This is a genomic window from Okibacterium sp. AC114, from assembly GCF_979253355.1.
This window is the reverse complement of sequence record NZ_CEEDBR010000002.1, coordinates 1-88,453: the sequence shown is the minus strand read 5'-3', so window position 1 is coordinate 88,453 and position 88,453 is coordinate 1. Positions and strand designations below refer to the sequence as shown.

Genomic DNA, 88,453 nt, shown 5'->3' with positions numbered 1-88,453 from the left:
AGCAACCCATACAGGGCGAACGGGCCGATTTTCGGGAGGAACCGGTTCTCGTACCAGGCGCGGCCCTTGGTCGCTTCACCGATTCGGCGGGAGAGGTAGCCGGCGAGAAGGGGGATGCCGAGGAACACCAGCACGCTGAGGGTGATCGCCCAGATGCTGAACGACGCACTGGTGACGGGGAGGCCAAGCCATGTCGGGAGGATCTGGAGGTAGAACCAACCCAAAGCGGCGAACGCGACGACCTGGAAAATGGAGTTGATGGCCACGAGGAAGGCGGCCGCTTCGCGGTCACCGCACGCGAGATCGTTCCAGATCAGAACCATCGCAATGCAGCGGGCAAGCCCCACTATGATCAGACCCGTCCGGTACTCCGGCAGGTCCGGCAGGAACGTCCACGCCAGAGCAAACATGAGCGCAGGCCCGACAATCCAGTTCAGAAGCAGCGACGCCACCAGCAGACGTTTATCGCTGGCAACGCTACGGGTATCCGAATAACGCACCTTGGCCAGCACGGGATACATCATCACGAGAAGTCCCACCGCAATCGGAACGCTCACCGATCCGATCTGCATCGAATGCAGGAACTCGCCGAACGCGGGCACGAACACCGCTAAAGCGATACCCACGCCCATCGCGGCAAGAATCCAGACCGGCAGAAGTCGGTCAGCGGTGCCGAGGCGAGTCGATTGAACAGGGGCAGCTGTTGACACAAAAATCCAAACATTGATGACTGTCGATGTGTTGAGTGTGCCGGATCACATAGACGACTGTCAATGTCTGTGGCAGGGTGTTCATATGCCCGTTGCCGAACTCCTGCCTCTCACGGATGTCACCGCCTGTTGCGCGCCGCTATCCCGGGAAGCGATGGACGCCGAAAACGCGGAGAACCTCGCCCGCAGTCTGAAAGCGATCGCCGACCCGGCGCGCCTCCGTCTCATCTCGATGGTCGCGGCGCATGAAGGCGCCGAAGCCTGCGTGTGTGACCTCACCGAGCCGCTCGGCCTCAGCCAGCCCACCGTTTCGCATCACCTGAAGGTGTTGGTCGACGCAGGCATCCTCACTCGCGATAAGCGGGGCATTTGGGCTTACTATGCGCTCGTTCCAGGGGCTCTCGACTCCCTTGCGAAGCTACTGGTCACTGGGTAGGTCTGCGAGGAGCTGGTGCTTTCATAACGGCACTTGATGGCCTAGCTTGCGCGTGATCTGCCGCTTAGTGTGCATTCGGCCTTGCAATGTCTCGACCGATCGGGACCCCGGGTCAAGCGTAATTAGGCATCGGAGATGCGGTCCCGCAGAAGCGTTCGGTGTCTGGGGTGCTTGATGTCCGGGATCGAACTTGGAGCCGTGACCATCAGCGCTTTGTGATCCAGATGGCCTTCTCTATGCGGCCTTGTTTCCCCATCCCGGCTGAGTGGGAAGAGCGTCCTTGGTGGGGGTAGTGAAGCATGTGGGCCCAGTAACACCACCTTTTCCAACCGGTTTCTCTAATCACTGGGCTCGTAGTCGGCGACACATTCCCGTAAACTTCAAGGAAATGTACCCAGACGAGTTGCAATCACGTTCGGAAGGCGACCGTCGTGCCTTCCGCGTTTTTGCTCTCATTTTGCTCCTAGCAGTGGTCGCTTTTTTCGTGGCTCATGTGGCTGGTTCAAGTCCTTCCGCAAATCACGCTTCAGGACTACCTTCCTTGAAATCGGCCGCTTTCGTCGGGAGTGACCCTCACGCCGGTCCGTCGGATATAGGTACATCCGCAACCGTCCTTCTGGATGCTTGTCCCACAGCCACAACCTGCGACGTCGGCGGATTGTCCACCACTGCCCACTACTTCGTAGCGATCACCCCCCCTGCTCTTAGACCAGGCGTGCAACCACGCATTGCCGATCACGACCACATCGAAGCTTCCCGCTGGGTGGAACCCACTTCGCTCATCCAACTGTCCATAAGCCGCACTTAGACATGCCCGGGCTGACTCGGTCAGCTCCGTAACGACCCATCACAAGATGGGCCGGATGTCTTGTGCGGCTTAGGAGTTTTTAGGTGAATGACCATCAACGTTTCGACCGAACCAAATCGCGATCGGCACGCATCGCCATTTTGTGCGCCAGCGTCGCCATAGCAGCGTCTTTCCTTGGAGTGACTCCAGCGGCGGCCGCGAACGAGTATCCGACCTGGGACGATGTGCGCCAGGCCCAGCTGAACGAGTCAGCTAAGAAAACCGAAGTGGACCGGCTGAGCTCGTTCATCACGCAACTGCAGACACAATCAGACTCATTGCGCGCCACAGCTAATCAGGCCGCTTTGAGTTACGAGACGGCTCTTCGTAACGCTCTCGACGCGGAGAACACCTCGATAAAACTGAACGAAAAATTAGAGGACGCTTCCACCGAGGCAGCTTCGACGGCCAAGGAAGCTGGGGCGCTTTTCGCAACCTTGGGTCGGATGAACGACGGGGACGTCCCTCTTCAACTTCTCGTTGGGAATTCATCCGACGCTCAGAACACTCTGTACAAGCTCGGCGCTCTCGCTCGATTCACGGATCGTTCCAACTCGATCATGAATTTAGCGAAACAGAACGCGAATCAAGTGAAGGCGCTGACGGAACAAGCGGAAGAAGCGAGCAAAATCCTCGCCACCACCCAAGCTGAAGCAGAAGCGAAGCTGACGGCCGCCAATGACGCAGCGGCTGCGGCGAACGCGGCACTGCAGGAGCAACAGGCTCGAGAATCGACTCTGATCGAGCAACTGGCCTTCCTCAAGGGTTCCCGAATTGAGACCGAAAGTGAATATCAAAAGGGAGTCGCAGCAGCGGCAGCCGCCAAAGCCGCTGCCGAAAAGGCTGCAGCTGAAGCGGCGGCTCGAGCTGCCGCTCAAGCTCGAAATCAAGCTCAAGGAAATAACAACACCGGCCCAGTGGTGCCGCCTCCAGTCAGCGGCGCCGCCGGCAGCTATTTTGTGCCATCCGCTCAGGGGTGGTGGCGTCCTGTGCCGGGGTCTGTGACATCCCCGTATGGACCTCGCAAGGTGATCTGCAACGGCGCAGGGTGCAGCACGAACTTTCATGACGGTGTCGACCTTGCCGGCAGTTGTGGCACCGCGATCAAAGCAGTGTCCTCGGGCACCGTCGTATTCGCAGGGAACTCCGGCGGGTTCGGAAATCGCATCATCATCGACCACGGCGGGGGAGTGCGCACTATCTACGGTCACATGCAGGCCCGCTCATTCAAGGTCGGTGTGGGAGATAGCGTGGCGGCAGGAACACCCATCGGAGGCGTCGGTGCGACAGGGGTGGTTACCGGCTGCCACCTCGACATCAAAGTCACTGTCGGAGGTTCTGGAACGAACCCCTCAACCTTCCTTCGAGGAAAGGGCATCTTCCTGTGAGCCGGAGCACCCAGGACGACGCAGGAGCATCGGCTACCCTAAATCGCGCACAGCTACGTAGATTCTTCGGGAGGTGAATGGAATGAGCAACGCAGAACTTACTTCGCAACGCCGGCGACGCGCACCGTTGCTCCAGCCACTTCTTCTCATTTTTGCGTTCGCTGCGATTCTTGTCGGCCTTTTGGCGTTCCACTCGACAACGGGCAGCCATGCCTTTGCAGGTGTACCTGTTGTCCACCAACTTGTCGAGACGATCCCTGCCGCAGATAGTGCCATAGACGCAGGCTCGCAACCAGGTGCGTCGTGCGGCGATGACTGCCTTCTCGATGGGCTCACCGCGGTTCTTGCATGCCTCAGCATGCTGGTGCTCGCACTGCTTGCAGCTGCTCCTAAGCGGGCATCGTTCATGGTGAATCTCCTCAAACGACAGACAACAGCGATCAACACTCCGCTCGAGCATCGATCAGTCCCTTCGCTCCCACTCACGGGAGCTTCCATTCTCCGGATTTAGGAGCGCGAGCACGCGCTTCAGACAGCGCACCGCTGTCTGAAGCGTGGACCTCGCGACCCTTATCTGTTGACGGATCTTCTCTGTAATTCCGGTAGATCCGTCCGATCCGGAATATCGAATGGAAGACACGCAACGTAGCCCCCAGAATGACCCCAGTCGTCGTAGTCTCAGAGCCGCACGGAAACCTAACCGCCGCCCCCAACGTAGCGAAAGCCGCGCGCCCAAAAAATTGGCGTGGGCCAAGCGACGCCGAATGCTGGTGAAGGGTGGAGTGCTCGCAGCCGTGCCAGCGCTCTTTGCGACGGTAGCTCTACCGGCTTTCTCTTATGACTCTGCACCGGAAATCGCAACCTCGGCGCTTTCTCCAGAATGGCAACGCCTCCAGGTACCCGAAAGCGTCAGCGGAGCCAGCATCTACCGAGATGGATACTCGGCCACTACCACCGCAGAACTAGCCGCTAACCGAGCCGCAATCGCCGCCAGAAAAGCTGTATCCACTGCGTCGAACGGCGCCCAGGCCGGGACGCCCAAATATAACTACACCGACGACGGCTTGACTGATTTTCTCGCCACCCAAGCCAACGGTTGGCTTCGACCGGTTGCCGCCTCACCCACGTCTCCCTACGGTCCACGTCAGATCATCTGCAACGCCGCGGGATGTTCGAACTCTTTCCATGATGGCGTGGACTTGGGGACGTCCTGCGGCACACCAATACGCGCTGTTTCTGCCGGACGAGTGTCTTTTGTGGGGCCCGCCGGATCCTATGGCAACCGGGTGATCGTCGACCACGGAAGCGGGGTCCAGTCCATTTATGGACACGTGCAGCCCGGATCATTCCAGGTTGACGTCGGTCAACTAATCCCAGCAGGAACCGTGGTCGCGAAGGTGGGGCGGACCGGCGTGGTCACCGACTGTGTATTGGATCTCAAAATGACCGAGGAAGGGAAGCTCACTAACCCGACGACTTTTCTCGCGACACGCGGCGTCATCCTTTAGCCCCCTCAACCTGAATAGAAGTCATGAAAAAGAGCACCAAAATAAACATTGCCGTCACAACAAGCGTTGTCCTCATATTCGGCGTGGTCGCATTCTTCTTGGTTGCGAAACCATTCGCTCCTCCCCGGGAAGAGATTGCAGCGCAAACTCCAGTCGTCGAAGAAAACACACACCGGTTGGACGAAGCCGCCGATGGAAAAGTGACCATCGTCGAGTTCTTAGATTTCGAGTGCGAGGTCTGCGGCGCGGTGTATCCCGCCATCGAGCAGCTCCGTGAGGAGTACGCGGGCGAGGTGACCTTCGCCTTCCGCTATTTCCCGATCCCTTCCCACAAGAACTCAATGAACGCCGCGCTGGCAGTTGAGGCCGCTAGCCAGCAAGGGAAACTAGAGGAAATGTACGAGCGGCTGTTTGTCACTCAAGCGGAGTGGGGGGAGCAGCAAGATTCGAAAGCGGAGCTGTTCCGCAATTACGCTTCCGAGCTCGGACTCGATTTAGCTCAATTCGATGCGGCTATTGCGTCACCCGCAACACAGGCAAGGGTGAAAGCTGATTTTGATGCAGGTCGAGCTCTCGGGGTCGATGGAACACCTACATTTTTTGTGAATGGTAAAGCCGTGGAGGTGTCCTCTATTGACGACATCCGCGAGGCTTTGGATGCGGCGCTTCTCCAATGACGACATTGCCACTCCAGCGACGACGCGTAATTCTAACTCTTAGCGCCTCAGCCCTCGTCGGGGTGGCGGTACTCGTCGCGTCCCTTAGCTTTGGACGAGGAGCTGCGCCGCTGCCGTTCGAAGACCCTGGCGCTTTCGTGCGCTGGGGTCTCCCGATGACCAAAATGGTCTACAACCTCAGTGCTGCTGTCACGGTAGGGGGTTTCCTCTTCCTGGGCTTCATCATCCCGAAAACCTCACCTACTCATGCTCATGTGACGTACATCACGATGATCGGTGCAGGCGTCTGGACCATATCGTCGGTCGCCTCGCTTTACTTATCCTTTCTCACTCTCGTTCCCATCGGATTCGGCGATCCAGCTGCTCTAGAACAGATCGGCTATTTTGCTCAAAACATTCCCCTTGGCCAAGTGTGGACCGTGTCGATCATCCTCGCGGCTGGTTCAGTAGTTCTCGCTCTTCTGAGTGAGCAACGACGCTATGCCGTTCTCGGTTTAGCGGTGGCAGCGTTCGCACTTATCTTGATGGCGTCGACCGGACACGCCGCGGGGGACGCGAACCATGCGGCCGCGGTCACAGCGCTTGCGCTGCACCTGACCGGGGCCGCAATCTGGCTGGGTGGGCTTGTGATGCTCGTCGCGGGCTCTTCCCTTGCGCAGCCCACGGAGCTGAAGAACACGATCCAGCGGTACTCCACCGTGGCACTGTTCGGGTTTATCGCGGTCGCCTACTCGGGAACAATTGTTGCAATCATCCGACTGACATCGTTCGAAAACCTCCTCACCCCATACGGCGCGATACTCCTTGCGAAAATCTTCGTCCTCATCTTGCTAGGGGCTGCTGGGGCCTGGAATCGGTTACGTCTCATCAGGCAACTTCACGTTGCTCGCATTCGGCGAACTTTCTGGTTCGTCGTGAGCGGCGAAATTTTCCTCATGTTCGCGGCCTCAGGCCTCGCGGCGGGACTCGCGCGTACGCCGCCACCAGAACAAGAGACGTCGCCTTCCACAGCGTCGCCCGCCGAGTCCTTGGTAGGAATCGAGATACCCCGACCGCCTGACCTGCTGTCCCTTCTCACAGGGTGGCGCCTCGACCCCCTTTGGGCACTCGTTTGCGTGTCCGCGCTGCTCCTCTACGGGATTAGCGTGAGGAAGCTTTCGCGAAACGGAGGGAGATGGCCAGCCCGTCGATCCGCCGCCTGGGCGGCAGGCATCGTCGTGCTGTTCTACGCCACGAATGCATCTCCGGCGTTGTACCGTGATTTCACTACCGGATCAAACATCGCGGAAGTGATCCTCGTCGCTTTGGTAGCTCCCGCACTTCTGGTCCTGGGGCGCCCTCTCGCCCTCGTGGATCTCATCACGAAGAAAAGAAAAGATCGGACAACCGGCCTTCGGGAAACTGCGGCTATCCTTCGACGGTTCTACCTCGCGCCGTTCGTGCGTCAACCAGCCCTTTGGGCAGTCGCATTCGCCAGTGCGTTATTTCTCTCTTACTTCTCGCCCGCATACGAGTGGTCTCTCCGCGACCCGTTCGTCTACGAGGGGAAGATCGCCCTCTTCGTCTTCCTCGGGCTTTCGCTCACGATCACCTTCCGCGCAAGTACTGTCAAGCGCGCGGTGAGGGCTGCCGGCGTTTTCTTGCTGCTAACGGTCATGTTCGCCGTAAACCTGCAACTGCAAGATGAAGTTCTCGCCGCTGACTGGTTTGAAACCCTCGACCTCGGGTGGCCCAGAAGTCCGTTAGCCGACCAACGAGCAATCAGCATCTCAACCTGGGTGGTCGCAACGTTATGGACTGCTGTTCTCGTCGGAGGTTCACTTCTGAGCGGACGAAACTCAACCGCCCGTTCAACTCAACAAAGGATTGAAAGCAGATCATGACCAAACCTGGAACGCGGCCGGTCGTTCGCCGAGGCGCCGGCCTCATCTTTGTCATCGGAGTGCTGCTCATGTGGGCATCACCCGCGCAAGCACACGATTATCTCGCGTCGTCCACTCCTGCGAAGGACACCGTCTTCACCGAACCGCTCGAAAAGGTATCTCTCACCTTCAACGAGACGCCTCTTCAAGGTCTTGAAACCAGCTCGCACATCGAAATGACGGCGGCAGACGGCGCCCAGGTAATTTCGGGCGAGGTCACTGTTGAAGGCGCAACACTCTCCGCTCCGGTTCAGATGAAGCAGCCCGGCCCCTACACGGTGGTTTGGCAGACGGTGTCCTCCGACGGGCATCCCATCTCGGGCAGCTACTCGTTCACGTGGCAGCCGGCGGTCATCGAACCAAGTGGGGCACCTGCTAGCGCGTCGCCGACCATGCCCCCCACCAGCGAAGCTCCAAGTAGCACGCCGTCACCGTCGACCGAACCCTCGTCAGATACACAACCCGTCGAATCATTGCCCGCCATGGTCACAGTGGCCTTAATTGTTGTGGTGCTGGGATTGGTCAGTGTGTTTGTCGTCCGGTTCTTCAAACGGCGCCGCTCAGGCGGGACGACCCAACCGTGACCGGCCCCTGGAGAGGTCGGGCTCTCATCCCTGTGGGTTTGTTGCTTTTGGCGCTCAGTGGCTGCGCCGCCAACCCGATCGCAGAGCAGTACAAGGAAGGGGACAGTAAGGGGTACGTCGCCGGGGATGGCTCGGTCACGGTGATTGCCGAGGAGGATCGCGCCGAGGCGATTCGATTCACCGGTTCGACAGAGAACTCAGAACAGATTGACTCTTCCGAGATGCTCGGGTCGCCTGTTGTAGTGAACTTTTGGTACGCCGGCTGCGCCCCATGCCGGGCGGAAGCGCCGCAACTAAAAGAACTAGCCGCAACGTACACAGCTGAGGGTGTCCAGTTCGTTGGTATCAACGTGTACGACCAAGCGGAAACCATCCTGGCGTTCAATGAGACGTATGGCATCACTTATCCATCAATAATCGATGTCGACAACGGTTCGGCGAAGCTCGCATTCGCCGGAAGCGTCCCACCACAAGCGGTGCCCACAACTCTCGTCTTAGATAAACATGGCCGGGTAGCGGCACGAATTCTTGGTCAACTCCCCGAAGGGGCCGTGCTCTCTACCCTTATTCGGGACGCCCTCGATGAGTAGGTCGCATCGATGAACCCGGGTGCACTGATTATGGATGGCCAGATCATCGTCGCCATTGCCGTGGCCTTGTGTGCCGGACTCGTATCATTCGCGTCACCCTGTGTCCTGCCACTCGTGCCTGCTTACTTAGGTTACGTAGGGGGGATGTCCGGTGACACCGCGCATCGGCCCGAACATCGTGGCCAGAACCACTTCGGCCGCGCCAGAATAGTAGTCGGCGCCATGCTCTTTGTGGCTGGATTCTCCGCCGTGTTCGTGACGCTATCCGTGTTCGCTGGATCCATCGGAGTGTTCGTCATCCAATGGCAGGACGTCATCACACGGGTGCTCGGCGCCATTGTCATTTTGATGGGCTTCGTATTCATTGGCGCAATACCACTTCTTCAGCGCACAGCTAAAACGCACTGGCGCCCGCGGGTCGGCCTCGTTGGCGCTCCCGTCTTAGGCGTCACATTCGCTGTGGGATGGACGCCCTGCTTCGGCCCCGCTCTCGTCGCAATCAGCGCGCTTAGCCTCGAGAGCGCGTCGGTGTACAGGGGGGCCCTATTGGGATTTGCGTATTGCGTGGGGTTGGGGATTCCCTTCATCCTGATCGCTCTCGGGATCGGCTGGGTGGCCTCCGCCACGGCCTTCCTGAAGAAGAGAATCCGAGCCGTAAATGTTTCTGGGGGATTGATGCTGATGCTTCTAGGAATACTCATGGTTTCAGGGATCTGGACCATGGTGATGTCACGCCTCACGCAATCAATCAGCGGCTTCACAACACCGATCTAACAGCCAGCAAACGCGACACCCCGCCCCATCGGAAGGATAAACAACGATGTCCGACGCTAAAGCGAGGCCACAGACACGGCCAGCTCTGCTGCCGGGATTTCTTGGCGCAAACGCGGCAATTTTCAGCCTCATCATCATAGGCACCGAGTTCTTCGTATATGCGCTTTACGTTGTCTGCATACTGGCGGTGATTATCGCGGTAATGGCCGCGCAACGTAAGAAATGGTGGTGGGTGGTGCCGATGATTCCTGTCGCGGTTGTGTGGAATCCAGTGTGGCCCCTAGGCCTCCCGTTGATAGCAGCCCAGGTGACCGCTGTGTCGACGTCGGTCGCATTTATCTGCCTAGCGTTCTTTCTCCGCGTGAACGATGAGTGACACGACACGTCCACCCGAGATTCGAGAGCAGAATGCATGTTGAGCACTGCTGCGCTTTTGACGGGGGCTACTGATTCGCCACCTGATTTGGCAGCGTTTCTGTCGCCAGCTTCTCAGGCTGGGACGATTCTTCCGGTCACGGCGTTGCTCCTGGCAGCCCTGTACGTAAGCGGAGTTGTTCGGCTCCGGTGGCAGCGGCGGCGGTGGTCGCTTGTGCGTTCCGTCTGTTTTCTGTTGGGATGCGCAATCCTCTTCCTCACCACAGGTTCCAGCGTGGAGAGCTACGGACGGGAGCTGCTGTCCGTTTTCATCTTCCAGCAACTAACACTCATGATGATCGTCCCTCCTCTGGTGCTCCTCGGTGCGCCAGGAACATTGCTGCTTCGCGCAACACCGCACAGCGTCATTGGGCGGCCCGCTCTTCGCGGTGCTCTCGGCGTGCTCAGGTCACGGACGGCGAGACGAGCCTTCCATCCCACAGTTTTCATCCCGCTGCTGCTGGTGACCTTTTTCGGCCTGTACCCAACGGGCATCGCTTCGGGTGTGTTGTCCTCGCGGGCAGGTCACATCGCGCTGGAGATCTGCTTCCTCGCTATTGGGCTTTTCCTCAATGCGCCTCTCATCTCGCCTGATCCGCTCCCACGGAGAACGTCCCCAATCATGAGCATTGTTGATCGTTTTGCCGAGATGCAGATTCATGCCGCCTTCGGGCTTGTGATGATATTTGCCCCCACAATTCTCGTCTCGACCTACGCGTCGCCTCCGCCGACATGGGGAATAGATGCGCTACGAGATCAAGCTCTCGCGGGCGCTTTCGCCTGGACGTATGGAGAACTGCCCGTAATAGTCATGCTCATCATTGCCCTGGTTCGATGGCAGAAGTCCGACACGAGAAGGTCCAACCGTTCCAGGGCTGAGGAAGAAGACGCTTTATCGAGGTACAACGATTACCTCCAACGGCTCAAGTAAAAGAATGAGCCCATCCCGAATTTGATCCGGCGGAGCCTTCAGCGCGCTGGCACCCAATCGTCAAATGTGTGGTGTGTGCTCGTGGTTGCTGTGCCCGGAAGGTTCAAGTTGAAATGTCGAATGTTCGACACTCACGTCGAAGTGTTCGGCAACGCAAAGCTGCAGGTCATCTAAGAGCCTCGGTGCGCTCCCATCGGAGAAACACGCCGGGTCAACGACGATATGCGCCGTCAGCACGGGAAGGCCGGTCGCAATCTGGGAAGCGTGAAGATCGTGAATCCCAACTACGTGCTTCCGTGCGAGCAGATGCGTCCGAACGTCTTCTAAGTCAAGGCCGTCCGGGGTGGACTCGAGTAACACATCTACCGTTTCACGCAAAAGCTTGAAAGCCCGCGGCAAGATCAGCAACCCGATTAGAAGACCCGCGATAGCATCGGCGCCACCCCAACCCGTTACAGCTATGACGATCGCCGCAACGATGACTGCAACGGATCCCAAGGCATCATTGACCACTTCCAAGAACGCCGCACGCAAGTTGAAGTTATTCTTCCGGCTCCCGGCGAGGATGAGAATCGAGGCGATATTCCCCCCAAGGCCAATGACACCAAAGACAAGAAGGCCTATAGACGTGATCTCCGGAGGATCGAAGAGCCTCTGAACCCCCTCGATGATCACAAAGAGGCCCACCGCCAAGAGCACCGCCGCTTGCGCCGTCGCGGAAAGAACCTCGGCTCGAGCGAACCCCCAGGTTCGTTTTGCGGTCGCCGGCCTTCGGGTCAGCTTCGCGGCCACGAGCGCAGTCGCCAGGCCACCCGCGTCGGTGAGCATATGTGCTGCATCAACCAAGAGCGCGAGGCTTCCAGTGAGGACCGCGCCCACGACTTCCGCGAGGAGAATGCTTGCGGTGATAGCAAATGCCGTAGCAAGCCGACGCTGATTCAGCGTGTGGACCTCACCCGCATGGTTATGTGACCCGGCCATTACTCTCGCCCCGTGCTGTGGTGATGGCTCAATTTCTCTCCAACAGTGTGCTCCGCTTGGAAAATCGCATCGTGCACCAACTTGTTTGCATGATCATTGGCGAGCCGGTAAAAAATCCGGTTGCCATCCTGACGGGTCGTGACCATGCGGGCCATCCGAAGCTTCGCGAGGTGCTGAGAAACCGCCGCTTGCGAGCGGTCAACAACTGAAGCAAGGTGACCGACCGACATCTCCTCGTCCCGCATGGCCAGAATCAGCCGGATGCGCGTCGCATCCGCGAGCATTCCAAAAATCTCAGCCGCGAGTTCGACGTGGGTGTCGGCATACTCGCCTAAGGAAGAATCACTCTTTTCGTACATGCGAATATAGTTGCATGGTCAGTCCGGCGTTGTCTAGCAGAGGCGTGGAAACCTTCTTAAGTGCCCTCTGAAACGCGAGATTGACGGTCATGAGTTGCGGCAGTGGTTGAGCGCCGTGCGGCGCGGATACCGTTTGCGATGATCACAATTTCTGCGAGTTCGTGTACCAAGACCACTCCAGCAAGGCCCAAGGTTCCGGTGAGCGCGAGGGGAAAAAGGGCGACGATGACACCCAGTGCAAGAATCAAATTGGCGGTCATGATCCTCCGGCCTCTGCGCGCGTGGAGGAGGCCGGCGGGGATGAGGCGCAGATCGGTGCCAGTGAATGCCACGTCCGCTGCTTCTATGGCGGCCGCGGACCCTGCCACACCCATTGCAATCCCAACGTCAGCGCTTGCGAGGGCGGGCGCGTCATTGATGCCGTCGCCGATCATAGCGACGGGCCCGTTTGAGCGTAAAGTTTGGACCCATGCCGCCTTGTCGGCTGGTTTTTGTTCGGCTCGAACGTCTGAAATGCCGGCTCGACTCGCTAGGGCATGCGCGGTGCGAACGTTATCGCCGGTGACCATGACGGAGTTGACGCCGTGTCGCGTCAGTTCGGTGATCGTCGCGGCGGCTTCGGGCTTGAGCTCATCTCGGATGCCGATGATTCCGAGAGCAACGCCACCGCGCTCGACGACAACGGCAGTCATGCCGTCGGATTCGATTGCTTCCAGGCGCTCATTTAGGTCACCCGCCGGAACCCACCGCGGGCTACCGACGCGCACGTGAATCCCGTCGAGTATCGCGGAGATTCCCTCTCCGGGATGCTCCGTGAGATCCTCGACTGATTTGGGTTCTGGTGCTGCGGCGAGGATTGCGGCTGCGAGTGGGTGGGTGCTGTGAGATTCAAGTGCGGCCGCGATCGCGAGCACATCATCTCTTGTTGCGTTGGCGGCTGAGGCTACTTCGGTAACGGTGGGGCGGCCGGCGGTGAGGGTGCCGGTTTTATCGAAGGCAACAACTCGGACTGTCCCGAGGCGTTCGAAAGCCTCACCTGACTTGATGATGAGCCCGAAACGGCTGGCCGCGCCGATCGCGGAAATGACTGTCACGGGCACCGCGATTGCGAGTGCGCAGGGAGAAGCGGCAACGAGCACGACTAGTGCACGCTCGGTCCAGGTGTCGGTGTCTCCGATGAGTACACCGAATAGGGCAACACCTGCCGCAATCAGTAGAACCGCGGGAACCAAAGGTTTTGCGATACGGTCCGCGAGGCGTGCTCGCTCCCCTTTTTGTGCATGAGCTTGCTCGACTAAATGCACGATTGTAGTTAGGGAGTTGTTGGTTCCTGCGGCTGTTGCTTCGACCAATAACGCGCCGCCGCCGTTAATTGACCCGGCTAAGACAGCGTCACCGGGCGCCACCTCTATTGGGATCGATTCACCCGTGATGGCCGACGCGTCCACACTGCTGCGCCCTGAGGTGATAACGCCGTCTGTCGCAATCTTGTCACCTGGTCGCACTACAAGGAGGTCTAACTCGCGGAGGTGGTGTGTGGGGATCACAACGTCGCCATGCAGGCGAGAAACGATCGCAGTGTCGGGGATTAGGTCCAGTAATGCCCGAAGCCCACCGCGCGCCTTATCCATCGCGCGATCCTCGAGTGCTTCTGCGATCGAGAACAAGAACGCCAACGCAGCCGCCTCGCCGACGTGTCCAAGGAGAACGGCGCCGACCGCAGCTATTGTCATCAACAAGCCGACGCCAAGTCGGCCCTGCAAGAGTCGACGCACTGCACCTGGAGTGAACGTTAGGGCCCCTGTAACAACGCTCACACTCAGAACGGCCGTGGCTGCAGTCTCCAGCCCCACCCACTCTAAGACGGTGCCGAAAACCAAAAGAACGCCAGCCGTGAGAGGTATCAAAACGCTTTGGTCCCGCCACCAACTCACCACCCCATCGTCACTATCGCTCACCTGGTTGGCCGCGTCAGGGAAAGGCTCGGGATTGCGGGCCATGTGAGAATGTGAATCGGCGCTTGTGAGCCCTTTTGTGGCGTCGCCGCAGCACTCCGCGCTCACAGGTTTACCCCGCAACAAAGGGGAACGTCGCAGTTCTCATCGATGCACTCCATGCCATCGTCGACTGCGAGAACCACATCAACGATTGCCGACAATGCCTTGGTCAAATGCGGGTCCGCGATCTCGTACCGAGTGCTTCGCCCTTCGGGAGTCGCGACAACGATGCCGCACCCCCGGAGGCACGCCAGATGGTTGGACACGTTCGAGCGAGTTAGACCGAGCGACTCCGCTAGTTCCCCTGGGTAGCTTGGTGCGGCAATCAGAGCGAGAAGAATGCGAGAGCGAGTCGGATCGGCCAGGGCGCGGCCCAACCGATTCATCACGTCAAGACGAGGGGAAATGGTCAGCATGTAGTGATAATACAGTCATCACTGACATGTGAAACTGAGACCCGGCACGCCGCGTCGGTATACCGGCGCCTCGCGGCACCATCGCTCGCGCACCATGGTGGCGTGTTGCCGCCCTCGCTATCGCCGCGATGATCGGTGTCTTCGTGCCACTTCGGACTCAGCCTTGCGCTGTTCCGTGTTGTTGACACGATTGTCAGCCTCGCCCGCCGACAGTGAGCTCCCAGGGTGACGCCGTAAATTCATCACGCAACGGTTAGCAAAGGTCGGCACCCTCACGGGTGTCGACCTTTCGCTTTTCGCCTAATGGCCGTTGCGCGGCCGGAACGCGCGACCAACAGAGTTGTCCGATAGGGGATCGTTCACCGGACACCTTTCTTGCCGGCTGAGATCCGCTGTGGAGTTGATCGCTAGATGGGGGCGTTCCGTCATTGCTCCGTGGCGGATTGACGCCTGTATGACGATCCGCTTTTTTCCGGACAGTCGCGTGGATGCCTGCATGACCTGTCTTATAAGACCCCGTGATCAATTCGCTCGGCTTAACGCGTTGGGGCGCGGATGCTTTCGCATCCCCGCCCCGAATTTCCATATGCGTGTGAGCGCCGGTTGAGACACCCGTGTTGCCGACGGAACCGATCCGCTGGCCAGCTACTACGGTCTCGCCATCCTCGACCATTGGTGAGCCAGTCAGCATGTGGCCGTATCAGCTGCTGACATTTTGCCCATCGATGACGACGTGTACCCCCAGTCCGCCCTGGTCACTGATCTGCACAAGACGGACGACGCCGTCAGCCACGGCGGCCATCGGTGCTCCCTGACCTGGAGTGAAGTCGACGCCCTTGTGATTAGTACCCCCGATACCCCCGGGCGTTGGGGGCGGGTTAGCAGCAGGTGCAGTCGTCGGTGCACCCGGCGGTGCAGCAGCTACCGTCGCAGCAATCTGACATGGCGTCCTCCCTTCGGTTACTCAATCGTCGCGCTTTCCGTAAGCGGGCGCACCGGGGACTTCAGCGCAATCAGGACCGCAGCGACGGCCGCAGTGAAAATCACGATGTCAGCGACGTTGCCGATGAACCAGTTGCCGTAGGCCAGGAAGTCAACAACGTGGCCGTTCCCGAACGACGGTGCTCGAAACAGTCGATCGATCGCGTGTGTCGCCGCTGCGCCACCGAGCAGGCCAACGATGACAGCCCATGAGGTGCGGCGGACTTTGAACGCGGCGACGATCGCGGCCACGGCGGCCGCGACGGACAGGATGGTGAAGATCCATGTTGCGTTCTCGCCCAGGGAGAACGCTGCCCCCGGGTTGTAGGCCAACTGCAAGCCGAACAGATCACCCAGTAGCGGTATTCGATTGCGCTCGGTCAGCTGCGCCTCAGCCCACCACTTGGTGCCCTGGTCGACGGCTATCACTCCGGCACCGAGAGCAATCGCCCCACCCGTCAGCAGTCGCTTCCGAGTAGCCGGGATGGGGCGGGGTGTGCTCATGTGAGCAGTCCGACGAGTCGGGGGATGACGCCGGACTCGATCAGGATGAACAGACCAAGGCCGATGAACACGACGGGCACCAGCCAGTGCTCTACCTTTTCGAGCTTCTCGGTGATCGCCTTGTTGGTACCGATCAGACGGCCCGCCGTGCACCAGACAGCGACGAGGATCAAGAACACGACGATCATCGTGATCGTGTCGCCGACGCTGTTGGTGCGGAAGATTGGCGTGTAGATCGAGATGTTGTCGGCACCGTTAGCGATCGTGATTCCCGCGACGCCTAGGAGTCCGACGGCGGTGATCTTGTCGTCATCGTCGTCGTCATCGTCACCGCGGCGAAGCCCCTTGATCAGGGTGTAGATACCGATGCCGAGGGGGATGAGGCCAAGGAATCCGACCCACTCGTCCGGGACAATGGTCAACCCGAGTGCGGCTATCACGCTGATGATGACCAGCGTGATGAATCCGAGGTACTGCCCGGTGACGATCTGCCAGGGTCGGGGCCGGCCGCGGGTGGAGGCGAGGAACAGGACGGTGAGAACCACAATGTCGTCGATGTTCGTGGCCGCGAACAGACCCACGGCAGTCAGGATTGTGCTGAGCATCAGCTGCCACCCGCACAGGTGCCGGACGCGTCACATGCGGGGTCGAGGCAGGGAGCGTGCTCATCGACGGCCAGGGTGACGTCCAGAAGGGCTACGAGCGCGCGGCCAAGGTGGGGGTCAGCGATTTCGTAGCGCGTCTGCCGGCCCTCCGGCTCCGCAACCACGATTCCGCAATCCCGCAGACACGTGAGGTGGTTCGAGACGTTCGATCGCGTGAGTTCCAGCTCGCGCGCGATAACCGCGGGGTAGCTCGGGGCGTCAAGAAGAGTGAGGAGGATCCGCGATCGGGTGGGATCAGCCATCGCTCTCCCGAGCCGGTTCATGACATCTAGTCGATTAACAATAGTCAGCACACACTGACTATACAGTAATTGATGTACATTGCGATTACCCGATTGGTGTGCAAACCGACGGTCGAGATAGAGCCTCGCAGAGCCGATGCATTCCCGTACGACAGGACTAGCGGCGGTTCGTTTCGTTTCCGAGATTTCGTCGGCTTCTTCAGTCTGCTTTGCGGCAAAGCGCGCCCAGCACACCCACGATGCATCGTCTTGAAAATGAGTAGTTTTTCGAGACGGACCCGCCGGTGCGGACAACGACGGGCTTACGGCAGCGGCTGCGGGATGACGTTGCAGATGCTCCGCTCCGAACACATTGCTGGATCCAGGGTCGAGCTGGTCGTGAGCATGCCGACGAGTTCTTTTTCCAGGCGCACGAGTTCTCGTTGACGGGCTCTGACTTCATCGAGTTTGCCGGTGAGCAGCGAGTGCACGTGCGAGCACGGTGCCTGCCCGTCTTCCCGGAGGGCGAGAACCCCGGCGATGTCGGACAGCGTTAACCCCGCGGTTTGAGCGGCGCGAATGAATCCGATTCGGGAAGCGACGTCATCGTCATAGACCCGGTACCCGTTGCTTTGTCGGTTTGGGGCCGGAATGAGGCCCTCGCGTTCGTAGAAGCGGAGGGTCTGGGTACTGACTCCCGTGGTGGCGGCGAGGTCTCCAATGTGCATGCCCTTATCTCACCACTTGACCTTGTACCGGGCTGCAACGTTTACGGTCGGTGCATGGAGATCACGTTGCAGTACTTCGATGGGTGCCCGAACTGGGAGACGGCCGCGGATCGCCTGGCGGTGATCGCCGCGGAACGATCCGACGTCACAGTGAGCCGGCAGCTCATCGAGACGCAGGAGGAAGCGGAAGCGGTTGACTTCCGCGGATCGCCCACTTTCCTGGCCGACGGTGTGCCGTTGTTTCCCGCACCGGACGCTCCGCCTGGCCTGTCGTGCCGGGTGTATCTCACACCGGCAGGTCTTGCCGGGTCGCCCACGACAGAGCAGATCCGGGACGCGATCATGAACATCGAAGCGGGCACCCGATGAGTGAGGCGTTTGACCTGCTGGTCATCGGTGCCGGCATGGCAGGCACGTCCGCTGCGAACAAGTGCGCCGCACAGGGCTGGCGGGTCGGGATCGTTGACGCGCTGCCCTACGGCGGGACCTGCGCGCTGCGGGGATGCGACCCGAAGAAGATCCTCCGCCGCGGCGCCGAAATCGTCGATGCTGCCCGCCTGATGAACGAGACCGGCATCACAGAAGGCGGCCTACGCGTCGACTGGCCGGCCCTGATGCAGCGCAAGCGCGGTTTCACCGATGGCGTTCCCAAAGGCATGGAAGATGAACTCACTGGCAACGGTGCCACCACCTTCCACGGTCATGCCGAGTTCACCGGCCCGAACACCCTCAGCATCGACGGCACCACCCACGAGGCCGACCGGTTCCTCATCGCAACCGGGGCCACCCCGAAGCCCTTGACGTTCCCCGGTGCGGAACACCTCATCGACAGCACCCAGTTCCTCGACCTCGATGCCTTGCCGCCGAGGATCGTGTTCCTCGGCGGCGGGTTCATCTCGTTCGAGTTCGCACACATCGCCGCCCGCGCCGGCGCGCAGTGCACGATCATCGACCACGGCCCGCGGCCCCTGCGCGAGTTCGACGCCGACCTGGTGGAGCTGCTGACCGCCCGCACCGAACAGGCCGGCATCCGCGTTCACCGAAACACCAACGTCACCGCTCTCGAGGCCACCCCTGACGGGTTCCAGATCAGCATCGACAGCCAAGGCGCGACCACCCGTCTTGACGCGGACCTCGTCGTTCACGGAGCAGGTCGCGTCCCTAATCTCGAAGGCCTCCACTTGGACGCTGCCGGTATCGCCAGCAGCTCACGCGGGATCACCGTGGCTAGCCACCTACAAAGCACCACCAACCCCGCCGTCTACGCCGCAGGAGACGCCGCCGACACCGCAGGACGGCCCCTGACCCCCGTGGCCGTGTTCGAGGGAAAAGTCGCCGCGTCGAACATGCTCAAAGGCACCACGACCGCGCCGGACTACACCGGGGTCCCCACGACCGTGTTCACCATCCCGGAACTCAACCGCGTCGGCCTCCTCGAAGAAGACGCCGCCCAAAGCCACAACACCGCCATCCGTTACACGGACACCAGCAACTGGTACTCCACCTACCGGGTGGCCGAGACGACCTCCGCCGCCAAGATCATCATCGACACCGACACCGACCAGATCCTCGGCGCACACCTCCTCGGCCCCGGCTACTCCGAACTGATCAACACCTTCGGCATCGCCATCAAACTCGGCCTCACCACCCGGCAACTCAAATCCACCACCGCCACCTACCCCTCCCTCGGCTCCGACCTCGGCTCGCTGCTCTAGCCGAGCATGTCAATGGAAGCGATGACGGCACATGTCAACGGATAGAGACTTCGTCTGCTCCTGCTGTGGACGCGCGTACGAGAGGCGGAGGCTTCATGCTCTCGGGGAGAATGCCTTCATCTGCCGTCGCTGCGGCCTCTACGTCGCTCTACGACGACGGCACGATCCGGTCGACGATTAGCGCTCACGCGCATGCCAGGAGTCCGGCGAGGGAGTCGAGGGCGCCGGGCACCAGCGCGTACGGCCTCGTGCGTCAACGAGCGATCACAAAACACCGCCATAAACCGCAAAAGTCCACAACCTATCCGAACCCGCCGACCGTCTCGTGAACGTTCGTTTCTAATAAGCGTTCACCGGGGTCGGTGTGTCGACAAGGCGGCCGTCTACGAGGTGGACCACGCCGTGCATTCGGGGCAGGTGGACAAGGTCGTGGGTGACGAGCAGAGTCGAGGTGTTCAGCTCGTCGGTTAGGCGCAGAATGAGGTCGATGATGCTGGCGCCTCGTTCTTGGTCGAGCGCGCTGGTGGGCTCATCGATCAGGAGCACGCTGGGGTCGTTCATCAGGGCGCGGGCGATGTTGATGCGCTGTCGCTGACCACCAGAGAGCTGATGCGGTCTCTTGTCGCTGTGTGCTGCGAGACCGACCGCGTCCAGGAGCGCGTCCGCCCGGGCAGTGGTACTGGCTCGGTGGCGTCGGGAGTGTCGGGCGCCGAGTTCGTTCATGACGGTCAGTTGCTCGCGGGCGGTGAGTGACGGGATCAGATTGGACTGCTGGAACACGATCCCGATCTTCTCGCGGCGCAGCACGGTCGATTCGGTGGGGTTCAGGCGGGTTGCGTCGATGTCGTCGATGAGCACCTGCCCGGTGTTTGGGCGGATGAGGGTGGCGGCGACGGCGAGGAGGCTGGATTTGCCGGAGCCGCTGGGGCCAGTAATGCCGGTGACGGTTCCCGGGTGCGCGGTGAGTGAGACGTCGTTGACGGCTGTGACGCGGGTGTCACCGTCGGGGAAGGTGAGGGTGATGTTGTTTAGGCGGATCATCGGTTGCTCCCAAGGGCGGTGAGGGGGTCGGCGGAGGTGACGGAACGGAGCGCGAACGCGGCCCCGGCAAGACCGAGGACGATCATGATCGCCCCGGGTAGAACGGTGGTGATGGGGCTGAGTAGGAACGGCAGGGCGGTGCCGGCGAGGGCGCCGAATAGGGTCACGAGTCCTAACCCGATGCCGATTCCGAGGAGCAGCACGATCAGGGCCTGACCGAGCGCGTCTCGGATAAGGGAGCGGGTGCTGGCGCCGAGGGCTTTGAGGACAGCAATGTCACCTTTTCGTTGCATGGTCCACACGGTGAAGAACGCGCCGATGACGAGCCCGGAGATTCCGAAGAGCATGACGACCATCAGCAGCAGCGATCCAATCTCGGACCGGAACGCGCTCAAGGCCATCAGAGTGCCGATGGTGGTCTCGGAGACGGTGGCGTTCGCGGTATCGGCGGCGTCCCAGTCTGGGGTGCCGGTGACGGCGAGGACGGTGGCGTAGACATCGGGATTGCCGGTGGCGGCGGAGTAGGCCTGCCAGTCGTTGAGGGTCATCTCCACGACGGGGGTGTGGCTGTACCAGCCGTCCCCGCCGATCGTCTCGATGGTGTAGCTGGTGCCGGCGATCGTGACCTCATCGCCGGTGGTCACGTCGAGGGCTTTCGCGGCAGGATCGGAGAGGCCGAGCTGGCCGTTCTCCGTGGGGGCGGTTGCGTCGAATCCGGGTTCGACACCGAAGACCGCGATGGCCGCGCGGGTGTCGCCGGCCTCGCCACGGGTCTGACTGATACCCACCGGTTCGGCAGCGGTGACGCCGGTTGTGGCGACCCAGGCGGATGCCTGCTGCTGCGTGATGGTGGAGTCGGAGAAGCTCGCGCCGCTCTCTCCGGCGGTCGGTGCAGAGAACACGACACGGTCTGCGGGAAGCGAGAGTACCGCGGAAATGTTCTGGGTGGCGAGACCGCCCGTCAGGCCGCTGAGGAAACCGACGAGAACGGTGATGAGGGCGACGACGGAGCCGATGAGGACGAATCGGCCCCGGGCGAAGCGGAGGTCGCGGAGTGCGACGAACATGGTGTGTGCCTTTCCTGCCGCCAGACGCGGCGACTATTCCACTCTCGCGACCCGGCAGAGCCCGGTCATCGGCTGCCCGGACACCTTTTCGCGCCCGGAGTGTGGAGCTCCCGATCGTCCTTTTGGACGATGACCGACACTCGGGTGCCGCGTAGAGTTCAGCCCATGGTCCACACCGCATTAACCCCGGTTTTCGTGGGTCTGCGAACCGGCTTGCACGTTCTGTTCGCCGCTCTTACCGTGCTGGTCGTCGTCCGTGCGATCCTGTCCCCGACGGATGCGAGCAACACCGCGATCGTCGTGGCCGTGGTCCTCGGGTTGACCTACGCGAGCGGCGCCCTCCTGACGCGACCTGCTCGAGCAGGGCGACTACTGCAGTTGGGCTGGTTGGCAGCCCTGACCGTGGAGTGGGTCGTTCTGCTGTGGCTGAGCCCGGATGCCGCTTACCTGGTATTCCCGCTGTTCTTCCTCTACCTCCACCTCCTCGGCCGATGGTGGGGTTCGGCCGCGATCCTGGCATCGACCATCGTCGCCATCTGTGCCCTCGGCATCCATAACGGATGGACCGTGGGCGGTGTTGTCGGCCCGCTCGTCGGCGCAGGCGTCGCGCTACTCATCGGGCTCGGCTACCAAGCTCTCGCCCGCGAGGCCGAACAACGTGAAGCACTTGTCCACGAGCTGATCACCACCCAGGGGCAACTCGCCGCGACCGAGCATGAACAGGGAGTTCTCGCCGAGCGGGCCCGCCTCGCCCGCGAGATCCACGACACCCTCGCTCAAGGACTCTCCAGCATCCAGATGCTCCTGCACGCCGCCGAACGCGCCGACCCGACCCGGCCCGGCATCGAGCACATCCGGCTAGCCCGCGAAACTGCGGCCGCGAACCTCGCAGAAGCGCGCCGGTTCATTCGCGAGCTCACCCCGCCCCAACTCGACGACCAGACCCTCGGCGGGGCGCTCCGCCGGCTCGCCCGCACCCAATGGGCGACCCAAGGACTCGACGTGCAGGTGCGAGTATCCGACACGATCACGCTGCCCATGCACCTCCAAACCGCGCTACTGCGCATCGCGCAAGGAGCGATCGCGAACGTCATCCAGCACGCCCACGCCACCACCGCGACCATCACCATCGGGATCGAGGACGACGCACTCCACTTCACCGTCACCGATAACGGCACCGGGTTCGACCCGGAGCAGCTGCGCCACGATGCGGCCGAGAAGTCGGACTCTTTCGGACTGCAGGCTACCTCGGAGCGGGTACAGCAGCTCGGCGGAGTCCTCACCATCGGCGCCGCAACCGGGCGCGGGACAACCCTGGCCGTAGATCTCCACTTGGCGAGGATCGCATGATCCGGCTCGTGATCGCCGACGACCACCCCATCGTCCGCGCCGGCCTCGTCGCCCTATTCAGCCTCGAGGAAGACTTCGAGGTCCTCGCCGAAGCGGGCACTCCTGACGAAGCCCTTGACCTCGCCGAACACACCAACCCGGACGTCGTCCTGATGGATCTGCAATTCGGCTCCCAGCAGACCGTCACCGGAGCAGACGCCACCCGGCGCATCCGCGCCCTCGAAGCCCCACCGTACGTTCTCGTACTGACGAACTACGACTCGGACTCCGACATCCTCAACGCCGTCGAGGCCGGCGCCAGCGGCTACCTCCTCAAAGACGCCCCACCCCACGAGCTCATCGCTGCTGTCCGCGCCGCCGCCGCCGGCGAAAGCGCCCTCGCCCCGGTCATCGCTTCGCGGCTCCTCAACCGGATGCGCGCCCCTCAAATCAGTCTCAGCAGTCGAGAGATCCAGGTCCTCGAACTCGTCGCGGCAGGCCGCTCAAACACCGACGTCGCAGAAGAACTCTTCATCAGCGAAACAACCGTGAAGTCGCACCTAGCCCACATCTTCTCCAAGCTCAACGTCAGCTCCCGCACGGCCGCCGTTTCCGCAGCCCGGCAGCAAGGCATACTCCGATAAACGTCGCCGCGACGCAGAGCAACGAACCGCCTTCCATGCGAAATCGGACGACTATCGGTGCGGAATGTGGGCCACTTATCGCTGCGAATCACAAGCGTGTCCGGATAGCCTGTCCCATACTTTGTTCTTGTTAGGTACCTCGAGCAGAACAACCTAAGGGGGCCGGCGGTCGTTGCGGGCAGCTTCGCTCCGTGTCGTCGGAATCGCTTCCGTCGGTGTCGGGACGTCACGGGTGCGCGAGACGGCTTGCGTGATTTGGGGGTTCGGGTGCATACTGGTGGTGTCTTCGGACCCGGTAGTGGGGCTTGCCGGACCCAACCTCGACAGTTGTCGACAACAGTCCCTATCTCAGCTGGTCGCGTTTCTGCGCGCCTGAGGTAGGGAGTGTCATGACAGCACCAATAGGTACCGGACCGGTCGTCGTCGGCGTCCTACCCGGCTTCGCGCCGGGGGTGATCGAGGTTGCGGCGTCTATCGCGCGGCGCTTCGGTACGACGCTGGTGTGCGTCAGCGTGGATGCATCGCTCTTCGATGCCGGTACGCGCTCGGACGGGTCGGTGATGGTGGAACCGATCGACCCTGATACCGCTGACACGACACCGCAGGGCTTGTCGGACAGTGACGAGGCGGCAGTACGTGCTGCCGCAACGACCTACGGCGTCGACGTCACGTTCGTCTCGGGTGTCGGGGATCCGAGCCGGGCTCTGTCGCAGGTTGCCGAAGACCGCGACGCGGCGATGCTGGTCGTCGGGGCCAGGACGGGAGCGGGTCGAATCGCGGAGTTCTTCACGGGGTCGGTCGCGGCACGGCTGGCCCATCGACAGCACCGTTTAGTGGTCGTAGTGCCCGTTGATCCGGTCGGGTTCGATGCCCCACTTCCGTGGGACACCCCGTGACCGGCCAGCTTGTTCTGCTCCGCCACGGACAGAGCACTGCGAACGCTGCCAGCACCTTCACCGGCTTGCGAGACGTCGCGCTGACCGAACAGGGCACCGCCGAAGCGAATCGGGCTGGGTTGCTACTTCTGCATGCCGGCATCCGACCGGACCTCGTGCTCACGTCGACGCTCGAGCGCGCGCTCCATACGGCGGAGCTCGTCACCGACGTCGTCGGACGTGATGCGCCGATCGAGTCGACGTGGCGGTTGAACGAGCGGAACTACGGCGCCCTCACCGGCATGTCCAAGCAGAATGCGCAAGCGGCGTTGGGGGCGGAGCAGTTCTTCGCTGTTCGCCGGACCCGCACGGGTCGGCCGCCACGCATGTCGATCCGCGCGTGGCTGGCGCTCCGGCGGACGCCGGCGCTTCGTGGACTGCCGTGGGCGGCAGTTCGTCGAACCGAGACACTCTCCGACGTCATCCGCCGGGTCCAACCCGTCCTGTCGGACCGCATCACCCCGGCACTCCGCGACGGGCAGACAGTGCTCGTCGTCGCGCACGGCAACTCTTTGCGGGCACTGTGTGCCTGCATGGACTGCCTGACCGACGGTGAGCTCGCGGACCTGAACCTCCCCACGGGCGAACCCCTGATCTACCGGTTCGACGGCGACGGTGGGTTCTGTCCGCGGGGTGGGGAGTACCTGCATCCGGCAGCACGAGCAGCAGCGGCAGCGGTCGCTGCGGAAGGTGGAACATGACCTCCCGAACGGACACGGACCTGCCCGATGGGCAGCTCCCGCCCGACCCGGACATCGACGCCAATGACCCGGAACGTATCGCCCGGCCAGTGCATCTGCGGTGGCGGTACCTCGGTGTCGTCGCACTCGGCGGCGCCATCGGTACCGCCGCACGCGACGGACTCAGCACCGCGTTCCCCGCTCAGCACGGAGTGTCCTGGGCGATCTTTTGGATCAACATCGCCGGCGCGCTCCTACTCGGTGTGCTGCTGGAACACCTCGCGCATCGCGGACCTGACGAGGGTCGCCGCCGGACACTGCGCCTGCTTCTGGGAACCGGTGTCCTCGGCGGGTTCACCACCTACAGCACCCTCGCGACCAGCACCGCGGTGTTGTTCCTCGCCGGCCGCGGGTTGGCCGGCACCGGGTACGGGCTCCTGACGGTCCTCGCCGGCGCGATCGCCACCGGTAGCGGTCTCGCGATCGCGGGCTTGGTCCGACCGAACGGAGCCACATCATGAGCGCCCTGGCCTTCCTCAGCGTCGCTGTCGCTGGCGGTGTCGGCGCGGCCGCACGGTTCTTCCTGGACGGTGCGATCAACCGGGGTCGGCAGTTCCGGCTCCCGGTCGGGACGCTGACGATCAACATCACCGGCTCGTTCCTGCTGGGCTTGATCACCGGCGCCGCCGGTCACCTCGGCGCTACCCCCGTCGCGGTGCTCGGAACAGGGCTCATGGGTGGCTACACCACGTTCAGCACCGCCAGCTTCGAGACCGTCCGCCTCGCACGCACCGGCCGCACCACCGCGGCTGCCGTGAACGGGCTCGGGATGCTCGTCGTCTCCGTCGCCGCAGCCGCCGGGGGCGTCACCCTCGGCACCCTCACTTGACCATCCGACTGGGAGAAGAACAGCTCATGCACTTCGACATCACGATCGAGATCCCCCGCGGCAGCGGCAACAAGTACGAGGTCGACCACGCCACCGGACGGATCCGCCTGGACCGGGCGGTGTTCACCAGCATGGTGTTCCCGCAGGACTACGGCTCGATCGACGACACTCTCGGCGATGACGGCGACCCCCTCGACGCGCTCGTGCTACTGCCCCGGCCCACGTTCCCCGGCGTCGTCATCGACGTCCGCCCGGTCGGGATGCTCCGCATGGTCGACGAAAACGGCGGCGATGACAAGATCCTCACCGTCCCCGCCGGAGACGTCCGCTTCGACCACGTCCAGGACATCTCCGACGTCGCCGAGCCGGTCCTGGCGGAGATCGAGCACTTCTTCGCCCACTACAAAGAGGTCGAGCACGGCAAGCACGTCACCACCAACGGGTGGGCGAACCGTGTCGACGCCGAAGCCATCATCCGCTCCGCACAGGAACGGTTCACCCCGCACCCCTGACCCGCACGACCAACCCGAAAGGCGACAACCTCCATGAACGACTACATCAGCAACGTCCACCACACCACCCACCATCAGGGCGAGTACGTGACCCACACCAGCCGCCCCGTCACCATCAGCAGCCTGCACGGCTCCCGGATCCTCGACTCCCGCGGCTACCCAACGATCCAGGTGCGTCTCGAGCTCGAGGACGGCACCGTCGTCACCGGTGACGCCCCCGCAGGCGCATCCACTGGCGCGCATGAGGCTGTCGAGCTTCGCGACGGCGGCAGCAGCTACGGCGGCCGCGACGTGAGCCAGGCACTGCACCTCATCACGACGGACGTCGCACCGATGATCACCGGCCAGTCGTGGACCTCGATCGGGCAGGCCGACGCCGCCCTCGCTGCCCTCGACGGCACCCCGAACTACCGCCGGCTCGGCGCGAACAGTGTCGTCGCGACCTCGATCGCGATGGCACGCGCTCTCGCCGCCGCAGCGGAGCTGCCGCTCTGGCGTTGGATCGCAGACGTCACCGGCAGCACGCCCCGCCTGCCCGTCCCGCACTTCAACGTGCTCAACGGCGGAGCGCACGCAGCGAACGCGCTCGACTTCCAGGAGTTCATGATCGCCCCGGTGAACGCCGAGACCATGACCGACGCGGTTCGGATCGGGTCGGACGTCTACCACGCACTGGCGGCACTGGTCCGGGAACGGTTCGGCAGTCTCGGTCTCGGGGACGAAGGCGGCTTCGCCCCATCGATCGCCGCGCCCGAGGAGGCCCTCGACCTCCTCGTCGCCGCGATCAGTGCCGCTGGCTACGAGCCCGGCGTGGACACCGTCGCGATCGCACTCGACCCGGCGGCGAACGAGTTCGCGCTCGGTGACGGTAGCTACCGGGTCGTGGGCCACCGGCTCGACCGCGCAGGCATGGTCGACTACTACCGCGACCTCATCAGCCGGTATCCGATCCGGAGCATCGAAGACGGCTTCTCCGAAGATGACCACGGCGGATGGAAGGCGATGTCGTTCGCGCTCGGCGACATGCTCCAGATCGTCGGCGATGATCTCTACGTCACCGATCCGCAGCGCATCCGCGACGGCGGGAAGGACGGGCTCTCGAACGCAGCGCTCATCAAGCCGAACCAGATCGGCACCGTCTCCCAGACCCTCGACGCGATCGGCGTCGCACGCTCGCTCGGGATGCGGAGCATGGTGTCGCACCGGTCCGGCGAGACCACCGACACGTTCATCGCGGACCTCGTCGTCGGCAGCGGAACCGGACAGATCAAGTCCGGCGCCCCCGCCCGCGGAGAACGCGTCTCGAAGTACAACCGGCTCACCGAGATCGCGGAGAACAATCCGGAGCTGCCCTACGGGCTGCGCTGACCCCGACCGGCCACCTCGTGGGCGACGCGCAGGAAAGCAGAACCAGCTGGCTGGGGCTCTCCCGACCAGATCGCCCGCAACGGCCGGGTAAGTGGCGGCCCAGAGAGCGGGACCCGCACCAGCGACCCGTCGTTGATGTCGGCGGCGACCGTGCGAAGGCTCATCACCGCCGGTGCAATTCCAGCCTGCGCGTTCGCCCGGATGATGCTCGTGGTCTCCAGCACCGCGGCCGGAACCGACATGCTCAAACCGGCCTCCCTGAGCCATGCGGCGAGGGTCGCGCGAGTCCCGGAACCTTCTTCCCGCAGGAGCAGAGCCGTCGCCGCCAGGACCTCCGCAGTGATCCCGGTCGACCGAGCCCAGGGATGGTCCGGCGCAACGACGACCGCGAGCTCATCGTCCGCGATCACCTGCGCGGACACACCTGCTGCCGTCACCGGGGTTTCCGTGAACCCGAGGTTCGCGCCACCCGACTGCACGAGGTCCGTCACCGCGGCGGAATTGCCCGCGATCAGACGCACCCGCACGTCGGGTTCACGGCGTCGAAATTCGAGCAGCCAGCCCGGCAGCAGCAGCTCCGCGATCGTCTGTGACGCTGCGACGACGAGCGAACCCGTGGGAGCCCGCAGCGCAGCCACTCCTGCCTCGAGGTGGCGAGACCCTTCGAGGACCGGTCCGGCCAGCCCGACGACGAGCCGGCCGGTCTCGGTCAGCACCGACCCCGTAGTCGAGCGGTGCACCAACAAGTGACCGACCATGCGCTCGGCGACCCGGATCCGAGCAGACACTGCCTGTTGCGTGACGCCGAGCGCTCCAGCGGCAGCGGAGAGGGAGCCGGTCTCGGCGACGCGTGCGAGCACGTCGAGTGTGTCGAGGTCGAGCGTTCGGTCCGTGAGTCGCCGTAGTGCCACAACCAACGATTGTACCCCGCCAAGAGGTTCCCGGTACCGCCAGAGGCAGGATTCGCGCAGGCTTGGCCCATGACAACGCTCCGCACCAACCCTGCACCCGCGAACGGTAGCCAGCCGCCCCAACGGCCGCAGACGGCGTTGTTCCGTGACCTGGAGCGGCCAGGCCTGATCGTGTCGAATCTCACACCGAACTGGTTCGCGTCGATCATGGGCACTGGGATCGTCGCTGTCGCAGCTGCGTCACTCCCACTGCAGTTCCCCGGTCTGCGCATCGCGGCGACGGTCGTGTGGGCGATCGCCGCGGTGCTCCTCGTCGCCCTCACGATCGCGACGGTGCTGCACTGGATCCGCTACCGGAGCACCGCAGCCAGGCACCACCTCAACCCGGTCATCTCCCACTTCTACGGCGCACCACCGATGGCGTTCCTCACCGTCGGCGCCGGGACACTCCTGCTCGGCAAGGACTGGGTCGGCCTGCCCGCCGCCGTAACCATCGACTGGGTCCTGTGGACCATCGGCACCATCGGAGGACTGCTCACGGCAGTCCTGGTGCCGTACCTGGCGTTCACCCGCCACGAGAACAAGCCCGACTCCGCGTTCGGCGGCTGGCTGATGCCCACCGTCCCGCCGATGGTGTCCGCCTCCACCGGCGCCCTGCTGCTGCCGTACGCTCCCGCCGGACAGGCGCGGGAGACGCTGCTGTGGTCCTGCTACGGCTTCTTCGGGCTCAGTCTCGTGACGTCGCTGGTCGTGATCACGCTGATCTGGAACCGGCTCGCGCACCACAAGGTCGGGGCCGCCGGCATGGTACCGACCCTGTGGATCGTCCTCGGACCCGTCGGACAATCCATCACGGCGGTGAACCTCCTCGCATCGAACGCACCCACCGTCGTCGACGCATCCACCGCCCACGCGCTCCTCGTCGTGGCGCTGGTGTACGGGTTCGCAATGCTCGGCTTCGCGCTGCTGTGGACCGTCATCGCCCTCGCCGTCACCGTCCGGACCGCCCGCGAACACCTGCCGTTCAGCCTGACCTGGTGGTCGTTCACGTTCCCCGTCGGCACCTGCGTCACCGGACTCAACGGGCTCGCCCTGCACTCAGGCCTGACCGTCGTTGCCGTCCTCGCCGTCATCTACTACGCCGGCCTCGTCGCCGCATGGATCACCGTTGCCCTGCGCACCTTTCACGGATCCGTCATCCGTGGCACCCTGCTGGCACCGCCACAGCCGGCATGAGTACCCCCGAGGAAGTCGCTGACGTTCGATCGCTTAACGGTCTCGCGGAGACGTGGCGGACCGCGCCCGACGGCAGCCGACGGTTCGTCCCGAGCTTCGACCCACGATCCGGCGGCAGATCCAGCCGCGTCCTGGTCCTGATGCAGTCGCCCGGCCCCCAGACCATCGCCGCAGCGCACGCAGCTATCTGCAGCGAGGACAACCCGGGCCCGACCGCGGCCGCGTTCCGAGCAGCCCGTATCGAGTCCGGACTCGCACGCGGCGAGTACGTCCGCTGGAACCTCATCCCATGGGAACTGCCCGACCGCGTGCGACTCGCAGACATCGACGAGGGGCGGCATGCCCTTGCCACACTGCTCGCGGCGCTCCCCGCTCTCACTGCGATCGTCACGTACGGGGCCGTCGCCCTCGACGGCGTCATGCGACACCTCACCCTGGACGAGCACCCCCGACTCCTCCCGGTCATCGCAGCACCACATCCGTCTCCCGCCAACGGCCGCCACCGATCGGAACAACACTTCCGTTCCGTGCAAGCACTCCGGCTCGCCGCGCGAGCGCGACAGACGTAACAAATACGAACGTTTATAACGCCCGCCATGTCTCGTCGACGGCCGGTCAGAACTCACCGAACCGTCATCCGTTCCGAATGGTGGGCCGGTGACCTTCGTGGCCTAAAGTTCGGGCGTTCTCCCCGATCGCCGGTTCCACAACTTCGAGTACGGTTCGAGTCTCTCAAATCTGGGATTTTCTTCTGCCTGTATCGCGATCTCGAGCGCTCTCTCAAGTGTCATGCCAGCCGGAACAATTCTCTTGCCTCGGGATCGTGGCGCCGACCGTGAAGCTTTTCTCGGCGGTGTCTCTTCGTCACTCATTGCAGTGCCTGGATGCGGCGATAGAGGGTGGCCCGGGACATGCCGAGATCCTTCGCCACCTGCGCGGCTGGCTCGCCGCCGTCGATGAGGCGAATGGCGTTTCGGATCTGGCTATCGGTGAAGACCGGGCGGCGGCCACCGAGGTCTTTGCCGGCTGCTCGGCGCTTGGAGACGGAGTCGCCGATTCGTTCCCGTTTGATATCCAGTTCCATTTGAGCGAGAGCGGCCATGACGGTGAAGACCATCGATCCCATGGGGGTGGATGTATCTACGTCGCCTCCACCGAGGTTCATTACGCGCAAGCCGGCGCCGCGGTTTTTGAGCTCCTGCGCAAACGCCAGCATGTTCTGCGTCGACCGACCCAGACGGTCAAGGGTCGCGATCACCAGAGTGTCGCCATCATGGAGCGCAGCAATCGCGCGATCGAACTGCGGGCGTGAAGCGCGCGCCCCTGAAACACCCCGGTCTATATAGAGGTCATCGCGTCGAACCCCGGCGGCTAGGAGATCCTGTTCCTGACGGTCCGTGGACTGCTGCCGAGTCGACACTCGTGCATACCCGATGAGTCGGCCCATGGCACTCCTTTTGCTGTCTCGCAACACGCTTTGTTTACGCAAATTCTCTCAGACACTTGCGAGACATAGCTACAGGAATCTTGAGGCGCGGTTTTCCGCCGTGCAGAACTTGGCGGCGGGGGAGTAGTGAGACGTCTCGCAAGCCTAGGGATACGAGATGCGGCTTGTCCGGTTCGATTACCGTTCGAAACTTCAAGTGACGAGCGTGAACCTTGACGGCTCGTGCACTATGAGGAGGATTCTTGTTGCCTGGCTATTGGTCCTTCTGCAGCGGGGGAGACCTCTGGGTGTGCGTGTTGAGATGCGACGGATTGCTCTGCGCGTCGGTCCCGGGCCGGGGCGTGAGTCGCGGATGGATCATCTAGGGTCGTGAGAACGTCACGCGCTAAAGCTACAAATTTGGTATCGAGATCCGCGGCCTTCACCAAGAACTCGACGACGTCTACCGCAAGTTTTGCGGCGGTCCGATCGAACACCGGCCCAAACGCAGATGACGCTGTCTGTCGATTCCCCAGCATTACGGATGCTGACTGGAATTCGAGAAGGCGAAGAGAATCGTTGAGTGCCGTTCCTCGACGGAGGAGGCGGGTCAAAAGTTCGAGCAACGGTTGAAAGAATCTAGGGTTGACACTCACCGTTGTAGCGGAGGGAATCTCACCCGCTTGCTGAAGTGTTTTGAGGAGATCAGCGATCTTGTGCTGTTGTCTCAGCTGAGCCGTCCCGCCAAGAAGGTATTCGCTCAGGCCGTAACTCAAATCGGAGATATGGGCATTTCGCAGTAATCCTGCACACCGTGCCAGCGATAGCAGATACAGCCACGCACAGTCGAGCAGTAGCCCCAGGTGCTGGGGGTTTTTGCTCTGCAAGGCCGCGCGAGCCTCTACCAATCGGTCTGGCATCGCCACGAGGTTGCGGTGTTCCGGATCGACCCAATAGCCGAACTGGCGGTAATCGAGGAGCGGTTTCAGTTTGCGGTCCATGCCGGTGAAATTGCTTTTCGCTCGGGCGACCGTTTTTTCGTCGAAGAGGCCAGCAAGGGGTTGCAGGTGGACGGGGACTTTAGTCGGCAGCATATTCTCAAGCCCAGCTACGTCAGCTTCTGTTACAGCAGTGATGCCAAGTCTCGCGGCGAGCTGACGTGCATCCCTGCTAATCGCATGGTCTCGGACCATGTAGGCGTTGTTGGCGCCGAACAGTTGAACGAGGCCGCGTAACCAAAACATCCGGCCGATGACCGGTGTACTTTTCCCCGTCTTGCAGTCCACGACGGCGGTTTGAATTTCTCCGGAGGGGGTGACCGCGACACCGAGGACATCCACATCGGTGTAGGACTCCGGCGCGCTGCTATGTCCAGGTAATTCTGGGGCGCGAAGGACCACGTCGATTCGAGTGGAGTACCCCATACGCCAGAGCATCCGGCGTGCAGCTACTTTTTGGCCGAGATCGAGTTCACTCATGCGGACTTATGGCCCATCATCGTATCGATCGCCTTCTGCCATTTCTTGTCGGTCATTTGACGCTTGCCTTGCAACTGGTGGAGAGTCCTTAAGGGGGCCGCAAATCTGTCATTGCTATCGAGCAGCTTCACCGCCTGAGTCTCGTTGGTTGCCCGTGAGGCGAAGCTTTCACCGTGGGCGATGAGGTCACGGGCCAGACTCAATGCTTCCCTGTTATCTGGCGTATCAATCAGAGTTGGGACTACCCATTTACCACCCGGCAAGGTGTCAGAGCCGAATTTGATCACTTGGGCCCGATTGAGCAAGCGATATTGCCGTTCGGATGAGGAATGAGGCGAGAGGGACCCCTCCCGTAGCAACTTGTTGATGGCATTCACAAGTGCTCCTGGGGTGAGATTCGAGTAACCACCAAAATACTGCCCTGTTCGCAGGCATGCTATGACGGCAAGTGCCTTCTCGAGCACCGGTTTTCGCTCGCTGAGAAGTTCAGTGTCGATGCTGTATGGCAGAGTCGCGAACGATTCGAGTTTCCCATCGGGTAGCTCCACGGATGGGGCAATAAGAAGTCCGCGCGCAACAGCGTCTTGAACAACGGCACCTGCACCAGAGATCGGTAATCCTTGTTCTGACCGAACTTTCTCAAAAGCGTCGGATAATTCATGCGAACCGTGGTCGCGCACAATGTCGGCTATGAGTTGCGGCCGTTCAAAACCCAAAAAGGGCGAGTAGAGCACTACGTCGCTGTCGACAGAAGTAGCCTGCACTAGTTGAGCTTCAGTCGTCACTCCGAGGAGGGTTTCGAAGTCGGCTGAATCCAATCCGAGCCTATCGACGACATCGTCGCGGGCAATAGGCGCCTTCGCGAGAGCATCGACCAGGATCACTACCTGTTGTTCAAGTTCGGTGGGGCCGGCGGCACGCCATGCAGCACCCAACCGGGGGTACAGGTCTGAATAGTACGGAACATTTTCGCTGAAGGAGATGATGCGTGAGCCGACCCGCTTGACGTCGCTAACAAGGCCAGCCTCTTCGAGGGTCATCACCACAGGCTCAAATGCGAGCGCGGGGACATCGAGCTGATCGGCAACAATCGCGCGCAAATTCTGGGCGTCCTCGATGACCTCGCGGCCTCGAATTAGTGACGCGACACCTGCTGCCATCCCCACTCGTTGTGTCTCAGCGAGATCGCCGAGTATTGCATCACTGGGATGCAGGTTACGCAACCCAGCATTGACGTCTTGGGACCGAAGTCCCTCAGAGAATTCATCCATTTACTCTCCCCCCGAAGAAGATGCTATCGGCTGATACTTCTACATGTTTCTGAGCCGCGCCCGACTGAAGTGGTTGGTCTTGCGCTGTCCCGGACTCGTCGTCAGCGGCATATGAGGGCGTTGGCGGATGCGTCGGAGCTCCTAAGGTCGCAATCATCGCCGTTCACATCGGTGCAGATTGGCGTGTGTTCGGTGCTCGGGGTCACATGCTGCGTGTTTGAGCAATCTCATCACCAACGGCACGGCGTAGTACGGATGAAATTACCTCTCTATGCAACGCCGCAAGCAGAGGCTCATTTGTTTGTGCCAGAGTGGCCAAAGCTGAATCAAGAACAGTTGCGACTGAGGGGCTTTCGAGTGCTTTCTGGATCACTTGTAGGTCAGCATGCTCAGTGGGCACGGAGTCTCTAATTCGACGAAGACTCGAGACGGCTTTGTTCAGCTTTGCTTTTGCGGATCTATCAAGCGAAGCGTGAGTGATCCGTTCTTCGAATTCTGCCCAGGATGATGCAGTGTTCATTTGGCTATCTGTAGCGACGTTGTTGGTTACCGCAATGATTGTCTGCTTCGCGAGACTGAATGTTCTCCGGTTGCTTGGACTTGCCATCGAGCGGAGGGTGCCGGCGTTGTGGCGAGCTATTGGTGTCCCGGAGATCGCGTCTCTCAGCGAATCAGCAAACGCTCGCCGTTCTCCACTGCTCTCGTCGGCGATTTGAATTAGTGACAGCGCGACCGAGCCGAAATCGAGGTCGGGGGTCGTGTGCAACACTCTCAATGCGATATCGAAAAGTTGCTGACTAAAACCGGGTCGGTTCCGCACCATTCCATCGTCGACCATTTCCAGGGCTAATCTCGGCCCGACCGGGAAGGTGGAGCCGAGGCGCGACGCTTGGTCGTCATCCACGCTTCTTATGCACTCGATTATTGCTCGCTGCAAAGCTGCATTGCCGCCATGGAATGCATATCCAGTAGCGAAGAGAATTGTGTTGCGCCAGTGAGGACTGGCGGCTGCAATGCGCAAACGTTTGGTTGCAACATCGGGATGTTCTTCCATGAGCCATTGGCCGGCCGTGAGTTCCTGCAAGGACCTGATCTCGAAACCGTAACCAGTGTCCTTGGGGGCAATAAGTACCAGCCGTCGGGTCGCAGTATCGAGGACTTGCTGAATCCTCTCGTCCCCGTTGCGAGGCTTGAAGCCTTGAAGCTCGAGTTCACGCCAAATCAGGTCACGGAGTTCTTGTTCCGAAAGCACGGGATCTGGGCTGTTGCTCGATTCCGCGCGTGAATGCAATGCGAAGCCCACTTCCCTGTGGAGCGCGCGGATAACTGGTTCAAAGTTAGTAAGTACCATTTGCAAGCCTGGTCCTTTGCTCTTCTCTCGCTCGAATGCGAGGTCGAAGTAGCGCGAAAATAGGCCATACCTGTCAGGCTCAAGATGTTGCGCGCCGTTTACAATAATGGCCAAGATGAGGATTTGCAGGGGTGTTCTTAGAAGGCTTCGTTGTGCGGGATTCTTCGCGGCGCTTTCGATCGTTTCCAGTACCTGACGCTGTCGTGCTGGGTCTCCTGAAAGCGACGTCTGCACAACACGGTGAGCGTATTTGACCCCTTCATCGGTACTGAGATAGTCCAAGTCAATGCGTTCGAATAGGTCCTCGCTCATCTCATCGTTGTACCCGAGCGCGCGTGTTGTTAGAACGACCATCAGATCGGCATCGCTGGCTTCGGCTTCTTCGATGAACTGTTCAATTCGTTCGATAACGATGCGCCTTGCATTTGCGTCCGTAACCTCATCAAAGCCATCGAACACCACGAGCCAAGGCCACGCGCGTTGCCAGTTCGCAAGATGCGCCGCGGTCAGAGGCCCCGTGTCGAGCTGCTTACTGACTTGTTCAGCGATGGCCCGAAGCATCGTGCCTCCGTCGACGAGTTTGTGGTGCTGAAGCATCTCCTTGAGATCCACCCGTATTGGCCAGCGAAGATGGTTAGGCAGTTTGCGTCCCATGTGCTGCAGCGCGTCAGTTGTTCCGTCGACAATGTCTTGTTGTCCCTGGCTTAGGGTCGCACCGCGAAGCATGGCGCAGCGGAAGATCTGGACGAGAAGTTTGGCCATCGTCGTCTTCCCGTTACCTGCCGCGCCGGTAATCACGATATGTCGCTTACTCCGGCCTACGCCTAGACGCGGTCTCAGCATCCGTTCGGCGCGCTCGAGGACAAGATTCACGAGGGAGCTTCGTATTGGCTCGATCTCGGAATCGCGCTTTTCGTCCCAGCTCAGCACGGGTAAGTCGACGACTAATTTATGCAGGCTGACTTTGGACCCTGTCGCATCACCGCCTTCAGCCATCCAAACTGAGCCGTCGATGGTGAGTGATTGCCGCGCATCTTCGAGCAAAGCCTCAGCTATTGCCGTGTGAGAGACAGCGCCGGTGAAGTCGCTAATTGCGGCGAATACGTCGGCTGCGCTCAAGAACGCAGGAAAGGCGCGTCGTACGGAGTCGGAAGTAGCGAGCCCTCCGTTTATCCAAGTTCGATCCAGAACCCGAATGGTCGAAATGTTCTCTAGCCGGTTTTGCCGCATTTTGCGGGCATTACGTTGTTCTGGGTTTTCGTCGCGGACCGGTTGATAGAGTGCCGCGCGGTAGTCATGCAGATGCTTGTCGATGGTGTCTCGCCCACCACTGTCGGGGTAGGGAGTCAGGTAGACGTTGGTGATGAAGATCAAGTTATGAGGAGTTCTTGAACGATCGGCGTTGGTCGTCCATTTGTCTAGTTCTTTCTTGATTTCTCCCCAGAGCCATGCAGCATTATCTGGATGTGAACCCAAGACTGCATGGTGTTTGGCCTGAAAGACCGTGTACCCATTCAGCTCGACATATTCGTCACCGGCACGCAGTCGGACGTTACCGTTGGTCAGGGCGTCCCGTCCGCCATCTCGTCCCGCGCCCATAGGTATCAGATCGACACCGCATGCTCCAATGAGTAGTGCTTGCGCGAGCTCTTCAAATGAGGTCGGCCCGAGGTCCTCGAGTCGATAATCAGGCATGTCCCTCCAAACATCGTTGACTATCAGGCGCGGTATCGGCTCAACCATATCGTTGCCTAGCTAGTGCCCGGATGCCGGTGGCGTATGCCGGCTCGCGATGGAGGGTTTTTGTCCGATTTTCGGGGCAGGATGGAGTCATGACCATGGGGAGCAAGGGGCCGGCGCGACCCACACCACGGATGCATGCCGACTCAGTCGCACTTGATGTTGCTCACGTCGTCTCCGAGCTCTGCGAGATGCTCGGCAGGAAACTGGTCGCCTACATAGGCCATGAATTCGAAACGCGCGCGGTTCGCGAGTGGGCAGCGGGGGAGCGGACCCCCAGCGAAGACATCACACAGCGGCTGCAGGTCGCTTACTACGTGGCCGGTCTGCTGCACGAGCGTGAAGGGAAAGCAACAGTCCAAGCTTGGTTCCAGGGCCGAAATCCGCAGCTTGATGATAATGCTCCGGCGCAGGCTCTCCGGGATCACCCGCTTGAGATCGCAACCCGTGAGGTGGTTGCTGCGGCTCGTGCGCTCTCGGCGGTGGGTTAGGGCAAGTCAAGCTCTCACCGTTGGTCAACAAGGCTTACAGTGCTAAGAGAGCCAGGCTCGCGTGGCTTAGCCAGCAGCCGCGTCTGCGTCTACCGTGCTTTGATTTTGCAGTGCTTCAGGGCGGCTACAAATATCGGGTCGTCGTGCAAGATGGGCGCAATGTTCGTGACGTGAGTGGTTTCGGCGAGTCCGCTATCGGGTCCGCGCATCCAGTAGGCCCAGCATCGTCCGTTGCTGCCTGTGGGGTGTCCGTGTTTGGATATGAACTCAACCCCGAGAGGCAGGGTGCCGTCATCCAGTGTGACGTTTTCGCGAAGCATCTCGGCGATCGCTGTCGTGAGGATCCGGTCCTCGCCCGTGAGGTCAGAGACGGTGAGGGACTTCTCGACGGCGCCGCTTGAGGTGGGCCACGAGTTATCGAAGAGTTCGTGGAGTGCGGTGATTGTTTCGGTTGCGGTGATGTCGATCCACCAGCCTTTTGGGAATTCGAGTGTGAACATCGCGCGGCCTTCACGGAAGGAGCGTGGAAGCCAGCTGGCTTTCATGTTGCCGGCCTGCTCCCAATCGCTGACAATGTCGTCCCAGAGGTCGTCGAGCTCCACGTCCATGAAGTCGGCTAGCGGCTGCAGGGCGCGTCGTTTCCTGCCGACGATGGTGCGGTATGGCGCGAGTAGTTCCATGTATGCCGTGAGCTGATTGTCGGTCGCATAGATGGTTCGGCCGACGGTGTCGTAGCGACTCCACTGCGCCGGGTCGTCGGCAGTCTCACGTGGGCGGGGTGCAAGTGCGCCATAGGATTCTCGAGCAATTCTGAACGCAGGTCCTGGGCTGGATGTGAGTGCGAGTCCGGTCTGTGAGCAGATTCGATGCTCCTGGGTCATGTCAGCCGCTGAAAGAGTCGTCGACGAGCGATTGTGCAGCGGCAGCGACCTCTTTGAGGTGGTTCTCGCGGATCGCGTTCACTGGGGTGTCGTAATCAAGCCATGGGTTGGCCCCAATGAACCAGACACGTGCGACGTGCTCGCCTTCTGCGTCCGAGACTTTCTGCCACTGCTCATAGGCAAACGCGAGCCGCTTGACCGCTTCCGGACGGGGCTCAGGGCCGGTTTCTTTTGCCCATTTGTGTGACGCTTTGGCGTCCTTTGACCCCGCCAAAGCTGACACCAACGTTCCACCCAGAGCAGTGTTCAGGCGCCGCGTGATCTCGCGAATGTCTAACCGGATCGCGACTTGATACGCCGCGTTTTTCGCTGGCGCCTGGTGAGTGACCATGTGGGCCTCGTCTCTGGTGTAGATTTTGGAACTTCTACCAAATCCTACCGTAAAGATACGTGAAGCAACCATTTAAGCCACCGCAAAACCACTTATAAGCAGCTTTGTCGACGTAAACCCAGATGTCCAACGATTGGTGGAGGGGCTGCGCGGGTGGTCCACGTCGTCTCTATGCTCACTCCCGCGGAAACGCCTCCAATCCGTTGAATGTTGCGTTCGAGGACCTCAGCCTTTCTATAACTTTGGAAAGCGCTAGATCGCCTGAGCGACCCCTGTACGGGTTTCGATTGCCGATCGCCATTGCTTCACTGACTACGATCGCTGCATCTCGTGGGCCGGTGCGGGTGACTATCCGGTCATAAACACTGCCAGCTTGGAACGCAGTGTCCGAGGCGCGTTGATGCGCGCATTCTGGGGCGCACAGGGGGTATTCTTCGCTTCCCCCGGTGGCCAGAGCTGCGCGGAATGCCTCATCCGTCCAGTCCGTGTTTGTTCGCAGCCACTCCATAAGTTCGGATCTATCCGGAATCGCGTCGTCGCAATTTCGACGAAGCTCTTCATCCGGCGAGTTTGCAAGAACCCTCTCAACGGCAGAAGGTGCAGACTTCATAGGGTCAAGCCCCAGGACTACTCGGAACACCACGTCGGTTGCCGCGCTCAGCGGCACATTCGTAACGTCTTCGTTGTATTCATCGCCGAGATGCGCTGGGTTATCAATAACCCGCTGAACCCAATGCGCGAATCGGTTCACCGCATGTGTCGAGGCGTTGTCTTTGCTCATTCCCTGTATGCGCTCGTGCGCGGAGACCGCCGCTCGCGTTGACGTCCATGTCATTCGATAGATATGGCCCAAGGAAAAGTGAGATGCAGCCTTAATGGCATGGGTGCGAAGTGCGTCCATATGCTGCTCCCGAGGGTCTGGGAGCCCATGCTGGTTGAGGTCAAAGCTGAAGTAGCGAATTGCTTCCTCGGCGACCAGGCGTTGCGATAAAGCCCTAAGGGCCTGGCGATGCGTCGACCAGAGCGAGTCGAGACGTAGTGCCTCGCGAAGGTCGTCCGCAAAGCCGTCGAGACGGTGCCGAAGGTCGGTATTTCCCGGCACCGTGAAATTGGTCCGGTTCGTATATATAGAGCCGGTGAGTGTGAGCCGGTCTGCTTCTTTCCATTCGAATGCGTGTGTCGGAGAAGAGAGGTGGATCATCAGTAGGTCGGCATGGAACGCCGCGAGAAATAGCTCGCGTCCAATCTCAGGTGTTGGTGCGAGTGTGCTGTCATACTCCACGGGGCGAATAAGACCGGAAGGCTTTCCGGCAGCGTGAATGACGGCCAGCGCACCTATCAATGCGTCGAGTGACGCTTCGCTCAGGCTATAGCCGCCGTCATCGTTCTGGGCCGGGTAGGCCTCTTCAATCACCGCTCTACGATCTGTCTCGAGTTTTGCCAACTGTTCTTGATGCGCTTGTTCACGTGTTGCTCGTTCTGCGAGAGCAGATCGGGCTTGTTGTTCGCCCTGTAGCTTTCGCTCCCGCTTTTCGCGAGCCTTTGGCTCGAGTACGGTTTTCGAACGCTCATCGACGAGCGGATTACACGATCTGCATTGCGTCTCAATGCCACGGCGGGCATCCGAGAGTGTTTGGCGAGAGCTCAAGGTGAGGTCGTTGCCACAAGCGGAACAGTTGAAGCTCGGCGTTGAGGCCACGGCGCCGGCCGCGGCGGCGTAGTGGGCCGTACCAGACCACCTCTTATAGTCAATTTCGCTGACTTTCCTGGCCCAAAGGATCTCGTCACTATCAGGGTCGATTCCCTCTACCTTCCAGTACTCCTGGCTGACAGCCACTAACTCTTCGGGCGCATCGGCGTTCGCAATTAGGTCCAGCTCAAAATCGGCGTCAAGAAGCACTTTAGGCATTCACGAATGTTACCGATGAGCCACCGCAAAATAGATAGGTAGAAGGCCGGATTGCAAACGCAAAGGTGGTTTATCTCCCCGCAACGTTTCTGAGTGTAAAACGGGCTGCCTGGCATAAATCCCGTTCCAAAAGGATTCCACCACGGAGCTTGCGCAGTTAAAAGGAGGGTGGGCGGGTGTGGTCGAAAATGACTAGGACCACGAAGAGGGCATTGTTGGCCCGCCGCCATCATGGGGATCGAGGGCGGTCGACGGTGTTTAGCACTACATCTCCTCAGACCGTGACTGGTTCCGATTCGTCTCGAGCACACCCGATCGGGCGCGACGGCCACGGCCTAAGAGTGTTGTTGACATAATAACTATTATCGGAATTCCAGAACATAAAAATGTGGGTCGCGATCCCAATTAACCAAGCCTCGACCTTTGCAGGCCCGTAGGGTCAGTACGGGGGTGCTTTTCTATGAAGAAGACGATTTGTGTGTTCGCGCTGGCGCTTACGGTTGCCGGAAGCTTGACGGCATGTGCGCCTTCGGGAAGTCGGTGCCAACCTGAACCTCTTGAAGTGTCGACGGAGACGTTGTCTGCCGGCGATACCGTCACTATTTCTAGTCCTAAAGCTGAGTGCTCTTTACACCCACGCAGTTACCGCATATCTGTTGTTAGCCAGGTCAACTTCGAGAAGATCATAGACCTACCTATCTTGGTCGATGTTGGGCCTGACGGAAGCTTTAGCAAAGCGATCAAAATTCCCGAAGGAGCTACTCCGGGCGAGGCTGCTGTTGTTGTCAAAGGTAGTGTGCGGGACGAGTGCGACTCGCAAGCATCATGCGCCGGATATTCTGTCCACTTCACGATTGTGTAGACCAAAGATGCACCCTGGTCCGAGTACATTTGGGCAATTCCGAGCAGGTCATCACCTCGCACACACTGGTCAGGAAGCCGCTGAATGACGATCATGAACTGGCTTCCAGTAGCGATCGCCACTCTTGCTCTCGCCGTTTCGATTTGGGCGGTGATCGAAACGAGAAGATCGCGGGTTGCCCCGCAGCTGGTCGCGGAGACCAACCGTCTAATTGACAATGGCGGGCAAGGTGAGCCCATATGGCTATTGTCAGTTGTAAATCGGGGTGATGGAGCGGCCTAAGACGTCAGAGTTGTGCTGCAGGGTCTGCCTCCCAACTCACGGCCGGAATCTCATCGTTCGATACTTTTGCCGGCCGAATCCATTGAGGTGTCTGCGAACCTGACCAAGCGTCTGGGACTGCGGCAAATGCCGCCCGGAGTCCTGATGATCCGATACGACCACGAGCGGCACCGGGTGGACCCGACAGGCCTATCCGCTGCCATCTTATGGAGGCAGCACGCCAGTGTCGGCAGGATTCGCAAGCAGCGAGTGAAGCGGCCTGCAGATTCATCCGAGGGGCAACCTACGGGCAGACCCAGCGAGTAGGAGGTGCGGCCAGAGAGGTCCGCACCTCGTCGATCGTCAGCTCGCCGGCCTCGACTTTTCGGACGGCTCGGAACAGTTCACGAGTGTCTATCATGAGGCCGTTTTGTTGCTCCAGCTGTGCAAGATCGGCTTCGGCCGGCAACGCCTTGGGGCGACTCGATGGATCGCTCTCCCGGTTCGCGTTGACGATATGCCACACAGCATCTGGCTCTTTGCCTGTCTCTTTTACATACGAGATCACCGGCCTCGTGAGGATCTGGGTAATGTCGTTTGTTTTAGCGCCTCGCTTGTAACCTTTGACCTCAACGAGAACCATCCAACCCGGTCTGCCAGGGTCGGTAACCCGAAGGTCCTCTAGCTTGGCGCCTGTTTTCTCATCGTGGTGGTCATCCATGTCTGCTGCATTGAGTCCAAAGAGTTCAAACGCCGATTGCACTGCGGCCTGCAGCTGATCGCCGTCCGCAGTTAATAGGCGCTGTGCTCCTGCAGCTGCCTCGAGGCGCTTTTGGGAAAGCGACTCCGAGAGAGCGGCCTCGGTCCGCTCGAATTCCTTCACCTTGTCCTCCCAATCGCGGCGGTGAGTGTCGAGCGCGTTGGCCGCTAGTCGGACTTCGTGAGTGGACCAATCGGTCGACACAACCCACTCAGGGTCGCCCGGGAAACGGTCTGAGTCATGGTTATGAAGGAACGAGAGAAATTCAGTAAGCCAGGCCGCGTGATCTTGAGTGAATCCAGGAAGTAGCCAGCACCAACCGCCCGAAGCATTGTTGATGCGTCGCCTCGTTAAAGCTGCAACGAACTCTTCCTCGCCAACCGTCACGATCGGCGTGCATTGCCCTTCGAGATCCCCGGTCGTTACATACACGCCCGTGAGGCTGCGATAACCCCAGGTGTCCTTCAGGCCAGGTTGAAACAGAGGGGCGATTGTGCGCTCTGCGAGTTCCTTGATTGGGCGGTCCAGTGATGTGTTAACTCTCACGAGCGACGCGTGAGTCTCGTGCTCCATCATGATCGGCCGATATCGCGTTTCCGAACCCACTTTTCTCACCACGGAGTCGGAGCCGATCGCCCCGAAGGACAGAACGTTGAGGTGCTTTGACCGGCTTGATGCGTCCGACGCAAAGGTGACTAGCAGGTCGAATTCTGGTTCATGAACGGTATCGAACATCTCAACCCGAACTGCGTGCGGGACAAGCGTCACCAGTTCACTGAAGAGCTCGTCGGGTACGCCTTCGAACAGAACGCGCGGATGAGGGTGATCGTTGAAGACTGACATGCCCTAGGCGTCTTCCCGTCGTGACGAATCGTCGCCATGTTCAGCGGTCGCAGAAATGCTAGGAGAGTTGATGCGACCACCCTTTTTGTTGCTTCGAGCCTTGGTCATGGTGTTGGCGGCAAAGCCAATCTTTCGCAGCTCGTCGGGCGACCAACCGGCCGAAATCGCCGCGCCGAATACGCGCGCATACTCACGTTCCGCTTCGATTGCGCGTTCCCGTGCATCGGCCACGCTTTGGTTCGATTCTGCGAGCACTCGAACCGCGTTGATCTTGCTTTCTTGCAGTGCCCGTGCGCGTTCAATTGCTTCTTCCGCAGTCGGATTTTTCGCCATTTCATTTCCCCTCATCGTGGCTTCGTGAATCGTCTGTCGATGTTTCATCCCCCGGCCCCAGTTTCGCAGTTCACGGTCGATCGAACAAGGTTCGATCTCTACTCGCAATCTCACATCCGTAAGATGGTCCGGGGCTCTGGCCTGCGGAGCAAGCTAGACACTTAGCTGTGCTAACTGTGCTTGGTCCTCGACATTAGGTCGAGGATGGGCGACACTTGAGGTGCCGGGTTCCAGCATTGGGCGGGATCGTTGCACTGGGCCGAAAGGAGCTGCTGATGAGCGAAGAGCACGCGTCACCGCGAATGCTTGACCGTAAGCGTCGTGCGAACGCTCCCGGTGGCCGTCGTCACTTCCACCAGGTGAAGGTGACGGCTGAGGAAGAGGGTCAGCTTCTGTTGCTCGCAGCCGAGCGGAAAGTGACCGTTCCGCGTCTGTTGGTCGAGTCCGCTTTGGCTGATCAGGGCGAAACGTCTACGGATCGCCGCGAGTTGCTGGCGGGTTTGTTTCACGCGCGCCGGTTGCTGTCGTCGATCGCGAATAACGTCAACCAGATCGCTCGCGCGTCGAACGCTGGGGAGCCTGTTGGTGGCGAGTTGGCGCACACTCTGAGTGCGGTGAACTTGCAGTGCCAGCGCATCGACGATCTTCTTGACCGGTTGGCTGTCGGCTGATGATGCCGAACATCACGCGCGGCGGGCGCATGGCGGGCCTGATGGTCTACCTGGCGGGCGGCGGGCGTGCGAATGAGCACACGGATCAGCACGTCATCGCAGGCCATGACGCTGTCATACACGCGGCGAGCTTCGGGCCGCTGACGACAGATTCGGCGCTGGACTTGGCGAACGTGATGGAGCAGCCGTCGAAGGTGTTCGGCACCGAGATTCTGACGCCGAGCAAGCTCTACGACCCTGACACCGGCGAGCATGTTCGTACCGACATGGTCGACGGTCACGTGTGGCATGCCTCCCTCTCGATCAAAGCTGATGAGGGCAAGCTGTCGGACGCTCAGTGGTCCAAGATCGCCAATGATTTTGTAGAGGGCATGGGGTTTGTCGATCCCGATGGTGCGAAGTCGAACCGGTGGGTTGCCGTCCGTCACGGAAGTTCCAAAGCGGGCAACGATCACATCCACATCGCCGTGAATCTCGTGCGCGAGGACGGCACTAAGGCGAACGTGTGGCAGGACTATCACCGGTCGCAGAAACTCGCCCACGAGCTGGAAAAGAAGTACGGCTTCGACGTGCTGCAGTCACGCGAGCAAGGCGCCGGCCTGTCGGCCGACAAGCCCGCCGAGCAGCGCCGCGCCGCCTCGTCCGAGAACGAGGTCACGGCGCGCGATGAGCTGCGCCGACGCCTCCGATCAGCCGTCGCCAACTCGACCGACGAGGCATCATTCATCGACGCCGCGAAGAAGAACCGCGTGCTGGTTCGTCCCCGGTTCACGAAAGACGACACCTCGCAGGTTGTCGGTTACTCCGCGGCCCTGCCGGTCGACAGCGCGGCCAGCGCATCGGCCTACCCCATTTGGTACGCCCCGTCGAAGCTTGACCGCACATTGGGCCTCACACGACTCCGCGCCTCATGGGGAGCCGACGACGTAACACCTGACGCGCTGCAGAGCTGGACCACCACACAGCGTGAGCTCCGGGAACGCCGCTCGGAGGTGCCCAAGGCAATCCGCCGCGAGGCGATTCTCACGGCGCAGCTGAGCCGCCTCGAGCAGCTGCACGTCGACACCGCACCCCGCGTCGACCCGTCCCGACTGCCCGAGGTTGCGGCAGCCGTCGAGCTGTCACGGTTGTACGCACAAACGTCCGTCGCGATGGAGGCTGGGAAGCCCGGGCCGATCCAAGACGCGAGCGATATCTACGCCCGTGCGGCTCAACAGAAGGGCATTCCCGCGCAAACCGCGTCCGCGAATCTCGCCTACCAAGCACGCCTCATTCAGCGTGCCACCGGTAGGGACTCACGCACCGGATGGGTGGCGGTTTTCCGTCAGCTCGAGCGCGTCGGTAAGAGCGTCGAGAACGCCTACCGGGCGCGCGGTGACCTCGCCATGGCCACGGCCATGCGCGACCGATCGGTGGCCGCTCTGAGCGTCGCCGAGAAGCGGTGGACCGAGATCCAAGCGAAGACCGCCACCGCGGCCGCCGCTGCGCCGACTCCGACGCAGAAGCCGACACAGATCCCGGAACACCTACAGGCACGCATCGACCACAGCGCCCCCAACCGGGACGCTGGCACCGAGATCGAACGCTAGAAACGATGAGAGGGGAACATCATGGAAGAGGAAGAGATCGGTCAGGAGTTCGACCGGGTTATCCGTGCGGGGATGATGGCCACGAGCAACGTTACGGACGCGATCGCGCGTCGCTCAGCTGAACAGGCCCGCGTGCAGCGCGAAGCCGCACTAATCGAAGCGCGCGCCGCCGACGTCGCCGTGAAACGTGCTGAGCAGCTGGCACGCGAAGCCGCTCACGATAGCCGGGCAATGGAGCTGGCGAACATCCGAGCAACCCAGGCCACCGAAGGGGAAAAGAATCGCCTCACACGCGAGGCCCTGCAGGTCGCGGATCGCAGCATCGGCCGCGACGAATGGTGGAAGAACGCCACCCCCGCCCGCATCGCCGACACCGTCTCCCTCGCCGCTGAGATGGCGGACAGAAGCCCGGTTGCTGTGAGCGTCTACGAACGTATGGGCGCCCGCATCAATGACCTGTACGGCGTCGACGTCGACCAGGTGCGCGCCGCCGCCGGCCCCCAGGAAGCGAACCGACACAGCGCCGTGGCGAACGCCGTCGACGACGCTCTCGCCCGGCGCCGCGAAGAAGCCGAAGCAGCCAACGCACGCACCGAAGTTGCCGAGGCCACCAAGGCCGCGGATGCCGCCGAGCTCATGAACAAGAACAGCGTCTACGGCCAGTACGCCGACCGCGACTGGCTCGACCGTGCAAGCGCCGACGAGCTGGCGTACGCCTACGGTGTGACGGCCGGCCCTGCCGAACATGACCAGGTGGCGTTTGTCGCCAACGGCCGCATCGAAGATGCTCTGCACGCCCGGTTTGGTGTTGTCGAAGTGATCGAGAAAGACGGCGCCCCTGAGAGCATCGAGGCGGAAACGTCTCGTCTCATCACCGCGGCCGCCGCGGACCGCGACAACACGGACCGCGAGTACGACGGCGGCGAACACCGGGTGCGCGCTCAAGCTGCCGGCATCCGTGCTGAGCGCCATGAGGATGCAGCAGCTGAGCACGGCGTGTCTGAGGCTGTCAACCGCTCTAAGGCGGCCGCTGCGGGCCCTCAGACGGCCGCTGCGCGTCAGGTCAGCCAGAGCTTCCCTGATACCGCGCAAGACGCCATCGGGAAGGCACGACGCCCGGGCGCACCGAAGGCTCGCATCGACCGCGGACCGAGCAAGCAGCGCGGCGCCGAGCATGCGATTGAGCGTTAGGTGGATTGCGGTTCTGAAACCCTGAACGGGGCCAGTTATTCAGTAGCATAGATGCTCCGCCGAATCGGAGCTATTGGCTTTCTTTGGCTAGTTGTTCTCGTTTGGAGCGTGCCCATTTCCGATAGGCAAACACGAATGAGGAGAAAAATAGGACCAGCCAGCCGGCCAGCATTAGCCACCTGAGTACATCAGAAGGCGCGTCGAGGGCATGTAGCAGCAAGGACCCTGCCAGCCCGATACCCAGCATGAGTGCTATGAGCATCTGGAGGTATCGAGCGTCCGGTTTCGGGTTCTCGATGTCGTTTCTCATGCCACCTCGATTCAACTAGACCGGTGCTTTGCAGACGCGTTTCTGATCCCAAACCCTACGCCAACGCTCGTTCCCAGCTCCGAGAGCCGACCAACTACCTGTCTCCTCTTCGGTGTGGGTACCTATTGTTTCGGACCTCTGTCGTGGACATATTCGATCCTGCCGGCCTCACGGTCCGCCGGTTCGGCTGGCCACATTGCCGGCGGTTCGCCCGTGTAGTCCATTGAGGATCGCACCTGCCAGAACGGGCCGTTCTCTGCCGTGATGACGCGCATGTGGCTCTCGAGGTGATCGCGCCAGAAAACCGACATCCCGAGCGCCCCTTCCAGCCGCAGGAACTCCCATGCCCGCCACAGGGCCTCGAAACGGCTCAGTACCTCGGGGTACAGCCACCACCTCTTGTCCCAATATTCGAGTTCGCGGCGCCAGTGGGGCAACAGCCACTCGTCGACCCATTCGTAGACATCCGCGAACACCAGGTCGGGCGCTTCCGCCTGCGCCGGCGCCTCGGGGGTTTGCTCCGGTTCGGCCAGGCTTTCGCCGGCAACGTCGTCGTCTTCGTACTCGCTCACGACACGCCTCCCGCCGACATGCGCACGGCTTTCTTCTCGTAGTAGTCCTGGCTCTGCATGACCAGGTCGCCGTAGTCCTTCTCGCCCCAGTGGGTGAGCTTGATGAGCGCTGCAGGCATGCCCGACGCCATCAGGATGGCGCGGCCGTCAGGGAGTGCCGCGAGGTCGGAGGTTTCGAAGATCCGCTCGCGTTGCACGCTTGTCGTCACCGATCGGCCATTTTTCTGGGTCGACGAGGACCGTTTCACGACGTCGTGGTCACCGATGAGCGATGAGGCGAAAGGAAGGAATTCCTTCTCCGAGAGGCCTTTACCGATCGCGCGAATGTTCGCGGCCGACCACAGCTTCTGCATCCCGTTTTCGCCGAAGGCTTCGACGCCCTGGGACCAGGACTGGAAGAACGACGAGATGATGATGCCGCGGGAGCCGTAGTGGCTGTAGACGTCGGGGAGGTCTTTCCACCGGCACACGTTCGCTGCTTCGTCGAGAACGGCCATCAGTGGCGTTGTGAGGCGTCCGCCGAGCTGCCGTGACCCGATACGTTCTGCAGCTGTCAGGACCGCCATGGTGAGTGCCCCGGTGATCGCACGGGCCGAGCCGTCACCCTCTACCGAGATCCCGTAGAGAGTGTCAGACGATGTGACGAACGCCTCGGGGTTGAAGTGCGGCCGCGTGGTGCCGTCGTCGATGATCCACGGCAGCACCTTCTCGTTGCCCAGTACGGTTATCCACGTGCGCAAGTTGTCGTAGACACCCTCGCGCTGCTTATCGGGCAGTTGCTTCGTACGGTCCAAGGCGCGGGCTTGCGACTCGTACCCGTGAGTTCTCAGAACGTAAACGGGCGTCGACTCGGGCGCGACCTTCTCGTCTTTGGGGTTGTTCGCCCATTCGAACACATCCGTGATGGGTCGGCCGGCGACCGCGGCCGCGAGGAACAGACGTGTCAGTGTCTCTTTCGCGGCGCCCTTGAAGTAGGCATCTTGTGTGGCGCCGGCCTCCGTCGACGAGGTGATGAAGATATCGGTGAGCTTCGCGGCCGTCTCGTAGTCGACGACGAACGAGAGAGGGTTCCACCACCAGGTCGGCGGTTCGCCGATGATGTTCTGCACGTCGTGGACGTACACGTTGCCTTTCATCGACCGGGGCCCGCGGGTGAGGTCGACGATGTCCCGTTTGTTCGACGTCGCAACCACCGGCCCGGCTGTCTCGAGGATCTGCGGGACGCATACGCACGACGTTTTACCGGCGCGCGGGCCCATCAGCCAGATCTGCACCCACTCGTAGGACGCGCGCAGCGGCTTGCCCGTGCCGACCTGAGCACCCAGTGGCGACCCTAGGCCCGTGTGAGTTGCTTTCAGCCGCTTGACGTCCTTTGCTGCGCCCTTCGGCAGCAGGCCCCTCAGGTGGCGGGTCTGGGCCATCGAGCGGGCTTTGTAGTCGACGGGGCTCGCGTCGCCCTGGCCCCCACGTTGTCGGATCGCTCCAACGACAATGCCCGCCGCGAGAACGGCGAGCACGAGGCTAGCGACAACCAGAACGATGATCTGCAACGGTTCAGGTGCGAGCTTCCCGCTGAGCACCCCGCCGATGACGACGAACGGGTTCGACGATCCGAGATCCCCAACCTTCGAGTTCAGCATCGCCGTGCCCCAGATCAGGAGGGCAACGACGAACAGCAGAGCGATTGCCGCGAGCATGAAGAGGGCAGGGCCTTCATTCGTTCCCGGCTGTACGCGTCGGTGGGCCTCGCGGGGGCTCATGCGAGTACCTCCCGCACGCCCGAGGTTTCCTCGATTGTCGGCACGTCGACGGGCGCGACGTCCAGCTCTGCAGCGCCGGTCACGGCGCGGAGCGTGTTCCGGTGTACACGTTCGGCTTCGCCGGCCCACGCCTTGTTGGTGTCGTTCACCTCGAGCTCGGCGGTCGTGAGTTGCAGTTGGAACGGGATGCCGGGCTTCTTGCCGACCTTCAACAGGAATTTTCCGCGGCCGGGAGGGGTGGATGCCTGGGAGGTGTCGGGGTTGATGCCGCCCTCCGATGACCAGTCGGTGATCATTGAGCGCTCGGCAGAGCTCATCGCAAACACGTCGTTGAGGTTTCCCATTTCGCGTTCGGCGAGGCCGCCGAGGAACACCATCGCGGAGCGTTCGACGAATCCCCACGCCATCTTCGTGAGGTGCGGGGATGCCAGCTCGAGGTCGTTCATCGTGTGGGTGATCATGACCTGGCTGATACCGCGTTGGCGGTTCAGGCGGGTGAGGGAGTCGAGGAAGTAGACCATGACGTCGGATGCCCGCAGCATCCGCCACAGCTCATCCATCACCAGGAAGTAGTGGCGCCGTTTACGCAGCCCCGCTTCGGCCAGGTGCTTCTCCGCGGACACCACGGCGCTGCCGTAGGACCAGCACACCGACTGCACGGCCGCCTGCAGTTGCAGATCGGCCTCATCGATCGCGGACAGGTCGAACACCATCGGGGTGCCGACGTCGATGTGTTCCGTGGTCTGGCGGGAGAAAATGTCGCCGAACGGGCCGTCCTCGCCCAGAGCGGTGAGGCCGTCGATCAGCTTCTCCACTCGGCCGGCATACCGTTTCGGGTCACCCTGGTCCTGTGCCAGGCCGGCGAGCCGCGGGTGACGGCCGCGGATCAGTTCGGTGAGGTCATGGATGACAGGCATGCCGTCATGTTCGGTGTCGAGGATCTGCAGCGCGGCCGAGACGATCGACTGTTCGAACGGTTCCAATTCACCATTTCGAACCAGCTGCAGCAGACCGGTCACCATCGTGTGGCGGCGGCCGCGCATCTCATCGACCGCTTCACGGCGTTTGCCGTCGTCTGCGATCTCCTGCAGGCGCGGCAACAGCGGGCCGAGATCCAAGGGGTTGAGGGCGTGGCCACCACGCCGCGGCGTGATGATCTGCCCCTTCATCGCGCGAATGAGATCCACGTAGTCCGGCTTGGTGTCGGAGAGGATCATCGGAACGATGCCCCACGCCTGCAGCATCGCGATCATCCGTCGGATGAGCGTCGATTTACCCAGGCCCGGGCGCCCGAGGACGAACGCTGACGGCTGCGAAATTAGGTTGGAGAGGAACCAGTACACGGGGTCAGCACACACTGTTGTGCCGTTCAGCAGGTGCCGGCCAAGCGGCACACCGACCACCGGCGACCCAGAGCCGGCGATGAAGGGCCACAGCCCGCACACCTGCACGGTTGTGCCCTGAGCTTCCGGGAGCGGTTCAATCCAGCTGACGCGGCCGACAGCTTTGCCGCGCCATCCGCGGCGCCCGGGCCGGTTCTGCGCTTCGCCTCTGTCAGCCGCTGCGCGGTCAAGCCATCCTTTGACCCCAGCGGTGCGGGGGTCGCGGGGTTGGGCGCGTCGCGCGTCGCGCTCCATCCGTCGAACCTCACGCTTCGTCAGACGGAGGGTGAGGCCCCCTTCCGTCGACGGCGCCGGGTTGTTCTGTGTCGTGCGAGAGCGTTTCGCCATGATCAGATCCAGTTCCGTGTGTTGTCGGAGATAGCCATGTGCAGCGGCAGGACGACACCGAGCGGGAGGCCTGCTTGGAACGTCACCGCCTGGTTCGCCAGCGCCGGCCGGAGTCGGAGCTTCGCGGGGTTCCCGAGTGCTGGGATGATTTTGTCGAGGCGCGGGAACTCCGAGGACCGGTCGCAGGTGGCGGTGATGATCATGCCGAACCGGACGAGGCCGGCGCCCTGAGCTTCCTCTTTCGCGGTCTGGACGGCGTATGCGAGGCGCTGCTTCTGGCGGGCGCTGATGCGCTGCTTCTGCGAGCCGGCGAAGGTTGCGTTGTTGATGTCAGCCTCCGCGACGCCCGTCGTCTTGTCGGCGGGAATCGGCCGGTAGAGCAACGTCACGCGCTTACGAAGGAGGCCCTTTGTGGGCTCGAGCGCGCGTTTCAGTGAGTTGGAGTAGAACATGCCTCGCGGGCCTTCGAACATCTGCCACGACTTCGACACGGCGCGGTCGTGGAAATACAGGTCGACCTGGTCGCTCGCGAAGCTCGGGCCGGCGTCCTGCCACGTCAGGCCGGTGCCGCCTTCGGCGCGGGCCTGTTCGATGAGGTTCGCCACGGTCGGGTCGTAGGCGCTGCGCGTGAAGTCCACGATGTCTTGTGCCGTGCACGCGCGAACGCTCGTTCCGGCGCCGGTTTCGTAGAGCCCGGACAGCAGCACCGGAATGCGGTTCCCGATCTCATCCGCCATGGTCGCCAGGCCGCGGTCGCTGCCTTCTTTGTCGACGCCGCGACCGGAGAACGTGATCGAGAGGCGCGTCGTGAACTGCGGTGATTCACCGTTCAGCTCTTTGGTGATGCTGCCGACGACGGCCGTCGCGAAATCAGATGCTTCGGGCGACACGTTTTGCGTGACCATCCGCTCGAGGCGGAGTCCCGAGTCCGGCGCGGTTTCGACGGTCACTGATGCGCCAATGATGCCGTCTTCGATGCCGAGCTGCGCGAGCCAGGAACCCCAGTGGGAGATTTGGGCGTCGATGCGGCTTTTGTCCACCAGGGCGTCGCCGTCCGGGTAGGCCTCGAACACGATTGTGTAGTGGCGTGCCGCTTCCAGTCGGATGAGCCCGAACGGGTTTCCGTAGGAGTCGGTGTGCTCGCTGAGCTCGCTCGGGGTCAACAGGCCCGGGAGGCGGTATTTGCCGTCCGGTGCGCGGCCGGCGGGACCGTTGATGGCCAGATGGTTGCCGGAGCGTTCCTTGACCTTCTGAGCGGTGCGGAGGGCTGCGCGCTGGTAGATGTCTCTGCCTTGGCGTTTGGTTGCGACCATGAGCAGGGCGCCCACGACGCCGGCGACGGCGAAGATCAGGGCGAGGATGTATTGCCGCTGGATCAGCATGAAGACGATCAGCAGGATGAAGGGCACGCCCGCGAGTGACACGCCCATCGACAGGCCCAGGATGCCCTGTCGGCCCGGCTTGATGATGTTGCCGTAGACGCCCGGTTGGACAGATTCGGTGGAACTCATTTCGACTCCTCAGATGCGTCATCGATAGCTGATTGAGACTGCGCGCCACCGGCCGCAGCCATATCTCCTACAGCGCGAGCGGTATCGCCCCCCCCACCCCCGTGTCGAGCGCCGCCGGCCGCTTGCCCACTATCCGCTGAGCTGTTGCCGCCGTTCGACGAGGATGCGCCACCCGCAGCGCCTGCGCCGGTGTCGCCACCTCCGCCGGCGGGTTGCCCGCCCGCTTGCGAGCCTGCGGCCGTCTGGCCACCACTTCCGGCCGTCGACGCGGCTTGCCCGCCACTGACAGCGCTTCCGCCGGCAGCCGCACCACCACTTCCTGCAGCGGCGCTCCCGCCGCCCAGCGCGGCGCCGCCGGATGCTCCGCCGGCCGCTGACGCACCACCTGCCGCAGCGCCAGCACCAGCTGTCGCACCCATCGTCACGATGGCCGCGCCGCCTGCGACTACGGCGGCGCCGGCAGCTGCACCAGAGAACGCTGCCGAGCTGCCCTGAGCGGCCACAGGCACGATGAACTTGATGAGTGCCGGGAGACAGAGGAACGCAATCGTGATGATCATGACCGCGACGGCGCTCTGATAGAGCGCCTTTCCGATGTCGTCGACCTGGAACGCCGGAGGGTTTTTCACCATTAGGAACCCGAGTGCGTAGATGACGGCCGCGACGGGCTTAAAGAGAACGAAGGCCAACAAGTAGCCGCTGGCCTTCTTGAACGCCTGAGATCCCGCCTCGGACCCAGACGATGCCGCGAGGATCGGCAGGAACGCAAACAGAATCGTGATCATCGCCCCCCGGAGCACCATAAACACGACGTTGGCGAGCGAAGCGAGGAACCCGACCAGGGCGATAAGCATTGCTGGGCCGATGCCGGTCGTCATGATTGTGGACGCGCTCAGCATCCCCGAGAGGGTCATTTCTTGACCCGTCGCCTTCTCAATAATCCACGGCGCAAACGCGTCCGATGCCTTGATCAGAGCAGTGAAACCGACCGCATATGCGCCCGTCACCAGAATGAGGTTGAAGATCATCTTGACGGCAGGGAGCCCGGAACTCAGTTCGTTTGTTTGCGCCATCCGCAGGAGCGCGAGCAGGATGCCGACGACTGCGAAAGCGTAGGTGTACCACCCGAGCCCGTCAGTGATCGTTCGAATCGCGTCGTTCTCGACCGAGGGTGAGGGCAGCGAGATCCAGAACGTCGAGATCGCGGTCAGCGTGTTCTCCATGCCCTCCGCGAGCGATTTCACGAAGCCCTCGGCGAGAGCATTTCCGCCGGCGCCAATAGCACCACCGATAACGTCGTTGGCACCATCAATCAGGCAGTCCGCGAATGCGCGGCAACCTTCCTCTGGCTCATTCATAGACTTCCTCCCACGGAGTGAAGTTCTGAATAGATGTCACTTCATTCGTAATGAACGACGGGTCGTTTTTGGCCAAGTCGATCTTCCAATCGCCCGCTTCCTCGTCCCACACGAGGAAGACCCTGGCCATTCGTTCATTGGTCCCGTAGCGAAGGCCAATCTGCACCGTAGCTGTGTCGCCCTCGTAGGACTCGAACCGGAAGCCGCCAATTCCTGGGGCAGTGCCCGGCTTCACGGTCGCTTCTGGTTCTTCAGCGCGCGCCGCTAGGAAGGCGTCGACTGCCGGGCTCGGAACCACGTTCTTCTCAACGACGGCCTCATAGTCGTTCCATGCGAGTGCCCAGACTGCGTATGCACTTGCGAAGAGAGCGCCTGTAGGCGTGTGAGCGAAGCAGCTCCAAACGAGGCCGTCTTGCACAGCCGGCCCAGCCGCTTCGGATCGCGGGGCCTTCGACGGCCCGTACTCAATCCAGTCCGCTTCGGGGCCAACCGTGGGGATCTCTTGGTCGCTGTCGTCGAGGTTGCATTCGCCGCCGCCGGCTAGCTCGGTCGGTTTCGTGCTCGAGGTGGGTTCCTCGGGCAGTGCCGTTGAGCTGTTGCCTGGTTCGGGCAGCGCGTCGTTGTTGTTGTTGGCGGTGCCCGGGCCGATGACGAGAATCCACACCAGGGTGGCCGCGATGACGAGCACCAGGCCGCCGGAGATGAACCACCACTTGTTGAAGGGGTTCTTGCTTTCGGAAGTGTCTGACATCGCAGCCTCCTAGCTGGTTATGCGTGGGTTAGACGAAGAAGCGCATGATCGCGCCGGCGCCGGTCGCGAGGATGCAGACGATGATGGCGATGACGAGGCCCTTGAAGCCGTTGATCTCGCGGCCGGTGAAGCTGGCGAAGGCGAGGTATCCGGCGGAGATCAGGAAGCCGGCCATGCCCATGATGATGACGATCCAGCTGAGCCAGTTCAGGAGCGTCGTGATGCCTTCGGTTCCCGGGGGCTGTTCCGGGGTCGGGTCCGGCAGTGTGGTCATAAGCGTCATAGCGACGTCGTTGATGGTCATCGGTCTGTTCCTTTCTTAGGTTCCCCGGCGAATGCGCGGATCTGTTGCAGCGTCCGACGTACTCGCAGCGGCGACGCGGTTTGCGTGGCCGGGGCGAGACGCCAGGTTTCAACCCACGGGATGTGCCATCCGTGGGGAGTCATTCGAGCGAGACGGCTCACGGCCGCGCGCTGTTCGTTGGCGAGTTTCGGGCCGTCATCGATGAGGACGAGCCCGATCAGCCGGGAGCCGGGGAGTTGCCCGCCGGCCCACAGCCTGGCGAAGCGGGTCGCTTCGGCGAGGCCGCGGTGATGCGTGCGGGCCACGGCCAGCACCGGAAGTTCCGGTAGGGGGCGTTCCCATCCGGTCGCAAGCGGCCAGGATGTGCCGACGTCGAGCGCGTCGGTGCCCAGTAGTTCAGCGATCGTCGTGGCGCCAGCGCCTCCATGAACGCCCATCACGCACAGTGACGGCCGCGCCGTTGTTTCCGACGTGCGCCAGCTGCCGTCACTTGACGTATCTACCGGCGGTGCCAGGGCGGGCGACGCGGGGCCGGGAAGGCTGAGCGAGCCTCCCAGTACGGGGTCAGCTGCCAGCGTCTCAGGTGTTTCGGGCGCGGATTCGGGCTCGGGAATGAATGGATTTGCCACGAACGGGTTGCTCTTCGGCATACTTCCCCCACTTCATCGACTTATGCGTCGTGGTCAGCGTATCAGTTGACACAAACTATGTATACGGTAGAGTTGCAGAACGATACTGGGGTGAGGGGAAGAAAATGGCGCAACGCAGAGCGCTCTGTCTGGTGCTTCTCATCGGTGCAATCCCCCTGCTAACCGGCTGCCTTTCGGGTGGCGAAACCCCTTCCCCATCAAGCAGTCAACCAGCAAGTAGGGCGACCCCCCAAATTGGGGACGACGTGTCCGAAAAGCACGATAACGAAGTACGTCTTGCGGATGACGCAATGCGCGCTTTTGTCGCGCATGACCGGGGTTATGACGAGTGGTGGGCTGATCTCAGCCAGTACTTAGGAGAGGACGCCAAAGAGGCTTACGCCTATACAGACCCGGCCAATGTGCCCGCTTCGGAGGTCACCGGCCGGAGCCTCTTGTCCAGCGTTCAAGAGGACATGCTCACTGTTCTCGTGCCGACTGACATGGGCTCATATTCCGTCGAGCTCGTGCGTGAGCAGAGCGGCGGACCGTGGGTCATTTACCGGCTTCGGCCACCTGAGGGCATTCAATGAAACAGGCCGTAGCTGGCGCTGTCGCGCTCGTGCTCCTTGTCCCGCTCCTGGTGGTGCTGTTCCTGTCCGGCGACACCTCGTGCACGCCTCGCACGGCGCCGGGCGCCGGCGGGACGGCCGTCGTCATCGATCCGGTGTCGTTGCCGGTGCAGAAGGTCGATAACTGGAACGCCACGCAGCTGACCAACGCCGCCTACATCATGAAGGCGGCCGCCGATATGGGTTTGCCGGCGAAAGCGCAGACCATCGGCGTCATGACCGCCATCGGCGAATCCAGCCTGAACGTCATCGACCGCGGCGACGCCGCCGGCCCGGACTCCCGCGGCCTGTTCCAGCAGCGCGCGAACGGCTCCTGGGGCAGCTACGAAGACCGCATGGACCCGTACCGTTCGGCGTCGAGCTTCTTCACAGTGCTCGCGACCGTCGACGGGTGGGAAAACCTCGAGCCCACGATTGCGGCCCACCGGGTGCAGCGAAACGCTGACCCCGAGCACTACGCGAAGTTCTGGGACCCGGCGACGAAGATCACCGCCGCTCTCGCCGGCATGCCGCTACCGGAAGGCGGCTCCGCTCAGGGTTGCGTCGCCGTCGACGCATCCGGATGGACAAGCCCGCTGGATCTCGCCTCGCCGGGGCTGATGATCGCCGACTTCTACGGCGCCCGCCCCGCCAGTGTCATCGGCTACGCCTACAAGCACAACGGCGTCGACCTCTCGACCCCTGTCGGCACGAAGATCCACGCGGCCGCCGACGGCACCGTCACAAAGGTGATCACCGACCAGGGATTCTCCAAGAGCGGCCTCGGCAACCTCATCATCGTCTCCCACGGCGGCGGGATCTTCACCCGCTATCACCACATCAAAGACGAAGGAGTGCTCGTCGCGGTCGGCGACCGTGTGGAGGCCGGCGGCGTCATCGCGCTCTCCGGCAACTCGGGCACATCGACCGGGCCGCACCTCCACTACACCGTCTATGTCGGCGGCGACACGAAGGAAGCGAACGCCGTCGACCCGATCGCGTTCATGCAAGACCGCAACATCAACTTCTGCACCCTCCCCATTTGGTCCGGCCACAGTGTCGCGTCGACCTGCTGAAACGAAGTGAAACCACGATGACCGAATTCGACCCCGCAGCCGTCCCGGCGTTCCCCGTCGCCCGCATCCAGCTGACCGCCTACGGCACCGCGACCGTGAACGGCACCCCCGTGCCGGTGACCGGCTCGGGAAGCCCGACCGAGGATGCCGTGATCGTCGTCGCGGATCTCGCCCGCCAAGAAGGCCTCGACGCCATTCGCGCTCAGGCCGTCACCCCTGACGGGGAACACCTGATGGTCGTGACCTCCGACGGTCACGTGTACGACATCACCCCGGCTGCAGAACCTGAGAAGAAGGGGCGCCGGAAAGGCATCCTCATAGGCGCCGCAGCGCTCGGCGTTCTCGCGCTCGTCGGTGCAGGCACGGCCGTCGCGGTGAACGTGACCCAGCAGCCGGCACCGGTGGCGTCGTCGACGCCGTACACGCCGCCCCGGGCGGGCGTGCAGCTGCCGGTACTGGCGCCTCCCGGCTACTCGCAGATCGGGGACTACGCGATTCCGCTCAGTAAGTCCTCGGAGCCCCGGGCGCTCCCGGACGGCCGTATCGCTGTCACCGGCACCAAGCTGCAGCTCATCGACCCCGACACCGGCAAAACCGTGTGGACCGCCGATAGCGCAGGCCCGAAAGGCACCGACGTGCATTACAGCGTCGTCGGCGGGAAACCGGTCCTCGCGTCCGCATCGAACCGGTCCCTGGATCTCTGGCCGCTCTACCTCGACGACACAACCGACGTGCCGTCGACCAGCTTCGAGCTGAACACCAAAGCTGACGTGTCCTACCTCGGATCATCGCCGCTTGTGTCGCTCCCGAGCCAGACGGTCGGGTTCGTGACCGCCGACGGCATCAAGACGCGAGATCTCCCCGTGACCGCTACGGCTGTGTTCGCGGCCGACGACACGGTGACGGCGATCGATTCGAAAACCTGGTGGAGTGTTCCCCTCAAGGGGAAACCAGAACCCCACCCGCTCCCGAAGCCTGACGGCGCCGAAAGCATCGTCCTGGCATCCGCCGCCGATGACACGCACCTCATCGTCGTGTGGGACACCGACGATGACCAGGTGGCCACGCTCGTGGATCTCGAATCGAACACCCTCGTGGCCACAGCCCCCGTCGACGACGGAGCGGTGCGCGATCGCGACGAACCGATCCGCGCGCAGGGCAACGCGACCCTCACCCTCGGCCGCATCTTCATCGACTACGGCAAACGCCCCGTGATCGTGGATCTCGGGAAGCTCGTCCCCTCATCCGTCGACGGGAACACCGTCTACGGCACGCGGGACCGCGACGCCGTCGTGGGCACCGTGAACGCTGCAGGAGTCGCGACGCGCCCCTTTACCGATGAAGAGCTGCCGGAAGATCCAGCACTCCCCCTCATCGCCACGACAGACCGTGTGTGGGTCGTGGCCACGAAGCTTGACCAGCGTCTTTTGTATGCACTGCCCCTGACAGAAGGAGATACCGAATGATCATCGTGACCATCAACCAGGACGGGACCGGCAGTGTCGCACTCCCGGAAGAAATGGTGCCGATCGCCCGCTCCAACGCCGACGAAGCCCGCACGAGCGCTGTCGAGGTGCTGACGAAATACGCCGCTTACACCGGACGGAACGTTGAGGTCGAAACTCGCGAAGGCGACCAGTTGCAATACCTCCGCGTCTACTCAGACGGCCGCGTGGAACCGATCGACGCACCAAACCTGCTCGCCGCTCACGCGGCGCCGCCGACGGCACCGGTCCAGGCGCCGGACACGACGCCGACGAAGCTCCCGCCTGTCCCGCCGTTCCCCCAGCAGCCCGCGCAGCGGATCGAGTTCCCGCCGGCCACGCCGGCACCTTCGATCGCCTACACACCGCAGCCGCAGTTGCAGCCGTCTACGTCGACGCCGCCCCAGAGCTACCCGCCGATCGATGAGACGACACGGATCCGCCCCACCGCCGCGCAGCGCCAGACCGCTCAGCCCGCGGGCGACGCTCCGCAGACGCGGCGCGAGGCGCGCGGGTCGTTCCTCACCGACCAGACACCGGCAGAAGAGCCGGCGACCCAGGGGTGGCGCGGCTTCGCGACCCGTCTCGGTATTCGCCTCGCTCCCAGCGACCAGGAGCGCAACGAGCGTCACGATGTGCACGCCGTCAGCCAGCACTGGCCCGGCCCTCGCACCATCGCGATCGTGAACGCTAAGGGCGGCGCGAACAAAACCCCGACGACCGTTCTGCTGTCGTCGGTCTTTGCCCGCTTCGGCGGCGCCGGCGTGCTCGCGTGGGACAACAACCACACCCGAGGCACTCTCGGCTGGCGAACCGAGCAGGGCCCCCACGAGCAGACCCTTCACGAGCTGCTGCCGGACGCGAACCGGCTGCTTGGCCCGGACGCGCAGGCCGCGGATCTCGCCCGCTACGTGCACCACCAGACCCGTGACCAGTTCGACGTGCTCCGCGGAAAGCCGACCGTCCTGCAGCAGGGCGAACGCATCGGCCCCGGCGACGTCGACCAGATACACGCCGTGGCCACGAAGTTCTACCGCCTCGTCATCATCGACTCCGGAAACGACGAGACAGACCCCGTGTGGCTCCGCATGATCGACAAAGCCGATCACCTCGTGCTCGCCAGCACCACCGGAGAGGACCGCGCCGAGGTTGGCGCCCTGTTGCTCGAAAAGCTCGCCGAGCGCGACGAGCGCACCCGCCAGCTCGCCAACAACAGCGTCGTCATCATCAGCGAAGCGAACGATAAGGCGCCGGCCGAGAAGGCGCAGAAGATCGCCGATGGGTTCCGCTCGCTCACGCGGGAAACGGTCACAATCCCGTACGATCCCGCGATGGTTCAGGGGCTCCTGCGATACGGTTCCTTGAAGCCCGCAACGCAGCGAGCGTGGCTCTCCGCAGCCGCAGCCGTTGCCAGAGGGCTCTAACCCTCCCCCAGAAAGTGCCCGCTGTGACCCCACACACTCCCCCAAACAGAGACACCGCACTCGTCAAAGTACTGACGAGCGTCCCCGGCCGCCTCGCCATCATCACCTACATCCGATCAACAACCGATGGCGCTTACTTCAGCGAGATCGCTGAAGGCTCCGGCATCCCCGAAGGCAGCATCAGCAGCCACCTACGGCCCCTCGAGGAATACGGCGCCATTGAGGGAGACATCCCTCAGAACAAGCGCCACGGCCGATCAGTGAAGTACCGCGTGAACCTCGACCGCATCAAAGAAGCATTTGACAACACCCGAGATCAATTCATCGCATAGCAAAGCAGAAACGGCGCTAGCCCCCCCACGCGTCGACACCATCACCACCCCCGCAGGCCGACACCGAAACGGTGCCGGTCTGCGCCGTTAAACCACATCCTGCTCGTCCGCACCGCCCCCGCATCAAGCAAGTAAGCATAAAGAGTGCGGAGCGCTAACGCGCGCAACGCACTTACAACGGCCCACCCACCACCCATAACCCACCAACCCGGTCTCGAGAGCATCTCTCGAACGGCGGCCGCATGGACAGCACACTCCCCCGACAGACACGCCACCACGACACGCCGACCTTAATCGGCCACAAGTATGCATACAAACGCCACTATGGGCACATGAGCGCGATCGCCGGACGTCAACGTCGTCAAGAAAATGCACCCACCGTGCTTCTTCAAGCACGCGTAGCCCCCGAAATCCGCGAAGAGGTACAAGCCGCAGCCGCCGCATCCGGCGTCTCCATCGCCTACTACCTCGAAAACATGCTCCGAGCGCAAATCTACGAAAACGGCGCCCTGCCCCTCGTCGCGCTCCCCCGACCCCACAACATGGAGCTGCCCATCCCCGCCGCTTAAACGAGAAGGCCCGCCGCAAGCGACGGGCCAAAGTCTCACAACTTCTTCACCCTCAAAGTTTGGCGACCACGAGGTGAACAAGCCGATATGTAGAAAAACCGGTAACCAACCGGGCCTTCGTTGTACCCACATCCCGCAGGAGGTGATGAAGCCATCATAACCACACACACCCAAAAACCATCCGCAACACAACCCCGACACAACGGCGTGTCGCACAAAAAACCCGCACTCCACCGCTCCATCACCGCACCAGACCAGCAACACGGCCACATCAACCCAGCTGCATCGGCGCGCCGCTCCCCCGTTAACGCTTGCGCTAGCACTAACGTGGCGAACATGAGCGCACCCCGCCGCCCCCGCGGCACTATGACCGACGCCGTCCCCATGGGCTACCGCGTCGAACGCCAATCCAAACAAGACTTCGAAACCATCGCCGCCACCCTCGGAATCTCCGGCGCCGTCCTCTTCGAAGCCATGGTCGAGCACACCCGCTCCCACCTCACCACCAACGGAACCCCCGACTGGTGGACCACACCCACACCCACCCAGGAGTCGCCTACCGACACCGCTTAACGAGAAAGCCCCCGCACAAGGCGGGGGCTGAAGCTCTGTGCCAGATCTGGTCACGTCGCCAAACAGAATCCAGATCTAGCAATTTGTTCCGAAGAAAAACCGGTTGAGGAACCGGGGCTTCTTCGTACCCACTCAGGGAGGAACCGAGGAGGTGACCCCATCGTAACCCACAACGACGTTTTCGCAACCCAAAAACACGGCAACACACCCGGCGTGTCGCCCGAACAATGGAACCCCTGGGACCTCACCCGCACCCTCTCCCCCCGAGGACGCGTCCGCATCGCCGACCAACTCGGCCCCGACGGCTACCTCAACGACTACACAGCGACCATCCCGCTGACCGCGGACGAGCCATCGACACCGTGGGCCATGCCACTCACCGACCCGCGCGGATTCTTCCACTACATCTGCTTCGACCTCGACCCCGGCCACGGCAACGCCGTCTACGACGCCAGCCGCCTCGCGCACTGGCTCGATGAGCTCAACATTGACTACCTGGTCGCCCGCTCCGGCCCGACCGGAGGCCGCCACGTGTGGCTGTCCCTGCAGGACGGCGCTGACGCCAGTGTTGTGGCCACAATCGGGCACCTTGCCGCGCAGCTGCTGCCTTCGCTCGACATCACCCCGCTCAAGAACGCCGCAACCGGTTCGGTGCGGCCGCCCGGCGCCCCTCACCGACGTTCCGGCCGCTCTGAGCCTGTCGGCTCGATCGCCCCGCTGCTCGCGCACAGTGTCACCGTCGACCAGCTGCAGCTACTCCAAGACTTCCTCATCGACACAGGCGCGACGCTCACCGTGGCGCCTGTCACCGCGATCCGTGGCGTTGCCCACGACGACGCCGGCTACCCGTATCTCGTCGGCCCGAAGCGAGCCGTCTCTCCCCGCATCCGCGATCTGCTCGACCAGGCGCCGGCCGACGACACCTCCGTGACTCAGGCCGCGGTACTCGCCGGCTGCGCTCGAGCCCGGTGGCGGTTCGCTGACGTGTTCGCGTTGCTGCAGGTCTCCCCCGCGCTCGAGCACACACGCACCCGCCGCACGTTCCGCGGCCGCGTCGCTCGCAGCGCCGACGAGGCACGCCGAGCGCTGGAACGCGCCTGGCAGCGTGCCGTCGAATTCGTGGCCACGAACCCCATCAAAGGCGCCGGCGCCGATACCGAGTTCCACGCGCGCGCGATCGCCACCTCAGCCGCCATCGCCCGCGTCCAGAGCGCCGCTGACGCCACACCCGGACGGTGGGGGCTAACCGGCCCCTCGACCACTCAGAGAGCCACCAGAGGCCGCTACGCGGAACGCGCCGTATTAGATGCCCTGTGCCTGTTCATCACCCAGTCGGCATCCGAAATCATCGAAGCCGACCAACGGCGCCTCTCCCAGGTCACCGGGTATTCGCACGAAGCCTGCCGCCTCGCCCTCCACGCGCTCCGCACGCCAGCAACGGACGACCCGGAGTCCGCCTGGATCGTGTTGGTCGACCAGGCCGAGGGCGCCCACGGGGCCCGCTACCGACTCTCCAAAAAGTTCTCCACAGGGGGAGACAACCCTAAGTTGCCACAAGCGGTGACGCACCCCAGCCAGAGCCCGCCCGCTGATCAACGCGACTGGTGGATTAACAAGCTCTCCTCACGCCTACAAGATCTCGCCCACGACGTTTTTTCCGCCCCGAGAAGCCTGGGACGTAAAGCAGGACTCACCTACAGTCAGCTCTCCCCCGGAAATGTGCTCACCATGGCCACGCTCACTGCTGAAACAAATTTGAGCGCGTCGAGAATCCGAAAATCACTCTCCCGCCTGCACGCCCACGGCCTCGTCGACCGGCATCCCGAAGGATGGTCACGTGTCGTCGAGGCCGACCGCGACCAGGTCGCCGCGCAGCTCGGCGTCGACGGGTATCTCGCCGGCCGCGCCGCCCGCCATGACCTCGAGCGCGCCGTTTGGGCATGGTGGTTGGCGGACGTCACCTGGATGACGAAGGCCAGGAAGAAACGTCGAGGGCGCCGCTCGAGCACAGGAATTCCCTTGTTCGTTCAAAACGACCGCCCCGACTATCCGGCATACCCGCGGCGGAACGGGCGCGGCCACCACGGTGATGCCCTTGCGCTCGTAGCAGCTGGCGCCCTAGAACGCGCCGACAAAGCGGCTTAGGACCTCGTTCCGGCCGGTAACCGTTACCGGTAGGACGACGTCCTCAATCAGCCCTAGCCGTTGACATGCTCTTTTCGACAGGAACGCGGTCCTGTTTGAACTTCTGTCCAGAATTAGCTTTTCGGTGCGGGGGAAATGGTTCGAGGAACCCAGAAAACCGGATCAACAAACCTGGGCTGACCTGTCCCCGGGTTGAGGAGCTCGGTCTCGCTCGAGAATTCGTCCCCGTTTGTTAGCTTTCCAGTGAACGTCACACGCCGGGTGTCCTCTGAAAGAGCTTCCGACGTGAACGTCACGGACGATAACTCCGGCGGCACTCCGCCGTCTCTCCACGTTGCGATGGATTTTTGACACATCGGAACGTCGGCCGCCCATTCCTCACAAAACAATTCCCAATCGCCAGATTCGAACGCTTGCCCAGCCGCATCAACCGTCTGGGGGGCGATTTCTTCGACATCAGCTCCAGTGACCGGGGCAGTCGACACGCACCCAGAAGCTGCAACCGTAATCGCCAGCGCAGTGATCGCGATCAGGACCGTCCGATAAGCGTGCACGGTTCAGAACCTAACAGGTTCACGCCCGCGGACATGGCCCGTCCGCGCCGACCAGATCGCCACGGGCAAAGCTACGAACTTCGGCCCCGACACGATCAATAAGGGCGACGCGGTGAAGATCCGCGGCCACTGGTACATCGTGGCCCGCACCAACCCCAAGACGGCGAGCGTGAAAACTGAATACAGCTGGACCGAGCGCGCCGAATACGCCGCCATCCCGGCCGTGAAAACCGCCGCCGAGCTCGAAGAGCAAAAAGCCAGCCAGAAGGCCAGCTAACCGGCGCTGAAATGCTCGAGCGGGGCTGGCCGAGTGCGAGCGTCGCTCCCCCGCCGATGCAGCGCCACGACAGCTACTTTTTCGCGCGTTTGAGACTATTAGTCCCCAGCAAAAACATGTACAGAGCGACCACGAGAAAAAAGACACCCGAAGCGCTCGTCCTCACCGACGGGCCCGTGATCAGCTGAATGGCAAGCCCGGACAACGCGAGTAATAACGTCACAGCACCAACCACAATCACAGCCACCGCCGCGTCCCGGCTTTTCACTGTAAATCTGTCGTCAGCGCTCACGATGTGCACTCTACTGCGGGGCCGGACGTCGGCCGACCCCGCAAGATTGAAATCTAATGTGGAGCAGAATTAGCGCTCAACTTGATGTCTGCGTCGAACAATTCGCAGAATCAGCGCGCCAACGACGAACACGGCGAACTGGATCAGGAGATCAGACAGCAGGAATTCGCCTCTCACCGCCTGGACGATGAAGAAGACGATCAGGAAGAGCGCTGCGGCCCCGACGGTGAGTAGAACACGCTGTGTTGTGGTCATTTCGTGGCCTTTCTTAGGAGTTCAGCACGTTGGCGACGACGGCGAATCCTGCCGTCGTTAGCAGGGCGCAGGTCAGAGAGTTTTTCGAGCACCAGTTTTGCGCCGCGGTGTAGCCCTGGCCAACTACTGTCCAGAACTGGAAGCCTCCCTGATTTTGGATGGCAAGAACAGATTTTCCGTTCTTGAACAGACGATATAGCGCGCCGCACTTCTTCGGGTTCTTTCCCGTCCAGTCGTACGTTTTGGGTGCGCTGCCGGCATACGTGCAGGTAGCACGCGTGCCGGTCGCATCCTCACCTTCTTCGCCCTCTTCAGACTGAATCGTCATCGTTTTAGACGTGATCGAGCGCACCCCCGTCACCGGGATGCCGTTCACGGCCAAGAGGGTGTATCCCCCGTCGGCTTCGACCTCAGCAAGCGTCAGCGGGTGCACTTCTGGACCCTCAGCCGGTGCGGCGTTTGCAGACATACCCGACGCCAGCGTCAGGCCAGACGCCAACAAGAACGCCACTGTCATTGCCTTAATTCTGCCAATTCGCATGTGATGAATTCCTCCCAAAACACAGCCGGTAAATGGCTTCGCTGCCATCCGACTGAATAAGCCCTCCAAGCCGTTTCCATGCGCTCGTGACGACTTATCTCCCCCGTCAGAACGATCGTCCTGACGTGCCGAGTCTGTCTCTACCCCACAGGCCGCTGAAACTCCCATAGCGAGTGTCAGCCGAAAGTGGGACATTAGCGCGGGACCGCGTCTTCTGGCGAGGGGCGACAAATCTTGTGTGCGCCCGCAATCCAGTGCAACAGCCCGATCACGGTGAGCGCGCCTAGAGCGAGAGTCGAACCGGTGAACGGTCCAAAGCGGTGCCGGCGGTGCAGTCCCTGTGTTCATAAAGAGCCTTTTTGCCGGTCTGGCCCGTTCACCGTAGCTCGCTCCCGCGCCTGCGTTCTCAGATTCTCGGACGCGCCCTGACGGGCTTATTTCGCCCGAGAATCTGCGCACTACGGCACTCCCGCTCACTTCGTTTCTCTCTCGCCAGACAAGCAAAAAAATTGGTTGGCAGAGAAGGAGAGAGCAATGACAACCACACCCACAGCCCGGCCCACGGTCGAGGCAGCCACACAGAAATTCGTCGAGGCTTTCAGCGACGGAGACACCGCGCACACGATCGCAACGGAGATGACCTGCATCGAGGTCGACGCGTTCGCCGGGTTCCTGCGGGCGGTCGGAGCTGACGAGGCGGCCGCGGAATGGATTTTCGCGCATTCTGCGGGCGACGACGAGGGCGATCGCCACTACCGGGGCGGAGCTGCAGCATGAGCGCGCACCTGGTCGGCGCCGAGCACATCCACGCCATGATTCACGCAGCGCTCACCTATGGCGGAGGCGCGAACGGGAATCTGACCGTGGTTACGGATGATGAGCCGACGCCCTACAACGGCGTGCAGCAGAGCTTTGGCTGCAACGTGCGGGTTTTGCGCCGCGGCACCGAATCGGCGTTCGGCCAAATGCTGCTCGACGCCAACGCGGCCAGCGTGAACGCGCTTTACAAGGAGGATGAAGCCTACGTGTACACGTATCAGCGGCCCGAGCACTTCGACTGGGAACCGGTGGAAATTCTCGGCGCCATCGACGGCTACGAGTACCAGGCGTGCGAAACCTCCGACTGGATCACCAGCGAGGCCAAAGCGTTCTGCGACCGCCTCCGAAAGCTTGCAGAGTCGCACCTCCCCAACGCCAGCGACGCCCCGTGGACGAAGACATGCCACTGCACAAACGGTTAGCCGCTGAGAAACGCGCAAACCGGGCGTAGCCGCCCGAGCGGGGCCAACCACGCGTGTTGGCCCCGCTCCCCTCCCCCGCGCCTTGCCACCTCAGCGAGGTGCTGGCTTCCTCGTCGACATCTGCTGGCTCGGCCCAAAGTCAGGAAGTTACAGACTCTGTTACTGCCGAACACTGTTACCTACAGAGTCTGTTTGTGAATACATGCCCCCTCTCGTGCGTGGGTCGGGTCTGTAAGTTCGATAGTTCGTAAGTTCCGGACTCTGTACATCTGGAAGTCGAAAGAAACGCCTCGTCAGACTATGCGGGCGTGGCAACTTGATCACTCTGTAGGTTACGAAGTTTGTGACTAAGTAAGTCTGTAAGTCTGGCAGTTTGTGACTCACCGACTCTGTTAGTCGGAAATCCTCAAATTCAAGGGATCATAAAAACATGCGAATCGTAGCTCTCGTCGGTCAAAAAGGTGGCGTCGGAAAAACGACCACCACCATGAACCTCGCTGCCGTCATGGCAAAGCACAGCAGGGTCCTCGTCGTGGACGTAGACCCGCAGCGATCAACAACATGGTGGGCAGAGAACGCGGGGGAGAAGCTCCCTTTCGACTTCGCCGCGGACGTAGATCCAACCAACCTCAAACGTCTCCGCGAACTGCCTTACGACACGATCTTCGTCGACACACCTGGCTCCTTAGAGGACACCACGGTCCTCTCGGCGGTGCTTGATGCCGCAGACTTCGTGATCCTCCCGCTCAACCCGGAACCCCTGAACACTCCTGCAATGGTTCGAACTGTCCGTCAGCACATCGCACCCCGAGATCTCCCCCACCGCGTCTTGCTCAGCAAAATCGATCGCCGTCGCCCCGGACAGCTCGAGGACTGGGAACAGCTCGTCGACAACGGCTTGAAGCTCCCGCGCTTCAAGCACTACATCCGCCTCTACGCCGCTCACGCAGACGCACCACTCGAAGGCAAAGTCGTCACTCAGTACGCGGATACCCGCCAAAACGCCAACGCCATCTTTGACTACACCCACGTAGCAATGGAACTCATCTCACTCTGGGCCAACAACACCGACAAAGCAGGGAGCAAGTAATGCCACGCGCCGACCTCACCGCCATGCTCAACCGGCTCGACGACGACCCGCAGCCGACCCCTAAAGTCGAGCCCAGCGCACCGAAAACCCAGCAGTCCGGCAAGCCACGAACAAAAGCACCCACGCCCAGCAAGAGCGCCGCCAAGACTGCTGCAGCGACGCGGCCCGCATCAGCAAACGAACCGGCCATGGAAGCGCCTCTCTATCTCCGCCTCGAGAGAAAAGAAACACGCCTCCGCGTCGATCAATACGAGGCACTCACCGTCCACGCCCGCCGCCTCAACCGCGCAAAAGGGCCCGGGGGAGAGCGGATCACCGAAAACACACTCATCCGCGTAGCCATCGACCTTCTCCTGGCGAACGCAGAAAACCTATCCGGGTCCGACGAAGACGCCCTTCGTAACTCCGTTTCTCCGTAACTTACAGAGTCTGTCAGTCCGCAAATGCAACGCCGCTGAACGCGGGCGAGGGAGCAACCCCTCGCGCACCCCAGGCCGGCACGGAGGCCGGCACATGAACCGCTCCGCGGTGCAGGAAAGACTCTCTCCCTTTTTTGCACCTGTCTGGCCGGTCATCGTAGCTCCCTCCGTGCCTGCGTTCTCAGATTCTCGGACGCGCCCTCCGGGCTTATTTCGCCCGAGATTCTGCGCACTCCGACACTCCCGGTCGCAATCGATTTCTCTCGCCAGACAGGGCAAAAAAATTGTTCGTGGGGAAGGGGTAACACGATGAATGCGAAGGTCACGGTCTGGTGCAAATACTTTCTTGCAGTGAGCACTATCCATCAGTTCTCAGTTGCGGTGTAGCCCGGATCCAGTAGGGCTTCGACGCACAATCGTGAGAACCGTGCAGGAACCGTACGCCGGCAAGACCGGGGCCGCATCAGGGCTGGCCATCGACTCGCGACATGTCCAGGGTTCTGCGTCGTCACCGCGGCGGGCGAGGTCGACGCGATTTTCACACCGGATGCACTCCCGTAGCAGCCGAAGCTACGAACGACAGAGTCAGTCCTCGATGTCGCCTAGGTGCTCCCCGGCGAGAGCTCGCTGGACTAGCCGCGCATGTTCTGCGGACAACGGGAACTGGATCTCATCGCCGTCTGGGAAGTTCTCATCCCCGGCACTGACGCTCAGGAGGAAATCACCTCCCGGTTCTCGCAGCACGACGAGCATGCCACTCGTCAGTGAAGGCTCTCCGTCGATCGTGCTCACCGGCCAGGTCAGCGCGATTCGAATGAGTTCGTTGCTCGTCAAGATGCAGCTCGATTCTTGTTGTACCTACTTGTCAGTCAGGCTACCGAGCCGACCCGCGATCCAGAGTGGTCGCCGTGCGCCGATATGGTGCACACATGAAGCACCTGCACTATGGCTCGATCGCTATCGCCATCTCAGATCAGTTGGCCTCGACCTTCTAAACGGCAGCGCACGACTTCATGGTCGCGGGCCGCTCGGCAGTCTGGCCAGTCTCGGGCTATCGCGATGATCGGGATGAAATTTCGATTCAGCTGGCGGTCGGTCCTGGGATCGCGTTTGCGATCACCGACACTTGGCTCCCCGACGAGCGCGGACCTTCAAGACATGATGCGGACTCGATCGCTTACATAGATGGCGAGCACGAAGCCCTCGAGAAGGAGCAGTTGAGCGAGGCAGTCCGAAACGTGCTGGTGTATGGCCGGTTCGACAGGCGTTCAACGAATGATGCCGGAAGCTGGCGGTTCAGCGGGCATCCAGCCGTCACGGACGCACACGATCCTCAAGCCGCCGTGAGCTCCCTCAATCGCGAGGGAGTCGACGTCGTAAGCGTGACTGAAAGCGGCGCCCCGGGCGACTCAGCTTGGTCGAACTTCTACATCGTGGGGCGGTACGTCGACACTCCGCTGTGAGACACGGCGCGTTTCCGCCTCGAAAAAGACGCGATACCTACGGTGGATTTCAGGGCATCACGAGAGCAGCTCGACAAGGTCAGGGTCAGCGCAACACGCAGCGTTCGCGAGCATCTGCCAAACGTGATGAGTTTCTAGTCAGCACCCACGCAGTGCCGCCAGGCTGGGAAGGCGCGCCCACCCGCGTCGAGTAGATGCATCATTTGCAGCTTCGTTAACCCGGCGGATGGGACATAGGGTCCTGGGTCAGCATGTGGCGTAGGTGCGCAACCAGGGCAGCGGGTCGGTTGCGGAGGTGCCGTTTTGGAGGACTTCGAAGTGCAGGTGGGCTCCGAACGAACGACCGGTATCGCCGGTTCGTCCGATGTACTGGCCGACGCTGACCGTGTCGCCGGCCTCGAGCTGCCGTGAGTCGTATTCCATGTGGGCGTAGCGGCTGGAGACATTCTGGCCGTCGACAACGTGGTCGACGACGATGGTGACTCCGTACGCGCCGCCGTTGTCTGTGGCGACGCGGACAATTCCGTCGGCAATTGCTTGAATGTGGGCGCCGGCCCCGGGGATGAAGTCGGTTCCCTCATGGAGCCGGCCGTCACGCATCCCGAAGCCGTAGGTCATCGGCACGCCAACTGCGTAAGGCCATTGCACCGCGCAGTCCGGATTGTTGGTGAACACCGCGCTGGAGTAATTGGTGATGCCGACCGTTCCGGCAAGGTCTACGAGGGTAGCTGTGGAGTAGCCGTCGCGACTGACGACGGGGCTCGGTTGCGTCTGGGCGGGTGTGACGTAGGCCTGAATGTCTCCGCCGGGTACGCCGTCATCGGTGATGCTCGTGGGGGTGACGTGTTCGTGGAGGAGCGCTTCGGCGTCAACGGTCATCCCGACGGTCATCAAGGCCACGAGCCCCAACACGTGTGCGGAGAAAAACACGGCCCGAGTGCGAGAGTGCGCGGCGCCCTTCCGGGCCGTTTCGGTCGGCTGCTCGCGGGGTTCGGACAACGGTGGAGATGCGGGCGGCTCGGGTGCGGCAGGCGCTTTCGGTGTGAAGGAGAACAGGGGTGCCGCGTCATCGAACGGGTCTACCGGCGGCCTTGCATCAGGGCGCAGGTGCGTGGCTGCACCCGTTTCGGTGGATGTCTGGGTTCGTACGCGGGCTTGGCGTCGCGTCAAGACAGTATCGGGCTGTGAGGCTGTGCCGGTAGGGGCGATGGTGGGTGTGGGGGTACGCAATGGTGGAGTCTTTCGGGTGGGGTGTTAGCCGGGCAACAGGGTGAGTCCGCTGTCGTCGACGACGAGGATGTCGCCGGTATTGGTGACGGTGATTGCCTGCGCGGCTCGATGTACGGTTCCGACGTTGAGCCACTGAGTGGCGCCGGCGGTGCTGATCCAGATGGTGCCGTTGTTGTCGACGCCGATCAGTCGCTGGTTGTCGGGGGAAGAAGCGATCGGGTACAAGGTGGGCGCATCGGGCAGCGGAACGAACGATCTGCCCCCGTCCGTGCTGACCTGCGGTCCTTGTTGCGTGCTGGCCACGATGCGACCCGTCGCGTCGACGGCAAGACCGAACGCGAGGAGACCGGCGCCGGTGGGAGTCCACGTGGCGCCGAGGTCCGTGCTCGTCAGCAGCACGTTGTTATCCGTCGCCTGCCCATAAAGGGTCCCGTCAGGGCCGGCCGCCAGGGCGTGGAAGTCCTTCTCGCCGGTGAACGCGACCGGCTCCCAGGTGACACCGCCGTCCGGGCTACGGATGATGCCCAGGTTGCCTTCGCCCAGCTCGGTGGGGGTGCGAGCACCGGGGTGGCCGGAGGCGATGAGCTCCCCACCCACTGCGGTTAGACCCATCGCGTCCAGGTCATCCCGTCCGACGCGGGTGCCGAGCTGACCATCCGCGGTGGCGGTGTAGAGGCCGTCGTGCGTGCCGAGCAGAAAGCCGTCGCCGCCCGGGGCGGGCACGATGGCGTGCACGTGGGGCATCACGTCCGCATGGTCGGTGCCGGTGGAAGGCGGAACGGGCGCAGCGCAGCCCGTGAGAGACAGAGTGAAAAGCGCGACAAGGCTCGCTGTCGCGCGCAGGTGAATGCGCATACGCACCCTTTCGAGTCCGGGGTGAGGGACACCCGCGATGGGTGCCCCTCACCGGGTGCGTTAGAGCTGTGCGAGCAACTCCTGCATGGTGGCGATCTCCGCGGTCTGCGTCTCGACGATCGTCTGCGCCAAGGCGACCGCATCTGCGTTCTGGCCGTTATCGACTTCGTCCTGCGCCATTGTGACGGCACCTTCGTGGTGCATCGTCATCTGCTCGAGGAACAGGCGGGACGCCTCGGCGCCGGTCGCCGCGTCGAGGGATTGCATGTCCTCGTCGCTCATCATCCCGCCGCCGTGGTCCATGCCGTCCATGGAGTCGGTGTCGCTGTCCGCGCCCCACTCCTCCAGCCATCCCTGCAGCTGCTCGATCTCGGGCTGCTGAGCAGCTTTGATCTCTTCGGCCAGGGTGAGGACGCTCTCGTCGATGCCGTCTTTGGCGAGGATCATGTCGGCCATCTCGACGGCCTGCTGGTGATGCGGGATCATCATCTGCGCGAACATCACATCCGCGTCATTGAAATCCGCCATCGGCTCAGACGACGCGGAGCTGCCGCCGTGATCCATTCCCGGCATGGACTCCGAGCCGGATCCGGTCCCACCAGCGCAGCCGGCAAGAGTAAGGGCGGTGGCCAGGGCCAGTGCGGCGGTCGCCGCGGTACGAATTTTCATCAGGGTTCTCCAAAAGGGGTACGTGAAAGGGAGCGCCGGTCAAACGACCACGCGCATGTGCGAAGGAGCCACGGCGGGCGTCGCGGCTGCACGCATCACGTACGACTAATGCAGAGAGCAGTCAGAGAGGGAGGGTGAGAACCCGCGCCGCCGGGCGGTGCAGCCACGAGCGGTCCCGGGCGCGGGAACAGGGCGAGCCAGCGTTGCCCGTCGCGTGGCCGTGCCAGCAGCAGCACGATGGCCAGGAGAGCGAGAACGCACGCCATCGCGAGCATGTTGGAGTGGCCTGTACCGCAGTCAGCGCACGGCTCCTCTGCCGCGGTGGCAGGGTGGGAGTCACCGGCCGCAGCGCTGGAAGTGTCGGCGGTCATGGTGGTGTGGTGACCGGTCTCGACCGCGGTGTGGGTGTTGAGGGAGTGCATGGCCAACAGGCCCACGATGACCGCGCCGGTGAGAGCGATCAGCAGCAGCAGCGTTCGCGCCATAGAGCGGCCGGCACGCACGTGTTGCGTCAAAGCGATCAGTGACATGTCACCTCCCTCGTCCCTCCACGGTACGTCAACCCGCTTAGTTGCGGCGAATGACGGCTTCCGGGCTGAGGTCCAGCCTTCGCAGCAGCTGAGCGTTGAGGGCGACCACGATCGTGGACAGGGACATCAGAATCGCGCCCACTGACATTGGCAGCACGAACCCGATCGGGGCGAGCACTCCCGCGGCGAGGGGGACGGAGATCAGGTTGTAGCCGGCCGCCCACCACAGGTTCTGCGTCATCTTCCGGTAGCTGGCCCGGGACAGTTCGATCACCGAGACCACGGAGCGGGGGTCGTCGCTTGCGAGGATAACCCCGGCGGAGGCGATCGCTACATCGGTGCCGGCACCGATCGCGATACCGACGTCGGCCTGGGCAAGGGCGGGAGCATCGTTCACCCCGTCGCCGACCATCGCGACCTTCCGGCCCTCGCTTTGCAGCTGCTTCACTTTGGAGGCTTTGTCCTCCGGGCGAACCCCGGCGAAGAACCGCTCGATGCCGAGCTCCGCGGCCACGGACGCGGCGACCGCTTCCGCGTCCCCGGTGATCATCACCACCTGCACCCCGCGCCCTTGCAGCGCGGTGACCGCGTCTCGTGACTCGGCACGGATCTCGTCCGCGAGCCGCAACGCACCCGCCACCTTCCCGTCGATGAGGACGTGCAGGATGATCGCGCCTTCGTCGCGCCACTCGTCCGCGACAGGTAGCTCGGTGGCGCCTTCTTGCTCGAGCAGGTACGGCCCGCCGACCTGCACGGTCCGCCCGTCCACGAGCGCGCGGACGCCGACCGCGGGTGAGGACTCGAAGTCTGTGGCGCGAGGGACGGTGAGCTGCTTCTGTGTCGCGGCGTTCACGATCGCCCGGGCCAGGGGGTGTTCGGAGTCCGTTTCGGCGGCGGCGGCCAGCGCGAGCAGAGCGTCGGGGTCGGTGCCGTCGATCGGGGTGATGGCGGTAACGGCGGGGGTTCCTTTGGTGAGGGTGCCGGTCTTGTCGAACAGGACCGTGTTGACGGTGCGCATGCTCTCCAACGCCAACCGGTCTTTTACCAGCACACCGGCACGGGCCGCGCGCTCGGTGGCGATGGACACCACCAGCGGGATCGCCAACCCCAGTGCGTGCGGGCACGCGATCACCAACACGGTGATGGTCCGAACGACCGCATCGTCGGGGAACCCCAGCAGGGTCCACACGATCGCGGTGATCGCGGCGGCGCCCAGCGCGAACCAGAACAACCACCCTGCGGCACGGTCTGCGAGCCGTTGCGCCCGGGAGGAGGAGTTCTGCGCTTCGGTGACGAGCTTCTGAATCCCGGCGAGGGCGGTGTCCTCGCCCACCGCGGTGATCTCCACCCGGACACCGGAGTCGGTGGCTACAGTGCCGGCGATTACCGGGTCCCCGTCGCCGCGGCGTACCGGACGGGACTCGCCGGTGATCATCGACTCATCCATGCTCGCCGAGCCCTGCACGATCCGACCGTCCGCGGGTACACGCCCACCGGGGCGGACTACCACCACATCCCCGACCTGCAAGTCGGCAGGGGCGACGGTGAGGGTGCTGTCGCCGTCGACCTTCTCGGCCTCGTCGGGGAGGAGGGCTGCGAGGGAATCCAGGGCGGAGGTGGTTTGGGCGAGGGAGCGCATCTCGATCCAGTGGCCCAGGAGCATGATGACGATCAGCAGCGCCAGCTCCCACCAGAAGTCCAGCTCGTGATCCAGCAGCCCGAGGCTCGCGCCCCAGGATGCGACGAACGCGACCGTGATGGCCAGGGCGATCAGCAGCATCATCCCGGGCTTGCGGGCGCGCAGCTCGCTGACAGCGCCGGTAAGGAACGGGGCACCACCCCACACGTACATGGCCGTTCCGAGGATCGGGGACACCCACCCCACCCATGCCGCATCCGGCAGCGGGTACCCGATGATCATTGCGAACATCATCGAGAACCCGACGACCGGAACCGCGAGGACCAGCATGATCCAGAACAATCGGCGGAACCGGGCCACGTGGTCGCCGTGACCCGCGTGCCCACCATGGTCGGCGTGACCCTGGGCGGAGTGCCCGGCGGCGGGAGCCTTCTCGTCGTGGGTCATCGCCCCGTGCTGGTGCTCACCACGTGTCGTGGACTCGTGATCGTGGCTCATCTCCTCCTGGCCGTGGCCGGCGTGCGGGTCGGGGGTGGTGACGGGGGTGTGCTGGGGGTCGTGCTGGCTCATGATGAGTTCCTTCACTGTTGTCGGCCGCGGAAGCGCGGGTGCACGATGTCAGACCGGTTCGGGAATCGGGGTGTGCGCGGCGGCGATGGTCGATGAAGAGGGGGCGGGCGCGAATCGCCGCAGGCGGAGGCTGTTGGTGACGACGAAGACGGACGAGAACGCCATCGCCGCCCCGGCGACGAGCGGATTGAGCAGCCCGAGCATGGCGATCGGGATGGCCGCGACGTTGTATGCGAACGCCCAGAACAGGTTCCCCTTGATGGTGCCCAGGGTGCGGCGGGCCAGGCGGATCGCGTCGGCGACGACGAGCAGGTCGCCGGAGACGACGGTGATGTCGCTGGCTGCGATCGCCGCGTCCGTGCCACCGCCCATCGCCAAACCCAGGTCGGCGGCCGCGAGAGCAGCGGCATCGTTGACCCCGTCGCCGACCATCGCTACGACTCGACCCTCGCTCTGCAGCCGGCGGATGATGTCGAGCTTTCCTGCGGGCGTGACACCGGCGTGGACCTCGTCGATACCGATCGTGGATGCGATCTGCGCGGCGGCGCCGGCGTTGTCGCCGGTGAGCAGCACGGGGCGCAGCCCGAGCGCCCGGAATCGGCGGATCGCCTCAGCACTGGTGGGCTTGACCGTGTCAGCCACGGCGATCGCTCCCAGGTACTCGCCGTTGCGGGCGACCATGACGACGGTCGCCCCAGCGGTGGCGAGTGCCTCGGCATGCATGTGCGCGTCGGCCGGAGGGCGGATTCCCCACTGCTCCTGCACCCACGACGGACGCCCGGCCACGATGAGGGATCCGTCTACGACCCCCTGCACTCCGAACCCGGCGTGCGATGCGAAGGTTTCCGCGAGCGGCACAATGGGCGTGGCGGTGACGATGGCGCGGGCGACGGGATGCTCGGACCCGGCCTCGACGGCGGCGGCGGCGCGCAGGAGCTCGTCGCGCGTGATTCCGGGAGCCGGGAGGACGTCGGTGGCCGCCATGTGGCCGGTGGTGACGGTGCCGGTCTTGTCCAGCACGATGGTGTCAACCTTGCGGGTCTGCTCCAGCACCTGGGGTCCGCGGATGAGGATGCCCATCTGCGAACCGCGGCCGGTGCCTACCAGCAAGGCCGTCGGCGTTGCCAGTCCGAGAGCGCAGGGGCAGGCGATGATCAGCGTCGCGACGGCGGCGGTGAAGGCCAGCTCGACCGAGCCGCCTACGAGCAGCCATCCGGCGAACGCGGCGACCGCGAGCACGATGACGACGGGAACGAAGATGGCCGAGACCCGGTCGGCAAGGCGCTGTACCTGCGCCTTCCCGGTCTGGGCCTCCTCCATCAGACGACGCATCCGCGCCAGTTCTGTGTCGGCACCGACGCGCGTGATCTCGACCGTCAGGCGCCCTCCGACGTTGACGGTGGCCCCGACTACACGCGACCCCGCGGTGACTTCGACGGGAATGGACTCCCCGGTGAGCATGCTGGCATCGATGGCGGAGGACCCGTCGGTGACCAGCCCATCCGAGGGGATCTTCTCGCCGGGGCGGACCAGGACGAGATCGCCGACCGCGAGCTGCGACACCGGGACAGCCTGTTCGATGCCGTTGACCAGTTTCGTGGCGTTCTTCGCGCCCAACTCCAGCAGCGCCCGCAGCGCCTCGGAGGAAGACTTCTTCGCGCGAGCTTCGGCATACCGGCCGGCGAGGATGAACACCGTCACCAGTGCGGCGACCTCGAGGTAGATCTCGTGGCCTCCGGCTTGCGGGGCGCCGATGAGGGTGAAGGTCATGGTCATCCCGGCCATTCCGGCGCCGCCGAAGAACAGAGCGTACAGTGACCACCCGAACGCGGCGATCACTCCGAGGCTGATCAGCGTGTCCATCGTCGCGGCCCCGTGCCGGGCGTTGACCGCCGCGGCGCGGTGGAACGGCCACGCACCCCACACCGCGACCGGTGCGGTCAGGGTGAGAGCGAGCCACTGCCAGTAGGTGAACTGCAGTGCCGGAATCATCGACAGCACCGCGACAGGCAGTGCCAGGGCGGCGCTGATCAGCAGTCGACGCCGCAGCGCTACCAGCTCGGCATCCTCCGGCGGCTTCGCCTCGCTGTCAGTCGCGACGGGCGGCGCTGGGAGCGCGGCCTGATAGCCGGCCGATTCCACTGCGGAGATGAGGTCTGCGGTGTCGACGTCGGTTCCGCGGACGCGTGCCTTCTCGGTGGCGTAGTTCACCGTGGCTTCCACACCGGGAATCCTGTTCAGCTTGCGTTCGATTCGGGTGGCGCACGATGCGCACGTCATCCCGGTGATTTCGAGCTCGACGTCGACGTTGCTCATGCGGGACTGCTCACCAGGGTGTAGCCGGCGTCCTCGACGGCGGCCTGCACGGCCTCGGCATGGATCGGGGTGGCACTGCGGATCGTCACCCGCGACGCGCCACCGGCGTTCAGATCGACGGATACGTTCTGAACGCCATCGATGTCGGCGAGTTCCTCGGTGACGCTCATCACGCAGTGGGAGCAGGTCATGCCGGAGACCATGACCTCTTCAGTCACGGTGGCCGGGGTGGGCACCTCGGCCTCGGCGGGGGTGGATGCGGTGGCGCAGCACGAGCAGGCCGCCGCTGAGTCAGTCAGGCCAAGGTCGGTGCGGTCGTTCGCGGTCATTTTGAGTCCTCCAATAGGGGTGGGGTGGGTCAGGAACGGACGAGGCGAGCGATGGCCTCGTTGGCTTCACGGATCTTCTGCTCGGCTACGGGGCCGCCCTCGGCGCTGGCTTCCGCGACGCAGTGGGAGAGGTGGTCGCCGAGCAGCGATAGAGCCACCGTCTCGAGCGCCTTCGTCGCCGCCGACACCTGCGTGAGGATGTCGATGCAGTACTGGTCCTCATCCACCATCCGCGCGATCCCGCGCACCTGCCCTTCCGCGCGACGCAGCCGCTTCAGCAGGTCATCCTTGTTCGCCATGTAACCGTTCATCCTCATACCATACCCCCCCACGGTATAACCGCGCAAGCCGCTTCCCGGTCAGCGGATTCATCGACCCCTACATGCCGTATCATCTGCGTATGAGCGTAGATAAGCAGCAATGCGGGTACCGTGCCGACAGTTCGTATGTGGAGCTCGCGGTGGAGGTTTTCGGGATGCTGGCGGACGCCACCCGGGTACGGATCATCCTTGCGCTGCAGGACGCACCGGAGCTGTCCGTGAACAGCATCGCCGAGGCAGTCGACAAATCGCCGGCCGGGGTGTCCCAGCACCTCGCCAAACTGCGTCTCGCCCGGATCGTTGCGACCCGTCAAGAGGGCCAAAAGGTTTTCTACCGGCTGGAGAACGAGCATGCGTCGCGACTGGTCGCGGACGCCATCTTCCAAGCCGAGCACTCCTTGGGGGGCACTCCGCGCCACCACCACGCGGATCGGGTCAGCGAATGAACACCGGCCACGAGCACGAGAACACCCACCGGCACGCGCACGCTGAACATGATCACGCCCACGGTGATCACACGCACGGGCCTGGTGATCACAGTCACCCGACCGGATTCAAGGGCTTCTTGTACGGATTGTTCGTGCCGCACTCCCATGACGCCGCGGACTCGATCGACGATGCGATGGAAGCGAATAGCTCCGGCATCCGCGCGCTGAAGATCAGCCTCCTCATCCTGCTGGCAACCACCGTCCTCCAGGGTGTCGTGGTCGTCTTCAGCGGGTCCGTCGCCCTACTGGCGGACACGATCCATAACTTCTCCGACGCGCTTACTGCCGTCCCGCTCTGGGTCGCGTTCGTGCTGGGCCGCCGCACCGCGTCACGCCGCTACACATACGGTCTGGGCCGTGCGGAGGACCTCGCGGGCCTGTTCATCGTGTTCGTCGTAGCGCTGTCCGCGATCGTCGCCGCCTGGCAATCCATCGACCGCATCATCCACCCGCAGCCGATCGGGAACATCGGATGGGTCATCGCCGCAGGGATCATCGGCTTCCTCGGCAACGAGATCGTCGCCGTGTACCGGATCCGCGTCGGGCAGCGCATCGGCTCCGCAGCTCTGGTCGCAGACGGCATCCACGCACGCACCGACGGGTTCACCTCACTGGCCGTCGTTGCCGGCGGGGTTGGTGTCCTCCTCGGATTCCCTCTCGCCGATCCCATCGTCGGACTGATCATCTCTGCCGCGATCTTCATCCTCCTCATCGGCACCGTTCGCAGCGTCGGCCGCCGCCTGCTCGACGGCGTCGAACCCGAACTCGTCGACAAAGTCGCGCACGCGCTCGACCATGTCGAAGGTATCGAGCACGTCGATCGGATCCGCCTCCGCTGGAACGGGCATCGTCTGGAGGGCGACGCGGTTCTCACCGTTAATTCGAGGGCATCCCGACAGCAGCTTGACGAGGTCAGCGCCCAGGCAGCTCGCAGTGTTCGCGAACATCTGCCGAACGTAGATGAGTTCCTCGTGAGTACCCACGCGAGGCCGTCCGGTCGAGAAACCGCCACGCGCGTCGAGTAGTTGGATGCATCATTCGCAGTCTCAGTATGAGCAGCCAAGCCAAGCTGTCCGCGAGAACATGCGGGTACTTGTCTATAGCAAGCCGAACTGTCAGCAGTGCAAGATGACGTACCTGGCGCTCGAGCGGGCAGGGGTCGAATACGCCGTCGTGGACATCACAGAAAAACCCGAAGCGCTCCGCTACATCACCGAAGATCTCGGATACAGCCAGGCACCCGTCGTCGTCGACGAACACACAGACGAAAACCACTGGTCCGGCTTCCGCCCCGACAAGATCACCGCACTGGCCAAGTAGGGGAGGACTGACGATGAAACGACTCGCAGAAGCCCCAGAACTCGACGCCGCTGCAGACTTCCTCGAAGCCCACGGCCAGGCCGGCGGCCTCACAAAAGAACAGACCGTCCTGAGTGTCGCTCGTCTGCGCCAGGATGCCGACGAAGAACGCATGTGGGCAGATCGCAGGGAACGGAAACGCCTCTGGCGGGCCGAATACGGCACCGCTACCCAACAACTCGAAGCAATCAACAGGGGGAAAACATCATGAGCACCAGAACAATCACCGGACGACTCGCCGCCGACCCGGTCGTGCAAAAAGCCGGACGCATGGACATCACCAAATTCACCGTCATGGAAAACACCGGACGGTACCGGGCGGGGGAGTGGGTTCCAGATGACGCCGCCACCCCGCACCACATCGAAGCGAAGTTCGAGCTCGGCACCGCCGCCGCAGACCTCCACAAGGGCGACCTCGTGATCGTCGTCGGCTACGAACGCACCAACACCTGGACCAAAGACGGCGCAACCCAATACAAACGCGTCATAGAAGCCGACCAAATCGGCACCAGCATCACCAACGGGCGCGCCGGAACCCGGAACACCACGCAGGAAGCCCCTGACGCCGCCTCAGACGCTGTGGGATGGGAAGTGGCCCCTGTCGGGCAGGCCGCGAATCCTGACGCCCCCAGTAGTGGCTTCGTCGGCTACGGCGACGACATTGCAGCCCTCCTCGAGGAAGCTCGACTGGATCTCGCCGAAGCACAGGCCGGCGGCGACGAGCTGGCCATCAAGAAAGCGATGCGCGCCGTCGTGGATCTCGAAAAGGCCGAAGAGAACCGGATGCTTCCCTAAAGCAACACCCCGCCCGCGTAACCGCACACATCCCCCGGCTGACTCTCCCGGCCGGGGGATCGCACCACAAGGCGCTATCGCAGTCTGATGGGCCGGCAGTACGTTGACCGTGTCACCTCCCCCCCCATTGGTGGCATTCCGAGAGGCCCGACACCCCCTGCCGGGCCTCTTTTTTGTGCGACGTCGGGGCGTAGGGTGAGCGCACCTGCAGCACGCTGCTGGAGGTGGCCGGCGGTGGTTTGGGGCTCGCCGGTCGCCACCTCCTCCTCGAGCGGGGTTAGGCTCCGACGATGGGGGCACAAGCGGCGTGGCTTTTCGGACAGGGACTCATCCTGTTCACCGCCGCCACCGCCTGCCTGGTCGCAGCCGCCCGGATCTTCTTCATCCGCCAGGGCCCCGACCACGGCGTGAGAGCAGGGCTCTGGTTCGCAGCTGCATGGCTACTCACCCTGACGATCGTTACGCAGCTCGTTGGCATGGGGCCCGTGTAAACACTAATTCGAACATGTGTTCGAATCGGGTTATTCTGAGGCGATGGGGTCGAACCAACGCTACGCGGAGCACTACGACAAGCTCATGGAACGCCGCATCACCGAGGTTCTGATCCGCCGGAAACCCGTCACCCTGACCGACGCGGAGCTCGACACCGACAACGACCTCGTCGTGACACCGAAAGAGCCCATAAGCGTTCGCGCGTGGGCCTGCTACCCGGAAACGTCCGCACGCATCGAGGGTCGCGCGATCGCGTGGACCAGCCGCGCCGTGCACATTGAATGGACTGATGCCCAGGGCGCCACGCAACAGCCGTGGGTGTGGTCATCCGCCGTCGACAAGATCTAGGAACACCAATGCAATACGAACTCGCCCACCGCCTTCGCACCGATCAGCCGGGGGAGCGGATCGCCGTCGACGCAGCCACGAGCGGCGCCGCGGTCACAGCTGCTCGAGCGCAGATCCCCGAGGGCAATGTTCTGCTCTACGTGCGCGCTCTGAGCGCCGATCTGAGAGGCTAACCCGCATGAGTGGCCTACTGCCCACAGAAAACGAGCTCGACGTCGGAGAGCGCCACCCGCTCGCCCCGGTGGGCGTCGACGGGTTCATCCTCCGTGCTGGCGTCGACCGGTGGGAAGTGCACTTCGAAATCAGCGACGAACGCCGCACATGGGTGCAGCGCGGCCGCCCCGGTCAATGGGAAGTGTGGTCAGCCGCCGCCGTCCCGCCGATGATCGTCGACCGGTTCGAAACCGCGATCCTTGCCGCCGTGAAACGCATCCCGGAACGCCACGAGCTGCGGCGCCGGTTCGGTTCGACATAGAACCTCCGGGTTTTTAGAAGCCGGCCCAGTTAGTCCACTCGAGATCGCTCAGGATCTCACCTTCGATCTCGCTCACCCCTGGCTCAGAATTGGGCTCATCGTAAATCACGACGGACGATGTCGGTGTGATGAGCACACCGACGGGGCTCTGCTAAGGCATATAAAACGGCTATTAGGAACGGTCTCTTGAGCGTTCTGCGGCCGCTTTGATCCTCCGCCAATCGGCCGGGGCGAGGTTGGTGCTGAGCGGTCCCTGGATGGGATGTAAGCCTCGTTCAGCGTGGAAAATCTCGTAGTGATGCAGGTCTTGGACACTGCTCTGCCATAAATGGATCTTGGACTCATGGGTGAACGCGCCACGCAGGGAGGGCATCGCCTTCTTCTCTGTCACCCAGGTGTAGAGCGATTCTTTGATGACCTGGTAGTCGATCGCACGGGTTACACACGCTGCGACCCAATCGGCGAATTGAATGTTCGAGCTCAGTTTGCTGTCGACGTGCATCGGGGGTTCGATGATCCGTTGCATTTCCCGGTGTTCTGAGGCTCGACCGAGAATGTGACCGTACATAGTGGGGAGTCGTTCGGCTCGGGTCTTTTCATTGATCTGGTCGATCATGACCATCACGTTTGAACCGTGAGCGTCGGCATACCGGGCGATTCGATTTAGTGTTTCGCGCATGGCCAATGTTTCCCGGGCAGCCGGCTCGACTTTGGTTTGTTTCTCCGTGCCCAATGGTTTTTCGTCGGCGTAGTAGAAGAGATGCCCGCCGAGGTTACGCACCTGCTTGACGAGCCCGTCGAACACTCGCAGTTGATGGGGGTAGGCGCGATAGGTTTCTGGTCGAAATATGCTCGCGCCTTTTTTCTCCCATCGACCCGGGTGCTCAGCGCCTTCCATCTCCGTACGAAACAGAGCGTGCTTATCGGTTGTGAACAGGGCACCGAAGCGGCGCGCGTTCGCCTCGGGGATGATGAAGCCGGCGTACCCAAACGCGGGGCTGGTGTTGAAGCGGGGATGATCCCGGCTTACGAACGCCCCCGTTTCACCAATCTCGTCGATGTAGGCAAGTAGCACAGGGACCAGTATGTCTCGCTAACGCAGAAACCCACGCCTAGGCGTGGGTTTCTCGAATTGGCGCTCGGGGAACTGTTTCATCCCTAGCTACCAGAAGCGATGGTACTCGATGAGATGGGCCAGTTCAACAGTCGTAATAGCAAGCTGGGAGGTTGCGGTTAGCAGGTAGAGAGTTAGTGGAGGCGGCGGACCGGGATGGCACGTTGTGTGCCGGCGACCAGCATCTTGCCGTTAGAGATCTCGACTTTTGGTTGATAGGCGTAGTGATATTCATAGTGGTACTGGTCTTGCCGCCACACCGAGCCATCACTGAGCTCAACGATTGTGTCGCCCGTCCAACCTGACCAGGAGCCTTTGATGTAGAGATTCACTTGTGGCCTCTCAATCCGCGTTGCTCGTAACCTGCTTTGACGCTACATCGAGCCTCCGACATCGCTCACCGGCAGCAGGATTGCCCCTCGCTCGTTGAGACCGAGGTGTTGACCTCTGGTGCAGTTGTGGAGCAGACGCCGGTTTCGGGGAGTTCGAGCTGGACCATGCGTGCCGCCGCATGATTTCCGGCGAGTTCGTCGGCGATGGAGCGCACCTGCTCGTACCCGGTGAGGAGCAGGAAGGTGGGCGCCCTGCCGTAGCTCTTCATCCCGGCGATGAAGAAGTTCGGCTCCGGATGGCTGAGTTCTGCGACACCGTGCGGATAGACGGTTCCGCACGAATGCAGGTTCGGATCGATCAGCGGTGCCAGTTGGCGGGGCGCCTCAACGATCTCATCCAGGGACAACCGAATCTCTCGCAGCATGTCGAGGTCGGGCCGGAAGCCTGTGGCATTCACGACGACGTCGGCGTGCAGTGTCGTGCTTTCGCCGCGGCGTCGACCAACGAGCTCAACACCCCCACCGTGAGCTTCTTGAACGTCATCGATTTCGAACCGGTCGACCAGAGTGACTGTGCCTGCTCGGACGAGATCGTGCACAGCGCTGCCGAGTTGGCCGCGCCCTTCGAGCTGATCGGCGGAGGAGCCGTAGACACGCACCGGGCTGGTGCTGCGAATCGCCCAGGTGATCGTCGTGCCCGGTTCGGATTCCGACAGAGCGGCGAGTTTCAGCAGTGTGTTCGCTGCCGAGTGACCGGCGCCCACCACAACGGTGTGCCGGCGAGCGAACCGTTCCTTGTCCACCCCAAGAACGTTCGGCAGCGCATGACTTATAGCTGCCGAGACGTTTTGGCTGGCGGCGGGCGCTAAGCCGGAGGAGGCGAGCGGGTTGGGTGTCGTGTAGGTGCCTGAGGTGTCGATGACGGCCCGTGCGGTTGCGCTCCGGGTTTCACCGTCGTGATCGAGACGCAGAAGGAACGGGGTGTCGGCTCGGCCGGTTGAGCGGGTGCGGTCCATTCCCTCCCGCGAGACGGCAGCCACCCGGGTTCGGTAGCTGATCCGTGGGGCGAGTGCGGGGGTGTTCGCTAATGGTTCAAGGTACTCGCGGACGAGGTCGGAACCATAGGGTAGCTTCTTGGCGGGCGGAGCATCCCAACCGGCTTGATCGAGAAGGCGTCCGGCGGCCTCGTCGACCAGGTATTCCCACGGTGAGAACAGGCGGGTGTGGCCCCACGCTCTGACGGCGGTGCCCACTGTCGGGCCGGCTTCGTAGATGACGACGTCGATGCCGCGTTCAAGCAGCTGCGCGGCAGCGGCAAGGCCGACAGGCCCGGCGCCGATGATCGCGACGGGGAGCCCCGTGACGCGTGACGCGGTGGTGCGGGGTGGGACGGTGAGGGTGAGGCTCATCAGGGTGCCTTCCGTTACGCGGTGACGGGTGCGTCGAGGTTCGCGGTTAGTTGCTGCGGGTAGGTGGCCAGGCCGTGAGAGGCGAGGTAGTGTTCGGCATCTTCGGCTGCCGCGCATCCGGTGCCGGCTGCGGTGATTGCTTGGCGGTATCTTTTGTCCACGAGGTCGCCGGCTGCGAACACACCCGGGATGTTGGTGAACGTCGTCGGGTGGTCGACCAGCACGTAGCCTTCGCTATCCGTGTCGATCTGTCCTCGGACGAGCTCACTGCGGGGGTCGTGCCCGATCGCGATGAACAACCCGGTCGCATCCAGGTCGGATTCAGCACCGGTGATGGTGTCTTTCACGGTGACGCTGGTGACTTTCTCGGCACCGTTGACGGCGATGATTTCGCAGTTCCACCGCATCTGCAGCCCCGGGGTGGCGAACGCGCGGTCCTGCATGATTTTCGACGCCCGCAGGGTGTCGCGGCGGTGCACCAGTGTGACGCTGCGCGCGAAGCGGGTGAGGAACATGGCTTCCTCGAGGGCGGAATCGCCGCCGCCGGCTACGACGACGTCTTGGCCGCGGAAGAAGAACCCGTCGCAGGTCGCGCACCAGGAGACACCATGGCCGGTGAGGCGTTGTTCTCCGTCGACGCCGAGCTTCCGATACGCCGACCCCATCGCTAGCACCACCGCGTGCGCCTGGAACACGGTGCCGGACCCGGTGGTCACCGTCTTCACCGGGCTGGCGAGGTCGAGGTGGGTGGCGTCGTCAGAGATCACCCGGGCGCCGAACCGTTCGGCTTGTTCCCGCATGTTCTCCATCAGCTCGGGGCCCATGATCCCGGCAGGGAAACCGGGGAAGTTCTCAACCTCGGTGGTGTTCACGAGAGCGCCGCCAGCTTCGACCGATGAGGTCAGGACGATCGGGTTCAGGCCCGCACGGGCCAGATAGATCGCGGCCGTGTAACCGGAGGGTCCGGAGCCGACGACGACAACGTTTTCGGTGGTCATGCGGGGAGCCCTTTCGACTCGATGCCGAGGGTGCGAAGGAGCGCTTCGACGTGTTTGCGGACGTCGTCGCGCACCAGACGGACCTTCTCGATCGGGAGGTCGGCGGGGTCGGTGAGGTGCCAATCCTGGTAGGTCTTCCCGGGGTAGATGGGGCATGCGTCGCCGCAACCCATCGTGATGACGATGTCGGCGGCTTGTACGACGTCGTCGGTCAGAGGTTTCGGGAACGCTTCTGACAGGTCCAAACCAAGTTCCTGCATCGCCTGTCCGACGAGCGGGTGCAGGTCTCGGGCGGGCGCGGAACCGGCCGAACGCACGTGAACGTTTCCACCGGAGAGAGCGTAGGTGAAGACCGCGGCCATCTGCGAGCGGCCCGCGTTCTGCTCACACACGAACAGCACTTCCGGGACCGCGCGTTCGATGGTGCCGGTGGCCTGGCCAAGGGCGGTGAGGCGTTCGGCCGCGAACCGGGTGGCGTGCATCGCGAGGTGCGCGTGCACTCGGGAGGTGCGAAGAAGTGCCGTGTAGGACTCCAACACGCACCGTTCGATCGTTTCCGCGCTGAAGGTTCCCGCGAATCGGGACACCAGGTCGGCGGCGGACCGTTTCAATGCCTCTTCGGGGAACGCGAGGCCGGGTAGGCCCCGTCTGGTGTTCAGCTCGCTCATGAGTGTGCTCTCTTGTCCTAAAAGGGGTTGTTACGCGGGGATGATTTCGGCGAGAAGCGCCTGGATGCGCGCTTTGATGTCGTCGCGGATCGGGCGGACGTCTTCGATGCCGCGGCCGGCGGGGTCGGTGAGTTCCCAGTCCTCGTAGCGCTTGCCGGGGAAGATCGGGCAGGCGTCGCCGCATCCCATCGTGATCACGACGTCGGAGTCGCGGACAGCTTCGGTGGTGAGAACCTTAGGCTGGTTTCCGGCGATATCGATTCCCTCTTCGGCCATGGCTTGAATGGCAATCGGGTTGATTTGGTCTTTGGGTTCGCTGCCGGCAGAGAGCACCTGGACGCGGTCGCCAGCGAGGTGCTGCATGTAGCCGGCTGCCATCTGCGAGCGGCCGGCGTTGTGGACGCACACGAACAGGACGGTGGGCTTCTCGGTCATGATCTTTTCCTTCTCGGGTAATGGTTAGACGCGCTCGGAGATACGCGGTGCGGGTCGATTCGTTGGGAAGATGCGGGGGCGTAGCCACAGCGACAGGTAGACGAGGGCGACGAGGGCTGGAACTTCGATGAGGGGGCCGACGATCCCCGCGAGAGCTTGCCCGCTGGTCGCTCCGAACGTGCCGACGGCGACAGCGATCGCTAGCTCAAAGTTGTTGCCCGCTGCCGTGAACGCGAGCGTTGCAGTGCGTTCATAAGCCAGACCGATGAGTTTGCCGGCGAAGAACGCGACCAGGAACGTGACCGCGAAATATACCAGCAGCGGCAACGCGATGCGCACGACGTCAAGCGGCCGGTCGATGACCTGTTGCCCCTGTAGCGCGAACAGCATGACGATCGTAAAC

Annotated in this window: 98 protein-coding genes; 48 read left to right on the top strand and 50 right to left on the bottom strand. The window is 62.6% G+C overall.

What is annotated here, in order from left to right; all coding sequences use genetic code 11:
- Nucleotides 1–716, bottom strand: a 716-nt coding sequence (locus ACZ6IE_RS15180; protein WP_464608747.1) for an arsenic resistance protein, incomplete at its 3' end; no start/stop codon positions are given.
- 79 nt (nucleotides 717–795) lie between these two features.
- Between ACZ6IE_RS15180 and ACZ6IE_RS15175 the strand changes: the two genes are divergently transcribed.
- The 11 genes from ACZ6IE_RS15175 (at nucleotide 796) to ACZ6IE_RS15125 (ending at nucleotide 10,781) form a co-directional block, all read left to right on the top strand.
- Nucleotides 796–1,146, top strand: coding sequence for a metalloregulator ArsR/SmtB family transcription factor (locus tag ACZ6IE_RS15175; protein ID WP_464608743.1), 351 nt, complete (start codon nucleotides 796–798; stop codon nucleotides 1,144–1,146).
- An 891-nt stretch (nucleotides 1,147–2,037) separates the two neighbouring features.
- On the top strand, nucleotides 2,038–3,381 hold the full coding sequence (locus ACZ6IE_RS15170) for a peptidoglycan DD-metalloendopeptidase family protein (protein ID WP_464608742.1): 1,344 nt from the start codon (nucleotides 2,038–2,040) through the stop codon (nucleotides 3,379–3,381).
- 82 nt (nucleotides 3,382–3,463) lie between these two features.
- On the top strand, nucleotides 3,464–3,892 hold the full coding sequence (locus tag ACZ6IE_RS15165; RefSeq protein ID WP_464608741.1) for a hypothetical protein: 429 nt from the start codon (nucleotides 3,464–3,466) through the stop codon (nucleotides 3,890–3,892).
- A gap of 253 nt (nucleotides 3,893–4,145) precedes the next feature.
- Complete coding sequence (locus tag ACZ6IE_RS15160; RefSeq protein ID WP_464608740.1) at nucleotides 4,146–4,889, top strand: M23 family metallopeptidase; 744 nt, start codon at nucleotides 4,146–4,148, stop codon at nucleotides 4,887–4,889.
- A 23-nt stretch (nucleotides 4,890–4,912) separates the two neighbouring features.
- Nucleotides 4,913–5,566 carry a DsbA family protein gene (locus ACZ6IE_RS15155; protein WP_464608739.1) on the top strand — a complete coding sequence of 218 codons (654 nt, stop codon included), beginning with the start codon at nucleotides 4,913–4,915 and terminating at the stop codon, nucleotides 5,564–5,566.
- 155 nt (nucleotides 5,567–5,721) lie between these two features.
- Entirely contained in the window at nucleotides 5,722–7,449 is a 1,728-nt protein-coding gene (locus ACZ6IE_RS15150) for a bifunctional copper resistance protein CopD/cytochrome c oxidase assembly protein (RefSeq protein WP_464608738.1), read from the top strand.
- A complete protein-coding gene (locus ACZ6IE_RS15145) occupies nucleotides 7,446–8,072 on the top strand; it encodes a copper resistance CopC family protein (protein WP_464608737.1) in 627 nt (208 codons plus the stop codon). The genes ACZ6IE_RS15150 and ACZ6IE_RS15145 overlap by 4 nt, the downstream gene beginning before the upstream one ends.
- Before the next feature lie 32 nt (nucleotides 8,073–8,104).
- Nucleotides 8,105–8,662 carry a TlpA family protein disulfide reductase gene (locus ACZ6IE_RS15140; protein ID WP_464608736.1) on the top strand — a complete coding sequence of 186 codons (558 nt, stop codon included), beginning with the start codon at nucleotides 8,105–8,107 and terminating at the stop codon, nucleotides 8,660–8,662.
- A gap of 9 nt (nucleotides 8,663–8,671) precedes the next feature.
- The gene (locus ACZ6IE_RS15135) at nucleotides 8,672–9,436 is read left to right on the top strand and encodes a cytochrome c biogenesis CcdA family protein (protein ID WP_464608735.1); all 765 of its coding nucleotides are present in this window, start codon (nucleotides 8,672–8,674) and stop codon (nucleotides 9,434–9,436) included.
- Between the two features lie 46 nt (nucleotides 9,437–9,482).
- Nucleotides 9,483–9,812, top strand: a complete 330-nt coding sequence (locus tag ACZ6IE_RS15130; protein ID WP_464608734.1) for a DUF6804 family protein — start codon at nucleotides 9,483–9,485, stop codon at nucleotides 9,810–9,812.
- A gap of 36 nt (nucleotides 9,813–9,848) precedes the next feature.
- On the top strand, nucleotides 9,849–10,781 hold the full coding sequence (locus tag ACZ6IE_RS15125) for a cytochrome c oxidase assembly protein (protein ID WP_464608733.1): 933 nt from the start codon (nucleotides 9,849–9,851) through the stop codon (nucleotides 10,779–10,781).
- 60 nt (nucleotides 10,782–10,841) lie between these two features.
- On the opposite strand, the gene ACZ6IE_RS15120 is transcribed toward ACZ6IE_RS15125, so the two are convergent.
- The 9 genes from ACZ6IE_RS15120 to ACZ6IE_RS15080 all read right to left on the bottom strand — a co-directional run bounded on the left by ACZ6IE_RS15120 (nucleotide 10,842) and on the right by ACZ6IE_RS15080 (nucleotide 17,633).
- Entirely contained in the window at nucleotides 10,842–11,762 is a 921-nt protein-coding gene (locus tag ACZ6IE_RS15120) for a cation diffusion facilitator family transporter (protein ID WP_464608732.1), read from the bottom strand.
- Nucleotides 11,762–12,121, bottom strand: a complete 360-nt coding sequence (locus ACZ6IE_RS15115; RefSeq protein WP_464608731.1) for an ArsR/SmtB family transcription factor — start codon at nucleotides 12,119–12,121, stop codon at nucleotides 11,762–11,764. The genes ACZ6IE_RS15120 and ACZ6IE_RS15115 overlap by 1 nt, the downstream gene beginning before the upstream one ends.
- A gap of 56 nt (nucleotides 12,122–12,177) precedes the next feature.
- Nucleotides 12,178–14,121, bottom strand: coding sequence for a heavy metal translocating P-type ATPase (locus tag ACZ6IE_RS15110; RefSeq protein WP_464608730.1), 1,944 nt, complete (start codon nucleotides 14,119–14,121; stop codon nucleotides 12,178–12,180).
- Between the two features lie 59 nt (nucleotides 14,122–14,180).
- A complete protein-coding gene (cmtR, locus tag ACZ6IE_RS15105; protein ID WP_464608729.1) occupies nucleotides 14,181–14,534 on the bottom strand; it encodes a Cd(II)/Pb(II)-sensing metalloregulatory transcriptional regulator CmtR in 354 nt (117 codons plus the stop codon).
- Nucleotides 14,535–14,787: 253 nt separating this feature from the next.
- Entirely contained in the window at nucleotides 14,788–15,225 is a 438-nt protein-coding gene (locus tag ACZ6IE_RS15100; RefSeq protein WP_464608728.1) for a M23 family metallopeptidase, read from the bottom strand.
- Nucleotides 15,226–15,494: 269 nt separating this feature from the next.
- Entirely contained in the window at nucleotides 15,495–16,019 is a 525-nt protein-coding gene (locus tag ACZ6IE_RS15095) for a signal peptidase II (protein WP_464608727.1), read from the bottom strand.
- Nucleotides 16,016–16,624 carry a cadmium resistance transporter gene (locus tag ACZ6IE_RS15090; RefSeq protein ID WP_464608726.1) on the bottom strand — a complete coding sequence of 203 codons (609 nt, stop codon included), beginning with the start codon at nucleotides 16,622–16,624 and terminating at the stop codon, nucleotides 16,016–16,018. Before ACZ6IE_RS15090 ends, ACZ6IE_RS15095 begins: the two co-directional genes overlap by 4 nt.
- Nucleotides 16,624–16,977 (bottom strand): Cd(II)/Pb(II)-sensing metalloregulatory transcriptional regulator CmtR, encoded by a 354-nt coding sequence (cmtR, locus tag ACZ6IE_RS15085; protein ID WP_464608725.1) that lies wholly within the window; start codon nucleotides 16,975–16,977, stop codon nucleotides 16,624–16,626. The genes ACZ6IE_RS15090 and cmtR (ACZ6IE_RS15085) overlap by 1 nt, the downstream gene beginning before the upstream one ends.
- Nucleotides 16,978–17,228: 251 nt before the next feature.
- On the bottom strand, nucleotides 17,229–17,633 hold the full coding sequence (locus ACZ6IE_RS15080) for a heavy metal-responsive transcriptional regulator (protein WP_464608724.1): 405 nt from the start codon (nucleotides 17,631–17,633) through the stop codon (nucleotides 17,229–17,231).
- A 54-nt stretch (nucleotides 17,634–17,687) separates the two neighbouring features.
- On the opposite strand from ACZ6IE_RS15080, the gene ACZ6IE_RS15075 reads away from it, so the two are divergent.
- Entirely contained in the window at nucleotides 17,688–18,002 is a 315-nt protein-coding gene (locus ACZ6IE_RS15075; RefSeq protein WP_464608723.1) for a thioredoxin family protein, read from the top strand.
- Nucleotides 17,999–19,348, top strand: a complete 1,350-nt coding sequence (locus ACZ6IE_RS15070) for a dihydrolipoyl dehydrogenase family protein (RefSeq protein ID WP_464608722.1) — start codon at nucleotides 17,999–18,001, stop codon at nucleotides 19,346–19,348. The genes ACZ6IE_RS15075 and ACZ6IE_RS15070 overlap by 4 nt, the downstream gene beginning before the upstream one ends.
- 339 nt (nucleotides 19,349–19,687) lie before the next feature.
- On the opposite strand, the gene ACZ6IE_RS15065 is transcribed toward ACZ6IE_RS15070, so the two are convergent.
- Together ACZ6IE_RS15065 and ACZ6IE_RS15060 are read right to left on the bottom strand one after the other, a co-directional pair.
- A complete protein-coding gene (locus ACZ6IE_RS15065) occupies nucleotides 19,688–20,389 on the bottom strand; it encodes an ABC transporter ATP-binding protein (RefSeq protein ID WP_464608721.1) in 702 nt (233 codons plus the stop codon).
- Nucleotides 20,386–21,456 carry an FtsX-like permease family protein gene (locus tag ACZ6IE_RS15060; protein ID WP_464608720.1) on the bottom strand — a complete coding sequence of 357 codons (1,071 nt, stop codon included), beginning with the start codon at nucleotides 21,454–21,456 and terminating at the stop codon, nucleotides 20,386–20,388. The genes ACZ6IE_RS15065 and ACZ6IE_RS15060 overlap by 4 nt, the downstream gene beginning before the upstream one ends.
- A 165-nt stretch (nucleotides 21,457–21,621) precedes the next feature.
- Between ACZ6IE_RS15060 and ACZ6IE_RS15055 the strand changes: the two genes are divergently transcribed.
- The 8 genes from ACZ6IE_RS15055 (at nucleotide 21,622) to eno (ending at nucleotide 27,813) form a co-directional block, all read left to right on the top strand.
- Entirely contained in the window at nucleotides 21,622–22,806 is a 1,185-nt protein-coding gene (locus ACZ6IE_RS15055; RefSeq protein WP_464608719.1) for a sensor histidine kinase, read from the top strand.
- A complete protein-coding gene (locus ACZ6IE_RS15050) occupies nucleotides 22,803–23,429 on the top strand; it encodes a response regulator (protein WP_464608718.1) in 627 nt (208 codons plus the stop codon). Before ACZ6IE_RS15055 ends, ACZ6IE_RS15050 begins: the two co-directional genes overlap by 4 nt.
- 389 nt (nucleotides 23,430–23,818) lie before the next feature.
- Nucleotides 23,819–24,325: a universal stress protein gene (locus ACZ6IE_RS15045; RefSeq protein WP_464608717.1), complete on the top strand. Its 507-nt coding sequence runs from the start codon at nucleotides 23,819–23,821 to the stop codon at nucleotides 24,323–24,325.
- Entirely contained in the window at nucleotides 24,322–25,065 is a 744-nt protein-coding gene (locus ACZ6IE_RS15040; RefSeq protein ID WP_464608716.1) for a 2,3-bisphosphoglycerate-dependent phosphoglycerate mutase, read from the top strand. Before ACZ6IE_RS15045 ends, ACZ6IE_RS15040 begins: the two co-directional genes overlap by 4 nt.
- An 89-nt stretch (nucleotides 25,066–25,154) precedes the next feature.
- On the top strand, nucleotides 25,155–25,565 hold the full coding sequence (locus ACZ6IE_RS15035) for a CrcB family protein (RefSeq protein WP_445997592.1): 411 nt from the start codon (nucleotides 25,155–25,157) through the stop codon (nucleotides 25,563–25,565).
- Nucleotides 25,562–25,933 carry a fluoride efflux transporter FluC gene (locus ACZ6IE_RS15030; protein WP_055950129.1) on the top strand — a complete coding sequence of 124 codons (372 nt, stop codon included), beginning with the start codon at nucleotides 25,562–25,564 and terminating at the stop codon, nucleotides 25,931–25,933. Before ACZ6IE_RS15035 ends, ACZ6IE_RS15030 begins: the two co-directional genes overlap by 4 nt.
- Nucleotides 25,934–25,959: 26 nt before the next feature.
- Nucleotides 25,960–26,445 (top strand): inorganic diphosphatase, encoded by a 486-nt coding sequence (locus tag ACZ6IE_RS15025; RefSeq protein WP_445996821.1) that lies wholly within the window; start codon nucleotides 25,960–25,962, stop codon nucleotides 26,443–26,445.
- Nucleotides 26,446–26,478: 33 nt separating this feature from the next.
- The gene (eno, locus tag ACZ6IE_RS15020; RefSeq protein WP_464608715.1) at nucleotides 26,479–27,813 is read left to right on the top strand and encodes a phosphopyruvate hydratase; all 1,335 of its coding nucleotides are present in this window, start codon (nucleotides 26,479–26,481) and stop codon (nucleotides 27,811–27,813) included.
- Here the strand turns inward: eno and ACZ6IE_RS15015 are convergent.
- Complete coding sequence (locus tag ACZ6IE_RS15015; protein WP_464608714.1) at nucleotides 27,798–28,724, bottom strand: LysR family transcriptional regulator; 927 nt, start codon at nucleotides 28,722–28,724, stop codon at nucleotides 27,798–27,800. The genes eno and ACZ6IE_RS15015 overlap by 16 nt on opposite strands.
- A 69-nt stretch (nucleotides 28,725–28,793) precedes the next feature.
- Between ACZ6IE_RS15015 and ACZ6IE_RS15010 the strand changes: the two genes are divergently transcribed.
- Complete coding sequence (locus ACZ6IE_RS15010; RefSeq protein WP_464608713.1) at nucleotides 28,794–29,960, top strand: TDT family transporter; 1,167 nt, start codon at nucleotides 28,794–28,796, stop codon at nucleotides 29,958–29,960.
- A 140-nt stretch (nucleotides 29,961–30,100) separates the two neighbouring features.
- Complete coding sequence (locus ACZ6IE_RS15005) at nucleotides 30,101–30,529, top strand: uracil-DNA glycosylase family protein (RefSeq protein WP_464608712.1); 429 nt, start codon at nucleotides 30,101–30,103, stop codon at nucleotides 30,527–30,529.
- 299 nt (nucleotides 30,530–30,828) lie between these two features.
- On the opposite strand, the gene ACZ6IE_RS15000 is transcribed toward ACZ6IE_RS15005, so the two are convergent.
- From ACZ6IE_RS15000 to ACZ6IE_RS14985, 4 genes are all read right to left on the bottom strand, one after another.
- Nucleotides 30,829–31,407: a recombinase family protein gene (locus tag ACZ6IE_RS15000; protein WP_464608711.1), complete on the bottom strand. Its 579-nt coding sequence runs from the start codon at nucleotides 31,405–31,407 to the stop codon at nucleotides 30,829–30,831.
- Between the two features lie 227 nt (nucleotides 31,408–31,634).
- Complete coding sequence (locus ACZ6IE_RS14995; RefSeq protein ID WP_464608710.1) at nucleotides 31,635–32,864, bottom strand: hypothetical protein; 1,230 nt, start codon at nucleotides 32,862–32,864, stop codon at nucleotides 31,635–31,637.
- The gene (locus tag ACZ6IE_RS14990; RefSeq protein WP_464608709.1) at nucleotides 32,861–34,135 is read right to left on the bottom strand and encodes a hypothetical protein; all 1,275 of its coding nucleotides are present in this window, start codon (nucleotides 34,133–34,135) and stop codon (nucleotides 32,861–32,863) included. The genes ACZ6IE_RS14995 and ACZ6IE_RS14990 overlap by 4 nt, the downstream gene beginning before the upstream one ends.
- A 202-nt stretch (nucleotides 34,136–34,337) precedes the next feature.
- Complete coding sequence (locus ACZ6IE_RS14985; protein WP_464608748.1) at nucleotides 34,338–37,181, bottom strand: NACHT domain-containing protein; 2,844 nt, start codon at nucleotides 37,179–37,181, stop codon at nucleotides 34,338–34,340.
- A 137-nt stretch (nucleotides 37,182–37,318) separates the two neighbouring features.
- On the opposite strand from ACZ6IE_RS14985, the gene ACZ6IE_RS14980 reads away from it, so the two are divergent.
- Nucleotides 37,319–37,717, top strand: a complete 399-nt coding sequence (locus tag ACZ6IE_RS14980; protein ID WP_464608708.1) for a hypothetical protein — start codon at nucleotides 37,319–37,321, stop codon at nucleotides 37,715–37,717.
- Nucleotides 37,718–37,806: 89 nt separating this feature from the next.
- Here ACZ6IE_RS14980 and ACZ6IE_RS14975 read toward each other — a convergent pair whose 3' ends face one another.
- The 5 genes from ACZ6IE_RS14975 to ACZ6IE_RS14955 all read right to left on the bottom strand — a co-directional run bounded on the left by ACZ6IE_RS14975 (nucleotide 37,807) and on the right by ACZ6IE_RS14955 (nucleotide 44,005).
- On the bottom strand, nucleotides 37,807–38,598 hold the full coding sequence (locus ACZ6IE_RS14975; RefSeq protein ID WP_464608707.1) for a hypothetical protein: 792 nt from the start codon (nucleotides 38,596–38,598) through the stop codon (nucleotides 37,807–37,809).
- Between the two features lies 1 nt (nucleotide 38,599).
- Nucleotides 38,600–38,989: a hypothetical protein gene (locus ACZ6IE_RS14970; RefSeq protein ID WP_464608706.1), complete on the bottom strand. Its 390-nt coding sequence runs from the start codon at nucleotides 38,987–38,989 to the stop codon at nucleotides 38,600–38,602.
- A 175-nt stretch (nucleotides 38,990–39,164) separates the two neighbouring features.
- Complete coding sequence (locus ACZ6IE_RS14965) at nucleotides 39,165–40,898, bottom strand: hypothetical protein (protein WP_464608705.1); 1,734 nt, start codon at nucleotides 40,896–40,898, stop codon at nucleotides 39,165–39,167.
- 1,427 nt (nucleotides 40,899–42,325) lie between these two features.
- The gene (locus tag ACZ6IE_RS14960) at nucleotides 42,326–43,624 is read right to left on the bottom strand and encodes a hypothetical protein (protein ID WP_464608704.1); all 1,299 of its coding nucleotides are present in this window, start codon (nucleotides 43,622–43,624) and stop codon (nucleotides 42,326–42,328) included.
- Between the two features lie 3 nt (nucleotides 43,625–43,627).
- The gene (locus ACZ6IE_RS14955) at nucleotides 43,628–44,005 is read right to left on the bottom strand and encodes a hypothetical protein (protein ID WP_464608703.1); all 378 of its coding nucleotides are present in this window, start codon (nucleotides 44,003–44,005) and stop codon (nucleotides 43,628–43,630) included.
- A gap of 227 nt (nucleotides 44,006–44,232) precedes the next feature.
- Here ACZ6IE_RS14955 and mobC point away from each other — a divergent pair, with 227 nt between their 5' ends.
- The 3 genes from mobC to ACZ6IE_RS14940 are packed head-to-tail and all read left to right on the top strand — an operon-like array spanning nucleotide 44,233 to nucleotide 47,408.
- Nucleotides 44,233–44,628 carry a plasmid mobilization relaxosome protein MobC gene (mobC, locus tag ACZ6IE_RS14950; protein ID WP_464608702.1) on the top strand — a complete coding sequence of 132 codons (396 nt, stop codon included), beginning with the start codon at nucleotides 44,233–44,235 and terminating at the stop codon, nucleotides 44,626–44,628.
- A complete protein-coding gene (locus ACZ6IE_RS14945; protein ID WP_464608701.1) occupies nucleotides 44,628–46,217 on the top strand; it encodes a relaxase/mobilization nuclease domain-containing protein in 1,590 nt (529 codons plus the stop codon). The genes mobC and ACZ6IE_RS14945 overlap by 1 nt, the downstream gene beginning before the upstream one ends.
- 21 nt (nucleotides 46,218–46,238) lie before the next feature.
- Nucleotides 46,239–47,408 carry a hypothetical protein gene (locus ACZ6IE_RS14940; RefSeq protein WP_464608700.1) on the top strand — a complete coding sequence of 390 codons (1,170 nt, stop codon included), beginning with the start codon at nucleotides 46,239–46,241 and terminating at the stop codon, nucleotides 47,406–47,408.
- A 70-nt stretch (nucleotides 47,409–47,478) separates the two neighbouring features.
- On the opposite strand, the gene ACZ6IE_RS14935 is transcribed toward ACZ6IE_RS14940, so the two are convergent.
- From ACZ6IE_RS14935 to ACZ6IE_RS14895, 9 genes are all read right to left on the bottom strand, one after another.
- The gene (locus ACZ6IE_RS14935) at nucleotides 47,479–47,718 is read right to left on the bottom strand and encodes a hypothetical protein (protein ID WP_464608699.1); all 240 of its coding nucleotides are present in this window, start codon (nucleotides 47,716–47,718) and stop codon (nucleotides 47,479–47,481) included.
- A gap of 122 nt (nucleotides 47,719–47,840) precedes the next feature.
- The gene (locus ACZ6IE_RS14930; RefSeq protein ID WP_464608698.1) at nucleotides 47,841–48,290 is read right to left on the bottom strand and encodes a DUF4913 domain-containing protein; all 450 of its coding nucleotides are present in this window, start codon (nucleotides 48,288–48,290) and stop codon (nucleotides 47,841–47,843) included.
- A complete protein-coding gene (locus tag ACZ6IE_RS14925) occupies nucleotides 48,287–50,050 on the bottom strand; it encodes a type IV secretory system conjugative DNA transfer family protein (RefSeq protein WP_464608697.1) in 1,764 nt (587 codons plus the stop codon). The genes ACZ6IE_RS14930 and ACZ6IE_RS14925 overlap by 4 nt, the downstream gene beginning before the upstream one ends.
- Entirely contained in the window at nucleotides 50,047–51,687 is a 1,641-nt protein-coding gene (locus ACZ6IE_RS14920; RefSeq protein ID WP_464608696.1) for a hypothetical protein, read from the bottom strand. The genes ACZ6IE_RS14925 and ACZ6IE_RS14920 overlap by 4 nt, the downstream gene beginning before the upstream one ends.
- 95 nt (nucleotides 51,688–51,782) lie before the next feature.
- Entirely contained in the window at nucleotides 51,783–53,291 is a 1,509-nt protein-coding gene (locus ACZ6IE_RS14915; protein WP_464608695.1) for an SCO6880 family protein, read from the bottom strand.
- Nucleotides 53,288–54,649, bottom strand: a complete 1,362-nt coding sequence (locus ACZ6IE_RS14910) for a hypothetical protein (protein ID WP_464608694.1) — start codon at nucleotides 54,647–54,649, stop codon at nucleotides 53,288–53,290. Before ACZ6IE_RS14910 ends, ACZ6IE_RS14915 begins: the two co-directional genes overlap by 4 nt.
- Nucleotides 54,642–55,400, bottom strand: coding sequence for a DUF8175 domain-containg protein (locus tag ACZ6IE_RS14905; protein WP_464608693.1), 759 nt, complete (start codon nucleotides 55,398–55,400; stop codon nucleotides 54,642–54,644). Before ACZ6IE_RS14905 ends, ACZ6IE_RS14910 begins: the two co-directional genes overlap by 8 nt.
- 28 nt (nucleotides 55,401–55,428) lie before the next feature.
- Entirely contained in the window at nucleotides 55,429–55,704 is a 276-nt protein-coding gene (locus ACZ6IE_RS14900; RefSeq protein WP_464608692.1) for a hypothetical protein, read from the bottom strand.
- The gene (locus tag ACZ6IE_RS14895) at nucleotides 55,701–56,354 is read right to left on the bottom strand and encodes a DUF6668 family protein (protein ID WP_464608691.1); all 654 of its coding nucleotides are present in this window, start codon (nucleotides 56,352–56,354) and stop codon (nucleotides 55,701–55,703) included. The genes ACZ6IE_RS14900 and ACZ6IE_RS14895 overlap by 4 nt, the downstream gene beginning before the upstream one ends.
- Nucleotides 56,355–56,599: 245 nt before the next feature.
- Here ACZ6IE_RS14895 and ACZ6IE_RS14890 point away from each other — a divergent pair, with 245 nt between their 5' ends.
- The 9 genes from ACZ6IE_RS14890 (at nucleotide 56,600) to ACZ6IE_RS14850 (ending at nucleotide 65,378) form a co-directional block, all read left to right on the top strand.
- Nucleotides 56,600–56,926 (top strand): hypothetical protein, encoded by a 327-nt coding sequence (locus ACZ6IE_RS14890; RefSeq protein WP_464608690.1) that lies wholly within the window; start codon nucleotides 56,600–56,602, stop codon nucleotides 56,924–56,926.
- Nucleotides 56,923–58,020, top strand: coding sequence for a M23 family metallopeptidase (locus tag ACZ6IE_RS14885; RefSeq protein WP_464608689.1), 1,098 nt, complete (start codon nucleotides 56,923–56,925; stop codon nucleotides 58,018–58,020). The genes ACZ6IE_RS14890 and ACZ6IE_RS14885 overlap by 4 nt, the downstream gene beginning before the upstream one ends.
- Nucleotides 58,021–58,037: 17 nt before the next feature.
- Nucleotides 58,038–59,486, top strand: coding sequence for a hypothetical protein (locus ACZ6IE_RS14880; RefSeq protein ID WP_464608688.1), 1,449 nt, complete (start codon nucleotides 58,038–58,040; stop codon nucleotides 59,484–59,486).
- Complete coding sequence (locus tag ACZ6IE_RS14875) at nucleotides 59,483–60,928, top strand: MinD/ParA family ATP-binding protein (protein ID WP_464608687.1); 1,446 nt, start codon at nucleotides 59,483–59,485, stop codon at nucleotides 60,926–60,928. The genes ACZ6IE_RS14880 and ACZ6IE_RS14875 overlap by 4 nt, the downstream gene beginning before the upstream one ends.
- 23 nt (nucleotides 60,929–60,951) lie before the next feature.
- Entirely contained in the window at nucleotides 60,952–61,260 is a 309-nt protein-coding gene (locus tag ACZ6IE_RS14870; RefSeq protein ID WP_464608686.1) for an ArsR/SmtB family transcription factor, read from the top strand.
- A 332-nt stretch (nucleotides 61,261–61,592) separates the two neighbouring features.
- On the top strand, nucleotides 61,593–61,829 hold the full coding sequence (locus tag ACZ6IE_RS14865) for a hypothetical protein (RefSeq protein WP_464608685.1): 237 nt from the start codon (nucleotides 61,593–61,595) through the stop codon (nucleotides 61,827–61,829).
- Between the two features lie 336 nt (nucleotides 61,830–62,165).
- Nucleotides 62,166–62,402, top strand: a complete 237-nt coding sequence (locus ACZ6IE_RS14860; protein WP_464608684.1) for a hypothetical protein — start codon at nucleotides 62,166–62,168, stop codon at nucleotides 62,400–62,402.
- A 213-nt stretch (nucleotides 62,403–62,615) separates the two neighbouring features.
- Nucleotides 62,616–64,547: a hypothetical protein gene (locus ACZ6IE_RS14855; protein ID WP_464608683.1), complete on the top strand. Its 1,932-nt coding sequence runs from the start codon at nucleotides 62,616–62,618 to the stop codon at nucleotides 64,545–64,547.
- A 666-nt stretch (nucleotides 64,548–65,213) separates the two neighbouring features.
- Nucleotides 65,214–65,378 (top strand): hypothetical protein, encoded by a 165-nt coding sequence (locus ACZ6IE_RS14850; RefSeq protein ID WP_464608682.1) that lies wholly within the window; start codon nucleotides 65,214–65,216, stop codon nucleotides 65,376–65,378.
- A gap of 73 nt (nucleotides 65,379–65,451) precedes the next feature.
- Here ACZ6IE_RS14850 and ACZ6IE_RS14845 read toward each other — a convergent pair whose 3' ends face one another.
- The 3 genes from ACZ6IE_RS14845 to ACZ6IE_RS14835 all read right to left on the bottom strand — a co-directional run bounded on the left by ACZ6IE_RS14845 (nucleotide 65,452) and on the right by ACZ6IE_RS14835 (nucleotide 66,442).
- A complete protein-coding gene (locus ACZ6IE_RS14845) occupies nucleotides 65,452–65,670 on the bottom strand; it encodes a hypothetical protein (protein ID WP_464608681.1) in 219 nt (72 codons plus the stop codon).
- Nucleotides 65,671–65,739: 69 nt separating this feature from the next.
- Complete coding sequence (locus ACZ6IE_RS14840; protein WP_464608680.1) at nucleotides 65,740–65,925, bottom strand: hypothetical protein; 186 nt, start codon at nucleotides 65,923–65,925, stop codon at nucleotides 65,740–65,742.
- Nucleotides 65,926–65,938: 13 nt separating this feature from the next.
- Nucleotides 65,939–66,442 carry a hypothetical protein gene (locus ACZ6IE_RS14835; protein ID WP_464608679.1) on the bottom strand — a complete coding sequence of 168 codons (504 nt, stop codon included), beginning with the start codon at nucleotides 66,440–66,442 and terminating at the stop codon, nucleotides 65,939–65,941.
- Nucleotides 66,443–67,000: 558 nt separating this feature from the next.
- On the opposite strand from ACZ6IE_RS14835, the gene ACZ6IE_RS14830 reads away from it, so the two are divergent.
- From ACZ6IE_RS14830 to ACZ6IE_RS14815, 4 genes are all read left to right on the top strand, one after another.
- Nucleotides 67,001–67,243: a hypothetical protein gene (locus ACZ6IE_RS14830; RefSeq protein WP_464608678.1), complete on the top strand. Its 243-nt coding sequence runs from the start codon at nucleotides 67,001–67,003 to the stop codon at nucleotides 67,241–67,243.
- The gene (locus tag ACZ6IE_RS14825) at nucleotides 67,240–67,707 is read left to right on the top strand and encodes a hypothetical protein (protein ID WP_464608677.1); all 468 of its coding nucleotides are present in this window, start codon (nucleotides 67,240–67,242) and stop codon (nucleotides 67,705–67,707) included. Before ACZ6IE_RS14830 ends, ACZ6IE_RS14825 begins: the two co-directional genes overlap by 4 nt.
- A 430-nt stretch (nucleotides 67,708–68,137) precedes the next feature.
- Nucleotides 68,138–68,797: a ParA family protein gene (locus tag ACZ6IE_RS14820; RefSeq protein ID WP_464608676.1), complete on the top strand. Its 660-nt coding sequence runs from the start codon at nucleotides 68,138–68,140 to the stop codon at nucleotides 68,795–68,797.
- Nucleotides 68,797–69,216: a hypothetical protein gene (locus ACZ6IE_RS14815; protein ID WP_464608675.1), complete on the top strand. Its 420-nt coding sequence runs from the start codon at nucleotides 68,797–68,799 to the stop codon at nucleotides 69,214–69,216. The genes ACZ6IE_RS14820 and ACZ6IE_RS14815 overlap by 1 nt, the downstream gene beginning before the upstream one ends.
- A 585-nt stretch (nucleotides 69,217–69,801) precedes the next feature.
- Here ACZ6IE_RS14815 and ACZ6IE_RS14810 read toward each other — a convergent pair.
- The 9 genes from ACZ6IE_RS14810 to ACZ6IE_RS14770 all read right to left on the bottom strand — a co-directional run bounded on the left by ACZ6IE_RS14810 (nucleotide 69,802) and on the right by ACZ6IE_RS14770 (nucleotide 79,128).
- Entirely contained in the window at nucleotides 69,802–70,050 is a 249-nt protein-coding gene (locus ACZ6IE_RS14810) for a hypothetical protein (protein WP_464608674.1), read from the bottom strand.
- Nucleotides 70,051–70,925: 875 nt separating this feature from the next.
- Entirely contained in the window at nucleotides 70,926–71,558 is a 633-nt protein-coding gene (locus ACZ6IE_RS14805; RefSeq protein ID WP_464608673.1) for a M23 family metallopeptidase, read from the bottom strand.
- Nucleotides 71,559–71,933: 375 nt separating this feature from the next.
- Nucleotides 71,934–72,653 (bottom strand): F510_1955 family glycosylhydrolase, encoded by a 720-nt coding sequence (locus ACZ6IE_RS14800; protein ID WP_464608746.1) that lies wholly within the window; start codon nucleotides 72,651–72,653, stop codon nucleotides 71,934–71,936.
- A 171-nt stretch (nucleotides 72,654–72,824) separates the two neighbouring features.
- A complete protein-coding gene (locus ACZ6IE_RS14795; protein WP_464608672.1) occupies nucleotides 72,825–73,433 on the bottom strand; it encodes a DUF305 domain-containing protein in 609 nt (202 codons plus the stop codon).
- Nucleotides 73,434–73,528: 95 nt separating this feature from the next.
- Nucleotides 73,529–73,963 (bottom strand): DUF6153 family protein, encoded by a 435-nt coding sequence (locus tag ACZ6IE_RS14790; RefSeq protein WP_464608671.1) that lies wholly within the window; start codon nucleotides 73,961–73,963, stop codon nucleotides 73,529–73,531.
- 37 nt (nucleotides 73,964–74,000) lie between these two features.
- Nucleotides 74,001–76,049: a heavy metal translocating P-type ATPase gene (locus tag ACZ6IE_RS14785; protein WP_464608745.1), complete on the bottom strand. Its 2,049-nt coding sequence runs from the start codon at nucleotides 76,047–76,049 to the stop codon at nucleotides 74,001–74,003.
- Nucleotides 76,050–76,220: 171 nt separating this feature from the next.
- Nucleotides 76,221–78,488 (bottom strand): heavy metal translocating P-type ATPase, encoded by a 2,268-nt coding sequence (locus tag ACZ6IE_RS14780; RefSeq protein ID WP_464608670.1) that lies wholly within the window; start codon nucleotides 78,486–78,488, stop codon nucleotides 76,221–76,223.
- Nucleotides 78,485–78,817, bottom strand: a complete 333-nt coding sequence (locus ACZ6IE_RS14775) for a heavy-metal-associated domain-containing protein (RefSeq protein ID WP_464608669.1) — start codon at nucleotides 78,815–78,817, stop codon at nucleotides 78,485–78,487. Before ACZ6IE_RS14775 ends, ACZ6IE_RS14780 begins: the two co-directional genes overlap by 4 nt.
- 29 nt (nucleotides 78,818–78,846) lie before the next feature.
- Nucleotides 78,847–79,128 carry a metal-sensitive transcriptional regulator gene (locus tag ACZ6IE_RS14770; RefSeq protein WP_407174135.1) on the bottom strand — a complete coding sequence of 94 codons (282 nt, stop codon included), beginning with the start codon at nucleotides 79,126–79,128 and terminating at the stop codon, nucleotides 78,847–78,849.
- A gap of 89 nt (nucleotides 79,129–79,217) precedes the next feature.
- Here ACZ6IE_RS14770 and ACZ6IE_RS14765 point away from each other — a divergent pair, with 89 nt between their 5' ends.
- From ACZ6IE_RS14765 to ACZ6IE_RS14730, 8 genes are all read left to right on the top strand, one after another.
- Nucleotides 79,218–79,583: an ArsR/SmtB family transcription factor gene (locus ACZ6IE_RS14765; protein ID WP_464608668.1), complete on the top strand. Its 366-nt coding sequence runs from the start codon at nucleotides 79,218–79,220 to the stop codon at nucleotides 79,581–79,583.
- A complete protein-coding gene (locus ACZ6IE_RS14760; protein WP_464608667.1) occupies nucleotides 79,580–80,650 on the top strand; it encodes a cation diffusion facilitator family transporter in 1,071 nt (356 codons plus the stop codon). The genes ACZ6IE_RS14765 and ACZ6IE_RS14760 overlap by 4 nt, the downstream gene beginning before the upstream one ends.
- A gap of 58 nt (nucleotides 80,651–80,708) precedes the next feature.
- The gene (gene nrdH, locus ACZ6IE_RS14755; protein WP_464608744.1) at nucleotides 80,709–80,945 is read left to right on the top strand and encodes a glutaredoxin-like protein NrdH; all 237 of its coding nucleotides are present in this window, start codon (nucleotides 80,709–80,711) and stop codon (nucleotides 80,943–80,945) included.
- Between the two features lie 13 nt (nucleotides 80,946–80,958).
- On the top strand, nucleotides 80,959–81,195 hold the full coding sequence (locus ACZ6IE_RS14750; protein ID WP_464608666.1) for a hypothetical protein: 237 nt from the start codon (nucleotides 80,959–80,961) through the stop codon (nucleotides 81,193–81,195).
- The gene (locus ACZ6IE_RS14745; RefSeq protein WP_464608665.1) at nucleotides 81,192–81,779 is read left to right on the top strand and encodes a single-stranded DNA-binding protein; all 588 of its coding nucleotides are present in this window, start codon (nucleotides 81,192–81,194) and stop codon (nucleotides 81,777–81,779) included. The genes ACZ6IE_RS14750 and ACZ6IE_RS14745 overlap by 4 nt, the downstream gene beginning before the upstream one ends.
- Nucleotides 81,780–82,313: 534 nt before the next feature.
- Nucleotides 82,314–82,619: a hypothetical protein gene (locus ACZ6IE_RS14740; RefSeq protein ID WP_464608664.1), complete on the top strand. Its 306-nt coding sequence runs from the start codon at nucleotides 82,314–82,316 to the stop codon at nucleotides 82,617–82,619.
- An 8-nt stretch (nucleotides 82,620–82,627) separates the two neighbouring features.
- Nucleotides 82,628–82,792 (top strand): hypothetical protein, encoded by a 165-nt coding sequence (locus ACZ6IE_RS14735; protein WP_464608663.1) that lies wholly within the window; start codon nucleotides 82,628–82,630, stop codon nucleotides 82,790–82,792.
- A gap of 5 nt (nucleotides 82,793–82,797) precedes the next feature.
- On the top strand, nucleotides 82,798–83,094 hold the full coding sequence (locus ACZ6IE_RS14730; protein WP_464608662.1) for a hypothetical protein: 297 nt from the start codon (nucleotides 82,798–82,800) through the stop codon (nucleotides 83,092–83,094).
- Nucleotides 83,095–83,266: 172 nt separating this feature from the next.
- On the opposite strand, the gene ACZ6IE_RS14725 is transcribed toward ACZ6IE_RS14730, so the two are convergent.
- The 7 genes from ACZ6IE_RS14725 to ACZ6IE_RS14695 all read right to left on the bottom strand — a co-directional run.
- Nucleotides 83,267–84,169 (bottom strand): DUF3800 domain-containing protein, encoded by a 903-nt coding sequence (locus ACZ6IE_RS14725; RefSeq protein WP_464608661.1) that lies wholly within the window; start codon nucleotides 84,167–84,169, stop codon nucleotides 83,267–83,269.
- 173 nt (nucleotides 84,170–84,342) lie between these two features.
- Nucleotides 84,343–84,540 (bottom strand): hypothetical protein, encoded by a 198-nt coding sequence (locus ACZ6IE_RS14720; RefSeq protein ID WP_464608660.1) that lies wholly within the window; start codon nucleotides 84,538–84,540, stop codon nucleotides 84,343–84,345.
- A 65-nt stretch (nucleotides 84,541–84,605) separates the two neighbouring features.
- The gene (locus ACZ6IE_RS14715; RefSeq protein ID WP_464608659.1) at nucleotides 84,606–85,949 is read right to left on the bottom strand and encodes an FAD-dependent oxidoreductase; all 1,344 of its coding nucleotides are present in this window, start codon (nucleotides 85,947–85,949) and stop codon (nucleotides 84,606–84,608) included.
- 14 nt (nucleotides 85,950–85,963) lie between these two features.
- Nucleotides 85,964–86,947 carry a thioredoxin-disulfide reductase gene (gene trxB / locus ACZ6IE_RS14710; protein ID WP_464608658.1) on the bottom strand — a complete coding sequence of 328 codons (984 nt, stop codon included), beginning with the start codon at nucleotides 86,945–86,947 and terminating at the stop codon, nucleotides 85,964–85,966.
- Nucleotides 86,944–87,615 carry an arsenate reductase ArsC gene (locus ACZ6IE_RS14705; RefSeq protein WP_464608657.1) on the bottom strand — a complete coding sequence of 224 codons (672 nt, stop codon included), beginning with the start codon at nucleotides 87,613–87,615 and terminating at the stop codon, nucleotides 86,944–86,946. Before ACZ6IE_RS14705 ends, trxB begins: the two co-directional genes overlap by 4 nt.
- Before the next feature lie 30 nt (nucleotides 87,616–87,645).
- Complete coding sequence (locus ACZ6IE_RS14700) at nucleotides 87,646–88,050, bottom strand: arsenate reductase ArsC (protein WP_464608656.1); 405 nt, start codon at nucleotides 88,048–88,050, stop codon at nucleotides 87,646–87,648.
- A gap of 24 nt (nucleotides 88,051–88,074) precedes the next feature.
- Nucleotides 88,075–88,453, bottom strand: a 379-nt coding sequence (locus ACZ6IE_RS14695; RefSeq protein WP_464608655.1) for an arsenic resistance protein, incomplete at its 5' end; no start/stop codon positions are given.

What these genes read in the sequence shown, in the direction of transcription:
- ACZ6IE_RS15100 (WP_464608728.1), bottom strand. Translation starts at nt 15,225, where the DNA reads ATGCTGACTGGCTCACCAATGGTCGAGGATGGCGAGACCGTAGTAGCT.
- ACZ6IE_RS14885 (WP_464608689.1), top strand. Translation starts at nt 56,923, where the DNA reads ATGAAACAGGCCGTAGCTGGCGCTGTCGCGCTCGTGCTCCTTGTCCCG.
- nrdH (WP_464608744.1), top strand. Translation starts at nt 80,709, where the DNA reads ATGCGGGTACTTGTCTATAGCAAGCCGAACTGTCAGCAGTGCAAGATG.
- ACZ6IE_RS14800 (WP_464608746.1), bottom strand. Translation starts at nt 72,653, where the DNA reads ATGCCCCACGTGCACGCCATCGTGCCCGCCCCGGGCGGCGACGGCTTT.
- ACZ6IE_RS14910 (WP_464608694.1), bottom strand. Translation starts at nt 54,649, where the DNA reads ATGAATGAGCCAGAGGAAGGTTGCCGCGCATTCGCGGACTGCCTGATT.
- ACZ6IE_RS14785 (WP_464608745.1), bottom strand. Translation starts at nt 76,049, where the DNA reads ATGACCCACGACGAGAAGGCTCCCGCCGCCGGGCACTCCGCCCAGGGT.
- ACZ6IE_RS14715 (WP_464608659.1), bottom strand. Translation starts at nt 85,949, where the DNA reads ATGAGCCTCACCCTCACCGTCCCACCCCGCACCACCGCGTCACGCGTC.
- ACZ6IE_RS15055 (WP_464608719.1), top strand. Translation starts at nt 21,622, where the DNA reads ATGGTCCACACCGCATTAACCCCGGTTTTCGTGGGTCTGCGAACCGGC.
- ACZ6IE_RS14915 (WP_464608695.1), bottom strand. Translation starts at nt 53,291, where the DNA reads ATGAGTTCCACCGAATCTGTCCAACCGGGCGTCTACGGCAACATCATC.
- ACZ6IE_RS15175 (WP_464608743.1), top strand. Translation starts at nt 796, where the DNA reads ATGCCCGTTGCCGAACTCCTGCCTCTCACGGATGTCACCGCCTGTTGC.
- ACZ6IE_RS14940 (WP_464608700.1), top strand. Translation starts at nt 46,239, where the DNA reads ATGGAAGAGGAAGAGATCGGTCAGGAGTTCGACCGGGTTATCCGTGCG.
- ACZ6IE_RS14990 (WP_464608709.1), bottom strand. Translation starts at nt 34,135, where the DNA reads ATGGATGAATTCTCTGAGGGACTTCGGTCCCAAGACGTCAATGCTGGG.
- ACZ6IE_RS15090 (WP_464608726.1), bottom strand. Translation starts at nt 16,624, where the DNA reads ATGCTCAGCACAATCCTGACTGCCGTGGGTCTGTTCGCGGCCACGAAC.
- ACZ6IE_RS14895 (WP_464608691.1), bottom strand. Translation starts at nt 56,354, where the DNA reads ATGCCGAAGAGCAACCCGTTCGTGGCAAATCCATTCATTCCCGAGCCC.
- eno (WP_464608715.1), top strand. Translation starts at nt 26,479, where the DNA reads ATGAACGACTACATCAGCAACGTCCACCACACCACCCACCATCAGGGC.
- ACZ6IE_RS15155 (WP_464608739.1), top strand. Translation starts at nt 4,913, where the DNA reads ATGAAAAAGAGCACCAAAATAAACATTGCCGTCACAACAAGCGTTGTC.
- ACZ6IE_RS14960 (WP_464608704.1), bottom strand. Translation starts at nt 43,624, where the DNA reads ATGTCAGTCTTCAACGATCACCCTCATCCGCGCGTTCTGTTCGAAGGC.
- ACZ6IE_RS14945 (WP_464608701.1), top strand. Translation starts at nt 44,628, where the DNA reads ATGATGCCGAACATCACGCGCGGCGGGCGCATGGCGGGCCTGATGGTC.
- ACZ6IE_RS14770 (WP_407174135.1), bottom strand. Translation starts at nt 79,128, where the DNA reads ATGAACGGTTACATGGCGAACAAGGATGACCTGCTGAAGCGGCTGCGT.
- ACZ6IE_RS14905 (WP_464608693.1), bottom strand. Translation starts at nt 55,400, where the DNA reads ATGTCAGACACTTCCGAAAGCAAGAACCCCTTCAACAAGTGGTGGTTC.
- ACZ6IE_RS14820 (WP_464608676.1), top strand. Translation starts at nt 68,138, where the DNA reads ATGCGAATCGTAGCTCTCGTCGGTCAAAAAGGTGGCGTCGGAAAAACG.
- ACZ6IE_RS14840 (WP_464608680.1), bottom strand. Translation starts at nt 65,925, where the DNA reads ATGACCACAACACAGCGTGTTCTACTCACCGTCGGGGCCGCAGCGCTC.
- ACZ6IE_RS14900 (WP_464608692.1), bottom strand. Translation starts at nt 55,704, where the DNA reads ATGACCATCAACGACGTCGCTATGACGCTTATGACCACACTGCCGGAC.
- ACZ6IE_RS15120 (WP_464608732.1), bottom strand. Translation starts at nt 11,762, where the DNA reads ATGGCCGGGTCACATAACCATGCGGGTGAGGTCCACACGCTGAATCAG.
- ACZ6IE_RS14795 (WP_464608672.1), bottom strand. Translation starts at nt 73,433, where the DNA reads ATGAAAATTCGTACCGCGGCGACCGCCGCACTGGCCCTGGCCACCGCC.
- ACZ6IE_RS14935 (WP_464608699.1), bottom strand. Translation starts at nt 47,718, where the DNA reads ATGAGAAACGACATCGAGAACCCGAAACCGGACGCTCGATACCTCCAG.
- ACZ6IE_RS14780 (WP_464608670.1), bottom strand. Translation starts at nt 78,488, where the DNA reads ATGAGCAACGTCGACGTCGAGCTCGAAATCACCGGGATGACGTGCGCA.
- ACZ6IE_RS15125 (WP_464608733.1), top strand. Translation starts at nt 9,849, where the DNA reads ATGTTGAGCACTGCTGCGCTTTTGACGGGGGCTACTGATTCGCCACCT.
- ACZ6IE_RS15060 (WP_464608720.1), bottom strand. Translation starts at nt 21,456, where the DNA reads ATGTTCGTCGCACTCCGCGACCTCCGCTTCGCCCGGGGCCGATTCGTC.
- ACZ6IE_RS14750 (WP_464608666.1), top strand. Translation starts at nt 80,959, where the DNA reads ATGAAACGACTCGCAGAAGCCCCAGAACTCGACGCCGCTGCAGACTTC.
- ACZ6IE_RS14860 (WP_464608684.1), top strand. Translation starts at nt 62,166, where the DNA reads ATGAGCGCACCCCGCCGCCCCCGCGGCACTATGACCGACGCCGTCCCC.
- ACZ6IE_RS15110 (WP_464608730.1), bottom strand. Translation starts at nt 14,121, where the DNA reads ATGGCCCGCAATCCCGAGCCTTTCCCTGACGCGGCCAACCAGGTGAGC.
- ACZ6IE_RS15115 (WP_464608731.1), bottom strand. Translation starts at nt 12,121, where the DNA reads ATGTACGAAAAGAGTGATTCTTCCTTAGGCGAGTATGCCGACACCCAC.
- ACZ6IE_RS15150 (WP_464608738.1), top strand. Translation starts at nt 5,722, where the DNA reads ATGACCAAAATGGTCTACAACCTCAGTGCTGCTGTCACGGTAGGGGGT.
- ACZ6IE_RS15065 (WP_464608721.1), bottom strand. Translation starts at nt 20,389, where the DNA reads ATGATCCGCCTAAACAACATCACCCTCACCTTCCCCGACGGTGACACC.
- ACZ6IE_RS14955 (WP_464608703.1), bottom strand. Translation starts at nt 44,005, where the DNA reads ATGAAACATCGACAGACGATTCACGAAGCCACGATGAGGGGAAATGAA.
- ACZ6IE_RS15045 (WP_464608717.1), top strand. Translation starts at nt 23,819, where the DNA reads ATGACAGCACCAATAGGTACCGGACCGGTCGTCGTCGGCGTCCTACCC.
- trxB (WP_464608658.1), bottom strand. Translation starts at nt 86,947, where the DNA reads ATGACCACCGAAAACGTTGTCGTCGTCGGCTCCGGACCCTCCGGTTAC.
- ACZ6IE_RS14995 (WP_464608710.1), bottom strand. Translation starts at nt 32,864, where the DNA reads ATGAGTGAACTCGATCTCGGCCAAAAAGTAGCTGCACGCCGGATGCTC.
- ACZ6IE_RS14740 (WP_464608664.1), top strand. Translation starts at nt 82,314, where the DNA reads ATGGGGTCGAACCAACGCTACGCGGAGCACTACGACAAGCTCATGGAA.
- ACZ6IE_RS15025 (WP_445996821.1), top strand. Translation starts at nt 25,960, where the DNA reads ATGCACTTCGACATCACGATCGAGATCCCCCGCGGCAGCGGCAACAAG.
- ACZ6IE_RS14830 (WP_464608678.1), top strand. Translation starts at nt 67,001, where the DNA reads ATGACAACCACACCCACAGCCCGGCCCACGGTCGAGGCAGCCACACAG.
- ACZ6IE_RS15160 (WP_464608740.1), top strand. Translation starts at nt 4,146, where the DNA reads ATGCTGGTGAAGGGTGGAGTGCTCGCAGCCGTGCCAGCGCTCTTTGCG.
- ACZ6IE_RS15050 (WP_464608718.1), top strand. Translation starts at nt 22,803, where the DNA reads ATGATCCGGCTCGTGATCGCCGACGACCACCCCATCGTCCGCGCCGGC.
- ACZ6IE_RS15145 (WP_464608737.1), top strand. Translation starts at nt 7,446, where the DNA reads ATGACCAAACCTGGAACGCGGCCGGTCGTTCGCCGAGGCGCCGGCCTC.
- ACZ6IE_RS14875 (WP_464608687.1), top strand. Translation starts at nt 59,483, where the DNA reads ATGATCATCGTGACCATCAACCAGGACGGGACCGGCAGTGTCGCACTC.
- ACZ6IE_RS14880 (WP_464608688.1), top strand. Translation starts at nt 58,038, where the DNA reads ATGACCGAATTCGACCCCGCAGCCGTCCCGGCGTTCCCCGTCGCCCGC.
- ACZ6IE_RS15165 (WP_464608741.1), top strand. Translation starts at nt 3,464, where the DNA reads ATGAGCAACGCAGAACTTACTTCGCAACGCCGGCGACGCGCACCGTTG.
- ACZ6IE_RS14985 (WP_464608748.1), bottom strand. Translation starts at nt 37,181, where the DNA reads ATGCCTGATTATCGACTCGAGGACCTCGGGCCGACCTCATTTGAAGAG.
- ACZ6IE_RS15135 (WP_464608735.1), top strand. Translation starts at nt 8,672, where the DNA reads ATGAACCCGGGTGCACTGATTATGGATGGCCAGATCATCGTCGCCATT.
- ACZ6IE_RS14735 (WP_464608663.1), top strand. Translation starts at nt 82,628, where the DNA reads ATGCAATACGAACTCGCCCACCGCCTTCGCACCGATCAGCCGGGGGAG.
- ACZ6IE_RS14775 (WP_464608669.1), bottom strand. Translation starts at nt 78,817, where the DNA reads ATGACCGCGAACGACCGCACCGACCTTGGCCTGACTGACTCAGCGGCG.
- ACZ6IE_RS14825 (WP_464608677.1), top strand. Translation starts at nt 67,240, where the DNA reads ATGAGCGCGCACCTGGTCGGCGCCGAGCACATCCACGCCATGATTCAC.
- ACZ6IE_RS15080 (WP_464608724.1), bottom strand. Translation starts at nt 17,633, where the DNA reads ATGCACATTGGAGACCTCGCCGCCACCACGGGAGTCAGTACCCAGACC.
- ACZ6IE_RS14705 (WP_464608657.1), bottom strand. Translation starts at nt 87,615, where the DNA reads ATGAGCGAGCTGAACACCAGACGGGGCCTACCCGGCCTCGCGTTCCCC.
- ACZ6IE_RS14815 (WP_464608675.1), top strand. Translation starts at nt 68,797, where the DNA reads ATGCCACGCGCCGACCTCACCGCCATGCTCAACCGGCTCGACGACGAC.
- ACZ6IE_RS14975 (WP_464608707.1), bottom strand. Translation starts at nt 38,598, where the DNA reads ATGACCCAGGAGCATCGAATCTGCTCACAGACCGGACTCGCACTCACA.
- ACZ6IE_RS15095 (WP_464608727.1), bottom strand. Translation starts at nt 16,019, where the DNA reads ATGAGCACACCCCGCCCCATCCCGGCTACTCGGAAGCGACTGCTGACG.
- ACZ6IE_RS14980 (WP_464608708.1), top strand. Translation starts at nt 37,319, where the DNA reads ATGACCATGGGGAGCAAGGGGCCGGCGCGACCCACACCACGGATGCAT.
- ACZ6IE_RS14745 (WP_464608665.1), top strand. Translation starts at nt 81,192, where the DNA reads ATGAGCACCAGAACAATCACCGGACGACTCGCCGCCGACCCGGTCGTG.
- cmtR (WP_464608729.1), bottom strand. Translation starts at nt 14,534, where the DNA reads ATGCTGACCATTTCCCCTCGTCTTGACGTGATGAATCGGTTGGGCCGC.
- ACZ6IE_RS15000 (WP_464608711.1), bottom strand. Translation starts at nt 31,407, where the DNA reads ATGGGCCGACTCATCGGGTATGCACGAGTGTCGACTCGGCAGCAGTCC.
- ACZ6IE_RS14790 (WP_464608671.1), bottom strand. Translation starts at nt 73,963, where the DNA reads ATGTCACTGATCGCTTTGACGCAACACGTGCGTGCCGGCCGCTCTATG.
- ACZ6IE_RS15030 (WP_055950129.1), top strand. Translation starts at nt 25,562, where the DNA reads ATGAGCGCCCTGGCCTTCCTCAGCGTCGCTGTCGCTGGCGGTGTCGGC.
- ACZ6IE_RS14765 (WP_464608668.1), top strand. Translation starts at nt 79,218, where the DNA reads ATGAGCGTAGATAAGCAGCAATGCGGGTACCGTGCCGACAGTTCGTAT.
- ACZ6IE_RS14865 (WP_464608685.1), top strand. Translation starts at nt 61,593, where the DNA reads ATGAGCGCGATCGCCGGACGTCAACGTCGTCAAGAAAATGCACCCACC.
- ACZ6IE_RS14805 (WP_464608673.1), bottom strand. Translation starts at nt 71,558, where the DNA reads ATGACCGTTGACGCCGAAGCGCTCCTCCACGAACACGTCACCCCCACG.
- ACZ6IE_RS15005 (WP_464608712.1), top strand. Translation starts at nt 30,101, where the DNA reads ATGCAGTCGCCCGGCCCCCAGACCATCGCCGCAGCGCACGCAGCTATC.
- ACZ6IE_RS15010 (WP_464608713.1), top strand. Translation starts at nt 28,794, where the DNA reads ATGACAACGCTCCGCACCAACCCTGCACCCGCGAACGGTAGCCAGCCG.
- ACZ6IE_RS14700 (WP_464608656.1), bottom strand. Translation starts at nt 88,050, where the DNA reads ATGACCGAGAAGCCCACCGTCCTGTTCGTGTGCGTCCACAACGCCGGC.
- ACZ6IE_RS14835 (WP_464608679.1), bottom strand. Translation starts at nt 66,442, where the DNA reads ATGACAGTGGCGTTCTTGTTGGCGTCTGGCCTGACGCTGGCGTCGGGT.
- ACZ6IE_RS14925 (WP_464608697.1), bottom strand. Translation starts at nt 50,050, where the DNA reads ATGAGCCCCCGCGAGGCCCACCGACGCGTACAGCCGGGAACGAATGAA.
- ACZ6IE_RS14760 (WP_464608667.1), top strand. Translation starts at nt 79,580, where the DNA reads ATGAACACCGGCCACGAGCACGAGAACACCCACCGGCACGCGCACGCT.
- ACZ6IE_RS15070 (WP_464608722.1), top strand. Translation starts at nt 17,999, where the DNA reads ATGAGTGAGGCGTTTGACCTGCTGGTCATCGGTGCCGGCATGGCAGGC.
- ACZ6IE_RS14920 (WP_464608696.1), bottom strand. Translation starts at nt 51,687, where the DNA reads ATGGAGCGCGACGCGCGACGCGCCCAACCCCGCGACCCCCGCACCGCT.
- ACZ6IE_RS14965 (WP_464608705.1), bottom strand. Translation starts at nt 40,898, where the DNA reads ATGCCTAAAGTGCTTCTTGACGCCGATTTTGAGCTGGACCTAATTGCG.
- ACZ6IE_RS15130 (WP_464608734.1), top strand. Translation starts at nt 9,483, where the DNA reads ATGTCCGACGCTAAAGCGAGGCCACAGACACGGCCAGCTCTGCTGCCG.
- ACZ6IE_RS15075 (WP_464608723.1), top strand. Translation starts at nt 17,688, where the DNA reads ATGGAGATCACGTTGCAGTACTTCGATGGGTGCCCGAACTGGGAGACG.
- mobC (WP_464608702.1), top strand. Translation starts at nt 44,233, where the DNA reads ATGAGCGAAGAGCACGCGTCACCGCGAATGCTTGACCGTAAGCGTCGT.
- ACZ6IE_RS14970 (WP_464608706.1), bottom strand. Translation starts at nt 38,989, where the DNA reads ATGGTCACTCACCAGGCGCCAGCGAAAAACGCGGCGTATCAAGTCGCG.
- ACZ6IE_RS14730 (WP_464608662.1), top strand. Translation starts at nt 82,798, where the DNA reads ATGAGTGGCCTACTGCCCACAGAAAACGAGCTCGACGTCGGAGAGCGC.